Raw genomic sequence first — 115343 nt, forward strand, 5'->3', positions numbered from 1 at the left:
TAATAGAAAACATAACGAAAGAACATGTAGAGGTAGTTACAAAAAGCATACAAAAAAAGATAAGTGAACATTTTGTAATCGAAGAAGAGGACGTATATTTAAGTGCGTCAATCGGAATTGTAATGGCTCCAACAGATGGAGAAGATGAAAAAATATTATTCCAAAGAGTTGATGCTGCTTTGGAAAAAGCGAAAGAAAAAGGAAAAGGGCATTATCATTTTTATTGCAGTGGATTAGATTGTGAGCGTGAACAACGATTTATAATAGAAAACCAATTGCATCGAGCTATAGAAAAAAATGAATTCTTCTTATATTATCAGCCACAAATTAATATTGAAACGAAAAAAATTGCTAGTATGGAAGCTTTAATAAGGTGGGAGAACAAAGAATTAGGATTTGTCTCTCCAAATCAATTTATTCCGCTAGCAGAAAGAACGGGATTTATTATTAAGCTTGATGAATGGGTAGTAAATGAAGTGTGTCGTCAAATACGTGAATGGTTAAATAAAGGATATGAAGTTGTCCCAATTGCAGTTAATATTTCAGCCAGGCACTTTCGCTCTATTACATTAATAGAAATGATTACACGTGCTTTACATAAGTACAATGTACCAGCTCATCTATTAGCGATAGAGGTTACCGAAGGAGCCCTTATACATAAAGACATATCGAAAAGAGTATTGCTACAATTAAAAGAACAAAATTTAAAGATTCATTTAGATGATTTTGGGACGGGATATTCATCTTTAAGTTATTTAAAAACATATCCAATTGATACGTTGAAAATCGATCGTTCTTTTATGGAAGGTATACATGTAGATGAACGCGATACGAATATTACAGCTGCAATTATTCATTTAGCTCATACTTTGGAATTGAATGTAATTGCAGAAGGAGTAGAGAAAGCGGAACAAATACAATTTTTGAAGGAAAAGAATGTGAAGTTTGTGCAAGGTTATTATTATAGCCGACCTTTATCAAAATATGATATGGAAAATGTGTATTATAAATGATTGATAAAAAAAGTGATGTGCTTAGAAGCACATCACTTTTTATGTGTACCAGGTTTATCATTGTAACCAGATGTAAAAATAGCTGTAAGAAATGTGAGTGATACACCTAAAATTAATAATAATTTCATACTAATATCCCTCCTATTTTTCAGTTTGCGAATCTTAAATATGAATCGAAATGTATGTAAGGTTCTTGGAAGAAAAGAATTTATTTAAAATGAATAGCGGTGTAAAAACTTTAATACCTATATTATACAGAATTTTCTTTGAATTTTGGAGAGAATTTTATATCACTACTGTATATTTCATTTTGATTTAAAGAATGTTTGAGGACATCCTAGCATACCTTTTATAATAATCCGATTGAACAAGGAGATGGGGGAGGAGCTATAATGGATATTCTAAAAAAAATTGAACAGCATCGAGAAGCAGAAGAACGCTTACAATGGGAAGGTACGTTTGCGGAGTATTTGGAGCTTGTGAAGGAAAGACCATGGGTGGCTCAAACAGCACACTCTCGCATTTACAATATGATAAAAGATGCTGGAATTGAAGAAGTAGATGGTAGAAGAAAGTATAACTTCTTTAGTAATCAGCTATTTGGATTAGAGGATGCTTTAGAACGTCTTGTAGAGGAATATTTTCATCCATCTGCAAAAAGATTAGATGTTAGAAAACGTATTTTATTATTAATGGGTCCTGTTAGTGGAGGGAAATCAACATTAGTTACGATGTTGAAACGAGGATTAGAAACATATTCACGAACAGATCGAGGAGCAATTTTTGCAATTAAAGGCTGCCCAATGCATGAAGATCCACTTCATTTAATTCCGCATCATTTACGAGATGATTTCTTTGATGAGTATGGAGTTAGAATCGAAGGGAATTTATCACCGCTAAACGTTATGCGTCTAGAGCAAGAATATGGTTCAAGAATTGAGGATGTAGTTGTAGAGCGTATTTTCTTCTCGGAAGATCGTCGTACAGGGATTGGTACATTTAGTCCGTCTGATCCTAAATCACAAGATATTGCCGATTTAACAGGTAGTCTGGACTTTTCAACAATTGCAGAATATGGTTCAGAATCAGATCCACGAGCGTATCGCTTTGATGGAGAATTGAATAAGGCAAACCGTGGGATGATGGAATTCCAAGAGATGTTAAAATGTGATGAGAAGTTTTTATGGCATTTATTATCGCTTACGCAAGAGGGGAATTTCAAAGCGGGAAGATTTGCGCTTATTTCAGCAGATGAATTAATTGTAGCGCATACGAATGAAACGGAGTATCGTTCCTTCATAGCAAACAAGAAAAATGAAGCATTGCACTCAAGAATTATTGTAATGCCAGTTCCATACAATTTACGAGTGAGTGAAGAAGAACATATTTATGAAAAAATGATTCGTGAAAGTGATGTATCCAATGTTCATATTGCACCACACACACTTCGCGTTGCAGCAATGTTTACGATTTTAACTCGTTTAAAAGATCCGAAGCGTCCGGATATTGATTTAATTAAAAAGATGCGTTTGTATGATGGAGAAACGGTAGAAGGTTATAATACGATTGATGTAGAGGAGCTGCAACGTGAATATCAAGATGAAGGTATGAGAGGTATTGATCCTCGTTATGTTATTAACCGAATTTCCTCTACAATTATTCGAAAAGAGGTACCATCTATTAACGCATTAGATGTACTTAGATCGCTCAAAGACGGGTTGGATCAGCATCCATCAATTAGTAATGAAGATCGAGAGCGTTATATGAATTTCATCTCATTAGCGAGAAAAGAATATGATGAAATTGCGAAGAAAGAAGTACAAAAAGCATTCGTGTATTCATATGAAGAATCAGCGAAGACACTTATGGATAATTACTTAGATAATGTTGAAGCATATTGCAATAAATCGAAATTACGTGATCCATTAACAGGTGAAGAAATGAGTCCAGATGAAAAGCTAATGCGCTCAATTGAGGAGCAAATTGGAATTTCAGAAAATGCTAAGAAAGCATTCCGTGAAGAAATTTTAATTCGCATTTCTGCTTATGCGCGTAAAGGAAAACGCTTTGATTATAATTCACATGAGCGTCTTCGCGAAGCGATTCAGAAAAAACTATTTGCTGATTTAAAAGATATAGTGAAAATTACAACATCAACGAAAACGCCAGACGAAAATCAGCTTAAGAAAATCAATGATGTTGTTGCACGCTTAATTGATGAGCACGGCTATAATTCTTCATCTGCGAATGAATTATTACGCTATGTAGGTAGTCTGCTAAACCGATAGTTTGATAACAAAACGCTGTCTCTTGTATTTTGCGGGACAGCGTTTTATTATCCATTCATATGTGTAAAGTGTCATACCTTGTCCAAATGTAATAAATTAAGATGCGATTTCATGAATTTATTGTCAATTATTTTTACAATATGCATATGATAGAGTAACCAACCATTCATACGAAAAAAGCCAACACAATACAATATGTTGCAAAGTGAAAATGTGTGCAACTATGCATTGTGTTTCTTTCTTATCAGCGGCTGAATATTTCTTTCTATTATGTGAGTGGCAAAATTTTGTTTAGAATGCTCGGAGTATTATATGAAAAACGTTATATATGTTTATGGGATGAATTTCGATGGGCAGTTACCTTTCATTCTAGCTTGCACATTACAAAACAAAATTTCTAGCTTACTGTTCATAGGGGAAGACAAATACAGTAAGGAGGGAAAGAAATGGGTGAAGAAAACCAACCAAATTATACGATTTCACAGGAAAACTGGTCCCTCCATCGCAAAGGATATGACGACCAACAACGCCATCAAGAGAAAGTACAAGAGGCAATTAAGAATAATTTACCCGATCTTGTAACAGAAGAAAGTATAGTTATGTCTAATGGCAAGGATGTTGTAAAAATACCAATTCGTTCTCTAGATGAATATAAGATTAGATACAATTATGATAAAAACAAACACGTTGGGCAAGGAAATGGTGACAGCAAAGTTGGTGATGTCGTTGCGAGAGATGGATCAGGTGGTCAAAAGCAAAAAGGACCAGGAAAAGGGCAAGGAGCAGGGGATGCGGCTGGAGAAGATTATTATGAAGCTGAAGTCTCTATTCTAGAATTAGAGCAAGCGTTTTTCAAAGAGTTGGAGCTGCCTAATTTAAAGAGAAAAGAAATGGATGAAAACCGGATTGAACATATTGAATTTAATGATATTAGAAAAACTGGATTATGGGGAAATATTGATAAGAAACGAACGATGATATCTGCATATAAACGAAATGCAATGCGTGGTAAAGCATCCTTCCACCCAATTCACCAAGAAGATTTAAAGTTTCGCACTTGGAATGAAGTATTAAAACCAGATTCAAAAGCAGTTGTATTAGCGATGATGGATACAAGTGGATCGATGGGAATATGGGAGAAGTATATGGCACGTAGTTTCTTTTTCTGGATGACAAGATTTCTACGAACGAAGTATGAAACAGTAGATATTGAGTTTATTGCCCATCATACGGAGGCAAAAGTAGTTACAGAAGAAGAGTTTTTCTCAAAAGGCGAAAGTGGGGGAACGATTTGTTCTTCTGTATATAAAAAAGCACTCGAGCTAATTGATAATAAATACTCACCAGACCGCTATAATATTTATCCATTCCATTTTTCAGACGGTGATAATTTAACATCAGATAATGCTAGATGTGTAAAACTTGTTGAAGAGTTAATGAAGAAGTGTAATATGTTTGGATATGGGGAAGTGAATCAGTACAACCGCCATAGTACACTTATGTCAGCTTATAAAAATATTAAAGATGAGAATTTCAGATATTATATTTTAAAGCAAAAAGCAGATGTATTCCATGCGATGAAAAGCTTTTTTAAAGAAGAATCTGGAGAGAAAATGGCATAACCCCTTATAAAGGGGTTATTTTTTTGTGAAGTTTTTAAGAAATTTTTGCGAAATATTTATATTGTTAGTTGACATTGAAAATGAAAATCATTATCATTTATTCGAGAAATGATTACATTTTGAATTATATATTTTGGAGGAGATGTAAGGTTGAAGAACAATAAAAGAAAACATATAAATGCAATGTTAATAGCAGCGACGTTGGCGTTGCCGTTTGCTACATACTCAACACCTGCGTTAGCAGCTGTAGCAATTGAGGCGAATAAAACTGGACAGACTTTAGAAGATGGTACATATGATGCTGTTATTAAAGCATATAAAGATAAAACGAATGAAGAGTCTATGGCAGCTGTTTATATAAAAGATCCTAAATTAACAATCAAGAATGGGAAGAAAATTGTAACAGCAACGTTAAGTGATAGTGATTTCTTCCAATACTTGAAAACAGAAGATATTCATACTTCTGGTGTGTTTCATGATGTAAAAGTAATATCAGAGGATAAAAAGAAAAATGGGACGAAGGTTATTCAATTTGAAGTTGGAGAATTAGGAAAAAGATATAATATGCAAATGCATATTTACATTCCGACAATGGGATATAACGAGAAATATCAAGTGCAATTTGAAGTAAATACTACAAACATAGAAAATCATGTTCAGGAAGAACAAAAAGAAAATAAAGAAGAACAAAAAGAAGAGACAAAAAATATAGTAGTGGATAAAAAATTACAACAATACATTAATCAAAATGCTTTAGGTCGAAAAGATATAAATGCACCAATAACGAAAGCCGATGCACTACAAATTAAAGAACTAGCGGTATATGCTGGGAAAGGTATTAATAATTTAGCCGGTTTAGAGCATATGGTAAATTTGGAAACCTTTAGATTACATGAATCTGAAGTGAGTGATTTATCTCCAATTGCTAATTTGAATAATTTGAAGTTTTTAGATCTTTACTCTAATCGAATTGAAAACATTGAGCCAATTGTTGGGCTGAATAAGATTCAAGAGCTTTCTTTAAGAAATAATAAAATTATTGATTTGAAGCCATTAAGTAAATTGAAAAAAGTTAGAGCATTAGATTTAGTTGGTAATAAAATTGAAGATATTAAACCGCTATTTACAATGTCATCTCTAGGTAAATTGTATTTAGATAATAATAATATTAGTGATGTAACAGGAATTGAACAGTTAAATAAAGTAAAGGAATTATGGATTGGAAATAATAACATTACTAATCTGGAATCTATTAGTAAAATGGAGAGCCTTACTCAGCTTGCAGTGAGAGATGCAGAAATTATGGACATTACACCGTTAGCTAAAATGAAAAACTTACAATCACTTGATTTAGAAGAAAATTATATTTCTGATGTCTCATCACTTAGTGAGCTAACTAATTTGTATGAACTTAATTTAAATTCAAATGAAATTTCTGATGTAAGACCTATTCAAGAGTTTGGGAAGCGCTTTGTAGTTAAAGTGCATAGACAAAAAGTCTTTTAAAATGAAGGAGTAGCAAATGAGAATATCAAGATTCCTATATACGATTTAAATGGCGAACCTCTTCAAAATATTGGATTGGTAAGTGAGGGTGGAACACATAATAATGGGTTTGTAAAATGGAACAGTCCTGGTGAGAAATCATATGAGTTCAATTTAGAAACAGGTTCTTCAGAAAATAAAATACGCTTTAATGGAACAGTTATTCAAAAAATAGTGGCAACACAAGCGGATTTAAGTGTTATTCCAGATAAAAAACTAAGAGAGCATATTAATAAACATAGTTTAGGTAGGACGGATTTGAATACACCTATTACGAAAGAGGATTTATTAAAGGTTAAAACATTAAAGATAACGGATGGACAGAATAATGGAATAACAGATTTATCTGGATTAGAGTATATGACAAATTTAGAAGACCTGACATTAGAAAAATTTGAGTTAAAACATATAGATTTTATCTCGAATTTGAAAAACTTGAAGTCAGTGAATTTAGCGAATAATAAAATAGAAAATTTAGAGCCGTTAGCTAAGTTAGAAAAGCTTGCAGTGTTAAATATAAACAACAATAACAACCAAAATATAAAACCATTATTTACATTAAATTCGTTGAAGAAGTTAAATGTTTCAGCTAATAAAATTAATAATGAATCTTTACAAGGAATTCAACAATTGACGAACTTAGAGTCATTGATAGTAAATAATAATAATATTAGTAATCTAGATGAAATTAGTAATATCCCTAAGCTATTCGAACTGGAGATTAAAGAGAATAAAATAGTGGATATAACTCCATTAACTAAAGCTAAAGAATTAAGATTTTTAGATTTGTCAGACAATAAAATTAAAGATATAACAATTTTTAGCTCGATGCTAGATCTTATTAAATTAAAGTTGCCTGGGAATGAAATTCGTGATGTAAAACCAATTATTCAATTATCTCAGTGGAGTACAATTGATCTTAGAAGACAAAAAATTATGTTAGAAGATGCTCAAGTGAATCAAGTGGTGAAAATTCCTGTTCATGATGTGGAAGATAATCCTCTTGAGGATATTACACTGAAAAGTGAAGGCGGAACAATCAATGACGAAGAGGGTACAATTGTGTGGAGTACTCCAGGAGAGAAAAAATATGAGTTTGCTTTCGATGGAACGAGTTATTATGGGCTTGGCATATGGTTCAGCGGTGAAGTAACTCAAAATATTGTAGAAAACATTGAGTCGCCAGAAAAAGAAGAAGAAGGTAAACCAGAGGAAGAAGTAGAGAAACCAAAAGAAGAAAGTAAACCAGAGGAAGAAGTAGAGAAACCAAAAGAAGAAAGTAAACCAGAGGCAGAAGTAGAGAAACCAAAAGAAGAAAGTAAACCAGAGGCAGAAGTAGAGAAGCCGAAAGAAGAAAATAAACCAGAGGCAGAAGTAGAGAAGCCGAAAGAAGAAGGAAGTAAATCAGAGGCGGAAGTAGTGAGGCCAAAAGAAGAGGCAAGTGAACTTGTAACAGAGGATGAAAACATAAACAAACCAGAAGCAAACGTTAAGAAACAAACAGAGGGCTCAAATGAATTAGGAACAGCTACTGTTCAGAAGAATGAAGCGGTGCAAGCACCTGCACAAGCACAGGAAATAGTGAAGCAGTCAGCGAAAGAAAATGTGTCAGATAAACAAGTTAGCAGGAAGAAAGAAGAAAGTGAAAAATCTTTAGCAGCAACAGGTGGACAAGAAAATAATGTATCTTTATTTGGTGGCCTGGCATTAGTTTTATCTGCACTTAGTATGTTTGTGTTTAGAAGAAATATATTTAAAAAATAAATAACGTTTAATCTTATTATACGATTATTCAAAAGACGCTATCATAGCAATTTCATTTTGAAATGTGCTTTTGATAACGTCTTTTTTATATTAGAAGGGATATGAATAGAAAAAGTGTAAATATATTAGAGAAGGAGGAGAGGGTATGTATATTAGTTCTACTTTAAAGATTGAAGAGATTGCATCATTTATTGCAAGTATGAATAAAGATGCTACTCATCATGTTGGTTATTGCGGAGATGAGAAAAAGGAGTTGTTACATACAATTCTTCATGATTTTTCTGATATAGGATGGGAAAGATCTTTTGTTATTACTTATGAGGATAATAAAATAATTGGTGTATTGGGGTTTGATGTGGATGAAGTAAAGAAATGTACAGAAATATGGGGGCCTTTTATTAAAGCAGAGAATTGGGAAGAAGTTGCTGTACATATGTGGAAGGAACTTATAGAAAAGGTACCCTTTCATATTGAAAAATTTTATGGTTTTTATCATGTGGAAAATAATAATTGTGCTCGTTTAATGAAGGATTTACATGCTAAAGAACAAGATCGACATAGTATTCTCATTTTAAATAATATTGTGGGACAACGTGTTACATGTAATATAGAAGAAATTTCACCACCAGTATTTGAGCAGTTTATCTCTTTACATAATCATGTTTTTCCACATACATATTATGAAGGAAATGAAATCATTGAACGTTTAGGTGATACGAATAAATTATTTGTAAGTATGAAGAATGATAAGTTAGAAGGTTATGTATATTTTGAAGTAAATCCGGAGTTTCACGAAGCGCATATTGAATTTATTGCAACATCTAAAGAGAGTAGAGGAAAAGGTGTTGGTGAGCGTTTATTACGAGCTGCGATTCAGCATATTTTCTCCTTCCAAGGAATGGAGATGATAGAGCTATGTTTGAATACGAATAATGAAGGTGCTATGAAATTGTACAAGAAAGTAGGTTTTGAGGAGAAGGCATGTTTACAACACTATATAATAGAGTAAAAACCCATTCGTATGAAGAGTATATTTCATACAAATGGGCTTTATTTAATTTGTTTTACCGCCCTCAGTAACAACGGATTCAGGACTAATCTGAGGACCGAATTCTTCTTTTAGATGTTTGTCATATAGTGTATGTAGGAAGTTTTCTTTTCCTAGTTTTTCAAGTTCTTTATTTACCCAATCATGCACTTCTTTGTTGCCCTTCTTCACTGCTATAGCAATTAAGTCATCTCCACCTAATTTGTCTTTTAATAAGTGGAATCCAGGATTTTTATTTGCCCAAGATAGAAGGACAAGATTATCTTGCGCATATGCATCAGCACGGCCATCTTTTAGTGCTTGTAAAGCTTCTGTATTTTTATCGAACTTAATTAATTCTACATTTTTCATATTTTTTGTTAAATAAATATCTGCAGTTGTACCCTTTGTTACAATTACTTTTTTGCCTTCTAAATCTTTTACAGATTGAATAGGGCTACCATCTTTAACAAGCACTTGCACAGCTACTTTTAAATGTGGATTTGTAAAATCAACGACCTTTTTTCGCTCATCTGTTGCAGTCATATTTGCTAATACGAAATCTACTTTATCAGATTGTAAATATGGAATACGGCTTGCTGCTTCAACGGGAACAAATTTCACTTTTGATTCATCACCTAGTAAGTCTTTTGCAAACCGTTTTGCCATATCAATTTCAAATCCAACATTTTTACCATCTTTGTCAACATAACCGAATGGTGGCTTATCTGTAAAAACAGCAACGACTAGTTCACCGCGCTCTTTTATTTGTTCAATTTTTCCACTTGGTTTTGCCGAGGTTTTTTCTGTTTTCTTTTCATTTGAACCACATGCAACGACTAAAATAGAAAGCAGCCCGATAATAATAAATGTTAGTAACTTTTTCATATAATATCTCTTCCTTTCACCGTTTCAATATAGAAAAATTGATTTAAGAAATGTTGGGCACGTTCTGTTTGTGGAGATGTGAAAAAAGTAGTTGGATCTCCTATTTCACAAATTTCTCCTTCATCCATGAAAATAATTTGATCAGCGACAGCTTTTGCAAATCCCATTTCATGAGTGACGATTAACATTGTCATACCTTGTTTAGCTAAGTTCATAATGACTTCTAATACTTCTTTGACCATTTCAGGATCTAATGCAGCTGTTACTTCATCAAATAAAATGACTTCAGGATTCATACAGAGAGTGCGAACAATTGCAATACGTTGTTGTTGCCCGCCAGATAACTCTCTTGGATAGGCATCTTTTTTCTCTAGTAAACCTACTTTTAGTAATAATTGTTCTGCTTGCTTCAATACTTCATTTTTATTTCGTTTTTGTACTTTTAGAGGACCGAGTAAAATGTTTTCTAAAACAGTCATATGCGGAAATAAATGATAACTTTGAAAGACCATTCCGATTTTTTGACGAAGTTTTTGCCAGTTACCATCGTTTTTCGGAAGGGGAGCGTTATGAAAAAGCATGTGCCCACTTTGTATTTCTTCAAGCCCATTTAAGCACCTCAATAATGTACTTTTTCCGCAGCCACTTGGCCCTAAAATAACGATGACTTCTCCGGAAGATTCTTGTAAGCTTACGTCTCTTAAAACAGGGTTATCACCGTATGACTTATAGATGTTTTGTAATTGTAACAATGGAGCGGTCATATTTCTTCTCCTCTCGAACTATTGAATTGTCTATATCCATCTTGTTTCTAGTTTTCTTGACCAAATAGATAATGGATAGCAAAGTAAGAAATAAAAAATAAATAAGCAACCGTATATAAGAAATGCTTCTCCTGTTCGCTCCACAATTTGTTGCCCCGCTTTTATGACTTCAGTTACACCAATTAAAACGGTCAAAGATGTTGTTTGAATAATACGAATGAAGATATTTATTGTAGCTGGAATCATCCGCCGAATTGCTTGAGGAATGAGTACATATTGGTATAATTGCTTCTGATTCATTCCGATAGATTTTCCAGCTTCTACTTGCCCCTTTGGTAAGGATTGAAGTGCTCCTCTTACGATTTCTCCAATTTCTGTGATTCCCCATAATGATAGAGCTGTAATAGCGGCTACTGTGCTAGAAACATCTATCCCTAGAGCGATTGGAAGACCGAAAAAGAAAAGAAACAACCAAACAAGGATTGGAATAGAACGAAATAATTCAATATAAGTCCTTGAAATAAATCTTAAAATAGTAATCTTTGATGTACGAATAATTCCAAATAGAATTCCACCAATTGTACTAATGACGATTGTAAATAATGCAATGAATAATGTTTGTTCTAGTCCCTTTAGCAATTGCGGGAGTGATTCTATTAGTAGATTAATGCCCGAATTGCCCATAACGATTTCTCCTTTCTAACCAAGATAGTAGAAATGATAGTGGTACAAAAAGAAAGATATAGGAAGCTGTTAACATAATGAGCATCTCAGATGTCTTGTAATAAATTGAAATCAAATTTGTTGTTGTATACAACAATTCAGGAACAGCGATTGCAGAAACGATAGATGTTTCTTTTAATAAAAAGATAAAATTTGCAAATAAGGCTGGTGCAGAAATAGTTGTAGCTTGCGGTAAAACTACAAATCTAAATAGTTGCCATTTATTTAGTCCAATGGCATATCCAGATTCCACTTGGCTTTTAGATATTGAATCGAGACCAGATCGAATGACTTCTGTCATATATCCACCACCTAAAAAACACATTGCAAGTAATGCGATTGAAAAATTAGATAATTTAATGCCTAAGGATGGTAAACCGAAATATAAGAAAAATAATTGAATGAGTAAAGGTGTATTTCGGGCTACTTCCACATAAGCGCGAACGAATTTATGTAGAATGCGAACTTGAAAGAACAAAATTAAACCATTTATACTCGCAATAAGTAATGAAATGATAATGGCGATACATGCGATTTTTAAAGTTAATAGTGCGCTATCGAGGAATAGTGGAATTTGTTCCCTCATAAAATCGATGTCTATTTCCACATGGACAACCTCCTTTCATTTAGATATCAAGAAAAAATGATTGAATTTTAGTTAAAATATGTAAAAACATTCAATTTATTTCCTTTATAATAACATACAATTCCTATAAAATAAGTAGGTTTTATTTGTTTTAGGAAAATAAATAAAATGAATGTAGAAAGCACCTCTCCTAAAAGAAGAGGTGCTAATCGTTACATAACCTTTTTTATTTTTTTCGAAACTTCTTTTGTTTGCGAATTAACATCTTCTTTTCGCAGCTCTTTAAAGAGCGAAGTAACCATAAGAACGACTACGATAGAAAATGGTAGTGCTGCGATTATAGCTGCAATTTGTAGCGCATTTAGTCCTCCAGCTTGTAATAAAATAGCTGCAATTATCGCGATTGTTAATCCCCATACAAGTTTTAAACTATTTTTCGGTGATAAGCTTCCGTTGCTCGTTTGCATTGAAACAACAAATGTTGCCGAGTCAGCAGAAGTAACGAAAAATGTGGCTACTAAAATTAATCCGATAATTGTTAAAAATGTAGAGAATGGTAGGTGTGAAATAACAGCAAATAATCCAATCTCTGTACCGTTTTTTGCGATTTCATCAGCTATTCCAAGCGATTGGAACATTTCCATATGGATAGCGGTACCGCCAAATACTGCAAACCAAAATGTACAGATAAGAGTTGGGACTAATACAACTCCAAAAATAAATTCTTTTATTGTACGTCCTTTAGAAATACGAGCGATGAATGTACCGACAAATGGAGACCAAGAGATCCACCATCCCCAATAGAAAATAGTCCAATTTTCAATCCAAGAAGAAGATTTTTCATTAAAGGCCCCTAAATTTAATCCCATACTAGGTAGAGCTCCGATATAAGAACCAAGTGTAGATGTGAAATATTTCATAATAAATACAGTTGGTCCTAAAAGTAAAAAGGAGACGAGTAAAATACCTGCAAGAGAGAAATTTAAGTTACTCAAATATTTAATCCCACGATCTAAGCCAGTTTGTGCACTTGTTAAATATAAAACAGCGAAGATGGCGATAAGTACGAGTTGTGTAAGTAAAGTGTTATGAATAGAAGGGAATAAATAGCTTAATCCTCCGGCGATTTGTTGAGCACCAATCCCAACAGATGGCACAATACCGAATACTGTGGCTAAAACAGCCAAAATATCGACTGTTTTTCCGATAGGAGAATTTTTCGATCGATTAAATAATGGAGTAACTGTAGCACCAATTGTGCTGCCTTTTTGTTTGCGGAACGTGAAATATGCAATTGTTAAAGCAACCATTGCGTATAGTGACCATGGAAAGAGACCCCAGTGGAAAAATGAATATTGCATAGCGAGCTTGGCGCTTTCCTCTGTACCTGCTTTTCCTGTTAATGGATCTGTAAAATGTGAAATCGGTTCAGTGATTCCATAAAAGAGGAGTCCAATTCCCATTCCTGCTCCAAACAACATGGATAGCCAAGATGGATAACTATACTTTGGTCTTTCGCCATCTTTACCAAGACGAATAGAACCGTACTTAGAAAATGCTAAATAAGTGGCTAAAATCATCATTGCGGTCATAAGTAGAGAGTAAAACCATCCAAATTTATTGAGGATAAATGAGTTTAAGGAAGATGTAACACTTTGTAAATCATAGCCTTGTATCCAACTTGCCGGGGTAATTCCCCATATGATGAATAATGTTGTTAGCAAGATGGAGATATAAAATACACTGTTTTCTTTTTTTATCATAGAATCCCACCCTTGTTTAATAAAGTTAACAATTATATTAACCATAACAATTAAAGGTTTAATTGTCAAAAAATTCGTTTTTTTTGTGTGTAAAAGGAAGGTTTAATCGCTATAGATTCATAATCATTGGAGGTTAGGTAAAGGCAAGGGTGTTCACGATATGTACAAAATGTAAGAAGAAATAATATGAAATATTGCATTTTATATTGTTGTATCCAGATTTTATGTTAAATTCGTGAATGGAATATTTGAATAGGGGGCAAGGATATGAACAAGAAATCAAAAATCAATAAAGTTATGCTTAGCATTAGTACAATGGCTCTATCATTGGGGGCACTTCAAACTCATGTATCAGCAGAAGAAAAGGTTCCATATAATGTATTGCATTCAAAACCAGTTGGGATCGAAAAACCAGTAGATGAGATTGGACATGTTTCTAAAGCAGAGGAAACATTATCGTTTCAAGAACGGTTAAAAGTAGGAGACTTTTCACAGCGACCAGCATCTATTATGAAGAGCTCAGAAGTAAAGCAAATGAAAGAAAACTATTCAATGGCTGATTTAAACAAAATGAATGATCAAGAATTAGTTGAAACGCTAGGAAGTATTAAATGGAATCAAATTACAGACTTATTCCAGTTCAATGAAGATGCAAAGGCTTTTTATAAAGATAAAGGAAAAATGCAAGTAGTTATAGATGAATTAGCTCATCGAGGTAGTACATTTACGAAAGATGATTCAAAAGGAATTCAAACGTTTACGGAAGTGTTACGTTCAGCTTTTTATCTTGCATTTTACAATAATGAATTAAGTGATTTAAATGAAAGAAGCTTTCAGGATAAATGTTTACCAGCTTTAAAAGCAATCGCAAAAAATCCGAACTTTAAGCTTGGTACAGATGAACAAGATATAGTCGTATCTGCATATGGAAAATTAATTAGTAATGCATCAAGTGATGTGGAAACGGTTCAATACGCAGCTAATATTTTAAAACAATACAATGATAATCTTCATACATATGTAGACGATCGTATGAAAGGACAAGCTGTATACGATATGATGCAAGGAATTGATTATGATATACAGTCTTACCTAATTGAAGCTCGTAAAGAAGCGAATGAAACAATGTGGTATGGGAAAGTAGATGGGTTTATTAATGAAATAAATCGTATCGCCCTTCTAAATGAAGTAACACCAGAAAATAAGTGGCTCGTTAATAATGGAATTTATTTTGCTAGCCGTTTAGGGAAGTTTCATAGTAATCCCAATAAAGGATTAGAGATTGTTACACAAGCAATGCATATGTACCCGCGTTTAAGTGAGCCGTACTTTGTCGCAGTAGAACAAATTACAACAAATTATAGTGGGAAAGATTATAGCGGAAATAAAGTAGATTTAGAGAAAATACGTAAAGAAGGAAAAGAACAGTACTTACCAAAAACGTATACATTTGATGATGGATCTATCGTATTTAAAACAGGAGATAAAGTCTCAGAAGAAAAAATTAAGAGACTATACTGGGCTGCAAAGGAAGTAAAAGCACAGTATCATCGTGTAATTGGGAATGATAAAGCGTTAGAACCAGGAAATGCAGATGATGTATTAACGATAGTGATTTATAACAGTCCAGAGGAGTACCAGTTAAATAGACAACTGTATGGATATGAAACAAACAACGGTGGAATTTATATTGAAGAGACAGGAACATTCTTTACATATGAGCGCACGCCAGAGCAAAGCATTTATAGTTTAGAAGAGTTATTCCGTCATGAGTTTACTCATTATTTGCAAGGGAGATTTGAAGTGCCAGGTTTATTTGGTAGAGGAGATATGTATCAAAATGAGAGATTAACTTGGTTCCAAGAAGGAAATGCAGAATTTTTCGCAGGATCTACTCGTACAAATAACGTAGTACCGAGAAAGAGCATCATTAGTGGATTATCATCTGATCCTGCAAGCCGTTATACAGCAGAGCGTACATTATTTGCTAAATATGGTTCTTGGGATTTCTATAATTACTCATTCGCATTGCAGTCTTATTTATATACACATCAATTTGAAACGTTTGATAAAATTCAAGATTTAATTCGAGCGAATGACGTGAAAAATTATGATGTATATCGTGAAGAGCTAAGTAAAGATTCTAAACTAAATAAAGAGTATCAAGATTATATGCAGCAGCTAATTGATAATCAAGATAAATATGGTGTGCCGGAAGTAGCAAATGATTATTTAGCTGAACATGCACCGAAATCACTAACAGCAGTAGAGAAAGAAATTAGTGATACGCTGCCTATGAAAGATGAAAAAATGACAAAACATAGCTCACAATTCTTTAATACATTTACTTTAGAAGGTACGTATACAGGTAGTGTAACAAAAGGTGAGTCAGAAGATTGGAATGCAATGAGTAAAAAAGTAAATGAAACGCTAGAACAACTGGCACAAAAAGAATGGAGTGGCTACAAAACGGTTACAGCATACTTCGTCAATTACCGTGTGAATAGCTTAAATCAATTTGAATATGATGTAGTCTTCCACGGTATCGCAAAAGATGACGGAGAAAATAAAGCTCCAACAGTTCATATAAATGGACCTTATAATGGGCTTGTAAAAGAGGGTATTCAATTTAAAAGTGATGGCTCAAAAGATGAAGATGGAAAAATCGTTTCTTATTTATGGGACTTTGGAGATGGAAGTACAAGTGCAGAGGTCAATCCAGTACATGCATATGAAAGAGAAGGAACTTATAAAGTAGCGTTAAGAGTAAAAGATGATAAAGGTAAAGAGGGCAGAAGTGAAACAACTGTTACGATTAAAGATGGAAGTTTAACAGAATCTGAACCAAATAATCGTCCAGAGGAAGCGAACCGTATTGGGCTAAACACTACTATAAAAGGTAGCCTTATCGGTGGAGATCACACTGATGTTTATACATTTAATGTAGCAGCAGCGAAAAATATCGATATTTCCGTTTTAAATGAGTATGGAATCGGGATGACATGGGTGCTTCACCATGAATCAGATATGCAAAATTATGCTGCTTACGGTCAAGCAAATGGAAATCATATAGAGGCAAAATTTAATGCAAAACCAGGTAAGTATTACTTGTATGTATATAAATATGATAATGGCGATGGAACGTACGAATTATCAGTAAAATAAGTGCTTTTCCAATGTATGTTTAACTTTACTTTTTGTGGAAAATAGTATATTATATAGATATATAATATATCGGTTATTTTCTAGGAGGAGCCTGTCACAATAGGTTTCTCCTGTTCTTTTTTAGAGGCCTGTCTTACAGGCTTTTCTTTAAAAGATAAATAACTGAAAATTAAGAACTATAATCTTTGAAAGAGGTGGGGCATACACATAACAAAAAAGGGATTGTTTAAGAGAGGGGGATAAGGAATGGTTTTGTTTGGTTATCCACTTGAAACAATTTATTTATATGGATTTATTATTGCTACTATACTCACTGTGATTTATATCTTTTTTGGAGATATATTTGAATCCATATTTAGTTTTGGAGGCGGATCGGTATCCGTTGTTACTTTATTACTTAGTTTTTTCGCCATGTTATGTGGACTTAGTTATATAGGAGAATATTTATTTTCCTTTAATAGCATTCTTATTTTCGGGGCTGCATTTGCTATATCCTTTATTGGTGTTTTCATAATGAAAATATTAATTTTAAAGCCGATTGCAGAAGCAGAACAAAACACTGTGCAGCGTATGGATGAATTCATTGGTTGTAAGGGAGAGGTCATTACGACTATTCCTACAGAAGGGTTTGGTGAAGTATTAATTTCCTCCCAATTTGGAAACAATGCAATCCTAGCTAAAACAGTTGGAAAGAAAGATATTTCACAAGGAACTGAAGTTATTATCGAGGGAGTCCAAGATGGTGTTTTGCTTGTACAGAACATCGCCTATTCTTTAAAGAAACCAAAATTATAAGGGGGAATTTACATGACGATTCCATTAATTATCGGTGGAGTTTTACTCGCAATTTTAATTCTACTTATTTTAGTATTCATTACGAAGTATCGAACAGTTGGACCAGATGAAGCATTAATTGTGACAGGGAACTGGCTTGGTGGTGGAAAGAATGTTGTTACCACTGATGATGGAAAGAAGATTAAGATTATTCGCGGTGGTGGTACTTTCGTTGTGCCAATTATGCAAAGAGGAGAGCCTTTAAGTCTATTAAACTACAAATTAGAAGTGGGAACACGTGATACGTATACGAAACAAGGTGTACCGATTACAGTAAACGGTGTTTCTATTATTAAAGTAGGATCGACAATTGAAGAAGTTTCTACAGCAGCTGAACAATATTTAGGAAAAGAAACAGAAGAGTTAAAAATAGAAGCAAAAGAAGTTTTAGAAGGGCATCTCCGCGCTATCTTATCTTCTATGACAGTAGAAGATGCGTATAGTAATAGAGAGCAATTTGCTCAAAAGGTACATGAAGTAGCTTCTACAGATTTAAAGAAGATGGGACTTCGTATCGTTTCCTTTACAATTAAAGAAATAATGGATAAAAACGGATACTTAGATGCGCTTGGTCAGCCACAAATTGCAATGGTTAAGCGTGATGCAACAGTTGCGAATGCAGAGCGTGAAAAAGAGGCACGAATTGAAAAAGCTCGTGCTGAGAAAGAAGCAAAAGAAGCAGAATATCAACGTGATGCACAAATCGCTGAAGCTGAAAAACATAAAGAATTAAAAGTACAATCTTATAAGAGGGATCAAGAACAAGCTCGTGCAGATGCGGATCTTTCTTACGAATTACAACAGGCGAAAGCGCAACAAGGTGTTACAGAAGAGCAAATGCGAGTTAAAATCATTGAGCGTGAAAAGCAAATTGAATTAGAAGAAAAAGAAATTGCGCGTCGTGAAAAGCAATATGATGCAGAAGTAAAGAAAAAGGCAGATGCAGATCGCTATGCTGTTGAACAATCAGCAGAAGCGGAAAAAGTAAAACAAATGAAAAAAGCAGATGCAGATCAATATAAAATTGAAGCGGAAGCAAGAGCACGTGCAGAAGAAGTTCGTGTAGAAGGTTTAGCGAAGGCGGAAATCGAAAAAGCGCAAGGTCAAGCAAAAGCAGAAGTACAAAAAGCACAAGGTACAGCGGAAGCAGATGTTATCAGATTAAAAGGTTTAGCAGAAGCGGAAGCGAAACAAAAAATTGCAGAGGCATTTGAGTTATATGGCCAAGCGGCGATTATGGATATGGTTCTTAACATGCTTCCAAGTTATGCGAAGGAAGTTGCAAGTCCACTTAGCAACATTGATAAGATTACAGTTGTCGATACAGGCGGCGGTGGTAAAAATAGCGGCGCTGGAAAAGTTGCAGGTTATGCGACTGATTTAATGGCAACGATGCAAGAAACATTAAAAGCTTCTTCTGGCATTGATTTAAAAGAGTTATTAGAAGGATTTGCAGGAAAAGGAGCGGTACAACAATTATCAAACGATAAACCTGTTGTATCTGTATTAGAAGATGAGAAAAAAGAAGTAGAAAAAGATAAAGAATAGTAAAGTGGGAGGAACCTCTAGTAAGTGAGATACTAGAGGTTCTTCTGTGAATTATAATATTTCGAATAATATACATTTTTATATATTGTTTTAATTATTTAATTTATATAGAATGAAAAAGGTATGTATTAACTCTTTAATAGAAAAAGAGACAAAGAGTTGATACAATTTAATCGTATAATTTATATAAAGAAATTAAATGTAAGGTAATTACATTTAAAATGTTATGGAGGGGTAGAAATATGTTTCAAGGGAAATTGAGGAGTAGTAGTTTAAAAGCAAAGTTACTTGTATCATTTGTTATCATTTTAATTCTTCCAAGTATTGTAATTGGTTGGACGTCTTATCAGCAAGCAAAGACAAACTTTAATGAAACAATTTTACAAACAGCGGAAGATAACGTAAAGATTTTAAACAATGTTATTAACAAAGAGATAGACAGTAAAAAGGTAGACGCAGTATATTTTACCAAGTTATTTAATGGAGTAAGTTATGGAACGGATCAGCTCCAAAATGTGCAAAATAAATTAGAAGAATATAATAAATTACATCCAGAAATAGAAGCAATTTATACGGGAGCTAGTACTGGACAATTTATTCAATCACCGTCTATTCAAATGCCAGATGGATATAATCCTACTGAAAGAGATTGGTATAAAGAAGCAGCGAAAAAAAGTGGAGAAGTGGTTATCACAGCCCCATATAAGTCAAGTACGACAGGGAATATTGTTATTACAATAGCAAAACAAAATGAGGATAAAAGTGGTGTTATCGGCATTGATTTAATTATTAATGATATTGTAAATACTTCAAAAATGGTCAATATCGGCAAAAAAGGATATGTAGCGATTTTCGACCAATCTAAAAATGTAATAGCGCACCCGACGATGAAGCCAGGTAATAAAATAGAAGAAAAACTGGAGAAAGAATTATACAAACAGGAAACAGGTGAGTTTAAATTCAAACTTGATGGTGGGGATCGCAATATTACCTTTATAACAAATAAGCAGACGGGATGGAAAATAGCAGGAATTATGCCTTCAAAAGAAATTATTGAGGCAGCTGAACCTATTTTCTATAAAACGATAACTGTTATTGGTATTTCATTAATAATTGGCGGAATCTTAATTTACTTCATAATTGCTTCTATTATTAAGCCGTTAAAACAACTTGTTATATCATCGAAAAAGATTAGTGAAGGTGATTTAACAGAATCAATTACAGTTCATTCTAAAGATGAAATTGGACAGCTAGGAGAAAGCTTTAACGAGATGGCAGCATCATTACAGAATGTCATTTCCAATATAAATACTTCAGCAAGTCATGTAGCGGCATCTTCAGAGGAATTAACAGCTAGTATGAAGCAGACAAGTGAAGCAACGGAACAAATTACACAAGCAATAGAGCAAGTGTCGAGCGGAGCGGAAATACAAACGAAAGAAGTTGAAGAAGGGGCAACATTATTAGAAGAAGTTACAGAAGGAATTCAGCGTGTTGCAGATAGTTCTTCATTAGTATCCACAGCATCTATGTATACGAAGAAAAAGGCTGAAGATGGTGGAAAGTTAGTTGAACAAACGGTGAATCAAATGCAATTAATCCATGAGTCTGTTTCACAATCAGATAAAGTGATTGTTTTGTTAGATGATAAGTCTAAACAAATCGGAGCAATCCTTGAGGTGATTCAACATATTGCAGAGCAGACAAATTTATTAGCATTAAATGCTGCAATTGAGGCTGCGAGAGCTGGAGAGCAAGGAAGAGGATTTGCAATTGTAGCAGATGAAGTGCGAAAGTTAGCAGAACAATCAGGACAGTCTTCTACGGAAATTGGAAACCTAGTAAAAGAGATACAATTTGACATAAAAGAAACAGTAAGCTCTATGAAGCAAGTTGGGACAGAAGTACAATCAGGACTTGTAGTTGCAAATGAAACGAAGCAAAGCTTTGCTGAAATATTGAAGTCTACAGATGATACAGTTGTACAAATTGATAGTATGGTAGAGGTAGCGAAACAAATGACAGTAGATGCAAAACAAGTTAGTGGATCTATTAATGAAATTGCAGCTACGATTGAAGAAAATGCAGCAAGCGTTCAAAATATTGCTGGCTCTTCAGAAGAACAATTAGCATCGGTAGATGAAATCAATGCAGCAGCAGTTCATTTATCGCAAATGGCAGAAGAATTACAAGAGATGATTGGGAAATTTAAAGTGTAATAAAAAATGGTAAGAAACGAGGTAGTAATTTTATCTCGTTTCTTTTTTTGGTGAAGATAAAAATAAAGAAATATAGAGTAACCGTGTTATGATTAGGTGTAATTATAAAAGACTGTATTTTCTTTAAATTCTATCTTTAATCATGTTAGGGGAATGGTTTTGAAATTTAAAAAATTAAAACTACAACCGAGAATTACATTAACAATTAGTACACTTATTTTAGTTGTACTTCTGTTAACGAGTTATTTATTTTATTACATATTGTCTGAAACGGTAGAAGAGCAGATTGGGAAACGGGCTTTGCATGTTGCGAAAACAGTTGCTGCTATACCAGAAATCCAGGAAGCTTTTCAAAAAGAAAATCCTGCTTCTATTATTCAGCCAATTGCAGAAAAAATTCGAAATGATACAGATGCTGATTTTATTGTAGTTGGAAATAAAGAAGGAATTCGTTATGCACATCCTCAGAAAGAGAAAATAGGAGAAGCGATGGTTGGTGGAGATAACGAAGGAGTGTTATTAGAAGGAGAATCTTATGTTTCGAAAGCGACCGGATCATTGGGCCCTTCATTACGCGGCAAAGTTCCAATCCGTAATCAGGAAAACGAAATTATTGGCGTAGTGTCCGTTGGATTTTCAATGGATGATATTCATGGAGCCGTAGAAGTGTATGGAAAGCGTGTGTTTTGGATTACAATAGCAGGTCTTTTAATTGGGATAATCGGCTCTATATACTTAGCGAGAAGTATAAAAAGAATGATGTTTGGGATGGAGCCAGAAGAAATTTCATCTTTATATGAAGAGCATAGTACAGTGATTCAATCTGTACGCGAAGGGATTATTGTCATTGATCAAAATGGCATGATTAGTTTAGTCAATCAAGCAGCTTATGATATTCTTTCGCTAGATAAACAACGAAATATTATTGGAGAATTTATTTTAAATGTAATTCCTAATTCAACGATACTAGATGTACTTCAAACTGGTGAAGAACAGTTTGATCGTCAATTAAATATAAAAGGGCAAGCTGTGATTGCGAATCGTCTACCTATTAAAGTAAAGAGTAAAGTAACGGGCGTTGTATCGAGCTTACGTTTGAAATCTGAAATGGATCAGTTAACAGCAGAATTATCTCAGACGAAGCAATATACAGAGGCATTACGAGCGCAAACGCATGAATATAACAATTTGTTATATACGCTTTCAGGGCTTATTCAGTTAGAATCATATGAGGATGCTTTAGAGCTTATTCATAAGGAAACAGCGGTATATCAAGATTTTGTTCAATTTATTATGAAGCGAATTCAAAATCCATGGTTAGGTGGAATTTTAATTGGATTCTATAATAGAGCACGAGAGTTGAAGATTGATTTTATGCTAGATCGAGAAAGTAGCTTAGACAAATTAAGCCCGCACATTGAGAGTAATTATGTCGTTTCTATTTTAGGGAATTTAATTACGAATGCATTTGAAGCGATTGACAGAAATGAAGAGAATGATAAGAAAGTAAGAATGTTTGTAACTGATATCGGTGAAGAAATAGTAATTGAAGTGGAAGATTCAGGACAAGGGATTCATGATGAAGTCATTACTAGCATATTCTATAAAGGCTATTCGACGAAAGAAGGCGGGAAGCGAGGATATGGATTAGCAAAAGTGAAAGAGTTAGTAGAAGATTTAAATGGAAGTATTGCAATCGAAAAAGGGGATCTAGGTGGTGCATTATTTATTATTGCATTACCAAAAGAGAGAGGCGAGTTGTAATGGGTGAGGAGATTGAAGTATTGATTGTAGAAGATGATATTCGAATTGCGGACATTCATCGTCGTTTCACTGAAAAGATTGAGGGGTTTAAAGTAATTGGAACAGCAACGACTGGAGAACAAGCGAAAGAATGGCTAGATTTTGTGAAGCCACAGCTCGTTTTATTAGACGTGTACTTACCTGATATGCAAGGAACGGAACTTGTCACGTACATTAGGCATAATTTACATGATACAGATATTATTATGATTACAGCTGCATCGGAAACAGATGTAGTGAGGCACGCCCTGCGAGGCGGAGTAACAGATTATATCGTAAAGCCACTAATGTTTGACCGATTTAAAGCAAGTCTGGAAGGCTATCAAAAAAAGATTATACAGTTAAAGAAAAACAATCAATTATCTACGGAGCAAATTGAATATTTATGGTCTCAAAGAGGCGTGAAGGGAAATGAAATAGAATATGCTCCGAAAGGGTAACTAACTGTTACGATTTATTTAACCAATTATACCGAAAGTTAATTAAATATATCAGTAAGCCCTGCTAGTCAAGTGATTGGCTAGTAGTGAGGGTTAACTGCGGGCAATCCCTAAAGCTGATTGAACTACAACGTGGCTAGAAATGGTGAGCGTGAATGTTGCGAAAGCAGAAAAAATCAATCAGATGGTGCAAGGTTAAATCCTAAACACTAGAGCAATGGGTCTTCCGCCTCGAATCATCTAAGTCAAAATGGATAAGATGAACGTTCAACGACTATCTCGTATAACTGACGAGAGTACATCACAAGCCTATGGTGATGGAAAAATCCTCTATCTCTAAAGAGATAAACATATAGTCTGCGCTCATGTGAAAACAGGAGAAGTTCATAAGAGAACTGGCTAAGGAATTGCGCCCTTAGTTGAACGAGATAAATTTAATTAAATCTATCAAGTCTCATTGAATCTACCGAATCTATGCATTATGGTAAATTCAATGAGGTGAGAATAATAATGAAATTTTCACGAGTTAGTCAAGTATCGGAATTAACAGGTTTGTATCCTAGTAGTCTTAGGAGAATGCTGGTGGAACACGCTACGATTCAGAAGAACAAATCTTCCATTAAAGGATTTAAATTCTGATGATATTGGCGAAGAAAGTCAGACTGATTCCAACGCCTGAACAAGAAAAAGTGCTTAGAAACCATGCTGGTGCTGCAAGATTCGCTTATAGCTATTGTAAAAGAATGAGTGATAGATACTATAAGCTATTTGGAAAATCTGTTTCACAGTTAGCTTTACAGAAACGATTTACAAAGATCAAGAAGCGAAAGAGATATGAGTGGTTACATGACATCAACGCACAAGTTCCCAAACAGGCTTCAAAAGATTTTGACAAGGCGAGGAAACATTCGTTCAAAAAGTACCAAAATGGTTATCACACTTCTTATAAATCCAAAAAAGATTTAATCCAAGGATTTTATGCCAATTATGAAAGACTGATTATAAGAAAGAAAGTAGTTCATATTCAGTCCATTGGAGAAGTGAAAACAAGCCAACAACTACCAAGAAACAAAAAACCATCAAATCCAAGAGTTACCTTTGATGGTCGTCACTGGTGGATTAGTGTAGGGTTCAAAGAATCCTTTGAAGCACAAGAATTAACCGATGAGTCGATTGGTGTGGATGTTGGTTTAAAAGAGCTGTTTGTGGCTTCTAATGGTACGAAAGAACGAAATATAAACAAAGATGCCAAGGTTAAAAAACTTTTGAAAAGGAAAAAATCAGCACAAAGAGATATGTCTAGAAGATTTAAAAAAGGTGTAAAAATGCAATCTGCCGGATATGAAAAAGCTAAAACTGAGCACCTGCGGTTATCTAGGAAAATTATGAATATCCGAAATAACCATATCCATCAAGCAACAGCTAAATTGGTGAAAACCAAACCAATGAGGATTGTTGTGGAAGACTTATCTATCTCAAACCTGTTAAAAAACAAAAAACTATCGAAAGCATTTTCATTTCAAAAATTAAACTTCTTCTTTCAATATTTATCATACAAGTGCGAGAAGTATGGCATTGAGTATGTAAAAGCTGATACATGGTTCGCCTCAAGCCAGATTTGCTCATGTTGCGGAGTGAAATACGACCATTCAGTTCAACCAGAAGGACAGTGGAGTTTAAAAATACGTGAGTGGCGTTGTGTTCCATGCAATAGCCATCACGATAGGGATGTAAATGCTGCGATAAATTTATCAAGATGGGTAAAATAAATGCTTGATAATAGGAGGTAACGATACTGCCTCGTGTGGAGTGTTATACCCCTCGTCCCTTCGGGGTTGCGAGAACACGATGAAGCACTAATTTGTGTAAATTTGATTGAATTGTATAGATTTAGTTAAGTTTATCGTATCGGATAGATCCTTTAACTTTAGCAAAAATAAAAAAGCATATGTTAACAGTGAATGAAGAAGGAATTACAGCAGAAGTGTTAAGTACAATGGTAGGAGTAAGCAGATCAACAGCGAGGCGTTATTTAGAGTATTTAATATCAGGAAAGAAAGTTCATGCGGAGCTTACATATGGGAGTGTAGGGAGACCAGAAAGAAGATATTTTCTTGTTTCTTCATAATAAAAAACAGTGGAGGATATATGTCCCCTACTGTTTTTTTATCTTATATTGGAATAATCCCAATTACAATTCCAGTAATCAACATCACCATTGTCGTTCCAACTGCCCACAATAAAGTGAAGCGTTGATGTTCACCAAAATCAACTTTGGCCATTCCGACTAATAAATAAGTGGATGCGACAAGAGGACTTAATAAGTGAACAGGTTGCCCGAGTAATGAAGCGCGTCCCATTTCAGCTGCACTAATTCCGTAAGTAGCGGCAGCTTTCGTTAAAATAGGTAAGACTCCGAAGTAAAATGCATCATTGGACATGAAAAATGTGAATGGCATACTAAGAAGAGCTGTAATAATTGGTAGTTGTGGTCCAAGAGCGTCTGGTATAAGAGTGACTACACTTTGAGCCATTGCATCTACCATTTTTGTTCCTGATAGAATACCAGTGAAAACTCCAGCAGCAAATACGAGAGAAACAACCGCCAATACGTTTCCTGCGTGAGAAGCAATACGTTCTTTCTGTTGTTCTAAGTTCGGATAGTTGAGCATAACAGCAATAGCGAAAGCGATTGTAAATAAAACAGGTAACGGCATAACTTCTAGTATGAGACAGACAAGTAAGGTAACAGTTAATAAAAAGTTAATCCATAGAAGTTTAGGGCGTTTATGAACGGCAGCTTCCACTGTTGCAGCTTGCTCATCCATCGTTTGCATTTGTTTTAAATATTGTACATCCATAATTCCTAATCGTTTTCTTTCTTTTTTTCCAAGATAGTAAGCAACGAAAACGACCCAAATTGCACCAGCGATCATTCCTGGTATAAGTGGTGTAAAGAGCTCTGATGCGTCTAGTCCAAGAGCACTCATAACCCGAGCTGTCGGTCCGCCCCACGGTGTAAGATTTGTCACTCCTGCTCCTAACATAACAACCCCAGCTAATATAAGTGGATTCATTCCAAGGCGTTTATATAGTGGGTACATTGCGGAAACAGTAATCATATACGTTGTTGTTCCATCGCCATCTAATGAAACGATAATCGTAAGAATAGCCGTACCAACAACAATTTTTAAAGGATCCCCTTTTACAAATTTCAAGATTCTACTAATGACAGGATCGAATAAACCGCTATCAATCATAATTCCAAAATACAAAATAGCAAACATAAGCATAATACCAGTAGGTGCTAGTTTTTGGATTCCTTCTAACATCATAGGTCCCATATTTGCATAGAAACCACCAATTAATGCGAAAGTAATTGGAATTAATATTAATGCTACTAGTGCAGACATACGTTTCGTCATAATTAAAAACATAAAGACAAATACCATCGCAAATCCAAGTAGTGCTAACATGTAATCTCCCCCTCAAAAATGATTGCGCTTTCAAAATGTAATGAAAATTCAGAAAAAAGTTTTTTTGTTTATCATAAAAGCATCCATCCAAATGGTAAATAATTTGAAAAATAACATCATTAGAAGCATAATTTTTATTTTGGTCATTTTGTTCACGGGAGTTAATTTGAATTTTTAAAAAGTAAGCTGCTCTCCGTAAGAATGGTAGAATAAGATGAAAATATTGAAGTGTGAAATAGGGAGTAGATTTTATATGAAAACGAGAATGGAAGAGATTTATAGTTCTTATGAAGGAAAAGTAGAAGAGATTTTTGTTAATGAATCTTCTTACGTATATGAGTGGGAAAAATTAATGATGATTCGAAAAAATAACGGTGAACTAGAAAAAGTTGCGATCGGTATCAGTGGAAATATAAGATTAGTAAATGTAGTTGCTGGGCAGCAAATTAATACAGATACATTATTAGTTACGTTAGAAGACGATTTATTAATTACAGGTTGTGAATGATGAGAGATGTGTAGAAATGACTACACATCTTTTTTGTTCCGTATATTACAAAAAGAACATTGTTTTTTCACAAATCTCACACAAGTTTTTGGTATTCTCCTTGTAGAAGATACGGTTAGGGAGGAAATAAAATGAGAACGAAGTATGTGATGCTTGCTATATGCTTATTTTTTGTCTTTGCAATAGTGGGATGTGGTAAGAAACAAGCAGAGGCGGTGGCAATTGATGAGAAACATGATAAGTGTGATATTTGCCAAATTGGGGTAATGGATAATCAATTTGCAACAGAAATTATTTTAGAAAATGGAAAAGCGCTAAAGTTTGATGATATCGGTTGTATGTATAAATGGATGGAGATTAATCCAGGTGAAAAGACGAAAGAAAAATTTGTTCGAGATTATGATTCGAAAGAGTGGATTTCATTAGAAGGTGCGACTTACGTATATGATAAAACAATAACGACACCGATGGCTTATAATGTTATTTCATTTGAAAATAAAAAGGATGCAGAAAGCTTTGTGTCTAACTATAAAGGGAAAGTTCTTTCGTATAAAGAGTTATCAGAGCATAAATGGGAAATGAATAAAGAGATGATGGGGAACCCGAAAAAGGGAAATCACGGTGGGCATCATTAATAATAGAAAAAGACAACTATATAGTTGTCTTTTTTTATTATTACTCAGGTGTAAATATAGAAAAGGTGTAAAATTTTTAGAAGAACGGTTACAATGGAATATAGTAACCTAAAGCAATCATTTATGTACTTTTTAGAAATGTATACAAATGCGGTAAAATCGTGCTAAACTAATTGCTTCATAATGTTAATGATGAGGCCATCAGGCGTATCATTCCAATAGGTTGAGAAACATAGTATAGGTTTTAAGATAATCCGATTAAAGAAGGAATATAAAGGGCTTATGGATAAATGTACTCAAGAAGAGTTATTGTATGTGATGGAGGAATGGTTAAGAAAACATTATCTTTCATAGGAGCTGTAGTTGTGAGAAAACAAAAAATTTTATTATGTATGTTATTAGGACTTTTAATGACGGTAGTGGCTTGCGATAAGCAAGAGGAGCCAGAATCGAAACCGGTTCATGTGAAAAACGAAAAGAAAAAAGAAAAGCATAAAGAACAGGAAGAATCTAAAGAAGAAAAAAGTATAAATTTAATGGACAAACAGTTGCTACTTTCTGCAACTCTTGGGGACACGGAAACAGCTATGAAGCTGATTCAAGATGGAGCCAATATAAATGTAGAAGGTGACAACGGAGAAACGCCTATTCTTGCAGCAACGTATCAAAATCATGTAGAAACAGTTAAAGCATTAATTGGTGCAGGTGCTAATATTGAAAGTAAAGATGAGAAACAAAGTAATCCATTTCTTTATGCAAGTAGAGAAGGATATACGGATATTGTAAAAGTATTAATTAATGCAGGAGTTAATACGAAAGAAACGACTAAGTCAGGTGGAACAGCACTTGTTTCTGCATCTGAACGTGGCCATGTAGAGGTTGTAAAAGAACTATTAGAGCACACAGATATTGATGTGAATTATAGAAATGCTCGTGGTGGAACAGCTTTAGTAGAAGCAATCGTATTAGGAAATGGTAGTGAAAATCATAAGAAAGTAATTCAAATGCTTATTGACCACGGGGCAGATGTAAATATGGCCAATAAGGAAAATATTACGCCACTGCAATATGCTGAAAAAAGAGGTTTTAAAGATATTGCAAATATGTTGAGGGTAGCTGGAGCGAATGAAGTCGTACAGCCACAACCACAACCAGTGGAATAACAAGTATGAAGTAATCCCATTTAGATAGACAGAATGAAGAAGTCATTTAGTATGATGGATTCAGTAATGTGTATTTGAATGGGATTTTTGTTTTGGGCATGAAAAATAGATTATGAATGGTATATGGAGTAACTATAGTACTTCTTGGGATAATTATGCTTCACAAGCAGTTGCGAGAAAACTAAAACCGATTAACTATGGAATAAATTTGTATATCACTTAAATTTTAAGATAGTTGGTTGCTGTTGGAGTTTATTCGTATATCTAGACTATTGTTAAGAGGATATGGTGAATATTAACATTCGATTAACACCTAATTAACAATCTATCAAAACTGACTTAATAAATGCGTAATATAGTAAAGGTAACAAAATAACTAGGGTAGAGAACATTTGAGAACACCCGCTTACATATAACGTGCCACTTTCTTAGGTGTGCTCTATTCCCTAGAGTTCAAATAAGGAGAAAGGTGTTCTATGTAAGTAGGTGTTTTTAGTTTGGATAAAAATAGAAAAGCTAGGTGGAATAAATGTTTAAAGAACCTTATATTGCGATGATAAAGGATTGGAAAGGATACAAAGCATACAAAAAATTACCAAAAACAGTTTTTCTTATGACTGGTTCAATGCTGGAGTTACCAGAGCGTGTATATGAATTACAGAAACATGGACATGATGTATTTCTTCATTGTGATTTTATACAAGGTTTAAATACGAATACAGAGGAAGCTCTTTTGTATATTCAAGATGTTATCGGAGCACAAGGTATTATTTCAACAAAAGGCTCGACAATTCGAAATGCTAATAAAATTGGATTAAAAACGATTCAACGTATTTTTATTGTCGATACTTTATCTCTTACAAAATCAATTGAGAATTGTAAAACAACTAAACCGAATGCGGTAGAGATTATGCCTGGTATTATGCCTTCAATTATTAAGCAGCTAGCAGAGGAAATAGAATTTCCTATTATTGCAGGCGGGCTGATTCAAACACGGGAGGATGCGGAAATTGCTATTCGTGCAGGAGCAAGTGCGATTTCAACGAGTCATTATGAAGTATGGATACAAGAAGAAAAAAGGAGTGCAACCTTGTGATTGAATTAAAAAATGTTTCAAAGGTATATAAAAATGCGGAAGAGACAGCAGTTAATGGTGTATCAGTTCACATTAAGAGAGGAGAATTTTTTGTTTTAGTTGGACCTTCAGGATGTGGGAAAAGTACACTATTACGAATGATTGCTGGCTTAGAAGAAATTTCTTCGGGAAATTTAATTATTAATGAACGTGTTGCAAATGATCTAGAGCCGAAAGACCGTAATCTATCAATGGTATTTCAAAATTATGCGCTATATCCACACTTATCTGTGGAAGAAAACATTTTATTTGGACTTAAGGTAAGAAAAGTACAAAAAGAAGAGCGACAAAAGCGATTAATGGAAGCAATTGAAATGGTAGGACTAAAAGAATATGTAAAAATGAAGCCAGGACAATTATCAGGGGGACAAAGACAGCGTGTTGCGCTTGCTAGGGCAATCGTGAGTCAAGCGCCGATTTGTTTAATGGATGAACCACTATCGAATTTAGATGCGAAATTACGTGCGCAAATGAGGATTGAAATTAGAGAAATTCAGCAACGGTTAGGAATTACAATGATTTACGTTACTCATGATCAAATAGAAGCGATGACTATGGGAGATCGTATCATGGTCTTAAATAAAGGAAGCATACAGCAAGTTGGAACACCGCTTGATATATATAACGAACCAACAAATGAATTTGTTGCAAGCTTTATAGGATCTCCTTCGATGAATATAAATGATGGAGAAGTGGACAAAGAAAAATGCGTATTACATATAGGGCAATTGCAAATTCCATTATCTAATGGACGGTTAAAGCAATTACCAAAAGGAAAAATTCGAATAGGTATGCGTCCTGAACATATTGAACTGTCTGAGGAAGGGCAAGAAGTTACATTACAATCTGTAGAAGTATTAGGGAACGAATCTATATTAAACTTCACGGTAAATGGAACAACTTGGAGTGCGAAAGTCATCGGACAGTTACTCTTGAACAAAGGTGACAAAGTAAAATTATTATTCTCGCAAGAAAAGTTATGCTTCTTTAACCAAAACACGAATGAACGCTTAAAAGTGGTAGCTGAAGAAGAGTTGAAAGTGGTGGCGAAATAATGATCGAAGTAAGTAAGTTACCAGTTCAAACAAAGGTGTCAAAAAAGAAAAAATTATGGGGGAGAACGAAAGATTTAAGAATAGGATTATTGTTTTTGGCGCCATCTATTTTGCTATTTTCGATTTTTCTGTTCTATCCATTGTTTAGGACGATTTACTATAGCTTTTATTTAACAGATATACATGGAGAAGCTAATCTTTTTGTTGGCTTAGAAAATTATCAATACTTATTTTCTGATCCTGCTTTCTACAAAAGCATAAAGTCAACTTTATTATTTGTCGTATATACAGTACCTACGAGTATTATACTCGCTTTATTTCTTGCATTGATTGCAAATGGAAAAGTAAGAGGTATTGGGTTATTCCGTGTATTATTTTCTTCCACTATGGGAATATCAGTAGCTGCTAGTGCAGTGATTTGGCTATTTTTATTTCATCCAAGTGTAGGATTATTTAATAATATATTAGCCTCTATGAATCTACCTGCAATTGCATGGTTAACGAGTCCAGATTGGGCGCTATTCTCAGTATCAGTTACAACAGTTTGGGTGAATACAGGATTTGCATTTTTAGTTCTATTAGGTGGTTTACAAAATATTGATACGTCTTTATATGAGAGTGCATCTATAGATGGTGCTAGCTATTTATATAAGCTTCGCCGTGTTACATTACCGATGCTATCACCTACTTTATTCTTTATCGTAACAGTAACGTTAATTAGTGCGTTCCAAAGCTTTGGACAAATTGATATTTTAACGCACGGTGGACCGAATGATGCAACGAATTTAATTGTGTACTCGATTTACAAAGAGGCGTTTGTGAATCATCAATTTGGAACAGCAAGTGCACAAGCGATGGTATTATTTGTTTTCATTTTCATTGCTACATTACTTCAATTTAAGTTTGCTGAGAGAAAGGTGCATTATAAATGATTGTTAAACAGTGGAAGCAAAATTTCCTATTATACATGCTGCTCATTATTAGTGCAGTAATGGTATTTTTTCCTGTACTGTATGCGTTTTTAATAAGCTTTATGACACCAGATGATATTCAAATGAGAAGGTTATTTCCAACTCAATTTACTTTTGATAATTTCATTAATATTTTTCAAAAAGTACCGCTTTTTACATACTTATATAACAGTTTAATAGTATCGACAGTCGTTATGATTGGACAACTTATCGTATCAAGCTTAGCAGCGTATGCTTTTGTTTTTCTTCAGTTTAAAGGGAGAAACTTAATTTTCTTCCTGTTTATTTCAACGATGCTTATTCCGTGGGAAGCAACGATGGTACCTAACTTTTTAACGATTCAAAACTTTGGCTGGATCAATAGTTTCGCTGGGATGACAGTGCCGTTTTTTGCAACAGCTTTCGGTATTTTCTTACTACGTCAACATTTTATGACGCTTCCGAATGAACTGAAAGAAGCTGCTTTTATTGAAGGGATTGGAAATGTAAAGTTTTTATTCAGCGTTGTAATTCCGTATTGTAAAACGAGTTTTATTACGCTTGGAGTATATAGTTTTTTAACAACATGGAATATGTACTTATGGCCACTCTTAGTGACCACTGATGAAAAAGTAAGAACAGTCCAAATTGGTGTAAAGCAGCTTCAGTCTCAAGAAGTTGCAACTGATTGGGGAAGCGTAATGGCCGGTGTTACGGTTATTGTCATTCCAACACTGATTTTACTATTTTTAGGGCAAAAGCAATTACAACAAGGATTAACAAAAGGTGCAATTAAATAATTAAGAGAAGGTGAGATTAAAATGAGTCTAGTTAAAAAAGGTGCTGCTCTATTGATGGCAGCAACAATGGCATTATCTAGTGCCGCTTGTTCAAATAGTAAAACAGAGGGGAAACCTGAAGCGCAGGCAAAAGTAGCACCAGTTGAAAAAAATGGTGATAAAACTGTAATTCGCTTCTGGCATGCGATGGGTGGAAAAACACAAGGTATACTAGATGGTCTTGTTGCAGACTATAATAAGTCACAAAATAAATACGAGATAAAGGCAGAGTTCCAAGGGACATATGAAGAGTCTTTAACGAAATTTAGAACGATGTCTGCAACGAAAGAAGCACCAGCGCTTGTTCAATCGAGTGAAATTACAACGAAATATATGATTGATAGCAAAAAAATCACACCAATTGATAGCTGGATAAAAAAAGATAAGTACGATACTTCAAAGTTGGAAAAAGCAATTACAAATTATTATTCAGTTGATGGGAAAATGTATTCTATGCCATTTAATTCATCTACACCAGTATTAGTTTATAATAAAGATGCTTTCGCGAAGGCTGGATTAGATCCTGAGAAAGCTCCGCAAACATATGCTGAGTTAAAAGAAGCGGCGAAAAAGTTAACGATTAAAGAAGGCGGAAATGTAAAACAATATGGATTCTCCATGCTTAACTATGGTTGGTTCTTTGAAGAATTGTTAGCGACACAAGGTGCTTTATATGTAGATAACGAAAACGGGCGTAAAGATGCAGCAAAGAAAGCGGTATTTAATGGTAAAGAAGGACAGAAAGTATTTGGGATGTTAGATGAATTAAATAAAGCTGGTGCGCTTGGAAAGTATGGAGCAAGTTGGGATGATATTCGTGCCGCGTTCCAGTCAGGACAAGTTGCTATGTATTTAGATTCTTCAGCAGGTGTTCGTGATTTAATTGATGCATCTAAGTTTAATGTAGGTGTTTCATATATTCCGTATCCAGAGGATTCGAAACAAAATGGTGTTGTTATTGGTGGAGCATCATTATGGATGACGAATATGGTTTCAGAAGAAACGCAACAAGGTGCTTGGGACTTTATGAAATATTTAACGAAGCCAGACGTACAAGCGAAATGGCATACTGCAACAGGTTATTTCTCTATTAATCCAGACGCATATAATGAACCATTAGTAAAAGAGCAATATGAAAAATATCCACAGCTAAAAGTAACGGTAGAACAATTACAAGCGACGAAGCAATCTCCAGCAACTCAAGGAGCATTAATTAGTGTATTCCCAGAATCACGAGATGCAGTTGTAAAAGCATTAGAAGCAATGTATGACGGGAAGAATAGTAAAGAAGCGTTAGATGAAGCTGCAAAAGCAACTGATAGAGCAATTAGTATTTCAGCTCGTACGAGTCAAAAATAAGAAAAAGCCGTATCCCGAAAAAGGATACGGCTTTCTTTACAAGGAGATAAGGGATCAAAAAAATGAAGAAGTCTTATCTCTTTTATATGAGTAAAGGGTCTAGAATGAATCTTGTCCTTTTCATTATTTGTTTAGCTCCATTGCAACTTGTTTGCCATTTACGAAAACCTCTACCACTGCTGCTACAACTTCCATCACTTTTTTCATTTCTCATCTCTCCTTGTTTTTTGTTTCATTTCTTACTTTTAGTATAAGGAAATATAGCAATTGCAACTATCGAATTGGATGACAAGAGACTTACATTGTTGTAAGGATAAGTGTTTTAGTTGTAATGAATATGGATTCAGAAATTTCTGTTGTTTTGAACTATAATTAGAAAGAGAGTGTCTTAGAAAGAAGGGGATAATATGAAAAGAATTCTTGTTATTAGTGATATTCATGGAGAAATAGAAAAGTTCGAACAGTTATTGGAAGAGGCTCAATACGATGCAAGACAAGATCAATTAATTCTATTAGGGGATTATATAGATCGTGGTCCCAATGCGCGTGCTGTAATCGAAAAGGTAAAAGATTTAAAAGAAGAAGGTGCCTTTGTTTTAAAAGGAAATCATGAAGATATGATGATTAAGGCGCTAACGACAGATGAGGAGCGTCCATGGAGCCATTGGGTAAAAAGGAATGGTGGAGATAAAACGTTATATAGCTATGGATTTGTAGAAGAAGACATTGCGGTTAATGAGGAAAACTTCCAAAAACCGATTTTACAATCTCATGTATTAGAGGAACATGTAACGTTTATTCAAGGATTAGATCATTACATTGAAACAGAAGAGTATATCTTTGTGCATGCTGGTGTTGAGCCAATGAAACGAGTTTCTGAATCTGAACCATACACGTTAATGTGGATCCGTAATGAATTTCATAATGGGTATAGTGGTGAAAAGGTTGTTGTATTTGGACATACGGAAACGAAGACGCTTCATGGTAATGATGATTGTGGAGTGTATTTTGGTAGTAATCGTATTATAGGGATTGATGGCGGTGCTGTATATGGTGGCCAGCTAAATTGTTTAGAATTGCCGAGTAAAAAGGTGTACGTAGTAAAAAATTGAAAGAGATAAGGGGAATCTATTTCTTTCAATTTTTTATTAAGCAAAATTTAAGGAAGAGCTTTTATAATAGAGCTTCCAAATTTTATATCGAGAAAAACGTTAAAATGTAATTATAAATAAAATTGAACAATATGGTGGAAGGTGAAAATATGCGTTTACTTGTAGTAGAAGATAATGCTTCTTTATTAGAGTCTATTGTCCAAATTTTATGTGATGAGTTTGAAGTAGATACAGCGTTGAATGGAGAAGATGGATTATTTTTAGCACTGCAAAACATTTATGATGCAATCCTACTTGATGTGATGATGCCAGAGATGGATGGATTTGAAGTGATTCAAAAAATACGCAATGAAAAGATTGAAACGCCAGTCCTGTTTTTGACAGCGAGGGATTCTTTGGAAGACCGGGTGAAAGGATTGGATTTTGGTGGAGACGACTATATTGTTAAGCCGTTTCAGGCTCCTGAATTAAAAGCGAGAATTCGTGCTTTGTTACGCAGAAGTGGTAGCCTAACAACAAAGCAGACCATTCGTTATAAAGGGATTGAACTGTTCGGAAAAGATAAAGATATTCAAGTAGATGGACAAGGTATTAAGCTTACATTAAAACAGTATGAGCTTTTAGAGTACCTCGTTCAAAATAGCGGAAAGATTTTAATGCGTGAACAAATTTTTGATCGCGTTTGGGGATTTGATTCCGATACGACAGTAGCAATTGTAGAAGTATATGTACATCATTTACGTAAAAAATTAGAAGCATTTGGTTATCAGAAAGATATTCAAACCGTTAGAGGTATTGGATATATATTAAAAGAACAATGAAAAAGGGAAGTATGTTTCAAAAAACACGCATTCGTCTGACTATATTAAATTCGTTAGTGTTTATTATATTAATTGGAGTGTTAGGAAGTTTAGTGTATTCATATACATCCAATGAAATTTATAAGGGAGTAGATGAATCGATAAAGGACTTTATTATAAAGATAACGAGAGAAAAGCCACTAGGACCTCCACGATTTGAGGTGGGTAAAGAATTACGTATAGGGGATTCAAAAGCTTTTTACTTAATATGGGACGAAAGTAAGCAATTGCGAGAGATTGATCCGAGAGTTCGAGATCGTAGTTTTCTGGAAGAAAACAAAATAAAGCTATTTCCCAAAAAAATTGGAGATTTCTACGATATAGAAATAAAAGGAAAAAGTTATAGAACCGTGGCAGTCAAAGAAACTATACGTTCGGGAGAGAATGTCACATTTCAAATATTACGTGAAACTACGACTGAAACAGAAGTACTGCGTACATTGTTTTTAATTCTTATTATTGGTTGTAGCATAGGAAGTTTATGTGCAATAGGAATCGGCTTTTTCTTAGCTGGTAGGGCACTTGTACCAATTCAAAATTCATGGGAGAAGCAGCAACAGTTCGTTTCTGATGCATCGCATGAATTAAGAACACCACTTGCGGTTATTCAATCCAAAACAGATATATTATTTCAGTCACCATCTGCGACAATAGAAGAAAAAGCGATGGATATTTCTACGATTTCAAAGGAATGTAGACGGTTATCTAAGCTTGTAGCTAATTTATTATTGCTAGCACGTTCTGATTCTAATCAAATTGAGGTGGATAAGAAAACATTTGAAATGGATAAATTGTTAGAAGAAATAGTAGATCCATATAAGGAAATTGCTTCTTATCAAGAAAAAGAGATGATATTGAAAGTAGAGAATGACATATCATTTATGGGCGATAGAGAGAGAATTCATCAAATGATGGTCATCTTGTTAGATAATGCGATGAAGTATACGAATGAAGGTGGGCATATTCAAATTGATTGTACGCAAACGAACAACTCAATTCGTATACGAGTGAAAGATGACGGCATAGGAGTGAAAGATGAGGACATTCCAAAATTATTTGATCGTTTTTATCAAGGAGATAAAGCGAGAAGTGCATCAGAAGGAGCGGGATTAGGCCTTTCAATCGCGAATTGGATTGTAGAAAAGCATTATGGGAAAGTATCAGTAGAGAGCAAATGGGGAGAGGGGACTTGTTTTGAAGTAATTCTTCCTAAAAATCAAAGAATATAAGTGAGAAGACGATCTTGTTTTTACAAGGTCGTCTTTTTTTAAGGGAAAGTTAAGAAACTATTTATAACATGTATTATATACAGAAAGTTCGTCGCATGAAGAAGTGATTATAAAAAGGTATGTGAACAGATTATATCGATCATAATGTTATTTTGATTATGTATAGGGAATGATGGAAAAGAAAGTGTAAGAGGGAGGAATTAATTTTGAAAAAGAAAATGATGACGGTATTCACTATTGGAGTAATGAGCTTAAGTATATTAGGGGGTGCCTCTCCTTCTGAAACATCAAAAGGAAAGACAGATTACACGCAGCGCAGTAAAGAACAATTAAACAATGGCAAGGTACATGCGGTGCATACAGAAGAAAAGGCGGAGAATCTAGGTATTGAAACGGAAGGGAAAGAACAAATTACGCTAGAAAAAGAAATTCATGAAACGGAAGTAGGAAGAGAAGCTGAGCAGTTAGGAATTTCGATTGAAGGAAAAGATGTTGGAACTCTTTCAGAAGAAATCTATGAAACAAAAGTGAAGCAAGAAGCTTTAAAGTTAGGCATATCTATAGAAAATACATCAATTGTAAATTTGATTACTCAAATTAATACGATTAAAATTAGCGATGAAGCGGATAAATTAGGCATTTCGACAAATGGAAAAGAAATAGAGGATATTGCGGAAGAAATCTATGGAACGAAAGTAAGAGAGGAAGCAGGGAAGTTAGGTATTTCACAAAAAGGAAAAGAGATAGAAGCGTTAGCACAAGAAGTGTACGAACAAAAAGTGCAGGAAGAAGCAAAAAAATATCATATTGATTTGTATGGTAAAGATATATATCAAGTATTAAGTGAAATTAATGAGCAAAAAGTATTGCAAATGGCAGACGAGCTTAATATGGATAAAACAAATATGAATGTTCAAGAATTAGCAGGAAAAATAAAAAAAGATCAGCCTGAAAAAGGAAAAGAACTAAATTTTGTACCGGTGATTCGCACGGATGCTGACGCGTTTTATTCTTATTTAACGAACTAAAAAGGGCGTGAGAGTGATACGGAGATGGAAGTGGTATATATGTATAGCATTACTAGCTATCGCAGTATGGAATGTATATACAAATGGAATTACAAAGTATATGGAGAAGTTGACATTCTTCAATATACAAAGCGGAAAAGAAACGGAGTTTAGTAATAATGATGAAAAGGTCATCTTATCAAATGTACCTTTAATTCAGCAATTACCAGAGCTAGATAGAGGCTGTGAAGTGACGAGCTTAGCGATGATGTTACAATACGCAGGCATTACAGTGGATAAGATGAAATTAGCAAATGAAATAAAGAAAGTTGATTTTATGATAGAGGGTGTACGTGGGAATCCGAATGAAGGATTTGTAGGAAATATTTATACCTTTTCTGAATCTGGATATGGTGTATATCATGGACCACTTTTTCAATTAGCGAAAAAGTATTTACCTAATAAAGCTGTGGACTTAACAGGAAAGAGTATAGAAGAAATATATAAGAGTGTAAAATCAGGACAACCGGTAGTTATGATTACGAATGCAACATTTGCGCCATTAGATGAGGACGAATTTACTACATGGGAGACAAATAGTGGAGATATTTCTATTACGTATAATGAACATTGTGTAGTACTTGTTGGATACGATAAGGAATTTGTATATATTCGAGATCCACTCGATGATAGCCTAGATGTAAAAATGCCAAGAGAAAACTTTGAAAAGGCATGGATACAAATGGGGAGTCAGGCGATTAGTTATGTGAAAAGTTCTAAATGAATTAGTAAGGAAAGAGATGTAAGGAATTGTAAGAGTAGTTTTTGTAGGTGTTTTTTTGTTAAGAAATAAGAGAACTTCAGCTTATTATATAAGCTGAAGTTCTCTTATTTCTTATGATTAAATGTTTAGAAGTAGTGAATATGTAAAAATGCATAATTGACGAAAAAATTACATGTTATCATTATATATTGTTTTATATATGTTAATTGTATAAAATGACACAAGTATCCACATTACATAAAGGAGGCTTATTATGCAAAAAATATTTAACTGGGTTAAATGTATGAGCATCAAGAAAAAATTAATCATTTCATTTTTTCTTATTTTAACTATACCAGGACTTATTATTGGTGGTGTTTCATATCAAACTGCCAAAACAAATTTTGAACAACAAATTACAGGTAAAGCAAAGGAGAATATTTCAGTTTTAAATACTGTTATTTCTCAAAATATAGAAGAGAAATTTGTTGATGCGGCGTACTTTGCAGACATCTTAACAGAGGATACATATCCAAACGGACAAGAAGAAATAGTAAGAACGAAGTTAGCGCAATATATAAAACTTCATCCAGAAGTAGAAGGTATTTATATTGGAATACAGACAGGAAAGTTTATAAGAGAACCATATATCAAAATGGCTGATGGGTATAATCCAACAGATAGATCTTGGTATAAAGAAGCAAATGAAAATAAAGGGAAAGTAATTGTTACTGCACCATATCAATCAGCATCTACCAAAAATATGGTAGTGACAATTGCGAAAGAAGTAAAAGATGGTAAAGGTGTTATAGGAATTAACTTAAATTTAGATAACATCTTAAAAATTTCCAAAATGATTAACATTGGTGAAAAAGGTTATGCAGTTATTTTAGATCAAAATAAGCAAATTGTTAGTCATCCATCTAGAAAACCAGGTGCAAAAGTTACTGACCCTTGGATTAAACCAATTTATGAAGAAAAACAAGGAAATGTGTCTTATACAGAACAAGATGATAAAAAGAATTTAATCTTTGCCACAAATGAGAAGACAGGATGGAAAGTAGTTGGAGTTATGTTCGACGAAGAGATTACTCAAGCTGCGAATCCAGTGTTCTATAAGACTTTGATTGTCATTGCTATCGCTATTGCATTTGGTAGTGTATTAATTTATTTCATTACAAAGTCTATTACAAGACCATTAAGAAAAATAGCTGACTCGGCACATAAAATTAGTAAGGGAGATTTGACAGAGAAAATTACAATCCATTCAAAGGATGACATAGGGAAATTAGGAAATTCATTTAATGAAATGTCTGCTTCTTTACAAGATGTGATTACTCAAATTAGTTTTTCAGCAGAACATGTCGCTGCATCGGCTGAAGAGTTAACAGCGAGCGTACAGCAAGCAAATGATGCGACAGATCAAATTACAATTGCAATGGAACAAGTATCAGGTGGGGCTGAATCACAAAGTCAAGGTGTTGAAGAAGGTGCGGCTACATTACAACAAGTAAATACAGCAATTCAAGATGTAACGGGAAGCGCGGAATCAATTTCTATCTCCTCATTACATGCGCGAGAAAGAGCTGAAGAAGGGGAAGAATTGGTTGAACAAACAGCAAAACAAATGCAGTCTATTTCTAAATCGGTATCCGAGTCAGATGCTATTATTAAACTTCTGGATGAGAAATCAAAGCAGGTAGGAGCTATTTCTGAAGCAATTCAAAACATCGCTACTCAAACGAACTTATTAGCTTTAAATGCTGCTATTGAAGCAGCAAGAGCAGGTGAACAGGGTCGAGGGTTTGCTATTGTAGCAGATGAGGTTAGAAAATTAGCGGAGCAATCAGGAGAATCATCTGGAGAGATTGCAAATTTAATTGGAGAAATTAAGGCTGATATTGAACATACTGTTAAGGCGATGGATAATGTGAATGGGGAAGTTCAACAAGGCCTTGATGTTGTAACAAAAACGAAAGTAAGTTTTACGGAAATTTTAAGTTCTACTACGCATATTGTTTCTCAAGTCAATCAAATGGTAGAAACAACAAAGAGAATTGCTGGAGATGCAAATGAAGTGACAAATGCTATTGATGAAATTGCAGCGGCTGCAGAAGAAAATACAGCTAGTATGCAAAGTGTTGCTGCTTCAACAGAAGAACAAGTGAATTCAATGGAAGAAATTAGTTCAGCTTCGCAAAACTTAGCTGAGATGGCCGAAGAACTACAAGCGATGACTAGTAAATTTAAAGTATAATAACAGCAGATAAGTAAGGTGAAAATAATATCACCTTACTTATTTTTCTATTCAGCAATTAGGGGAGTCATTAACGGGATGAAAAAAAGAAAAAGACTATGGAATTTATGGAAAACGATTACATTGTTAGTTTGTACAGTTGTAATTTTCTCTTTACTTGTGACAGATATATTAATTAGTCATAATGTAGAACGGACGACGGAGGATAGCCAAGCAGAGAAAGCAAAAACAATTGCACACATTGTGGCGAATGATTCAATTGTAATCGATGGTTTGATTGGGAAAGCAGATACTTCTGAAATCCAAACGTATACAAATAGAATATTAAAAAACACAGGTGTTCAATTTATTGTAGTTATGGACATGAATGGAATAAGAAAATCACATCCAAATCCTCAAAAAATAGGTCATCATTTTATTGGGGGAGATGAAGGGCCTGCATTGAAAGGAAAGGAACATGTATCGCTGGCAGAAGGAACTTTAGGTATTTCAATGCGGGTGTTTGTACCTGTATTTTCTGAAACAGGTGAACAACTTGGAGCGGTGGCCGTTGGTATTTCAGCAGATAATGTAAAAGAGAGAGTTAAGGAAAGTAGACATATCATTTATATTGGTGTGGGAGTTGGAGTACTAGTCGGAATTATAGGAGCAATATTACTAGCTAGACATATAAAGAAAAGTTTATTTGGTCTTGAACCTCACAGGATAGCAAAAATTCTTGAAGAAAGAAATACGATGCTACAATCTGTAAAGGAAGGTATTATTGCTGTAGATAAAGAGGCCAATGTAACTTTAATAAATAATGAGGCAAAACGATTGTTTAAGAAAAGTGGTCTTGAAGAAGAGTTTATTGGTAAAGATGTTGAGTTGTATATGCCTAATTCACGTATAAAAGAAGTATTACAAATGGGAGAGGTACAATTAAACGAAGAACAAAATATTTATGGAATTACGATTGTGACGAATCGTGTTCCTTTATATGTAAAAGGAGAAATAGTTGGTGCGATTGCAACATTTCGTGATAAAACAGAGATTAGAAAATTAGCAGAAGAATTAACTGGTATTAGACTATATGCGGAAGCATTACGGGCACAATCGCATGAATTTATGAATAAAATGCATGTCGTATTAGGGCTTACACACATGAAGCAGTATGAAGAATTACAGAAGTATATAAGCGGTATGGTATCAGAGCATCAATATGAAATTGGTGGGGTTATGGAGAGAATAAAAAGTCCAGTATTTGCTGGTTTTTTACTTGGGAAACTTAGCTATGCTAGAGAGAAAAATATAAAATTAATCGTAAGTGAAGATTCTTACATGCCAGAAATAGATGATGAAAGTATTATTCATGAACTAATTACGATTGTCGGAAATTTAATAGATAATGCATTAGAGGCAGTGACGAATTGTGAAAAGAAGCAAGTTGAACTTGAGATACAATATGGGGATACATTAATCATTACAGTACAAGATACGGGGAAAGGTATACAAGAAGAAGAAATAGGGGCATTATTTACGAAAGGTTATTCCACAAAGGGAGATAATCGTGGTTATGGTTTGTATCTTGTAAAAGAAAGTATACAGCGAATAAATGGGGAAATTCATATGCATTCATTAGTAGGAAAGGGAACAACGATAACAATTGAAATACCTAAAGGTAGGGATGAGAGGCAAATATGATTAAAGTTTTAATTGTAGAAGATGACCCGATGGTAGCAATGTTAAATACGCATTATTTAGAGCAAGTAGGAGGATTTGAATTTGTTCAAGCAGTTAACTCTGTAAAATCGGCGATAGAAGTATTAGAGGGATTACGAGTAGATTTAGTATTACTTGATATTTTTATGCCTGAAGAGACTGGATTTGAGCTTTTAATGTATATTCGGAACCATGAAAAAGAAATCGATATTATGATGATTTCAGCTGTACATGATATGGGGAGTATTAAAAAAGCATTACAATATGGCGTAGTAGATTATTTAATTAAACCATTTACATTTGAACGATTTAAAAAGGCGTTAACTATATATCGAGAAAAACTTACTTTCATGAAAGAACAACAAAAAATTAGTCAATCGGAATTAGACTCGTTAATTTTGCAAAAAGAAAAAAGAGAGCCTACTGTCACTAAAGAGCTTCCGAAAGGGTTAACGAAGCAAACGCTGCAATTAATTTGGCAGAAGATCGAGTCGCTGAATGGACGAGCATTTACAACAGAGGAAATGGCGCAATTAGTTGGTGTTTCAAGGGTTTCTATTCGAAAGTATGTAATGTTTTTAACTGAAATTGGAGTATTAGAAAACGAAATGGTGTATCAACATGTAGGAAGACCAGTGAGTAAATTAAGATGTATTGACCAAAATAAAATAGAGTTTTACGTATAAGCGACTTATTATAAGTCGCTTATACTTTTTTTAATTACAAAATCAATTACAAAACTTACAAAAACTATTTTTACTATTGAAAGCGTTTTAATATTGTTATTAAGAAAACAAGGGGGTGCCATATGGGAATTCAAAAGAATGTGGAAGCGGTATCATTTTCTGGAGGAAATGAAGTACAAAGAGAATCTTTCGCTTCTAAAATTATGAATGTGAAAATCGGTGTTATACCTTTACCGTTATATGTAGTATTGGCTGCTATTATTTATGGGGCATCTGTATATAATAAATTGCCAGCAGATATGATTGGTGGATTTGCAGTTATTATGATCATGGGGATTTTCTTAGGCGATATTGGGATGAGAATTCCAATTTTAAAAAATATCGGCGGTCCAGCAATACTTTCGTTATTTATTCCATCATTACTTGTATTTTTTAACTGGATGAATCCAGCTTCAATGGAAGCTGCGACTATGTTAATGAAAAAATCGAACTTTTTATATTTATATATTTCTTGTTTAGTAGTCGGAAGTATTTTAGGAATGAACCGTAAAGTGTTAGTACAAGGTTTCGTTCGTATGTTTATTCCTTTAGTAGTAGGGACATTAGCTTCTGTAGCAGTAGGATTATTGGTCGGTTCATTATTTGGATTTGAAATGAAGCAGACATTCTTCTTTATCATCGTACCAATTGTGAGTGGTGGTATCGGGGAAGGAATTTTACCATTGTCGCTAGCTTATAGTGATATTTTAAATGAATCATCAGCAACGTTTGTATCACAGCTTATTCCAGCAGCTATTATTGGAAATATGTTCGCAATTGTAAGTGCAGGGTATATGAAGCGTTTAGGTGAGAAGAAACCGGAGCTTAGTGGTAACGGTGTATTAGTTAAAACAGACAATCAAGCCGAGTTATTAAAAGAACAAAATACAGAGAAGCCAATTGACTTCTCATTAATGGGAGCAGGTTTATTAATTGCGTGTACGTTCTTCATCTTCGGAGGATTTGCTTCTAAGTTCATCGGTATTCCTGGGGCAATCATTATGATTTTCTCAGCAGCACTTGTGAAATACTTTAAATTAATGCCAGCAAAAATGGAACAAGGAGCATTCCATTTATATAAATTTATTTCAAAGAATTTAACTTGGCCGTTAATGGTTGGATTAGGATTGTTATATATTCCGTTAAAAGACGTAGCAGCAGTTCTTTCAGTAGGATATGTTGTTGTGTGCGCGTCGGTTGTTCTTACAATGGTAGCATCAGGTTTTCTTGTAGGGAAAATGATGAAAATGTATCCAGTTGAATCAGCAATTGTAACTGGATGTCATAGTGGTTTAGGTGGAACTGGAGATGTTGCTATTTTATCAGCTTCAAACCGAATGGAGTTAATGCCGTTTGCGCAAATTTCAACACGTTTAGGCGGGGCAGCAATGGTTGTAACAGCAACAATTTTATTGAAAATGTTTTCATGATCAAACAAGCTAGCTATATTTATATAGCTAGCTTGTCAAATTAAGGGGAGATTATAAGTATGTTAGAAAGTCAAATTAATGAAAGATCATTATTATTGCATAAAGAATTAGTAGGGAAAATTGAAATTACAAGTAAAGTAGAAGTAAATTCAGCGGATGATTTAAGCCTGACGTATACACCAGGTGTAGCGGCGTCTTGCAAAGCAATTGCAGCAGATGAGGAAACAGTGTATGACTATACAGCACGTGGTAATATGGTGGCAGTTGTCTCAGATGGAACAGCGGTACTTGGTTTAGGGAATATTGGACCGAAAGCGGCTATGCCTGTTATGGAAGGGAAGAGTATTTTATTTAAGAAATTTGCGAATGTAGATGCTTTCCCGTTATGTTTAGGTACGACTGATGTGGATGAAATCGTTACCCTTGTGAAAAATTTAGAGCCTACGTTTGCAGGGATTAACTTAGAAGACATTGCGGCACCACGCTGTTTTGAAATTGAAAAGCGATTAAAAGCAGAAACGAATATTCCTGTATTCCATGATGATCAACATGGAACAGCTATTGTTGTCTTAGCAGCTGTTATTAATGCATTAAAAGTTGTAAGTAAAAAAATGGATAATGTAAAAATTGTTATTAACGGTGCGGGCTCGGCAGGAATCGCAATCGGCAAATTATTATTAAAGGCTGGCGCACAGCGCATTACGTTAGTTAGCTTAGAAGGTATTGTTTGTGAAGGTGAATCATGGATGAACGAAGCGCAAATTGAAGTTTCAAAAAAGACGAATCGAGAATATGTGCGTGGAACGTTAAAAGAAGCGATTCATCAAGCTGATGTTTTTATTGGTGTATCTGCTCCTAACGTATTAACGAAAGAACTTGTACAAATGATGAATGAGAAAGCAATTGTGTTTGCAATGGCGAATCCAATTCCAGAAATCTTCCCTGAGGATGCATTAAAGGCTGGGGCAGCTGTAGTAGGAACAGGGCGCTCGGATTATGCGAATCAAGTAAACAATGTATTGGCGTTCCCAGGAATATTCCGCGGTGCATTAGATGTGCGCGCGACTGATATTACAGAAGAAATGAAATTAGCGGCAGCATATGGGATCGCTAACATTATTACGGACGAAGAGCGTAATGCGAATTATGTAATCCCAAATCCGTTAGATAAAAGAGTTGTTCCAAGTGTTGCAGAAGCAGTAGCGAAAGCAGCCGTTGATTCAGGTGTGGCGCAAATTACGGAAATACCAAGTTATTAATAGCTAAAAGCAGTGCCTAAAAAGGCACTGCTTTTTTGAGATAAGAAATCAAAATAATGAAGAAGTGTAAAAGTATTTATTTGTGTTTCTCCACTATTTATTTAATTCCATTGCAACTTGTTTACCATTTACTAAAACCTCAGTTACTGCTACGATCACTTCTATCATTTTTTTCATCTCTCATCTCTCCTCGTGTCATTTCTTACTTTAAGTATAAGAGAAGAGAGATACTTCAACTATCGAAGTATATGACGTAGAAATTACATTGTTGTAAGAAAATGTTTTAGTTTTGTCACTTTACTCAGCAGTAATTACAAACTGATCATAATATTTTTCATTCACATATATATTTAATACCCATAATCCAGATGAAGGTAGTGACATAGTGAGAGGGAGTTCGTTTGTAGTAGAGTCTATTGTATTTGAAGTAGTCCAAGTTTGTTTGGAATTTTCTTGTTGATAGAGTACTGGTGTCGGAGTTACAGATCCTTGTTTTAGTGCAATAATAGATAGTTTTCCAGTTGGCATTTCAGGATCTAAAAAGTACCACATAATCTCATTTAGTTTCTTTGCGACAACAATGGTATCAGCCATTGCGATTTTTCCTTCGATGCCTTTTAAAGGTATTTTTCCATCTACGAATGATGGAGGTTCTTCCCAATTTACATCTTTTAAAACGCTAAGATGAAAGAAGGAAGGTACGTTAACTTGATTGGATGACGTTGAGATGGCTTCTTTTTTAGGTACTTTGGAATCTGGTTGTGTTTGTGTGCATCCAGTGATGAGGAAGGAGAAAAGTAGCATAGTTCCGATTTTTTTCATGGTGCCACACTCCTAATTTTTATTGTTAGTGTAATTGTATTTGCTAGAAAGCGGGACAATTCCTTTAAAACGTCAAAAGAGGTCGTAATTTTTGTACGACCTCTTTTGACATTTTTTATATTCGTTCAGTTGAAAAGGTTGGTTCTCTCTCTTTTTGGGGCATTGTTAAGAAAATAACAGAAAGAACGATACAGACGCCACCTAATAATTGATAGGCTCCAAAAGATTCATTTAGCCAAGCGATTGAAACAATGGCAGCTACAAGTGGTTCAATGCTAGATAAAATACTTGTCTCTGTTGCTGCTAAATATTTCAGACTACCGATATAAAGAAGGAAAGAAAGAGTGCCACTTATGATGATAAGAATAAGCATAGAAAAAGTTTTTGGTGTAAAAGTATGTGAAAGCTGATTCCATCCAAACGAACGATTACAAATAAGCAGGCCGATGCCTCCAATTAACATCCCCCAGCCAATTACTACAGTTGTTCCGCATTCTTTAATAAGAGAAGCTGGATGAAGGGTATAAAAGGCAAAGCCAAGTGCTGTTAATAGGCCAAAAATAATGGCTTCTTTCGATAAAACAATATTTTCAATTGAACCGTTTGTAATAATAAAGTACGTCCCCGTTAGCGCAGTTATAATTGCGAGTAGTTGCAGAGAAGCAGGGAATTTGCGTTGTTCAAATGCGACATAAATGGTAATAAGAACAGGACCTAGAAATTGAAATAATGTCGCTGTGACCGCGTTACTAATATGAACCGTTTCGATAAAGGCGTATTGTGCACCAAGCATGCCGAGAATAGAGAAAATAATAAGTTGTATAGAATATCTAGGATGTTTCCAAATTTGAAATATGTTTTGTTTCTTTATAAGTAAGAAAGATAAAATAAATATTCCCGCAAGCAACAAGCGAATTGTTAAAAAATCAATTGATGATACGTTAGTATGTTGAAATAGCCACTGAATCATCGGGCCAGATAATCCCCATAAGGTAGCTCCTGTAATAATCATAATGAGTCCAATCCGTCTACTATTGTTCATGATCATGCATCTCCTCTCGAGTATTTGATTTTTTATGTGTGACATGATAAAAGGAATTATATATAACTTCTGGTACTGTAAAAAGTATCAGATTTTAGTTTTATTAAGGGGTCAGATATTATGTTAGAATTAACGCCTAATTTAAATACGAAAAGTAAAATAGCATTGTACGTGCAATTGTATGAGTATATAAAACAAGAGATTAAAGATGGAACGATTCCGGCCTTTACAAAATTACCTGCAAAGAGAAAGCTGGCAAGCTATTTACAAGTGAGTAAAAATACAGTAGAAGCGGCTTACGAGCAATTGCTTGCAGAAGGTTATATTGAGTCGGCATCGAGAAAAGGTTATTTTGTATGTAAAGTTGAACAAATGATTTATGTAGAAGGAAGCGAAGAGAAAGTAGAAGAAGTACCGTTTCGGGAGGAGAACTATAAATTTGATTTCACCCAAACAGGAGTTGATACGAATACTTTTCCGTTCACTATGTACCGCAAGCTTATAAATGATGTATGGCAGCCACATAATAATGAGTTGCTTTTTCTTGGACACCCTCAAGGGGAATTGAGCTTAAGGGAGGAAATTGCGAATTATTTGTATGAATCTAGAGGTGTACGTTGTTCAGCTAGCCAAATTGTATTAGGGGCGGGAACACAAATATTAGTAAAGCTACTGTTTCAATTGTTAAAGGGAAGCAATTATGCAGTTGAAAACCCAGGTTATCATAGGAAAATGGTCGTTTTTGAACAGGGTGAAAAAAAGGTTCAAATGTTGTCTTTAGATAAGGATGGAATTTGTATGGAGGAGTTAGAAAATAGTGATGCAAATGTTGTATTTGTAACTCCTTCTCATCAATTTCCATATGGAATGATTATGCCTATTACGAGAAGGACACAGCTTTTACAATGGGCGAAGAAAGAAGAAGACAGGTATATTATTGAAGATGATTACGATAGTGAATTTCGTTATTCAGGAAAGCCAATTCCAGCACTACAAGGGTTAGATACAGATGGGAAAGTTATTTATATGGGGACGCTATCAAAAGCTTTGTTGCCCTCATTACGGATGAGCTATATAGTATTACCGAAGAATTTAATTAAAAAGTATCAAAAGGAATATTTGTTTTATACACAAAGTGTTTCAAGAATGGACCAAGAAGTGATTAGAAAGTTTTTAAATGAAGGCTATTGGGAAAAACATATTCATAAAATGCGTGTCGTCTATCGGAAAAAGAGGGATCGACTTGTTTTTGAAATAGAGAAGTATTTCTCTAATCGTGTTGAAGTGATAGGCGAAGATTCGGGATTACACATTTTATTAAAAGTGCATAATGGAATGCGAGAAGAAGAACTAATTAAAGAAGCTGCGAAATATAGTATTAAACTATATCCTGCTTCTACGTACTATAAAGACGGTACTGCGCCTGAAAATGTAGTTTTACTTGGGTTTGCGATTTTATCAGAAGAAGAACTTGCGAAAGCGATTCAACTATTAAATATAGCGTGGTTTAGAAGAAAGTAAAAAAACATCCTCATACACGAGAGGATGTTTTTTATTATTTATTTTCATCTAAGAATAAGACCATATGCTCTTCGTCCCAATATTGTCCGTTATATTTTAATGAACGTTCTTGTACACCGAATGTTTTAAAGCCTAATGATTCATAAAGTTTTTTTGCTCCATCGTTGCCAACAACAACATCAAGCATAACTTGTTCTACTTCTAAAGATTTAGCAAGTTCAAGACATTCTTTAATAAGTGCTTTTCCTGCTCCAAGTCCACGTGCTTTTGGAGACACATATACAGAACCGATTTTAGCTTTATGTTCCTGTTTTACATATGGTTTCGTTTCCAGTGTTGCAACCCCGATTAATTGTCCATCTTTAAATGCACCTAGTGTATAGTTTTCATCTTGTGCTAATTTTTGTGCTTTATATTCAATCGCACACTCTTTATTAATAATATCTTCATAAGAAGAGCTGAAAGCTTCAGGGTTTTGCTTTAATCCTTCTACACGAAGTTCTAAGTAAATTTCCGCTTCGTCTTTTGTTAATACATGGATATCCAATTATATCACCCTCCAAATCTTTGCAAATGTACCTTTATTTTATATTGAAATAAGAATAATTTCAAAAGGTTAGCTTATATGAGCTGATTTTATGAACAAAATAACACCAGTAGTGTTTACTACTACTGGTGTTTTCACACGCATCTTATTCAAAAGGTAGCTCGATTATAAAGTTTGTTCCTACTCCTATTTGGCTTGTTACTAGAATGGAACCGTTATGTAATTCCACAATTTCTTTTGCAACAGCTAGCCCGATACCTTTTCCTCCAGTAGCTCTCGTTCTGGATTTATCAACACGATAAAAACGATCAAAAATATGTGAGATATCTTCTTCAGGAATACCTTCTCCTTCATCGTCTACACTTATTGTAAAAGAATCTGTTTCCGTGAGTACACGTATCGTAATAGATGTGTTTTCTGGCGAATGTTGATAAGCATTGTGTAATAAATTTAACATAACTTGTTCCATACGTCTTTCGTCTATGCAAACTTCTAAATTATCTTTGCAATATACATGGAGTTTCATTTGTTTGTTAGTTAATGTTGTTTTTGTTTTTTCAACCATTCGTTCTAAAAATGGTTTAAGGATCACTTTTTGTTTTTTTATAATAAACTGATGTTGTTCTAATTGCACTAGCATAAATAAATCTTGGACGAGATCGGTTACACTATCTGTTTCATCCTCAATGATCTGTAAGTATTCTTCACGCTCTTCTTTCGTTAAAGAGTCCCTCTTTGCTACCTTCGCATAACCTTTCATATAGGTCAATGGAGTTAATAGTTCATGGGCAACACTAGCAAGAAATTCACTTCGCTCTTTTTTCATATAGGTAAGTTCACTCGATAAATCTTCAATCGTTTTTGCTAAACTTCCAAGTTCATCATTTCGTTTAATACCTAATTGAATTGGCTTGTTTAATTTTGACATTTTTTCTGTTGCCTTCTTCATTTTTATAAGTGGTTCTGTAATAACACGAGAAAAAACAAAGACAGAAATAGTCGTTAAAATAACTGTCAAAACACTAATGATAAGAAATTGGTTCATGAGTTTAATTAACATATTTTCTAAGAAAGATGTTTTTAATAACATATATAACTTACCTTGAAATCCTTGTGCTTCCAGAGGGCTTACTGTTGAGATGAATTTTGACTTTTTCCAGTTTTTTTCGACAATCAATCCACCTTTTGGAATAGTCTCTGTTTTACAAGTAAGTTGTTTTTGCATTTCTTTCGTTACGGGTTCTGAGGTAGAAATAATTTTGCCGTTATCGTCCGTTATAATGATAGCTATATCAGAGTTGGCAATTAATTCTGATTTAACTAAGTTTTCAGCTGCATCCGCGATATCGAATTCAGGGTACACAGGGCGTTTAGGACTTTTATTGTATTCAGCGCGTTCGGTGTGTTTCTTTTGTTTAGAATATTCAGCCCACCTTGCGCGTTTTGTAATTTCGTTACTATAGCGATTACCTTTTTCTAAAAGAGCAAGTGTTTCTTCCTTAATGCGCATTTTTGAAATACTTTTATAAAAGGATACGAAAGCAATTGTTTCAATACATAAAGCTAATATTAAAAAGTATGTCCCAATTTTAAGTGAAAGTTTACTCATTTTCTCACCATACCTTATTTCATATAAAGGGTCAGTGGTATACTATTGTCCACTGACCGAAGTAATTATTCACTTTTCCATTTATATCCGACTTTATAGACAGTTTCTAAGTAATCTTCAACTGGAAATCCTTTTTTACGTAATTTATCACGGATATTGCGAATATGTGAATCGATTGTTCTATATTCAATGTCTGTTTCATAACCCCAAATTTTTTCGATTAAATCATCTCGGCTATAAGCGCGGTTTGTATTTTGTAAGAATAGTCCAAGTAACGAAAATTCGATAGGTGTCAGTGAGATTTTTTCATCATAAACTGTGACAGTATGTTTCGTTTTATCCCACTCGATACCATTGAAGCTAACAAATCCATCTTTCTTTGTACGACGTAATATAGCCTCGATTCGTGCGACTAATACATGCTCATCAAATGGTTTTGTAATATAGTCATCTGCGCCCATAGTAAGACCTTTCACCATATCGTAATTTTGATTACGAGCTGTTAGCATAATGATTGGAACGTTGGAAATTTGACGGATTTGATAGCAAGTATCCCATCCATCCATATTCGGCATCATAACATCTAACAAAATAATATCGAAGTCTTTTTGTTCTATTAATTTTAGTGCTTCAAGGCCAGAGGTAGCTTTCATACAAAAATAGCCACGAGGACTTAAGAACAGATCTAATAATCTTAACATGCGTTCTTCATCGTCTACTAATAAAATTTTCACCATAATCTTGTGCACCCCAAACTGTTCATTCTACTTGTATAGTTTACATGAAAATAATAAAAAACTCTTTTTATGTGATTGAGTGGAAGAGTTATTTTTCGCTCAGAGTAATTGACATAAAAAATGCACTAGTTTTGCACAACTATTTTTTATAATAGAAAACGTAGCGACACAAAATACCCTATGTTGCGACATAACGTCATGTCATTTTATTTATAAAATGACAATTCCATTCTATTGTGTATGTGAGATAGAGAGGGTTTTCGTATTCACCTCGCATCGGATAAGAAAAATTTCCTATCTCACACTTTTTTTAAAAAGGAGATCATACACATGAATCCAAAAGAAGAAATTTCAAAAAAAGAAAAGCAAGATCGTAATACGGTTGTCATGTGCATTGCCGTATCTATGGTTATTATTATAAGTTGTGTAAATAAAATTTTGGGGATTTTATAATATAAAAAAGCTTATTGCTTCTTAAGAAGCAATAAGCTTTTTTCATTATTAGTGGAATAGTTCTATATAATAAACCAAGGTAAAATCGCTAACCCAGAAGTTACAATTGCTGTAGTAAATATTAAAAGCATAGCTCGTTTGTTTTGTTTCATGTCACATTCTCCTCTACCTATCAATTGAATGCTATACGTTCATTTCATAAGTGATGCCACACCAATTAAAGTTTCATTTTATACTTTTAGTATAATGAATGGAAAGGTTTGGTACGATCGATAAAGGTGACATGAAGATTACATTGTTGTAATGAAAAAGCACCTTCCTTAATAAGAAGATGCTTTTGGATAACTGCCCGTAAAAGCCCGATTGGTTCAACTAATACTCATTGGCGATGGAAAAATCCCCCACTGAGTAAAGTTTCACTTTATATTGAAGTATTAATCATTTAAGAACAGAACCATATGTTCCTCGTCCCAATATTGACCGTTATGTTTTAATGAACGTTCTTGTACGCCGTAAGTTTGGAAACCTAATGATTCATATAATTTTTTTGCGGCATCGTTACCAACTACAACATCGAGCATAAGCTGTTCTACATGTAATTTATCGGCATTTTCAATAATTGCTTTAATTAAAGTTCGTCCTGCTCCAAGGCCACGCGCTCTTGGGGAAACAAAGACGGAACCGATTTTTGCTTTATGTTCTTGTTTAATAAATGGTTTTGTTTCTAAAGTAGCAATACCAATTAAATCGTTATCTTTGAAGACACCTAGAGTATACTTATCCGGATTGCTTAATCGTTTTGCCATAGCAGCTACAGGATCCTCATGTTTAAGAACATCTTCATAAGAAGAGCTAAAAGCTTCCGGGTTCTTCGTTAAACCTTCCATACAAACTTTTAAATATATTTCTGCGTCCTCTGTCGTTAATAAGCGAATTTCCATAGTTGTAACCTCCTTGGTTGATTTCAAATAAAGTGAATCTTTTATAAGATTGTGTATGTGTTTAGTTAGCAGTCTCTTTTAATTTGTAAAAGAATGAAAAGATATATGCTACAATGTTTTGTTTTTAATTATGTAATGAAATTATATATTAACTTCATTAACTATTCAAGTGTTTAATATATTACATTTTTATAACTAAAATAACTCCTCAATCGAGGAGTTATTTTAGTTATTCGATTGATAACCATCAATTCGATGTGGATGTGTGTAAATATTGCAAGATTCATTTCTAATAAATCCTACGACTGTAATGCCTAAATCATGAGCGAGTTGCAATGCTAGTTTTGTTGGAGCGGATTTAGATAGAACAATTTCACATCCGATTTTTGAAACTTTGAGTAAAATTTCAGATGAAATACGCCCGCTAAATGCGATGATTTTTCCTTTAACAGATATGTCGTTGCGCAAACAATGACCGTATATTTTATCTAACGCATTATGTCTTCCGATATCCATTCTTGATATGAGGATATTATTTCGATCACATAGCGCGGTATTGTGAACACCGCCGGTTTGGCGAAAGGTAGTGGAAGATTGTTGTAAAGTATTCATTAAGTGAAAGCATTCTTCAGGAGTAATTTTCACATGTATATCATGTAAATCTTTTGCTTTTGCTGCATCGTTAGCGAAAATAAAGCCTTGTCTACCTTTTCCACAACAGGAAGTGATGTATCGTTTATTATATAAATTTTGATAGAGCGGATTTACTTTTGATGATGTTACATGGACAATTCCGTTATCTTTTTGAACCCATAGTTCTCCAACATCTTTATAGGAAGAAATAATTCCCTCAGAAATTAAAAAACCAATCACCATATCTTCGATGTAATTTGGTGTACATACGACTGTTACATATTCTTCGCCATTTAATTTAATAGTGATAGGAGATTCTGTAACAATCTCATCAAGTTGTTTTGAAAATGTACCAGACTGATAGCGTACAATTGTATAATTCTCTTGTGTAGGCCCCATATTAAATTCCCCTTTTATACGTATTTCGCTTCTACATTTATCATAAAACATTGAAAAAATAAAAACATCTATTAGAAGGAAGGTATCAGATTATTTTGGTTATTATTGTATATATACGATATAATAGAAATGTAGAATAGTGAAATTTTCAAGCTTTCGTAGTGATACCTTATAAACATCTAGAATCGACTTCATAAGAAAAGTATTTGGGCAGAGCGTTTCAAAAATATGTACAACACATTTATGAAAACGGATTCATAAATGTGTTGTACAGTTGGTTGTAAGGAGAGGGGAAACTATGGCAGAACAGACAGTCCGTGTAACCGTAGATGGTAAAGAATTTTCAGCATCAGGTGAAAAGACAATACTACAATTATTTAACGAGAGTAATTTAGAACATCCTCAAATTTGTCATGTACCAGAAGTAGATCCAATTCAAACTTGTGATACGTGTATTGTAGAAGTAGATGGGAAGTTAATGCGTGCTTGTTCAACGAAATTAGAGAATGGTATGCATATTGAAAGGCAGTCACAGCGTGCAAAAGAGGCGCAGACTGAGGCGATGGATCGACTATTAGAAAACCACTTATTGTATTGTACCGTATGCGATAACAATAACGGTAATTGTAAGGTTCATAATACAGTTCATATGATGGGGATCGAAGAACAGAAATATCCGTATGAGCCGAAGGTAAGTGCTTGTGAAGTGGATATGTCACATCCGTTTTATCGGTATGATCCAAATCAATGTATTGCTTGTGGACAGTGTGTAGAAGTATGTCAAAACTTACAGGTCAATGAAACTATATCGATAGATTGGAGCTTAGATCGTCCGCGTGTTATATGGGACAATGGTGTAAGCATAAATGACTCATCTTGTGTAAGTTGTGGGCAGTGTGTAACAGTATGTCCATGTAATGCGTTAATGGAAAAATCAATGTTAGGTGAAGCTGGATTCATGACAGGATTAAAACCAGATGTGTTAGATCCAATGATTGATTTTGTAAAGGATGTAGAGCCTGGATATAGTAGTATTTTAGCGGTTTCAGAAGTAGAGGCTGCGATGCGTAAGACGAAAGTTAATAAAACAAAAACAGTTTGTACATTTTGTGGTGTCGGTTGTTCATTCGAAGTATGGACGAAAGATCGTCATATATTAAAAGTACAACCGGTTTCAGATGCACCTGTTAATGGTATTTCCACATGTGTAAAAGGTAAATTTGGATGGGACTTTGTAAATAGTGAAGATCGAATTACGAAGCCTTTAATTCGCCAAGGAGATATGTTTGTTGAAGCTACTTGGGAAGAAGCATTAGAAGTTGTTGCTTCTAACATGCAGCATATTAAATCTGAATATGGAAGCGATGCATTTGGATTTATTTCTTCTTCGAAAGTAACGAATGAAGAAAATTACCTTATGCAAAAACTCGCTCGTCAAATATACGGAACGAATAATGTGGACAATTGTTCTCGTTACTGTCAATCTCCAGCGACAGACGGTTTATTTAAAACCGTCGGTATGGGCGGGGATGCTGGAACAGTGAAGGATATAGCTGAAGCAGGCCTTGTCATTATCGTTGGTGCGAATCCAACAGAAGGACATCCTGTACTTGCGACGCGTGTAAAACGTGCTCATAAATTACACGAGCAAAAACTGATTGTAGCAGATCTTCGTAAACATGAAATGGCAGAGCGTGCGGATTTATTTATTCATCCGAGCCAAGGAACGGATTACGTATGGCTTGCTGGTATTACGAAATATATTATTGATCAAGATTGGCATGATAAAAAGTTCATAGCTGAAAACGTAAAGAATTTTGATGAATATAGCAAAATGGTAGAGAAATATACGCTGGACTATACAGAGAAAATTACAGGGATTTCGAAAGAAAATCTGAAAGAAATGGCTCGTATGGTATATGAAGCAGATGGTACTTGTATACTTTGGGGAATGGGTGTAACTCAAAATACAGGAGGAAGTACAACGTCCGCTGCCATTTCAAATTTACTGCTTGTTACGGGTAACTATCGTCGTCCGGGTGCAGGTGCATATCCATTACGAGGACATAATAACGTACAAGGTGCTTGTGATATGGCAACATTACCAAACTGGCTTCCAGGTTATCAAGCAGTATCAGATGACACGCTTCGTGCTAAGTTTGAAAAAGCATATGGTACAACTATTCCGAAAGCACCAGGATTAAATAATATCGCAATGTTACTTGCGGCGGAAGAAGGAAAATTACGTGGTATGTATGTCATGGGTGAAGAAATGGCTTTAGTCGATTCAAATGCGAACCATGTGCAACATATTTTAGCGAATTTAGATTTCCTAGTTGTTCAAGATATGTTCTTATCAAAAACAGCTCGTTTTGCTGATGTTATTTTACCAGCGGCACCAAGCTTAGAAAAAGAAGGAACGTTTACGAATACAGAGCGCCGTATTCAAAGATTATATGAAGTATTGAAACCGCTTGGTGATTCCAAGCCAGACTGGTGGATTTTACAAAAAGTTGCTCGTGCACTAGGCGGGGATTGGAATTATGAAAGTCCAAGTGAGATCATGGATGAAATTGCATCACTTGCACCGTTATACTCTCAAGCAACGTACGATCGTCTAGAAGGTTGGAATAGTTTATGTTGGGGTAGTCATGATGGTAGCGATACACCGCTATTATATGTAGACGGATTTAACTTCCCGGATAAACTTGCTCGTTTATCATTAGATGAATGGGTACCACCGGTTGTAGCGCCAGATGAGTATGATTTACTTTTAAATAATGGACGTATGCTAGAACATTTCCATGAAGGGAATATGACGAATAAGTCGGCTGGTATTTTATCTAAAGTATCTGAAGTATTCGTTGAAATTTCACCAGAACTCGCTATAGAGCGCAATGTGAAAGATGGTGGTCTTGTGGAATTAGCATCACCATTTGGAAAAATTAAAGTACAAGCGCTTATTACTGATCGTGTAACGGGGAAAGAGTTATATTTACCGATGCATGCAACGATAAATGAAGAAGCGATTAATATTTTAACTGGGACGGCAACCGACCTTTATACGTGTACACCAGCGTATAAACAAACGATGGTGAAAATGCGTATATTACGTGAAAAAGGAAATCGCCCATTACCATCTTCAAACCCGCGAGATAAAAAGCGTAATCCGCAAAATGGTGTTGAAATCGAGCAAAAATGGCAAAGAAAACAATACGTATCACTGGTGGACTAGGGGGCGGAGATAGTGGCGAAAGAAATTACCTTAATTAAAAAGAAAACTGTAACAGAGGAAGAACAGAAACAGCAAGTAGCAGATGAACTTCTAAATGAGCTATCTAATAATCGTGAAGCAGTAGAAGAAACGATGCAGCTTTTAGCACAGCTGCAGAAGGCTGGTATATTAGATGCAGCGATTAGTTTACTTGCTGCGAAGGAAGATGTTTCAAAAATCGCTGTGGAGCAATTAAATCGTGAACCAGTTAAAAATGCACTTAACAATATGATGGGGGCGGGGGAAGCACTATCCTCAGTTGATCCGGAAGTAACAAAGCAAATTACATCGAGTTTAGTCACTGGATTGCAATTTGCAACAGATGAATTAAATAGTGGTAAAAAAACAAAAGTGATGGATTTCTTTAAAGTGTTAAAAGATCCAGATATCAATAGAGCTATTACATTCGGTTTTAGCTTCTTGAAAGCATTTGGACAAGGGTTAGAGAAAAAATAGAGTAAATGAAAAGTGATGGGAAGTAGCCATCACTTTTTTCATTGTATGTATAAGAGTGTTCATGTTAAGCGGAATATATTATTATTATTATTAAAAAGATGGATTAGAAATGGAAATGTGGAATCCATCTCAAATATCGTTTTAGAATGTGGAGGAATATATGCAACACCGTAAAAGACTATCTATACCAGGAGTAATGGGACATTCCTTTCAAACAGTTCGATTTGCTTTTTGGAATGTATTAACCTTTCAACTTGCTTATAAATTATTAGCAGCGATTGTATTTGTCCCGCTATTCGGGATCATTTTTAATAAGTTATTGTATTTTGGTGGTTATGCAAATGCGACGAATGATGAATTATTAGCGTTTTTAAAGACACCATACGGCATTTTGGCAATCGTAATTTTATCATTGTTAGCACTGTTTCTTATCTTTACGGAATTTGCGGTGCTTATTATCATTTCGTACTTCGCTCATAAAAGACAAAAGGTGAAATTACGTCCGATTTTATATAAAACCGTAACGTACTTACCTACTCTTTTCACATATTGCTTACCGGGATTTATTTTATATGCTGTCGTATTGTTACCTCTTTTAAGTATGGGATATGAAACGGCATTAATTCCGCAAATTCAAATTCCTAACTTCATTACAGGAGAACTGGAAAAGACAACGATGGGACAAGTTGGTTATTACACGTTCTTTGCTGTAGTTGCGTATTTGAACCTTCGCTGGATTTTTGTTTTACCTATTGTCGTTTTAGAACAAAAACCGTTTCGCACAGCAGCACGCAAAAGTGCAGCTTTAGTAAAAGAAAGCTTTTTTAAAGTACTATTCTTTTTAGTAGGATTTTTCATTTCAATAGGGCTTGTTTATATTGTGTTTTTTGGAATATATTTATTGTGCCTATGGGGTGTGTATGAATTTACAAACCCGGAAGGAACATTTGCATTATTAGCCGAATCAACGATTTCTGTATTCCTAACAAGTACATTGTATTTATTTAGCTTTATTGTGACACCATTTTATATTATGGCTATAACAAGATTGTACTTACAAAAGGTTCCGGTTGAAGATGTGCTATTAGAGGAGGGATTAGATTATTCGAAAACGAAAGCAGATAAATGTTTCTTCCAAAAACATCGTTGGAAATTTATTAGTGTATATATTGTAGGGATTATTACGGCCGGAATGGTCGTTGCCTTCATTGTAACGTTTATTTCAAATTCGTATAAAGAACCGATTATTATGGCGCACCGCGGATATATATCAAAAGGGGTAGAAAATACGAAAGAAGCTGTGCAAGGTGCTATTGATGCAAAAGCAGACTACGCTGAAATAGATGTATTACAAACGAAAGACGGTGAACTGGCGGTTATACATGATTTGAAGTTAAAACGTCTTGCAAATGCCAATGTGCATGTGTCAGATTTAACGATGGATGAATTAAGACAGCTTACTCTTAGTCAAGATGGATTTTCAGGACAAATAAGTACACTTGATGAAATCATTAAACTTGCAAAGGGGAAAATCAAACTCAATATTGAAGTGAAGCTTCATGGGGGCGAAAAAGACTTTGTAAACAAAGTATTAAAAACGATTAAAGATAATGAATTTGAGAAGCAATGTGTAATTCAAACGTTACACTATCCACTTATTAAAGAGTTTAAGCGTGCAAATTCAGATATAAAAGTAGGATATATACTGTATGCAAGTAGAGCCAACTTAAAGAATGTGAAAGCTGATTTTTATGTAGCGGAAGAATATATGTTAAATAAGAAGTTAGTAAAAGAAGCAAGGAAGTTAAACAAGCCAATTTACGTATGGACGGTAAATGATATGGAAAGTTTAAAGGGATATTATAAATTAAACGTAGATGGTATCATTACCGATTATCCTGAAGATGCACGTGAAACGATTAAGATGTTAAAAGAGCAAGAAGAGGAAGAAAGTGATCTGTTTGATAAAATTACTGAAACAACAGATGATTTATTTTCCAAGTTATTTATAAGTTATCCAGCTGCTAGCTAAATGCTAGCAGCTGTTTTTTTATGAAAAGAATATATCCCTAAAGTATTGTGTAAATTAATAACTGTATATGTATACGGCATCATTTGGTTTTTTTACATTGTTACATTATTGTTGAATAATAAATGATTGGTACTTATTTTGGGGGAGTATAATAAAAATAGAGTGATAGATTATGGGATGAAACGAGAATCCTAATAGAATCAATGTTTTATATATTTACACTATTCTAAATATATAAACTTTAAAAAAATGATATGTTAGCGTTTTCATAACTTTTAAGTTATGCTAGAATAAGGACATAAGTTATTAATTATTACAAAAAGAAAAAAGACTTTCTTTTTTCTGTTAATTATAAGGGGGCATTTCATTATGCGTATTGGGGTACCAGCAGAAATTAAAAACAACGAAAACCGTGTGGCAATGACACCAGCAGGTGTTGTACATTTAATTCGTAACAATCACGAAGTATTCATTCAAAAGGGTGCAGGTTTAGGATCTGGTTTCACAGATGCTCAGTATGTTGAAGCGGGAGCAAAAATCGTTGATACAGCTGAAGAAGCTTGGAACATGGAAATGGTTATGAAAGTTAAGGAACCAATTGAAAGCGAATACAAACACTTCAGCGAAGGTTTGATCTTATTCACATACTTACACTTAGCTCCAGAACCAGAATTAACAAAAGCGTTAATTGAGAAGAAAGTTGTTGCGATTGCATACGAAACAGTACAATTAGAAAACCGTTCTCTACCATTACTTGCACCTATGAGTGAAGTAGCTGGTCGTATGGCTGCACAAATTGGTGCACAATTCCTTGAGAAAAACAAAGGCGGTAAAGGTATCTTACTTGCAGGTGTTCCAGGAGTTAAACGCGGTAAAGTAACAATCATCGGTGGTGGACAAGCTGGTACAAATGCTGCTAAAATTGCAGTTGGACTAGGTGCGGATGTAACAATCATCGACTTAAGTGCAGAACGTCTTCGTCAATTAGATGACATTTTCGGAAACCAAGTAAAAACTTTAATGTCTAATCCTTACAATATTGCAGAAGCTGTAAAAGAGTCTGATCTTGTAATCGGTGCAGTATTAATCCCAGGTGCAAAAGCGCCAAAACTTGTAACAGAAGAAATGATTCAATCAATGGAACCAGGTTCTGTTGTTGTAGATATCGCGATTGACCAAGGTGGTATTTTCGAAACAACTGACCGTATTACAACTCATGATAACCCAACTTACGAAAAACACGGCGTTGTTCATTATGCAGTTGCAAACATGCCAGGTGCGGTTCCACGTACATCAACTCTTGCATTAACAAACGTAACAGTACCATATGCAGTACAAATTGCTAACAAAGGCTACAAAGAAGCTTGCCTAGGCAACTCTGCATTACTAAAAGGTATTAACACATTAGACGGCTATGTAACATTCGAAGCAGTTGCAGAAGCTCACGGTGTAGAGTACAAAGGTGCTAAAGAATTATTAGAAGCAGAAACAGTATCTTGCTAATAGAAGCATTATACAAAACAAAATCGAACAATATATAAACCAACATGATAAGAGCTAAGAGTGAAGATCTCTTAGCTCTTCTTGGCAAAAGGGGGCATACATCGTGGCCAACCTATTTAAAAAGAAATCCGTTACGCAATTGTTAGGGGAAAGTAAAAGTAAAACTTTAACGAAAACGCTAGGGGCATTCGACCTAACAATGCTAGGGATTGGTGCGATAATCGGTACAGGAGTTCTAGTATTAACAGGATTAGTAGCAGCAAGAGATGCTGGTCCAGCAGTTATTTTTTCATTCATGATTGCAGCAATTGTTTGTGGATTTGCAGCGTTATGTTATGCAGAGGTTGCATCTACACTTCCTGTTTCAGGTAGTGTGTACACATATTCATATGCAACAATTGGTGAGTTTGTTGCCCATTTAATGGGATGGACATTGTTATCCGTATATGTCGTAACAACTGCCGCAGTAGCTGGCGGATGGACGGGTTATTTCAATAACTTAGTGAGTGGATTAGGACTTGAAATTCCTAAAGCCTTGTTAACGATTCCATCGCAAGGTGGTATGGTGAACTTACCCGCAATTATCGTTACGTTGGTGATAACTTGGTTATTATCACGAGGTACAAAAGAAAGTAAGCGTGTGAATAACATAATGGTATTAATTAAAATTGGTATTGTTGTTTTATTCATTGCAGTTGGTGTATTCTACGTGAAACCAGAAAACTGGATACCATTTGCACCGTATGGCATAAGTGGAGTTTTCGCCGGAGGAGCAGCAGTATTCTTCGCTTTCTTAGGATTTGATGCATTAGCAACTTCTGCTGAAGAAGTAAAAAATCCGCAGCGGGATCTACCGATTGGTATTATTGCTTCATTAGTCATTTGTACAATCATTTATGTTGTCGTTTGTCTAGTTATGACAGGAATGGTTTCTTACAAGGAATTAGATGTACCGGAAGCAATGGCTTATGTACTAGAAGTTGTAGGACAAGATAAAGTGGCTGGTGTAATTGCTATTGGAGCTGTAATTGGTATTATGGCTGTAATTTTCGCATACATCTACGCTACGACACGTGTATTCTTCGCTATGAGCCGTGACGGTTTGTTGCCAAAATCTTTTGCGAAAATTAACAAGAAAACAGAAGCACCAACATTTTCAGTTTGGTTAACAGGAATTGGTAGTGCTTTAATTGCCGGATTTATCGATTTAAAAGAATTGTCGAATTTAGCGAATATTGGAGCGTTATTAACATTTGCGATGGTTGGTGTAACTGTCATCATTCTTCGTAAAACGCATCCGAAATTACAACGTGGATTTATGGTACCACTTGTACCGATCTTACCGATTATTTCAGTTGCATGCTGTCTATTCTTAATGGTAAATTTACCGTTAAAAACATGGATATACTTCGGTGTTTGGTTAGCAATCGGAGTAGTTGTATACTTTGTTTATTCGAAAAAACATAGTCATTTAAAAGAAGATGGAAGTTCGCAGGATAATTTAGAACAAGCTAATTAAAAGCTTAATTAAAAGGGATATAAGTATAGTAAGCCTTGTGCGTCTAGGGAACGCGCAAGGCTTTTTCTTTTGTGCAAAATGTACATCCTTTCTTGTATGAGAATGTAATGGATGCGGAAAATATGTGTAAGCCTTATTAAAATGTGAACAAAATGTTCGGAAAAATGTATGAGATTTCATTGACACATATGAATAGACGCTCATATAATAAGAGTATAAGATATATGAACGATTGTTCATATGTTCAAATAAAGAGGTGAGCTATAATGGCTGGAAATAAAGTAGAAGCACCACAAGAAACATGTTCTCAAACGATAATTCATGAAGAAGTTGTTGATCAAGTAAAACAAACTATTCCAACTGATGAAAGTTTAAGTAAAGTAGCAGAATTATTTAAAGTATTAGGTGACCGTACACGTACAAGAATATTACATGCGTTATTTGAAGCTGAAATGTGTGTTTGTGATTTAGCGTATTTATTGGGAATGACACAATCATCTATTTCACACCAGCTTCGTGTGTTAAAGCAAGCGAAACTTGTAAAGAATCGTAAAGAAGGAAAGGTCGTTTACTATTCGTTAGCTGACCAGCACGTAATTCATATCTTCGAGCAAGCGTTTGAACACGTAAACGAGGAAGAATAAAAAAAGAACGCGAGGAGGGAGAACGATGGCTGAAGCATTAGTGAAAAAGAAACTGATGTTAGAAGGTTTAGATTGTGCGAACTGTGCAATGAAAATTGAAAAAGGTGTTGGGAATATAGAAGGAGTAAATTCTTGCTCTGTAAATTTCGCGACAAAAACAATGGTTTTAGAAACAGCACAAAATAAAGAAAGCGAAGTTGTTACAGAAGCGAAACAACTCGTTACAAAATTAGAACCGCACATTAAAGTGCAAGAAGAAAAAAATACAAAAGTGGCAAAAGAAGTGTTTATATTAGAAGGTTTAGATTGTGCAAACTGTGCGATGAAGATTGAAAATAAAGTGAAAGAAATGCCGACTATTTCAGCAGCAACTGTTGATTTCGTATCAAAGAAATTACGAGTTGAAGTAGCGAATAAAAGAGAATTAGAAGCGACTGTAGCGAATATAACAAATGTCGTTCAAAAGTTAGAACCAGATGTGAAAGTCGTTCGTGAAGAAAAGGGTGGTCATGACCACGAACATAGTCACGACCATGGTGAAGCAAATGTGAAAAAGATGGTAGGACGATTAGTGATCGGCGGAATTTTGACAGCAATTGCTGCATTAGCAGGCTTACCACAAATGATAACAATTCCGTTATTCGTCCTTGCGTATTTATTAATAGGTGCAGATATTGTCTGGAGAGCGGTAAGAAACATAACTCGTGGTCAAGTGTTTGACGAAAATTTCTTAATGGCAATTGCAACACTAGGAGCTTTTGCAATTCAACAATATTCAGAAGCTGTTGCAGTAATGCTGTTTTATCAAGTAGGAGAACTATTCCAAAGTATTGCGGTAAATCGTTCTCGAAAATCAATTACTTCATTAATGGATATTCGTCCTGATTATGCGAATGTAAAAGTTGGAAATGAAACGAAACAAGTATCACCAGAAGATGTGCAAATTGGTGATTATATTATCGTTAAACCAGGTGAGAAAGTACCGTTAGACGGAAAGGTAATTGAAGGAACATCAATGGTAGATACTTCAGCATTAACGGGTGAATCTGTACCACGTGAAGTTGAAGTTGGAAATGATGTATTAAGTGGCTTTGTGAATCAAAATGGTGTATTAACAATTGAAGTTACAAAAGAATTCGGTGAATCAACTGTATCAAAAATTTTAGATTTAGTTCAAAACGCAAGTAGTAAAAAAGCACCAACAGAAAACTTTATTACGAAATTTGCGCGTTACTACACTCCAGTTGTAGTTATTACAGCGGCGATTATGGCGTTTATTCCACCACTTATTTTAGAAGGAGCTACATTTGCTGATTGGATTTATAGAGCGTTAGTGTTCTTAGTAATCTCTTGTCCATGTGCGTTAGTTGTATCTATTCCCCTTGGATTCTTTGGAGGTATCGGTGGTGCATCTAAAAGTGGTGTGTTAGTAAAAGGTAGTAACTATTTAGAAGCTTTAAATGATGTGAAATATATTGTTTTTGACAAAACAGGAACATTAACAAAAGGTGTTTTCAAAGTTACAAAAATGGAACCGAGCGAAGGTACTACAAGTGAAGAGTTATTAGAATATGCGGCATTTGCTGAAGTGTATTCTAATCATCCGATTGCCCAATCTATTCGAAAGGCATATGGAAAATCAATTGATGAAAAAATAATCGATGATTATAACGAAATTTCTGGTCACGGTACAGTCGTAAAAGTAAAAGGAAAAGAAATTTTTGCAGGTAATGCAAAATTAATGAGAAAAGAAAATATTGAATTTAAACAACCAGAAACAGTAGGTACATTAGTTCACGTTGCTGTAGATGGAAAATATGCAGGTTATATCGTTATCTCCGATGAGGTAAAAGAGGATTCGAAACAAGCGATTCAAAAGTTAAAAGAACTAGGTATTAAAAAGACAGTAATGTTAACCGGTGATGCAAAATCAGTTGGTGAAGCTGTCGGTAAAGAATTAGGATTAGATGAAGTTCATGCGGAATTACTACCGCAACAAAAAGTAGAAGAGATTGAAAAAATTGATGCAGCGAAGCACGGAAAAGAAAAAATTGCCTTCGTTGGTGACGGTATTAACGATACACCAGTATTAGCCCGTGCAGACGTTGGTATTGCGATGGGTGGTTTAGGGTCAGATGCAGCAATTGAAGCGGCAGACATCGTTATTATGACTGATGAGCCTTCAAAAATTGCGACAGCTGTAAAAATTGCAAAACGCACAAGAAGTATAGTGTGGCAAAATATCATCTTTGCTTTAGGTGTAAAAGGGATCGTTTTATTACTTGGTGCCTTTGGTATTGCAACAATGTGGGAAGCTGTTTTCTCAGACGTTGGTGTGACACTACTTGCAGTGTTAAATGCAATGCGTGTATTACGAGTGAAAGATTTATAAAAAAGAGGACGCAACCTGCGTCCTCTTTTTTATTGGTGATTTTGTTGAAATTGACTCAATAAAATAATACCAAATATTATCTTAATTTTAAATAGTTTAATATTAAAATTTACAAATAAAATACATTTGTCTTATTATTTTAATATATTTTTGACAAATATCCATATAGTATTGAAAAAACAGAGAAGGGGAAACTTCTCTGTTTACTTTTGTATGTTTTTTTCAACTTGTTCTCGAACGGTTTGAATGTAATTCATTTTATGATCCCAACATTCTTGACTTAAATCGACAGGGTACTCTTCGGGATTTAAAGTTCGCATATACTCTTCCCAAAATAGTGCGAGACTCTGTTCATTATATTTTTGAATATCTAATATGCCCGGTAGTTCATATTTTCTTTCACCTTTAACGAAAATGTCTTTATGCAGTTCGCGTGCTTCAAAGTTTGTTACAAATTTACTTATATACGTGTGAACAGGATGAAACATTTTTAAGCGTTCTTCTTTTCCTGGTTCTTCAGAATCTAATGCAATGTAATCGCCTTCTGCATGATCATTAACTCGATTGATAATGCGATAAATTCGTTTCAGTCCTGGAGTCGTAATTTTTTCAGGGTTAGATGAAATTTTTATTGTATCATTTAATTTTCCATCAGTATCTTCAATCGCAACTAGTTTATACACAGCCCCTAACGCTGGTTGTTCAAAGGACGTAATCAATTTTGTTCCAACGCCCCATACATCAATTTTTGCTCCTTGAGATTTCAAATGCATAATTGTGTATTCATCTAAATCGCTAGAAGCAATAATTTTTGTATTTGTAAACCCAGCTTCATCTAGTAGTTTTCTTGCCTTTTTAGATAAATAGGCCATATCACCACTATCAAGGCGAATGCCGTAAAAATCGATACGATCTCCAAACTCTTTCGCGACGCGAATTGCATTTGGAACACCTGATTTTAAAGTATCGTATGTATCAACGAGAAAGACACATTTTTTATGAGTTTCAGCGTATTTCTTAAACGCGACATATTCATCGCGATACGCTTGAACGAAAGAGTGAGCGTGTGTGCCGGCTACAGGTATCCCGAAGCGCTTCCCGGCCCGTACGTTACTCGTAGATGAGAAACCACCAATAAAGGCAGCGCGTGTGCCCCAAAGAGCAGCATCAAACTCGTGAGCACGTCTTGTGCCAAACTCTAAAAGTTCATCATTATTTGCAGCGTGCTTCATACGAGCAGCTTTTGTTGCAATTAATGTTTGGTAATTCACAATGTTTAACAGGGCAGTTTCAATAATTTGTGCTTCGCCGAGCGGTGCATCAACACGTAATAAAGGCTCGTTATTAAATACAACTTCACCTTCTTGCATACTTCGAACGGTCCCAGTGAATTTCATATTTTGTAAATACTGAAGGAATTCTTCTTCAAATTGTAATTCTGCTAAATAAGCGATATCGCTTTCGGTAAAGCTGAAGTTTTCTATGTACTCTACAATCTTTTCAAGGCCAGCAAAAACAGCATAACCGTTCTCGAATGGAAGCTTTCGAAAGTATAAATCAAACACCGAGCGGCGATTATGAATACCATCTTTCCAATATGTATAAGCCATATTAATTTGATATAAATCGGTATGTAAGGCATAGCTATCGTCTTTATAATAAGTCATCGCGAAAACACCTCCATAATTTGGTTATAGTATACCAATTTTTTATCGCTCGTAGCAAAAAACGGATTTGGAAGTAGAGTCAAGAGGGAAAAAAATGAAATAATGCATATTTTTTAGAAAATTAACATTTATCAATTTATATTTCTCAAGATTTTATGTATTATTAGAGTAATGGGGGTAATGAGAATGGAGGAGGACAATGCAACAAACATTAGAAAAAATAGGCAAACAAGTCTTTTATAAACGGCTACAGCAAAAAATGACACAAGAAGAATTATGTCAGGGCATTTGTTCTGTCTCATACTTAAGTAAAATCGAAAATGGAAAGATCGATGCATCAGAAGAAATTCTACAATTGCTCTGCACAAGGTTAGAAATTGCCGTGACGGATTTGAGAGATGTAGAAGAAGATGTGAAGGGGAAGCTCGATGAATGGTTAAATGCATTAGTGCATTTGGACAAGCCACAAGTAGAGCGCATATATGAAGAATTACAAGGTGAAATGAAGCATGTTTTGGATTTTGAAATTATAAATTATTATAAACTGCTTTATACGCGTTATTTAATTATGAAACGAGATTTTATTGCTGTTGAAGAAGAATTAGAGAGATTAAAAAAGATGTACAAAAAGTATTCGCCATTTCAGAAATTATTATATACGTATAGTAAAGGTCTATATTATTTTTTACAGCATAAATATAAAACGGCCTTAGATTATTTAGTTCAAACTGAAGTGATGGCGAAAGAACAAGGCTATTATGAAACCGGAATCTATTATAATTTAGCTCTCGTTTATAATGAATTAGAAATAGAACATATGGCTTTACATTTTGCTCATTTAGCTATGGAAGGCTTTAAGAATGAATATAAATTTCGTCATGTAATTAATTGCCAGTTATTGATAGGGTTAAGTTATATACAGAAAAAACAATATAACGAAGCTTTAGGAATTTATAGAAATATTTTAAGAGAGGCTAATTCTTTTGCGGATAAAGATAACATAACAGCGATTGCTCTAAATAACATGGGATATTTACATTACCATTTAAAGGATTATGCAAAAGCGAAAGAGTATTATTTACAATGTTTAGAATACAAGAAGGAAGAAGATTTAGATTACATTGATGCTGTATATGAGATTGCATTGCAATGTATTGAATTGAAGGAATTTGAAGAAGTAAAAGAGTGGATTAATAAAGGGATAGAAGTTGCGAAAAGAGATGAGAAGTATAAAGGTATGTTATATACACTTTTAATACTTCAATATAAATATTTTGAAGAGAAGGGGGTGTATAAAAAGTTTTTAGAAACAGAAGCTTTAACATTTTTTAAGCAAGAGGAAAATAAAAAAGATTTAAAAAAGGTATATTTAGAATTAGCAAAATATCATGAAGAAGTATTAGAATTCCAAGAAAGTAATCGGTATTATAGACTAACTATTAATTTATTAGAAGAAAAGGGAGGAAGATGAATATGAAGAAAATGATTTTTGGTGCACTAGCATTAGTGGCTATATTAGTAGTGTTAGAACCTCAATATGCTTGGACTGGAGATATGTATGGTCAAGCTAAAGAAGTAATAGAAGTAATAAATTCTTAATAAAAAACCCCTTTCCAATCGGAAAGGGGTTTTTCAATATTTGTTCCTCAAAATTCTACAAAACTTGAGAAAATAATTATTTGAATTTTTAGTATATTAATAGTGAAAACATAATGCTAATATGAAACTACTCTTTTTCAAAAAAAAATTTTATTAGGGGGAAGGTTCATGAAAAAGAAAAGTTTAGCATTAGTGTTAGCGACAGGAATGGCAGTTACAACGTTTGGAGGGACAGGCTCTGCATTTGCGGATTCTAAAAATGTGCTCTCTACGAAGAAGTACAATGAGACGGTGCAGTCACCGGAGTTTATTTCTGGTGATTTAACTGGAGCAACTGGTAAGAAAGCAGAATCTGTTGTGTTTGATTACTTAAATGCAGCAAAAGGTGATTACAAGCTAGGGGAAAAGAGTGCGCAAGATTCTTTCAAAGTGAAACAAGTGAAAAAAGATGCTGTAACTGATTCAACAGTAGTACGTTTACAACAAGTTTATGAAGGAGTACCTGTATGGGGTTCTACTCAAGTAGCCCATGTGAGTAAAGATGGCTCTTTAAAAGTATTGTCTGGAACAGTTGCGGCTGATTTAGACAAAAAGGACAAGCTGAAAAATAAAAATAAGATTGAAGGCGCAAAGGCAATTGAAATCGCGCAGCAAGATTTAGGTGTAACACCGAAATATGAAGTGGAACCAAAAGCGGACTTATATGTATATCAAAACGGTGAAGAAACAACATATGCATACGTTGTAAATCTGAACTTCTTAGATCCAAGTCCAGGAAACTATTACTATTTCATTGAAGCAGACAGCGGCAAAGTGTTAAATAAATTTAATACAATTGATCATGTGACGAATGATGATAAGTCTCCAGTTAAACAAGATGCTCCTAAGCAGGATGCCAAAGCGGTTATAAAGCCTGTAACAGGAACAAATAAAGTAGGAACTGGTAAAGGGGTATTAGGAGATACGAAGTCGCTTAATACAACATTATCTGGATCATCTTACTACTTACAAGACAATACACGTGGGGCAACTATTTTCACATATGATGCGAAAAACCGTTCAACATTACCAGGAACATTATGGGCAGATGCAGATAATGTTTTCAATGCAGCGTATGATGCAGCGGCAGTAGATGCTCATTACTATGCAGGTAGAACATATGATTATTATAAAGATACATTTAATAGAAACTCTATTAATGATGCAGGAGCACCGTTAAAATCAACTGTGCATTATGGAAGTAAGTATAATAATGCATTCTGGAACGGCTCACAAATGGTATACGGAGATGGTGATGGTGTAACATTCACTTCGTTATCTGGTGGTATTGATGTAATTGGTCACGAATTAACGCATGCGGTTACGGAAAATAGCTCGAATTTAATTTATCAAAATGAATCAGGAGCACTAAATGAAGCGATTTCTGATATCTTTGGTACTTTAGTAGAATTCTATGATAATCGTAATCCGGATTGGGAGATTGGTGAAGATATTTACACGCCTGGTAAAGCGGGAGATGCGCTTCGTTCTATGAGTGATCCGGCGAAATATGGTGACCCAGACCATTATTCTAAGCGTTACACTGGTTCAAGTGATAACGGTGGGGTTCATACAAACAGTGGTATCATTAACAAACAAGCTTATTTATTAGCAAATGGCGGTACGCATTCTGGTGTAACTGTAACTGGTATTGGTAAAGATAAGTTAGGTGCAATTTATTACCGTGCAAACACACAATATTTCACGCAATCTACTACATTTAGCCAAGCTCGTGCTGGTGCAGTACAAGCTGCAGCTGATTTATATGGTGCGACTTCTGCGGAAGTAGCAGCAGTTAAGCAATCATTTAGTGCTGTTGGTATAAACTAAGGCTTTAAGAGATAGCTATTAATAAAATACCTCAAAAATAAAGAAGGAGCATAGGCTCCTTCTTTATTTTTTTCTCCATTTTTTCCACAAATAAAACAATCCAATAGCACCTGCGATTGTTATAATCCACTTCGCTTCATTTGTTCCGTTCATAACTTGGTATGCCGAATATACTTCAATCAATAAGGCCGGTATTTTACCTATTGTGCTGGCAATACTGAAGGAGAGTAATGACATTTTCCCTAGAGCGGCAAATAAAGTCACGATACTGGACGGAATGAAAGGAATGAGACGAAACGATAGGACGAGTAGAAAGGCCTCTTTGCCTTGTACGTAAAGTAGGCGTTCTACCTTTGGATACTTATTTACTTTGTTGTGAGTGAATTTCTGAAGGCCTATACGATAAATATAAAACGAGATAATAGCCCCTAATGCTTCACCTGCGATCGAAATAATGGTTCCGTTTGTTACACCAAAGAGTTGTATGTTAATAGCGGTCAAAAAAATACTAGGGATAACACCTAAAAGACTAATGACGATGTTGATTAAGATACTAAGTGGAATTGCGATTGAATAATAGTCTGTTAAGAAGTTTTGAATTGTTTCAGCCATTGTTTAAAATCCTTTATCTTTTTTTGCATTACACCATATTTCTATTGTGTAGGCAAGTACAAATTTACATAATGTAGAAAATGTTGATAAAACACCTTTTATATACCTTATATAGGTATTGGGTATATAAAAATAGGGGTATATTTTAGTTATTTGAAAAAACCCAATAAAATCCTTATTTGAAAGGGTTTTATTGGGTTTTTAGTGGGCGATTTAATTCGGGAAATAATTATAAAAATATAGGGGTATATTTATGAATGGGGCAAAAATAGTGCTTTGATGAAACCAGGGTGGTAATATGGCGAAATAGATTAGGAAATTTAAAAATAAGTATGTTTTTTCGTTGTGAAATTGACTTTTAGTGAAGTTACGATAATAATCATGAAAGAGGTGATATGATGAAACGAATAAGTAGTCTTTTCGTGGGTAGTTTATTGGCATTAATGCTGATCTTAAGTGGATGTGCAGGAAAAGAACAAAAAACAGAGAAACAAACAGGGAATCAATCGACATCAGTAGAAAAAATTAGTGATAATATTTTAGATGAAATGGAAGGGCCACCTAAAAATGGTCATACGATTGAAAGACATGTAGGCAAATCAGAAGAGGATTTGAAGAATCGTTTGAAGACAGATAAAGTATCAGCAGCAAGTACATACTATGATAAGGAAACAGCGACGAAAGCTGTAAAAGATAGTTTGAAGCAGCATGATAAGGAAATTCAAGATTGGTTAAAAAATTCTAAAGAGGCTCGTCTCGTATTAAATACAACTCATTCATTCCCTGTTGGGAAAACGGTAATAAAGAAAAATATGAATGTAAAAGACAAATTGGTAAAAACTGTTACTGTTTTAGCGAGAGATAAGTCAGGAGATTTAGGATATAAGATCATTACTTCTTATCCATCTGATAAATAAGAAGGGGGAGTAAATATGTATAAGACATTACAATATTTTTTCAAATCGTATTGTACGTTAAGTATCCATGAGGATGAAATAGTAGGCGTGATGGAAGAGTTTATAGAGCAAGAAGATGAAGAAATTGTTTCGAAATTACGCGATGAATTATTATATATGAAGAAAAAGAATACTTGGGAAGAGGCGTGTGTATTAGCTGCGAGGCAAGGAAATCGTGTGTGGTCGTTAGAAGAAACGAAAGACCATCTTGCAACCTTTTTATTATTATTGCAAAAGAAAAAGGCGTGAGCAGATCACGCCTTTTTTTGTTGGTTTGATAGTACCTTATTGTGTTGGAGCGCTTTTATATACGCTTTTTGAAATTTGTCCATTAGATAGTACTTCACCGTTTTGTGTTACTTTTTTATATGTAACTGCTGTTATTTTATCATTAGTCCTGCTAATTACTTGAGAAGAAACTTCAACATTTTTACCAGTATTTGTGCCGAAAATACGAGTAGTAATACTACCTCCATTTGAAAATGCTTGAATATAAATATGATTGCCTGTATTGTTTTTAAATTTTAAATCCGGACCATAATCTGCCACTGCTGCATCTTGCCCAAGTGGTAAATAATTTACGGGCATAGAATGATTGCTTCGAGAAACAATTCCTAAATCTGCCCTTAAAGCGGCGCTATATAAAGTACTACTAACTTGGCAAACGCCTCCACCTGCACTTTGTATAACTTTACCTTCTGAAAATACTGCTGCGGATTTATAACCATGTGCAGCATCCGTTACACCAACGCGGCCATTAAAACTAAACGTTTCATCAGGTGCGACAATAACTCCACTTAAAGTATTAGCTGACTTATTTACGTTATAGGATTGATTTCCATTACGACCAGCCATAGGAGTTGAATATTCAGCAATTACTTCTTTGATTCCCATTTTTTGTATATCTTCTGTAGAACGCTCAGGTTTTAATAGTGTAACTGGTAATGTAACGTCCGATGAGCCAGAAGTAATGGCCTGTTTCGTTAAATCAGTCAACTTTCCTTTATCAATTTTTTCTCCATTTTGACTTTGGCTAATATTTACTGTAGAGCCTTCAACACTTAATTCGGCATTAACAGGATTTTTTAATGTGTCATTATATTTATCCTTCATAAAGCTTTCATAAGCAGTTGTATTTAATTGAGCTGTTAATGTATAGTCACGTTTTAATTCACCGTTTTCGGCCTGCTTCCGCATTTTGTAACGATTTATTGCATTTCCTTCTTGTTCTTTAAAGATTTTGTCGATAATATCTTTTTCTTTATAATTTATCCCTAAATCTTTCCATGTGTAAGTTTGTTTATCATTTTGGAATATGTAGGTAAGAGATTTTTGATCTAATTCAGTTACCTTTTGATTAATAATTTCTTGAATATCTTTTTTATTTTTTCCATCGAGAGAAATACCTTCAAATGTAGTATTTGGTAATGCAGTAGTATCTAATTGATTATTTAGTTTGGATACATATTGATATCCACCAACACCGCCTACACAAAGTAATATGCCTCCAGTAATTGCAGAACCAATCAGTATTTTACTTAGCTTCATTTATTTCCCCCCAGAAATTTTTGTATAAATATATGTATTACATTTTTTGTATAAAAATGATGAAAATAACATTATGTACGTACTAGTATACTATTATTTCCACTATGTGTGTAATGTTTTTATAAAAAATGTTACACTGTTGTAATAATTGTCTCTTTTTGTCACAATATGTACGAGAAATATGTTGAAAGTTATAATAAAAAGGCTGTCTAGAAAAATCTAGCAGCCTTTTTATTATAATTTTTTATGTTCATTTTTATTCGTAACACCGAGATGTTCTTGTAGTGTTGTCGAAATATTATTGACGCTTTTTTCATTTGGAACGTAATAATAAATACCACCTATATATTTATCAGTTCCTTCTACTTGCATTTTGTCCATTTTTAAATTGGAATCCATTGAATTTTTGGCAATTGTCATCATATCATCAAAAGTTAAATTTGTTTTTAAGTCTTTATCGACAGCGTCGAGTAGACCACCAATTTTATTAATGGAATTAAGAGATAGTGCTTTTTCAGCAATAGCTTCTAAAACAAGCTGTTGTCGTTGACCGCGCATATAATCACTATCGATATGACGAGTTCTAGCTAGTGCCAATGCCTCTTCTCCATTTAAATGTTGACGTCCTTTTTTCAGATGAATAGCATCTGCTTCGTCTTTACTATTTTGTTCTGTGAATTCAACTGGAACATTGACAGTAATGCCACCAAGAGAATCGACAATTTTGATAAATGATTTAAAGTTGAATTTTACATAATAATCAACTGGAACATCTAAAAAGTTCTCTACGGTATCAATCGTGCTATCCACACCACCAAATACGTGTGCATGTGTAATTTTATCGTATTTATCACGTGATTTAATGTAGACACGTGAGTCACGTGGAATACTGACAAGTTTAACTGATTTATCATTTTTATTAATTGTTGCAAGTAATAGCGCATCTGTGCGAGTTGCTTTTCCGTAATTCTTGTCCCTAATCTCACTTTCATCAACACCCATAATAAGTACAGAAATGTTGTCAGTCATAGGTTTCACGGCTTTTTCACGTTTGCTGGATTTATCCCCGCGGCCCAGTTCAGAGTAGGCATTACTTAACACAGACTTCGCTTTACTGTATATATGGAAGGAATAGCCTCCTGCTCCAAGTGCTATAATCAGTAATGGAATAAGAAGGAACCAAAGTAGGCGTTTTTTCTTTGAGCGTCCTTTTTTGGCTCGGTTATCTTTGTTCATATCGGATTTCATCATTTTTCTCCTTTAAAACTATCAAAGTGTATACATCTAGAAGCGCATTCAAACACATAAAAAATATTGTACGCTAAATAAAAGCGATTGTACATGTATAAAAAATAGATGTCTTGATTATTTATAAGACATCTATTCGTTATTGTATACAAAAGATAGGGATAAGAAAATGATAAAATTTTACCTAATTACAACATAATGCTTACGATAATTGCAGATAAAATGCTAACGAGAGTAGCTCCATATAGTAATTTAAGACCAAATCTGGCAACGACGTTTCCTTGTTCTTCGTTTAACCCTTTTACTGCACCTGAAATAATGCCGATAGAAGAAAAGTTGGCAAAAGAAACGAGGAAAACAGAAATGATACCCACTGTACGGGGAGAAAGGCTATTAGAAATTTTACTAAGATCCATCATGGCTACAAATTCATTCGTTACAAGCTTCGTTGCCATAATGCTACCAGCTGTGACAATTTCAGAACTTGGTACACCGATAAGGAATGCAACAGGCGCAAATACGTAGCCGATTAATTGCTGGAAAGTAATGCCGAATATAATGAGGAATAGGTCATTAATGCAGCTAATTAATGCGACGAATCCGATGAGCATAGCGCCGACAACGATGGCTACGCGAAAGCCATCTAGAATGTATTCTCCAAGCATTTCAAAAAAGCTCTGCTTTTCGCCTTTAATTTCTAAAATATCTTCGTCCTCTTTCACGTCGTATGGGTTAATGATGAGTACGATAATAAAACCACTAAATAAATTGAGAACGAGTGCAGTTACTACATATTTAGGCTCAATCATTGTCATATAGGCACCTACGATAGACATAGATACGGTTGACATAGCAGAGGCACACAGTGTATAAAGACGGTGTTTTGGAATTTGAGCTAATTGTTTTTTAACTGTAATAAAAACTTCTGATTGGCCGACAATGGCAGATGCGATAGCGTTGTAAGATTCTAATTTCCCAAGACCATTTATTTTGCTAAGGAAGTAACCGATCCAATGAATAAAAAATGGTAGTATTTTGAAATGTTGCAGTATACCAATTAAGACGGAAATGAAGACAATGGGCAATAATACAGTAAGGAAGAATGACATTTCATCTTTATTGGCAAGACCGCCAAATACAAAGTTTATACCATCAGCAGCATACTCGAGTAGCTTTGTAAACAGACTGGAAATGACCCGAATAAGTATGAGGCCGATTTCTGTATTTAATAATAAATAGGTTAAAATTAACTGTATAATAAGCATGATGAAAATGGGTTTAAATTTAATATGTTTCTTATTGTTGCTAGCAATATAAGCAAGGAAGAAAACAACGATAAGTCCCACGAAAAAAGTAATAAATTTCATAGTAAGCCTCCTAAAAGAGATATTCTGCTATATATGCTTTTCATTTCAAGGGAGAATATGCATCGTTGGTAAAGAAAGGAATAGAGAGAGTATGAATATATGTAGAGTGCACCATGTTGCAATTATTTGTTCGAATTATGAAGTATCTAAAGATTTTTATAATAGAATATTAGGTTTTAAAGCGATAAATGAAGTATATAGAAAAGAACGAGATTCTTATAAGTTAGATTTATGTGTAGGGGAAGAGTATCAAATTGAATTATTTTCATTTCCAAGTCCGCCTGAGCGTCCAAGTTTCCCAGAAGCAGCTGGTCTTAGACATTTAGCATTTGCTGTTACAAATATAGAAGAGGCTGTGAAACATTTAAATCAATGTGGTGTGGAGACTGAATCGATACGTATGGATGAAATAACCGGAAAAAAATTCGTCTTTTTCCAAGACCCTGATGGCCTACCTTTAGAATTGTATGAGGTTTGAAATTGGTGAATTTTATATAGGGTTGCTTTTACGTAAATGAAGAAACTAAAGTGAAACTTCTTTTTAAAGGAGGTGTAACTTTAGCTAAGAAAGCTAAAGGACATATGTGGATATTATAAAATTACTGATGGTAGCCATTCTTATTGCATTAACAGGTTTTTTTGTAGCTGTTGAGTTTGCAATTATTAAGGTACGTAGCAGTCGTATTGATCAACTCGTTAGTGAAAAACGACGAGGGGCATTAGCAGCTAAAAAAGTAACTTCGAATTTAGATGAGTATTTATCAGCATGTCAGTTAGGTATTACAATTACTGCTTTAGGGCTTGGGTGGTTAGGAGAGCCGACTATAAAACATTTACTCGAGCCGTTGTTTTTAAAACTACATTTATCTCCTGCAATTGCAAGTACAGTTTCATTTATTATTGCTTTTGCAGTGATTACATTTTTACATGTTGTCATTGGTGAACTTGCTCCGAAGACGCTCGCTATACAAAGAGCAGAGCAAGTTAGCTTATTATTATCTAAGCCAATTATTTACTTTTACCGAGTAATGTATCCGTTTATTTGGGCTTTAAATGGTTCTGCAAGGCTTGTAACAGGGTTATTCGGATTACATCCGGCTTCTGAACATGAAGTTGCTCATTCGGAGGAAGAATTACGATTAATCTTATCCGAGAGTTATGAGAGCGGAGAGATTAATCAAAGGGAATTTAAATATGTAAATAATATTTTTGAATTCGATAATAGAGTCGCAAAGGAAATTATGGTACCTCGTACAGAAGTTGTAGGTTTATATGAGGACGAACCATTTGAAACACATATTAAAATAATCGCACAAGAAAAGTATACGAGATATCCCGTATTTGGTGAAGATAAAGATGAAATTATTGGGATGGTTAATGTAAAGGATTTATTTATTCGTTATATGGATGGTAATCGAGACGAGGAGTGCTCGATTACGCCATATACAAGGCCAGTTATTGAAGTGTTAGAAAATATCCCTATTCATGATTTGCTATTACAAATGCAAAGAAAACGAATTCCATTAGCTGTATTATATGATGAATATGGTGGTACAGCGGGGATCGTTACACTAGAAGATATTTTAGAAGAAATTGTTGGAGAAATCCGAGATGAATACGATGAAGATGAACACCCGCCTATAGAGCATATAAGTGAAGGGTGTAAAATCGTAGAGGGAAAAGTGCTTATTAGTGAAGTAAATGATTTATTTGGTATACACTTAATCGCTGATGATGTAGATACGATCGGTGGTTGGATTATGGTACAAAAGCAAATCGTTGCTGAAGGAGAGAGTATTGAAAAATACGGCTTTTCTTTTAAAGTTCTTGAAAAGGATATGCATCAAATTAAACGAGTGGAAATAAAGAAGGTAGAAGAATGATTTTCTATAAATTTTTATAAAAGATATATATAGAAAAATAAATGTTTGCGCTTTCAAAAAAGGTGCTATATAGTGAAGGTGGATACTGAAAAATTCTTCTGAATGATACTCGTATTTTTAGAGGGCGGATTTTTTAGATAAGGATTTAGAATGAAAAGCATAGGTGATGAAAATGATAGCAACGAAGGATATACGTATAGAGAAAGATTTTTTAGGTGAAAAGGAAGTACCGAGTGTAGCTTATTATGGGGTACAAACATTACGTGCTGTAGAAAACTTCCCGATTACAGGATATCGCATTCATCCGTCACTCATTACGGCAATGGCAATTGTGAAAAAAGCGGCGGCACTTGCAAATATGGATACTGGTTATTTAGCGAAAGACATTGGACATGAAATTGCAGAGGCAGCACAAGAAATTGTTGATGGAAAATTCCATGATCAATTTATCGTGGATCCAATCCAAGGCGGTGCTGGAACTTCTATTAATATGAATACAAATGAAGTAATCGCTAATCGAGCGTTAGAGCGTATGGGGTATGAAAAAGGCGCGTATGCAAAAATTAGCCCAAACACGCATGTGAACATGGCTCAATCAACGAATGATGCGTTTCCAACAGGAATTCATATTGCAACTCTTATGATGTTAGAAGAACTTCTTATTACAATGGAAGAACTTCATTCTGCTTTCCGTGCAAAAGCAAAAGAGTTCGATCACGTCATTAAAATGGGGCGTACACATTTACAAGATGCTGTTCCGATTCGTCTTGGACAAGAATTTGAAGCGTATAGCCGAGTGCTTGCGCGTGATATAAAAAGAATTAAACAGTCTCGTCAACATTTATACGAAGTGAACATGGGGGCGACAGCTGTTGGTACAGGATTAAATGCAAATCCTATGTACATTGAACAAGTGGTTAAACACCTGCGAACATTTAGTGGATTCCCACTTGTTGGTGCAGAGCACTTAGTCGATGCAACGCAAAACACAGATGCATACACAGAAGTATCTGCGGCATTAAAAGTATGTATGATGAACATGTCTAAAATTGCGAATGACCTTCGTATTATGGCATCTGGACCGCGTGTTGGATTAGCTGAAATTCAATTGCCAGCTCGTCAACCAGGTTCATCTATTATGCCAGGTAAAGTAAACCCTGTTATGGCAGAAGTAATTAATCAAGTTGCTTTCCAAGTAATTGGTAATGATCATACAATTTGCTTAGCATCAGAAGCAGGACAATTAGAGTTAAATGTAATGGAGCCTGTACTCGTATTTAATTTAATTCAGTCTATCAGTATTATGAATAACGGATTCCGTGTATTCCGTGAATATTGTATTAAAGGAATTACAGCAAATGAAGAATTGCTGAAGCAATATGTAGAGAAAAGTGTTGGAATTATTACAGCAGTTAACCCTCATATTGGTTATGAAGCAGCATCTCGTATTGCACGTGAAGCAATTGAAACAGGAAAATCTGTTAGGGAGCTATGTTTAGAACATGGTGTACTGACAGAAGAAGAATTGGATATTATTTTAGATCCATTCGAAATGACGCATCCTGAAATTGCTGGAGCTTCTTTATTAAAGAATAAGAAGATGTAATGTAAAAAAACACCGATCCATTTGGATCGGTGTTTTTTTTAAAAGATATTAAATACAGCGTTTAATTGAAGTAAGCTAATGATAGCTAAGAAGATTAAACTGTATTTCATTGCTGTTTTAAATAGGACAGATTCTTTACCAACTAGTCCAACTGCGGCACAAGCAACTGCTACAGATTGTGGTGAAACCATTTTTGCCATTGTACCACCTACTACGTTTAATGCAACAAGAGTAGAAGGAACGATGTTTAATTGATCTGCAGTTACTGCTTGAAGCGGTGCAAATAATGAACCACTTGATACTACTGATCCTGTAATGAATACGCCAATCCATCCTAAGATCGGAGAAAGAACAGGGAATGCATTACCAGTAGAAGAGAATGCAAGTCCAAGTGTAGATGACATACCAGAGTAGTTCTCTACGTAAGCTAAAGCGATAACGCTACAGATTGTATATACTGGAGCTTTTAGTTCTTTTATTGTTTCAACCATTAATTCTTTAACTATTTTCCCTTTTACGCGGTATACGATAAGTGAAACGATAATTGCTAATACGATTGCAGTAGTTGTAGATGAGAATACATCAAATTTGAAAACAGCTGCGAAAGGTGTATCAGCTTTTGTAATTGGTGTAGTTTTCATAACGGCATTATGAAGACCAGGGAACTGAATGTTAAATACTAAGTTTGCTAGTGCGCCATCCGGAGCAAATAAAGCTTTAATTGGTTTTAAATTAAAGATTGTTACGAATGCAGTTAAGAATACGAATGGAGACCAAGCATATAGAATTTGATTGAATGTATGAGCTTCTTTTTCTTCTTGTTTTTCTTCTTTAGTAGAAGATTTTGGCTGCCAAACACGTAAGAATAATGCAAGAGAGACCATACTTACAACGGCTGCGAAAATATTAGTAAGTTCCGCACCTAAGAAGTAAGTTACAAGGAACTGAGTAATGGCGAAAGAAACCCCACTTACAAGAATACCTTGCCAAGTTTCTTTAATACCTTTAATTCCATCGACCATTGAAACAAGTAGGAAAGGTAAAACAATACTAATGAATGGTAAAATAAGAACAGTTTGACGACCGATAGTTAATGCGTCTAGCTCAGTTAATTGTGCTGGTACTGTAACTGGGATACCCATAGCACCCATAGCACCACCAGCGATGTTCGCTACCAAACAAATACCTGCTGCTTTTAATGGATTAAAGCCCATACCTACAAGTAATGCAGCTGTAATAGCAACTGGAACCCCTAGCCCAGCTGCGCCTTCTAAGAAAGCACCGAAAGAATAAGCGATTAATAATACTTGTAAACGTTGGTCATTTGTAATGCTTGAAATACTATCACGAATGACATTGAATTGCTCTGTTTTAACAGTTAATTTATAAAGGAAAATTGCTGCGATAACGATAGTACAAATTGGATAAAATCCAGATAAAACACCAAATCCGGCAGATGCTACAGCTACAGTTGCTGGCATTTTATAAACGAATATAGCAAGAATAATAGCGACAATCACACTGTAAAGACCAGCGATATAACTTTTCATTTTCAGTCCCATTAAACAAATGATGAAGCAGAAAATTGGAAGTGCTGCGATTAGTGCAGATAACCAAATGTTGTTTAACGGGTCATAAATTTGTGTCCAAGTACTCATAATGATGACAACTCCTATCTATTTTATGTGAAGAAATTCACATTATTTGTGAAACAATTCACAATCAACTTACATGCTTAGTATATTCTCCTTCAACACTATTGTCAACGTAAAAAAGTATAATTATTCCATAATAGTGTTAAAAGAAATGCTTTGTTCATAAAGTAGACAAAAAGCGCATTCCAACCTATCTGGGTGCGCTGTAATAAGTTATTTGCATATTCTTTTATTTCTTCGTATATCATTGGTTCTGATGAAGCCTTTGTACCATTGGATCTAGTAGTAAGGGAGAGTTATCACGCAAAATCCCAATTAGTATGGGCTAATAACCGGTGGAGGAAAAGTAAGATGCTCACTGATAAAAGTTTTATTTTCTTTAATAGGAAGTTTTGAATAACAGTTCAGGTAATTGCAGTACGAAAAAACAATAAGTCAATTTTTAATATTACATTAGCTCTTTTTACTGAAAATTCCTTTTAGTGTAACAAAGAGGTTAAATATGCTCCAACTACTTTACGAAAGGTTATCAATTATAGATGATATTTTACGATATCATTACCGCACGTTTCAATGAGGTGAAAATATAACAAAAAGCTTGATAAAACAACGTTTGCAAGCAAAGTATTTGCAGCCCGTTGTTTTGCTTTTTCGTTATATCATATAGTATAATATTCAAAATCAGCAAGGATTTATTCCTGAGTTCTTTGCTGATAAAGATGGAAAAATTTTTCGGCTTTATAGGTTGATAAAGTTATGTCGTAACAGGAAATATAAGAACAGATATATAAATAAATAAAAAGAAAATAAAAACGAAAATGAGGGGAACTTTATGAGCCAAAATCAATTCGAATGTCGTATTTCAGAAGAAGATGTACAAATGTTAAGAGCGCTAGCGCATCCGTTACGTTTACGTCTAGTAATGGAACTAATGCAACGAGGAACTTGTAATGTAACACAATTACAGGAAGTGTTAGAAATTCCGCAATCAACGGTTTCGCAACATTTAACGAAATTAAAACAAAACAAAGTAGTGCGCTTTGAAAGACGAGGACTAGAAGTGTATTATCAAATTCATAATGATAAAGTAAGTGAAGTTGTAAAAACATTATTTTCTTAAAATTTGAATATTATGGAAAAAGACGTGTGGGATATACGTCTTTTTTTATTTGTCAGAAAGGTGATATGAGAGGAAATATTAGCATGTAAGGAAGAAAAGGCTATCAATTTACATGTTACTATAAGGAATATATTCTAAAGGGAAAAGAAAAGATAGGAGGGAGGACAGTAAGTAAAGGGAGGAATAATAGTATGGATGTAAAACGTGTGAAACAAATCTTATCTTCTTCAAGTAGAATTGACGTTACATATGAGGGCGTACCAGTATGGATTGAGAGCTGTGACGAGCAGAGTGGAGTTGTTCAAGTGTATGATGTATCTAATCCTGGAGAAAGCGTTCACGTGAACGTGACGGCTTTAGAGGAGAAGTAATAGAAAAGACGCTTCTAAAATTAGAAGCGTCTTTTCTATTTATTATTCCATCATATGTGCAATTTTCTTAGAGAACATAAGAAGTACTAATCCTAGCACGATTACGATAACACCGATGCTTGCGAATACTTCTAAATATCCTAAAGATTGAGTGAAAGCAGCTAATTGTCCTGCTAATAAGTTTGCGAAGCCAGTACCAGCTAACCATACACCCATTAATAATGATGCTAATTTAACAGGAGCGATTGCACTTACCATAGATAATCCGATTGGTGATAAGAATAATTCACCGATTGTATGGAACATGTAAGTGAATACAATGAATAGTAAGTTTGCTTTCATTGTAATATTACCTTCATCGCTACCAGTTTTTAATACAGCTAAAGTTAGAACTAAATATCCAATCCCTAGCAAGATCATACCAAATGCCATTTTCGTTGGGATTTTCAAGTCACCATTTTTCGTTTTAGAAAGTTTAATCCATAATGCAGAAACCGGTAATGCTAGCAAGATAATGAATAGTGGGTTTACAGATTGGAACCAAGGTGTTGGAATTGTAAATCCACCAATTGTACGATCCACGAATTTATCCGTGTAAAGTGTTAAAGAACTACCAGCTTGTTCAAATCCTGCCCAGAAAAATACAACGAAACAAGTTAAAATTAAAATTGCAGTAGTACGTTTTTTCTCTTGTGTTGTTAAAGGTTTTTTCTCAATTGCTTTTGCATTTTTTTCTTTAGATTGTTTACCGACAACAGTTGTTCCAATAGACCCTAAGTAACGAGGTGCTAAGAAATTAAAGGCAAGCTGTCCAATAATCATACCGATACAAGCTGTTAAGAAACCGTATCTATAATCTGCGAAGTAACCGCAAATGAATGGAGCGATAAGAGCTCCTAAGTTAATTCCCATGTAGAAGATAGTGAAGGCACTATCACGACGAGAATCGTTTTCGCTATATAATTGACCTAATAAAGTCGAAATATTTGGTTTGAAGAATCCGTTACCAATAACTAATAATCCTAATCCTAAAAATAGTCCAGTTTTTGTGTTCATTGAAAATAGTACAAAGTTACCAATTGCCATGATGATACCACCAATAGTAATGGCGTGTCGCTTCGTAATGAAATGGTCAGTTAACCAGCCACCAATAATAGGTGTGAAATATACAAGCATTGTGAAAATACCGTAAATTTGTACTGCAACTGCTTTATCAAATCCTAAACCGCCGCTTACTAAGCTCGTTGTTAAATAAAGAACTAATAAGCCACGCATTCCGTAATAACTAAATCTTTCCCATGCCTCTGTAAAGAACAACAAATATAATCCTGGTGGATGTTTTTTTGGTGATTGTTGCTCTCCAGCTTTGTCTAATTTTAAAGCTGCATCCATGTTTGTTTCCCCCTAATCCTGTATAACGGATATTTATGTAATTATTTTAATTCACAAAATATTTAGAAGTCAATAGAATTATATGGAAATAGAAAGAAAAATTCTGAAAAAGTTCTATTTTTCTTCAACCGTTACTGTATTTTGCCCTGAAAACGAGATGATAAGCGTTTTCAAATGTAATAATTGAATTCTAAAAGAAAATAAAATAGTGATTAATCAGAAAATTTAGATTAAAATATCTATTCTGATATAGAGAAAATATATTCTATTTACTTTTATAATATAACATATTGGGAATAAAAATACAAAATGAAATAATGTGACATTTAAGTGAATCGAAAAATAACCAGCTCCATAGAAGGGGAGCTGGTTAGAAAAATATTATTTAACAAAGCGTTTTTCGATATCATCTAATAGTAGGTTAGCGGCCATTACACCACCAGCTGTATTCCAAATAACGTCGTCAACTTTGTATGCTTTACCATTTTTTACTGCATTTAAATTTCTAAATAGAGGATCATTGATATATTCTTTTTCTAATTCAGAGCCTTTTTTCTCGTTTCCTTTATCGAATGTGAAGTAGAATAATACATCGCCATCCATTGCTGAAATACGTTCTTTAGAAACGTTACGTTCTGCAAAGTCATCTTTATTTTGATCACCAGGACGTTTAAATCCAAGTTCTTTTAAAATGACACCAGAGAATGTATCGCCATGATAAATGCGAACATCACCAGGCATGAAGCGAACCATAGAGATTTCTTGATTTACTTTATCGCCAAGTTTGCCTTTTAAATCTTTTATACGTGATTCGTAATTAGCTACAACTTTTTGACCTTCTTTTTCTTTATTTAATGCTTTTGCATAAAATTTGAAGTTATCTTTCCATTCACCGCGTAGCGTCTCAGAGAACACAGTAGGTGCAATCGCTGTTAGTTGCTCATACACTTTTTCATGACGCATTTTGTTACCGATAATTAAGTCTGGTTTTAAAGAAGCGATTGTTTCCACGTTCACTTGTCCTTCATCACCAACAACTTTTACATCTTTCATTTTATCTTTAATATGTGGATACCATGGATCACCAGTCCAAGATTTTACAGCCCCAACTGGTTTCACACCTAGTTCAAGTAAAGCTTCAGTTCCTTCATTTGTTAAAATAACTACACGTTTTGGATTAGCAGGAACTTCTGTTTTACCCATTGCATGTTCAACTGTAATCATTTCTTTTTTCGTATCTTCTTTTGTTTCCTCTTTCGTATTTGATTTTCCACAAGCACTTAAAAGTAATGAAAAGGCTAGTAAAAATACAAATAATATAAACGATTTTTTTTGCGTGAATTTCATTATGTACCCCCTACATACTGAGAAGTTTTTTCAATAGCAAAGATGATAGTAATCCTTCATGGTCCAATTGTCAATGAAAATAATTCTCATTTCCGTTGACAATGAGAATTAAGTTGAAATACACTTACAACGTATCATTATACATTGAAGGGGAAACGCTGCATGTTATTAAAAACAAATCGAGCAAAATGGATTGGATTATTTGTTGGAATCATTGCAGTCATTACTTGTATTTGGGGAAGTATTATTTTTGGATATACAAATACGAGTTGGAAATTAGCGTTAGATGCTTTTTTCCATTTTAATGGTTCCAATGAACATATTATTATTCAAAATGTGCGTCTTCCAAGGGCGTTAATTGCAGCTAGTGTTGGTGCTAGTTTAGCCATTGCAGGTTGTCTTATGCAAACTTTAACTAAGAATCCGCTTGCTTCTCCAGATTTTATTGGATTAAATTCAGGTGCCGCTTTCTTCATAGTTGTAGCAATTGTTATTTTTTCCGTAACATCATTATCAGCTTTCACGTGGATTGCCTTTTTAGGGGCAGCCGTTGCAGCTGTACTTGTATTTGCTTCTAGTTCTTTAGGAAAAGAAGGGACAACGCCTCTGAAGTTAACATTAGCAGGGGTCGCAATTAGTGCGTTATTTTCATCATTAACACAAGGATTACTTGTGTTAAATGAAAAGGCGCTTGAAGAAGTATTATTTTGGCTTGCCGGATCTGTGCAAGGAAGAAAGTTAGAAATTTTACAATCTGTATTCCCATATTTATTAATAGGATGGATTGCATCTATTATGATGGCAGGGAAAGTAAATACATTGATGATGGGGGAAGACGTCGCGAAAGGGCTTGGACAACGAACAATTTTAATGAAATCATTCGTACTATTTATTATTGTTTTGTTATCTGGTGGTTCAGTTGCGGTTGCTGGTCCAATTGGATTTGTTGGAATTATTATCCCGCATTTTGCCAGATTCCTTGTTGGGGTCGATCACAGATGGAGAGTACCATATAGCGGCTTATTAGGTGCAATACTACTAATCTTGGCTGATATAGTAGCAAGATATGTCATTATGCCACAAGAAGTACCAGTAGGAGTTATGACAGCATTTATTGGTGCACCGTTCTTTATTTATATCGCACGTAAGAGAGGGCTTAGCAAATGAAGAAGTATATTCCGTTTCGTATAGGAAAAGGCGGGCTCTCGTTTTTAATGTATAAACGAGCTTGTCTCGTCTTATTCAGTTTACTAGTTGTTTTAATAGGATTATTTTTTGCGAGTGCAGGTATGGGAGACATGAAAATTGCTCCTTATGATGTATGGCAAGCAATCACTGGAAATGGCGATGCGATGTCCAATATGGTTGTAAATAAGTTTCGTATGCCGCGTATTTTAATTGCCATCCTTGTAGGAATCGCACTTGCTGTAGCAGGATGTATTTTACAAGGTCTCGTTCGTAATCCACTGGCTTCTCCTGATATCATCGGGATTACAGGTGGTGCAAGTGTTGCAGTTGTATTATTTTTAGCTATATTTAGTGATAAAAATAATGCGCTAACCGTAAGCATTCATTATATGCCGTTAGCAGCCTTTGTTGGTGCAACGATTGTAGCGCTTTTTGTATATTTATTTGCATGGAGAAATGACGGATTATCACCGATTAGTCTTGTTTTAATTGGTGTTGGATTTTGGGCATTAACGAAAGCAGCAACGACTTTGTTTATGTTATTAGCACCAATTTACCAAGCGAGTCAAGCGAATGTATGGATTACAGGTACTGTTTACGGTTCTTCATGGCAAAACGTTATGGTGCTTGCACCGTGGGTTCTCATTTTAACGGTAATATCATTTATAGCTGCTAGACATTTAAATGCGCAAGAGCTAGGGGATGATATTGCGGTAGGACTTGGTGTTCCTTTAACGAAGTCACGCGTATTCATGTTATTACTTAGTACAGCTTTAATTGGCGGTGCGGTTGCCTTCGCCGGAGGAATTGGATTTGTCGGTTTAATGGCACCTCATATTTCACGAAGACTAGTTGGTTCTTTATACGGTGCATTGCTCCCAGTTGCGGCTATTGTTGGTGCAATTTTAGTACTTGCTGCAGATTTAATTGGGCGTACAGTTTTCACCCCCCTTGAAATTCCAGCAGGGGTATTTACATCAGCAATTGGTGCACCTTATTTTATTTATTTACTTTATAAAAGTCGGAATTCATAAAGGGAGATGAATATGCAAAAAGCATTGGAGACGAAACGTTTGACGTTGTCTTATGGTGAAACAATTATTATTGATGAGTTGAATTTAGAAATTCCAAAAGGCGAAATTACAATCTTTATCGGTTCTAACGGTTGCGGGAAATCAACTTTATTACGTTCACTAGCTAGATTATTAAAGCCAACAACTGGTGACATTTTGTTAGATAATCAAGCCATTCAAAGTATGCAAACGAAGCAAATTGCTCGTCAAATGGCAATTTTACCGCAAGGACCACAAGCGCCAGAAGGGCTTACAGTATTGCAACTTGTAAAGCAAGGGCGTTATCCATATCAAACGTGGCTGAAGCAATGGTCAGAAAAAGATGAGGAAATGGTGCAAAAAGCACTTGCAGCAACAGGTATGACAGAATTTGCTGAGCGTGATGTGCATGCTCTTTCAGGTGGACAACGTCAACGTGCTTGGATTGCAATGACGCTTGCACAAGATACAGATATTATTTTACTTGATGAGCCTACTACATATTTAGATATGACTCACCAAATTGAAGTGCTAGATTTATTATTCGAATTAAATGAAACAGAACAAAGAACAATTGTCATGGTATTACACGATTTAAATTTAGCATGTCGTTATGCAGACAATATTGTAGCCATTCAAGATAAACAAATATATGCACAAGGTAAGCCTGAAGAAGTAGTGGATGAGAAGCTAGTACGTGATGTATTCCGAATGGAGTGTCAAATCAGTACGGATCCGTTATTTGGAACACCACTTTGTATCCCGCATGGAAAAGGAAGACGTGTACGTAAAGAGGTTGCTCAGGCAATGAGATAAATAAAAAGACGATGAGGGTTCATCGTCTTTTTATTTTTGGCAAGAGAATAAGAGGAAGAGGGGAATTCGTAACCGTCGTTCATATTCTTCCGCGCTTTGAAAATAAGTTTGATCTGGTGTAGCTTCTTTTAATTTTGTAATCGTAAATCCAGCTTGTTGTAACAATGTAAAATACTCTTCCGTTGTACGATGGTATTTAATAACTTTTTGCTCAATCCAAGGCTCAATGCGTTTTCCCATTTTAAAATAATCATCGACGAGCCAGCTTGTTCTTTTCTCGCTCGTTTGTAAGCTTTCAAATGAAGAGGTAATAATAGGGTGTTGAACGCTAAAAGTAAAGGCTCCATTTGTTTTTAAAGTTTCGTACACATTTTGAAAAATGATAGGAAGATGTTCAATATAATGTAAGGCGAGTCTAGATGTTACTAAATCAAAAGTAGCAGGAGGGTATGTGTAGTCTTTGAGGTTTAAAAAATGGACGGTGCCATTTTTATTTTCTAGTTGTTTTTTAGCTTTTTCATACATAAGTTCGGAGCCTTCAATACCAGTGTAAGAGTGGCAGCCTTTTTCTAATAACTCCTCACCGAATTTAGCGTCGCCGCAGCCTAAATCAAGGATTTGTTTTCCTTTCACATCACCAATGAGTTGAAAGAAGGCTGGTTTTTCAAGTGACTCATTTGGGCTATTTTCTCGGTATCTGCGTTTCATATATTGTTTAAAAAATGCTTCGTTATTATATACATCAGATTCAGTAAATGCCATGATTGAAGCCCCCTTAAATATTTTTTTTATTCTATCAAATATGAAAAGTAAATGATAGATTTCTTGTAATGAATCATATATAATCTAGAATTGTAAGCGGTTACTTTAAACTATTTTTCTATAATAAATTCTGAAAACGTGTTAAGCTAGTAGAGGGATTATTAGAACTATTAAGACAATAATTCGCTTACATGAACGATGGGAGGCTTCACAATGTCTAGTAAAACACTTGCGAAATTTTTAGAAGAAAATTTAGAGGATTTAAAATCAAAGGGGCTTTATAACGTAATTGATCCGCTTGAGAGTTCAAATGGACCGATCATTACAATTGGCGGAAAAGAATATATTAACTTATCTTCAAACAACTATCTTGGATTAGCAACAGATAGCCGTTTGCAAGAAGCAGCAATTGGTGCTATTCATAAGTACGGCGTTGGAGCAGGAGCTGTTCGTACAATTAACGGTACTTTAGATTTGCATATTAAATTAGAAGAAACAATTGCAAAGTTTAAACATACAGAAGCGGCAATTGCTTACCAATCAGGATTTAACTGTAATATGGCAGCGATTTCAGCCGTGATGGATAAAAATGATGCGATTCTTTCAGACGAATTAAACCATGCTTCTATTATTGATGGTAGTCGTCTATCAAAGGCAAAAATTATTGTTTATAAACATTCTGATATGGAAGATTTACGTCAAAAAGCAATCGCGGCGAAAGAATCAGGTCTTTACAATAAATTAATGGTAATTACAGACGGTGTCTTCTCAATGGATGGAGATGTTGCAAAACTACCAGAAATTGTTGAGATTGCAGAAGAATTAGATTTAATGACATACGTAGATGATGCACACGGTTCAGGTGTACTTGGTAAAGGTGCAGGAACTGTAAAGCACTTCGGTCTGTCTGATAAAGTTGATTTCCAAATTGGTACATTATCAAAAGCAATTGGGGTAATTGGTGGATATGTAGCAGGGAAACAAAACTTAATTGACTGGTTAAAAGTTCGTTCACGTCCATTCTTATTCTCTACAGCATTAACACCAGCTGATGCAGCAGCTTGCATGAGATCAATTGAAATCTTAATGGAAAGCACAGAGTTGCACGATCGTTTATGGGAAAATGGTCGCTATTTAAAACAAGGATTAAAAGAACTTGGCTTTAATATAGGGGAAAGTGAAACGCCAATTACACCTTGTATCATTGGTGATGAAGTGTTAACACAAGAATTTAGTAAACGTTTAAATGAAGAAGGCGTATACGCAAAATCTATTGTGTTCCCAACTGTAGCGAAAGGAACAGGACGCGTTCGTAATATGCCTACAGCAGCTCATACGAAAGAAATGTTAGATGAAGCGATTCGTAAGTATGAAAAAGTAGGAAAAGAAATGGGCATCATTTAAGTAACGACATCTTTTGAATAGCTTGCAAATGAGGAGTGGGGAAAATGAAAAAAATTCTAGTAACCGGTTCTTTAGGGCAGATTGGTTCTGAACTAGTAATGAAACTTCGTGATGTATACGGCGCATCAAATGTTATTGCAACAGATATTCGTGAAACAGATAGTGAAGTAGTAACGTCTGGTCCATTTGAAACGTTAGATGTAACAGATGGACAAAAACTACATGATATTGCAAAGCGTAATGAAGTAGATACAATTATTCATTTAGCAGCTTTACTTTCAGCAACAGCGGAAAAAAATCCGTTATTTGCATGGAACTTAAATATGGGCGGACTTGTAAATGCATTAGAAGCAGCGCGTGAATTAAACTGTAAATTCTTCACGCCAAGCTCTATCGGTGCATTCGGTCCATCAACGCCGAAAGATAATACGCCACAAGATACAATTCAGCGTCCTACTACGATGTATGGGGTAAACAAAGTAGCAGGAGAATTACTATGTGATTATTATCATCAAAAGTTTGGTGTTGATACGCGCGGTGTACGTTTCCCAGGTTTAATTTCTTACGTAGCTCCTCCAGGAGGCGGAACAACTGACTATGCAGTTGAAATTTATTATGAGGCGATTAAAAAAGGCACATACACCTCATACATTGCAGAAGGAACATACATGGATATGATGTATATGCCAGATGCTTTACAAGCGATCATTTCATTAATGGAAGCTGATTCAAGTAAACTTGTGCATAGAAACGCGTTCAATATTACAGCAATGAGCTTTGAGCCAGAGCAAATCGCAGCATCAATTCGTAAACACATCCCGACGTTTACAATGGATTACGCTGTAGATCCTGCTCGTCAAACAATCGCTGATAGCTGGCCAAACTCTATTGATGCAACAGCAGCAATGAAAGAGTGGGGCTTTAAAGCAGAATACGATTTAGACAAAATGACAACGGACATGTTGGCTAAGTTAAAAAAAAAGCTCACAGCTGAGTTAGTGATGAATTAATAGGAAGGGTCGATTCTTAGGAATCGGCCCTTTTGTTTGTGTTTTAGGAATATACAAATAATTACAAGTGTGATAGAATGAGTTAATTTGTGCATAAAGGGGAGAGATACAATGGAGAAATGGGAGTTAGCAAAGGAAATTTACAATACGTCACGTTTAACGGGAACATTTAAACTTCGATCAGGACAAGTATCAAATCAATACTTTGATAAGTACTTATTTGAATCTAATCCAGTACTGTTATTAGAAATTGCTAAACAATTGAAAGAGCTCATTCCTCCTGAGACAGAAGTACTCGCGGGTTTAGAGATGGGAGGAATTCCAGTAGCAACAGCATTATCTTTACAAACAGGTATACCAGTTGTATTTGTAAGAAAAGAAGCGAAGAAGTACGGTACATGTAAGTTAGCAGAAGGCGTTGATATTACTGGGAAAAATGTTTGTGTTGTTGAAGATGTTATTACGACAGGCGGTCAAATATTATTAAGTACGAAAGACTTAAGGGAACTGGGTGCGAAAGTCCATCATGTTCTAGGCGTCATTGAACGAACGAAAGCGGGAAGAGAAAACGTATTAGAAGATGGCTTACAGCTACATTCTTTATTTACAATGGATGAGTTAATTGAAGGAGAAAAGCAACATGCAAAGAGTTGACGTCGTATATGCACTAATACATGATGAAGAAACGGATAAAGTATTAATGGTACACAATGCGGAACAAAACGTTTGGTCATTGCCAGGCGGGGCTGTTGAAAAGGGTGAAACGTTAGAGGAAGCTCTAGTAAGGGAAGTAAAAGAAGAGACAGGTTTAACTGCCGTGGCAGGTGGACTTGTTGCGATCAATGAAAAATTCTTTGAAGTATCAGGGAATCATGCGATACTTTTTACATTTCGAGCAAATGTAGTAAAAGGTGAACTGATTGCGGAAGATGAAGAAGAAATTTCTGCAATAGAGTGGGTGGATCGAACGATCGCAAATGAACGATTCCCATTCTACGATAGAGGATTCGAGGCATTATTAGAAGTAGCCATTCCATACAAGTTTCAACCAGAAACAAAGTGATTGAAAGAAAAAACAGGAGCGAGGGCGCTCCTGTTTTTCTATTCAATCGTCTTCAATAATAACTTTTTCAATAGTGGTTTAATCTTCAAACGTAAATCTTCAGCGTGATTTGCAACTAAGAAGTGGTGGTTATAAATATTTTTCATTAATTGATAAGTTGCTTCTTTCGCTTCGCCTTCTTCGATGAAGATTCCGATTACTTCCATACCACTTTTACGAGCAAGTTTGACAGCTTCATGCGTATCTAAAATACCGTCTTGTTGATAGTCTAGCGCAGAAGGTTCACCGTCTGTAAAGACAAGTAAGAATTTATGCTTTTCTGGTCTTTTCGCAAGCTTTTCAGAAACGATCCGAATAATATATCCGTCGCGGTTATCTTCTTCTTCGCGAAGCTGCATAATTTCGGGACCAACGTTTGGTAACGTTGAGTTTTTATACGTTACAACTTCATGGATAACGTTCGGCTTATCTTCAGGTTTAGCACTAGAAGCATCTTCCCAAAATCCGCTAATAGCGTGCGGGATTTTTAAAGATTTCAACGCTTCATGGAATAGGACCACACTCTTTTTCGTTTCTTCCATTTTGTTATACATAGAACCAGAGCAGTCCACTAACAATTGGAATGCAACGTCGAGTTCTTGTGATTCTTGTCCTTTTTTATAAAACATGCGCGGCTGCTTTTCAGTATAAATACGAAGGAATTTCTTGCGAAGTCTTCCGTAGTATTTATCACTATTTGCATTCGTTTTATTTTCAATCGTTTTTTCGATAATTTTCTTTAATTCTTTTACATCTTTATTAACGACTGATTTGATAGCTTGGTAATCTTTTTTCTCATCGGTATTTGCTTTGCGAGCTTCTTTAAATGTATGAGAGGCACCAACGTTATACTTACCGTATGCACCCTCGCTTTGGCTAGAAGCGTGTGAAGCTCTTGCTTCTTCTGTATCAGCGCCATCAAAGTTGGATTGTGTACTTTTTTGAGAAGTACCTTGTACAGAGCCAAGTGCTTGGTCACCATCTTCTGATTCACGAGCAGTGTCACCCATCATATTTGTTTTTGTTCCGCTTTCTAATTCAAAGCGTAAAAAGTTCTCGTTTTCATTGTTTTTATTTTCACGATGCCATGTGGAGAAACTTTCATCCATTTTGTTTTTATTTTCATCGTCATCTATAAGCTGCGTATCATCATTTGCTAAATCTTCGACGCGACAGTTCTTTTCGTCTGCAATGACAGATAAATAAAGCGGAGCATGTCCGAAATAATTGTTCAGCATATCACTTTCAAGAAGCTCCTCTAAGCGATAGCGAATTTTTTCAACGATATACATAATGTCTTCTGTATTACGAGCTTGGAATGTTTCATGCAAAATTGATTCAATTTGCTCGAAATATTCATTATTAAACATTTCATATTTATCGCTCGTTAATGAAAGATAGCAGAGACAAAATAGACGATCACCGTGATAGTTACGAACACGATTGATTTCATTTTGTGAACCAAAGTAATTGCGATACATTTCTTTTCTTCTTTTAAAAACATGCTTTGTGCCGGGGCGTAAGTTTTTTACGATTTCCTCAACACGTAAATCTTCTAATAGAACAAATAATTGTGTTAAAAACTTTTTTAGATGCGATTCTTGTAATTCAATCGCATAAGAACGAATTAAAGTCATGTCCGAGTAATGTTTATTACCAAGTGCTTTTAAAAACACTTCGCTTTTTAATCCGATTACTGTATCTTCTTCTTTTCGATCATCCCAAAAGTGACTAATGACAACCTTTTTTTCAATTTCGTCGTAGTATGCTTTATAGCCATACTCGAGGTAGGCATCGTCTTCTTTTAGAAGGGCATACATTAAGTTTTCCATTTGTAGAAACAGCGACGCATCAATTTTTTTGTCACTAAAAATTTGTCTCATGAATTATCCCTCAAAGAAATAACTTTCTGCTAATTCACGGACAGTCATTTGTTCTGTTTCATCGTTTAATTTTGCGATAATACTACGTTCAATTGCACGCATAACAGGAATATATACACCTAAATCACATGCGTCGATAATGCCACGAATACTTGCTGCTTCTTCACTTACACGTCCATCACGAGCTAAAGGCATAAGGTCGCTTGCGAATGCAACGAACTTTTCAATTGTTGCAACATCATTTAATTTTGATTCAGATAGTAATAGTTCTTTTAATGTGTCACCTTGGATGTAAGGAACCTCAATAATAACGAAACGGTTTTTTAATGCTTCGTTTAGTTCACTTGTTCCAACGTAACCTTCATTAATTGCTGCAATTACACGATACTCGTCATCACCGTATACAACCTCTTGTGTAAATGGGTTTGTAATCATTTTACGATAATCTAACGCACCGTGAAGAAGTGGTAATGTTTCAGGTTTCGCCATATTGATCTCATCAATATATAGGAAATGACCGTTCTTCATTGCTTTCATAAGAGGACCATTAACGAATGCAACTTCAGAAGCGCCATCTTTCGTTTGTAGTGTGTTGTATCCTAAAATACCTTCTACATCTAGGTCGACAGAACAGTTAATGCTATGCATTGGTTTTTGGAATAAAGAAGAAAGAGTTTCCGCTAGTACTGTTTTACCACTACCAGTCGGTCCTTTTAATAGAATGTTTTTGCCAAGAAGAAGTGCTGTAATGGCATCTTCAATAATGCTGTTATCAGATGCTTTATATATTTTCTTTCCAATTAAATGTGCATTTTCACCAGCTTCTTGCTTATTCTTTTCGTGAATGTTTGAGAGCTGTTGTTTTAAATCAGCATGTATATGAAATTGTTCTAACATGTATTTCCCACCTAACATTATTTTCATAAAGTAATACATCTTATGATAACTTGTTTTAATATGGTATGCAAAGAAAAGGAGAGAAGGGAAATGGAAAAGAAAAAGCAATCAATATTACATTGATTGCTTACAGTAAAGGAGAAATGAGTCGCATAAAGGATTCTAATATTCGTTTTTTGATACTTCTTTTTTGGAATGCGTTCCATTTAATTTCAGTGGAATGCTTAAAGTCTTCTTCAAAATCATGTTTAATATCATGAACGGTTTCTGATTCATAAAGTACGCTAATAAGTTCATAATTTAATTCAAAGCTGCGTACGTCCATATTTGCCGTTCCAATTGTCGCGATTTTATCATCAACGAGTACAATTTTTGCATGCATAAAACCATCTTTATAACTATAAATGGAAGCACCAGCTTTTAAAAGTGGAGTGAAGTAGGATTGTGATGCTTGATCACTAATAATACTGTCACTTTTACCAGGATATAAAATGCGTACATCTATGCCAGATATTGCACTTAAACGTAATAATGTTAAAGTTTCTTGATCTGGAATAAAGTATGGTGTAGCGATCCAAATCGATTTTTTTGCAGAACCCATAATAGCTAATAATGTATTGCGAATGCTTTTATCATCTGAGCTTGGTCCGCTCGCTACAATTTGCACAGCGCCTTCTGCACTTGAAATTTCTTTACCTGGGAAGTATTGTCTATTCATAAATTGATCCCAGGAATAAGTATTCAACCCACTAGATGCATAGAGCCAATCCTCTAGAAAGATGGCTTGTAATTTATATAGTGCTTTTCCTTCTATTTTTAAATGACTATCACGCCAAACGGGAAATTTTTTTGAACGGCCAAGGTATTCATCACCGACGTTGAGCCCTCCAGTAAAACCGATTTCTCCATCTACAATGACAATTTTACGATGGTTACGATAATTGACAGTTTCAAGTAACCAAGCTGAAAAAATAGGATCAAATTCTACAATTTCAATACCAGCTTCTTTCATAGGTTGTAAAAATCGTCTTCTTAAAGTGTTACTTCCGAGTCCATCATAAAGGAAGCGTACAATAACACCGTCTTTTGCTTTTTTTATTAAAGCATCTCGAACTTTTGTACCAATCTCATCAGATTTATAAATATAGTATTGAATATGTATGTGATGCTTTGCTTGCTCGATAGCTTGCAAAATTTCTGAGAATGTTTGATCGCCATTTGTTAAAAGTTTTGTAGTTGTTTTATCTGCGGCAGGTCCGCCTCCAAATTTTTGTACGACTTTTGTTAAATGTGTAGAACGTTCATGTAAGGGGACTGTGAGTGATAATTCTACTCGTCTTCCTTCCAATATTTCACGGAATAATTTTCTTTGCTCTTCGGAACGATGTAGATGTTTTTTTCTTCTCCAACGGCTACGCCCGAAAAGCGCATATAAAAGCACACCTACAACAGGGAGAAGTGCTAATACTAAAAACCATGCTAAAGTACTCTGTGGGGATCTATTTTCAATAAAAATAACGAAAGATATCCCTATGATTGTAAGAGACCATAATGCACCGAAAAAGGTATATAGCGAGAGGATAGACGTATCTAAAAGTAAGAGTACGATAGATATAATTGTAAATACCAATAATAATTGAACGATAGGCTTCTTCATTTCTATAAAATTCCTCTAATCTTTCTTAAATATAGACTTTTTATATAAAAAGGTATAATCCGACATTCTTATTATAAAGTGTTTTGTTTTTTTTACAAAATATAGGCATTTTCCCCATGCTTTCCGCATTTGTCCTACATACAGTATATTATCCCGCTATTTGTTGGCTAATAAATAGTGTAGGAGGGACAAAACCTTTGCCCCTTATATAGGAAAGGGGATAATCATACCATGGATTTGTAGCAGGTGCATGATGAAACTTAGGGTATGGTTATCCGTATTACGTGGTTTCTTCTTATTATATAGGTTACTAACAAGGTCCGTACTATTCATACAATACCTATTAAGATGAGAAAACGGAAAAGGAGATGGGAAACATGAATTATATAGAAAATAACGGATTGTATTATCGTCATAATCATGGAGGGCACCATCATAATGGAGGGCATAATCACCATGGTGGACACAATCATTATGATCATCATCATCACGGTGGCGGATGGGGCTGGGGTGGCGGCTCATGGGGCGGTGGATTTTTTCCTGGAAGTTTTGCTGGAGGCATGTTAGGTGGACTTACAGCTGGCGCATTAACGGGTGCAGCAGGTGGAGGCTACTATCCAGCACCGTACCCAGTAACTTATCCAGCGCCATACCCAGCGCCATACCCAGCACCATATCCAACGCCATATCCGGGTTATCAGCAAATACCATATCCGTATTAAATTAAAAAAGAGGATATCCTCTTTTTTTTTCGTTTAATAAAGTATTTATTTATAAAATACTTCCAAAATAAAGGTGAAAATATGTTAATATTTTGTTATTGTAATTTAAAAACATATATACTAATTTTAATTTTTATATTATTATTCGTGAATAGTTGTATAGTGTGCTCAAACTTCTATTTTGCTAGTAAAGTAAAGAGGTTAAATGTGAGCGGGATTAATAGGAAACAGTGGTTGTATAGAGCTAGCTATAAAGGAATGTAAGAGAATGAATAAGGTATAATAAAGTAAGCTAATTATAACGATCAGAAACTACTATTTATAATTGAAACGGTATTATATTGCTTTTTATTACAAATAATATTATGTTATTTTAATCGGCATATTTCAAAATGTGATTTATGTAAAGGACGATTATTAGGAAATGAAATATCTCTATTTCTATGAAAAGAAACAAGTTGTGTTTTAGTCAGATAGGAAGCAAGGAGAGATGCGCATGCTAGAACAAAGAGGTCATGCATTATATGACTCTTCATTGCGAGATTTAAAGTTAGCATTAGATGAGTCTTCAATTGTTGCGATTACAGACCGAAATGGTCTTATTACATATGTAAATGATAAGTTTTGTGAAATCTCCAAATATACACGAGAAGAGTTAATAGGGAAAGATCATCGTATTTTAAATTCAGGATATCACCCGAAAACATTTTTTCAAATTCTATGGAAGCGCATTTTGAGCGGAAAGGTATGGAGGGGTGAGATTCGAAATCAAGCAAAAGATGGAACATATTATTGGGTTAAAACAACAATTGTTCCATTTTTAAATGAAAAAGGAGAGCCATACCAATTTATTGCGATCCGAAATGATATTAGTAGTAGGAAAGAAGCAGAACAGAGGTTGCGGTTAAGCGAAAGTCGTTATAGGGAGCTTGCGTATCATGATGCTTTAACGAGTTTACCGAACCGATTGCAGTTAATAACGACTGTAAATGAGATGATTGCAGGCAAAAAAGAATTTGGTATGATTTACTTTGATTTGGATCGTTTTAAATTTGTAAACGATACGTTAGGTCATATGATAGGGGATTTACTTTTGAGTGAAGTTGCTTCACGGTTGCATTATGTGCTAGGAGAGAAAGATGTTCTGGCTAGGCTGGGTGGCGACGAATTTGTACTGTTAACAAAAAGTCATACACAAGATGTGATGAGGCAGTTAGCGACATCTGTGTTGTCATGTTTTCAGGCACCATTTATGCTTGAAGGTCATGAGGTATACATTTCAGCTAGTCTAGGACTGTGCTCATATCCGCAAGACGGACAAGATGTAGAAACTCTATTGAAAAATTCGGATTTAGCTATGTATAGCGCGAAAGAACAAGGCAGAAATGCCGCGTGTTTCTTTACAGATGAGTTACGTGCGAAAATAAATCGTAGAATGAAAATTGAATTCGCTTTGCAAAAGGCAATTCGTGATGAAGAGTTAGACGTGGCACTGCAGCCTATTATTGATTTGAAAACGAAGAAATATATTGGTATTGAGGCTTTAGCGCGTTGTTCGACAGAAGAAGGGCCTATTTCGGCAGGCGAATTTATTCCAGTAGCTGAAGAATCTGGACTTATTATAAAATTAGGGGACTGGATATTAGAAAAGTCATGTCGCTTGTTTAAAACATTGCCAGATTACGAAGAAGGACTAAAGTTATCTGTGAATTTATCCATACAACAATTAATGCAAAAGCGTTTTATTTTATCTGTACGTAGTATTTTAAGGAGAACTGGCTTTCCGCCGAATCGTTTAATTTTAGAAATAACGGAAAGTATTGCTGTACGCCATTTTGATTATATTATTGCTACATTACAAGAATTAAGAAATATGGGTATTTTAATTGCTTTAGATGACTTCGGAACGGGCTATTCTTCCTTATATTATTTAAAACAACTACCACTGGATATAGTGAAAATTGACCGTAACTTTATTCATGAATTTCATTATGATCACGCACAGCCAGAGCGAACGATTGTCAAATCTGTTATTGAAATTGCCCATAGCTTAAATTTAGCAGTAGTTGCTGAAGGGGTAGAAACAGTAGAGCAAGAAAGTTTATTACAATCTATGGGCTGTGATTACGTACAAGGATTTTATTATGCGAAGCCCTTATCTGTAGGAGAGTTAAAAGAAAAGTTAATTATAGATTTTGAATGAAAAAGAGAAGCCGATAGCTTCTCTTTTTTAATTCGTTTTTTGTGAGTTTTTCATTAGTACTGGATAAAGAATAAGACCTAATACAAACAATCCAATTCCTAAGAAGAACGTTTTTAAATCAGCAGTTCCGGTTTTGATAACCCAAATAGAGTATACAAATGCTAATGTAGTAATGATCCCATCCTTTATTCGAGAGCCAGGCATTACATCATACGTTTCTCCTGTAATAACTAATTTGAATTGGTACAACGTAGAAACAAGGTATGGAATTAAATAAGCTAATGTTGCTACAACGATAGCGAAATTATAAGCTTCTGACACAGTACCAGAAATCGTTGAGAATAAGAAAATTTGCGTCATCACATTTGTAATAAATAATGATTTTGAAGGACTCCCTTTTTTATTTGTTTTCGCGAAAAACTTAGGGAAAAGTCCATTCTTTGCTGCCTGGTAAGGTACTTCTGAACTAACAACAATCCAGCCAACTGTTGATCCAAATAAAGATACAAGTGCAAGTAAAGCCATGATGTAGGCACCTTTATTGCCAATTGCTAAATTTAATGCGTCTACTAATGGTTTTTGAGATTCTTTTAAAGCATCTTGCGGAAGAGCTCCCATTGTAAGTAAAGTAATTGACATGTAAATAAGAAGAGCGATAATTAATCCGAAAATGGTAGCTTTTTTTACATCACGCTGAGATTTTGCACGGTTAGAAAGCATTACAGCAGATTCAATACCGATAAATGCCCAGAGTGTTGCGATAGCAGCTGAATTGATTTGTCCACCTAACGAAATTGATTGTCCAGCTTCATTCATAAATGTTTGACCGTCTCCGAAATTAGAGGCATTGAAGATGAATAATGTGATTACAATAAACATTGTAAATCCGATAATCTTTGCAATGGTAGCAAGAAGATTCATATTTCCAGCTCGGTCAATATTTTGAGAAAGAATATATTGAATTCCCCATAACATAAGGCTACATACGAGGAAAGTTAATCCTTTTCCGAGTTCTAGTGAAAATCCGTTCGTTGAAAAGAGAATTTGCTTACTTTGTAAAACTGGAAAGAATGTCGATAAATATCCAGCAAAGGAAATAATAACAGATGCGGTTGCAGCCCAGTTCGCAGCCCAATAGCCCCATGCCATACTATATCCTGCAACTTTACCCGCTTTTTTTGAAGGGAACATTGCTTGAGCGTAACTTTGTGGTCCAGCTTTTAATTCTGGTTTTCGGATTGCTAAATTTCCAAATACGAGTGCAATCATAAATACGCCAAGTCCTGTAATACTCCATGCAAGTGTAGAACCCATTGGACCTGATACGTGTGCTAAATTTGCTGGGAGCATAAATACGCCACCGCCAACCATATTTCCGATCACAAAAGCCGTTAAAATCCATAATCCCCATTTTTTCGTTTCCATTTTTGTTAACTCCTTTGTAGTAAGTTTTGCTTAAACATCATTTTTTACTAGCTTTTTGACAATAAAAAAAGAGCCATGTAGATAAAAAATACCTACATGGCTCTTCGCCTAACGTAGGTACAACGGGAATAACCCTTGTACCTACGCGTAATTTTTCCGCTAGGTTTCAAGGGTTACGTATGATGATGATGTTTTTGTGCAAATGTAACTACAATTGTTGTATAAGTAAGCATAGTTCTTTGCTCCCTTTCTCCTCTGATTTTGAAGTTAGTATACTACATGTTTTTTTGAATGAAAAGAAAAATATAAAAAATTTTATAAAAATACGTTTTAAAGATTAAATATTTACCTGTATTTTTCCTATACTGGAAAATAAGTGAGAGATTGGCAGAAGAGTGTAGCATGGTATAATACATATAGAATTAGAAGGTGACAAGGGGTTATTGTAGATGATGAGTAAGTATGAACAAATTTATACAGCAATCAGCAAGTCTATTGATAATAAACAATTAAAAGAGGGATGCAAAATCCCATCAGAAACTGAATTAATGAAGCAGTATGAGGCAAGCCGAGGTACTGTAAGAAAAGCTGTAGATTTATTGCAAGAGCGCGGATATGTTCAAAAAATACATGGAAAAGGTGTTTTTGTTTTAAAGCGAAAAAACATTGAATTCAACTTTGGTGGTATTGTAAGTTTCCAAGAAGAAAATGAACGTTTAGGACGCCATTGTATTACAGAAGTTGTGGAAATGGAGAAAGTAAAAGCGACAAAAGAGGTTGCAAAGCTATTAAACGTGAAAGAGCAAACTGAAATAGATCATATTAAACGTGTGCGAAATATTGATGGAGAAAAAGTAATTTTAGATATTAATCATTTTGTATCTGAGTTTATTCCAGGGTTAACGAAAGAAATTGCAACGGCATCAATTTATAAATACATTGAGAAAGAATTAGGGCTACATATTAGCTATTCGCAGAGGGTAATTGAAGTGCAGCCGTGTACAGAGGATGACAGAAAGTATTTAGATTTAAATGGAACAGACTATGTTGTCGTTGTGAAAAACTTTACGCATTTGTATGATGGAAGTCAGTTTGAATATACAGAATCACGCCACCGTTTAGATATTTTTCATTTTTCGGATGTGGCACGGAGGAAGTAAAGAGGTGGAACAGAATATTGTTTCACCTCTTTTTTTTATAAAAAAACACAAACTCGTATATACGAGTGTTGACTAACTTATATGTACGAGTTAATATGTAAGTGTAAACGGTATCAAAAAAAGAAAAGAGGGACGGGAATATGGGGAAAGACTATCGTAAAACAGCAGAGGAAGTGTTGCAGTATATTGGTGGGAAAGATAATATCGAACAAGCTGCGCACTGTGTAACGAGGCTCCGTATCGCTTTAAAGGATGAAAGTAAAATAGATAATGATAAATTACAGTCTATTGCATTAGTGAAAGGAGCGTTTCATAACGCTGGGATATTTCAAATTGTAATCGGTCCAGGAGATGTTGATCGAGTATATGCCGAATTGATAACGCTTGCAGGTATGAAAGAAGCGACAGTAGCTGACGTGAAAGACTCTGGAAACCAAAAGTTAAATCCAGCTCAAAAGTTTGTAAAAGTATTTTCAGATGTATTTATGCCGATATTACCAGCGATTGTAACAGCTGGTTTACTAATGGGAATTAACAATCTATTAGGGGCGAAGGACTTATTTTTTGAAGGTAAAAATTTATTAGATGTATATCCAAACTTAAGTGGGCTTTGGGATTTAATTAATATGATGGCGAATACAGCATTCGTATTCTTACCAGCACTTGTCGGTTGGTCAGCAACGAAGCGTTTTGGTGGTAGTCCGATATTAGGGATCGTTATGGGATTAATGCTTGTGCATCCAGCCTTATTAAACGCGTGGGATTATGGTAAAGCAGCAACTGGTTTAGATGGACAAAAGATTGAGTACTTCGATATTTTAGGATTATTTCAAATTGAAAAGGTAGGGTATCAAGGTCAAATTCTACCAGTTTTAGTAGCAGCATTCGTACTAAGTAAAGTGGAAATCTTCTTAAAGAAACATGTACCAAATGCAATTCAATTATTAGTTGTACCAATTACAACGATTGTCGTAACAGGTGTATTAGCATTAGGAATTATTGGTCCAGTTACACGTCATATTGGAGATTTATTAACAGCTGGATTAGTAGGTGTATATGAAACAGTACCAGTAGTTGGAGCAGTATTGTTTGGAGCATTATATGCACCGCTTGTAATTACAGGTATGCATCATATGTTTATTGCTATCGACTTACAATTAATTGCACAACACGGTGGTACATTCATTTGGCCAATGATTGCTCTTTCTAACATTGCGCAAGGTAGTGCGGCACTTGCGATGTTCTGGATTTCTAAAAATCAAAATGATAAAAGTATGGCATCTACATCAGCAATCTCAGCATATTTCGGTATTACAGAGCCAGCTATGTTTGGTGTAAACTTACGAAATAAATTCCCGTTCTATGCAGCAATTATAGGATCGGCTATTGCAGCTATATTTATTACGTTAAATGGTGTATTAGCACCTGCTATCGGAATTGGCGGATTACCGGCATTTATTTCTATCATTCCGAAATCGATTCCAATGTTTATTGTCGGAATGATTATCGCAGTTGTAATCCCATTTACGTTAACGTGGTTATTTGCAAAACGAGTAAAACAGAAGTAGGAGGAAGTTAGACATGAAGGATTGGCATAAAAGTGTAGTTTATCAAATTTATCCGAAGAGCTTTAATAGCTATTACGATAAAGAAACCGGTGATATAAAAGGGGTTACAGAGAAACTAGATTATTTAAAAGAACTCGGAGTAGATTATATTTGGTTAACACCGATATACCAATCACCACAAAATGATAATGGATATGATGTAAGTGATTACTACAGTATTGATCCATCTTACGGAACGATGGAAGAGTTTGAAGAACTTTTAGAAGAGGCAAAAGCACGTAACATCGAAATTATGCTTGATATCGTTGTAAATCATAGTTCGACGGAGCATAAGTGGTTTAGAGAAGCGAAGGAAGATAAAAATAGCCCGTATCGCAATTACTATATTTGGCGTGATGAAAAAAATAATTGGCAATCTAAGTTTGGCGGGTCTGCTTGGAAATATGATGAGAAGACAGAGCAATATTTTTTACATCTATTTGATGAGACACAAGCTGATTTAAATTGGGAAAATGAAAAACTTCGCGAAGAAGTATATGATATGATGCATTTTTGGCTTGATAAAGGGGTAACTGGATTCCGATTAGATGTTATTAATTTAATTTCAAAAGATCAACAGTTCTTAAATGATGACGGAAGTACGACGACAAGCGATGGCCGTAAATATTATACAGATGGCCCGCGTGTTCATGAATATTTACAAGAGATGAACCGAAATGTTTTTGAAGGGAAAGATGTAATTACAGTTGGAGAAATGTCATCTACGACAATTGATAATTGTATTAAATACTCAAACCCTGAGCGCAATGAATTAAGTATGACGTTTAGCTTTCATCATTTAAAAGTAGATTATCCGAATGGAGATAAGTGGACGAAGGCTGATTTTGATTTTATTAAATTAAAAGAGATTATGTCTAATTGGCAAATTGAAATGCAAAAGGGCGGAGGATGGAATGCTCTATTCTGGTGTAATCATGACCAGCCTCGTATTGTGTCACGCTTCGGTGATGATAGAAAGTACCGAAATGAATCTGCGAAAATGTTAGCGACAGCTATGCATATGTTGCAAGGAACACCTTATATTTATCAAGGCGAAGAAATCGGTATGACGAATCCTAAATTCGAGTCCATCGAGCAATATCGCGATGTGGAATCGTTAAATATACACGATATAAAGCGAGAAGAAGGATTATCAAAAGAAGAGATTATCGGGATTTTAAAACAAAAATCTCGTGACAACTCTCGTACTCCGATGCAGTGGAATGAAAAGGTGAACAGTGGTTTTACAACAAGTACACCTTGGATTTCAGTTGCTAATAATTATAAAGAAATTAATGTAGAAAAAGCATTAGAAGATAAAGAGTCTGTATTTTATCATTATAAAAAGTTAATAGAACTTAGAAAAACATATGATGTAATTACAGAAGGAGAATATGCTATTTTAGATAAAAATGATCCTAAGATTTGGGCATATACTCGTACTACAGAGAGTGAGGTGTTACTTGTTATTAATAACTTCTATGGAAAAGACATAACGTATTCTGTACCAGCTCATGTTCAATTAGATGGAATGAAACAAGAAATACTACTGTCGAATTATAAAGATTCAAGCAAGGATATTACAAAACTTAACTTAAGACCATATGAATCAGTTGTGTATCGATATACGAAATAAAAGGTTGTATGCCCGCGTGGCATACAACCTTTTATTTTAAGACACCACTATACAAAATGCTTACTTCGACTTCAGGTTTAAATTTTACTTTTGCATAATCTTTATTCCAATTTTTTTTCTTCCATAACTCAGGGTGATAGGCGATAAGATGCCTGCCGATACCGAAAGCATCACAATTTGCTTTTTGTAGCTTTTTGGTTATCTGCTTTGCCTCCTTTGTAAGCTGTTTCGATAATTCTTTATTGAGCTTTTTTCTTTCACCCATTTTATAAAGATTATCTCTTGGAGCTTCAAGCGCTATAACTTTTAATTGAAGCTTAATGTGAGCATAAACATTTCCTTTTTTATCTGTTGTTATTTTTAAGTCTCGTTTTAACTTTCGATTGCTAATTTCCATCGTTAAATAATCAGATGTCTTCGCTGATTCCTCGCTAGTAAGTTTTTGGGTTATACGGGCACTTGTTCCCATCTCTCCGGTTAATAATACGAATAAAACAGATTGTTTCAGTGGTAAATGTCCAGTTAATTTGTCCTTATTAAATAACGCTAACCCGTCTGTAATAACTTCTTTTTCTTTTATTTTTATAGAAGGTAGGGTGAAATCTTTACCAGGGTCTAACATTTTAGTGGCGGCTGTTTCTAAAGTTTCTTTTGGAAAAACGCTCATATCCTCTAAGCTTTTCACTTTTTTCTTTAGGAAATCTCCAATAAGTAAGTTGCCTACTTTCTTTTTTTCAAGTACTTCGGATGTGTCACCTTCTACTGAAATAAGTTTTACTAAAGCAGTTGGATTTGTTGGGTCTCGAAAGCTGACATCTAAATAGGGTAATATACCTTTTTTCTGGATTTTTGTTCCTAATAATTGAACGCCATATTTGAAATAACGAATATTCCCAGTTACATTTTTTTTCAGTGCATCACTTGTATCTCTTATGTTATATCCGGTTGCTGAATGTACTTCATTCTCGAATGAGGACTGTTCTCCGCTAGAACTTTTTACAAGTTCAATCGTTTGCTGAAGTTTATTCTCTTCCGTAATATCATATCCAATGCTATAAGCTAATCTCGCTTCTCTTAATGGTTCTTGATCCCAACAGCCAGAAAGGAATGAGCTAGTACATAATACAAAAAGTAATTTAACTCTTTTTTTGAACATACTGCTCTCCTTTCTTATTTCTTATTACTGAATAAAGTAGAAATAAAAGAGGGAGGACAACTATGAAAATATAGGTGAACTTATCAGTGAAAGTTGCAATTACTTTTAATTCTTCGGGTGTATCTATAAATACGGCGACTATAAAAGAAAGAAGTCCAACAATAGGGACGGCTTTTTTATGATTAGCAAGATTGAAGATATGTCCAATTCCGATTGAAGCAGCACAATAATAACTAGCAATAGAAGCGACAACTGTTATCATCCATATTGGTATGAATAGTAAATCAGTTCGATCTATAATCCCTATATGCAAGGAGCGTAATAAATAAGCAACTGGTTCTGGAATAAGTTCAATTTGTTTTGGACTGAATACGATAAAGCAAATCCAAACAGTAAAAGTATAAAAAAGAGTTACAAGTCCATTAGCGATAGAAATGGCCTTTAGTTTTGCCACAGAACTCCCGTTTACTTTTGGAAAAGCGATAAGAATAATTTCAAAACCATACATGGCTGTAATTGTTTCTTTCGATGCTTGAATAATATTCCACCATCCAGCCTCTGTAATGGGGAAAATATAAGAAAAATCAGCCCGGGAAAGCCCTAGGGCAATTAAAAGTGCCATAGGTAAAATGAGAATGGAGGCCATGACATAAAATCGTACGATGACTTTAAATGTATTATAGGCTACATAACAACAAGCTATTGTAAATAGGATGAGAATGGCAGACCAAGGAGTTGCCTGTAATATCCAAACTTTAATGACATTACAAGCGTTTAACATAACTGTCATACCGATAAGAGTAAAATAAAAAACATAAAGAAAACCTAATAGTTTTCCAAGTTTATTACCAAATAGGATACAAACACTTTCATACATATCAGCATCAGGAAATCGTTTTAAGAAAAGCCACATAAGCAAAATGATAAGTTGAATTGCCAATCCAGCGATGAGTGCAGAAATCCAGCCCCCACCTTTAGCGATTGGGTGAAGGCGGTTTGGTAGAGAAAGGATGCCTACTCCAATTTGGCATTGCATAACGAAAAAGGTAAATTGAACTAGCGAGATTTTACTTTGCGTGTTTGTCACCGTCCTCATCCTCTCTCGTTACATGTTGTCGTTGCATTTCTTTTGGCTTTGGATCATGTGGTCGTTCCCAAAACGACCAAATTGGAAGTCTTACGAAAGAATCTTTCATATCCTTTATCCGCATTGGTGCAAGAGGAGAAAGATATGGTGTATGAAAAGAATGAAGCTGACATAAGTGAACGAAAGTTATAATTAGACCAAATGATATTCCTACATATCCGAATATGGCAGCAAGAATCATTAATGGAAAACGAAGAATTCGAACTGCTGAGCTCATATCGTTTGATGGAACGAGAAAAGATGAGATTGCAGTTAAAGCTACAACGATAATCATTGTGTAAGAAACGAGGCCGGCTTTTACAATCGCATCACCAATTACTAAACCACCTACAATACCGATCGTTTGTCCAACGCGGCTCGGCAGACGAATACCAGCTTCCCGTAATAATTCGAAAATTAACTCCATTAAGAGAGCTTCAAAAATAGGAGGAAGCGGTACTTTCTCTAATGAAGCTTTAATGGTATACACAAGTTCGAGCGGCAACACGTCAGGATGAAAAGCGACAGTTGCAATATATAAAGCTGGCAAGAGAAAGGCAATTAAAAAACTTACTAAGCGAATCATTCGGATGAAAGAACCGACAATCCAGCGGTTATTATAATCATCTGGTGATTGATAGAAAGCGAATAACGTAACAGGTACGATGAGCGCTGTTGGATCTCCGTCAGATAAAATAGCAACTCGTCCTTCCATTAAATTTGCTGCGACTCTATCTGGACGCTCTGTATTTAATTGCTGCGGAAAGGGTGAGAAAGACGTATCTTCTATAAATTCTTGTATGTATCCTGGAGGCATAAGTGCATCTGTCTTAATCATTTCTAACCTTCTTTTTACTTCTGCAACGAGATCTTCATTCGCTATATTTTGCATATAAGCAATTGCCACTTTTGTATGCATTTCTTCACCAAGTGTGAAATATTTAACGACGACATTTGGACTTTTTATGAGTTTACGAATAGAAGCTAAATTGGTTGCTAAATCTTCTACAAAACCAGTATGGGGTCCACGTACAATACCTTCATTATCAGGTTCTGTTATATCTCTCTTTAAAGATAAAGCTGTTTCGAAAATACAAAAACTGTCGACATGTTCATGAAAATATAAGGATTTGCCTTGTAATAAAAGTTGTACCCCATAATTTAAATTCGTTTCTTTTTTCATATTTAACGTAGAAAAAGCTTTCTCTAAAGATAAATCAGACCTTGTTAATAATGGCTCAAGAGCTAATTGATGAATTAAATTTGGATCTGATAAAGATTCGATATATAAGATCGTTCCTTTTCCGTTTTGAAAAGGGAGATCTAATTTTTTTATATCATCAGAATGGAAAAGTTTATTTTCAAGGTAATTAATGTTCTCCGGAAGTGATGGAAACATATGCTTTTTGTTATTATCATGTTGTGAACTTTTCTGTTCGGACATACTTTCCATCTCCTTTACGTTAAAATTATTTCTGTTAATTTTTGCTTTTTGTGAGAAAATTATGCTTGGATTATTTGAAAAAATAAGCTTGAAAGTTACGTCATCTTCTACGCACTATTCAATTTCATAGCAGTACTTCTCACATTTGTGTCGAATTAAGAAGATATATAGGAGGGATATAGATGGAAATAGCTGTAGAACGTGTTTTTACAAAAGAGATTTTAAAAACAGCAGCGAGTTTGTTTCATGTAACAGTGGAAGAAAAGCCACTTGGAGACTTTGAAAATTATATTTTTAAGGCGAAGGGTGATAATAGTGAAGAGTACGTATTACGTTTAACCCACTCTTCTCATCGTTCCAAAAAAGAAGTAGAGGCTGAACTAGATTTTTTACGATATGTTGCGGAGAAAGGAGCAAAGGTAGCAGGACCTCTTTATTCAACTTCTCAAAATCTTGTAGAAGAAATCGGAGCAGAGGATGGAACTTTCTTTTTCGCATCCTTATTTACATATGCAAAAGGTGAGCAAGTAAAAGGAGAAGAATCGTCTTATTGGGGAGATGCTTACTTTGAAGCATGGGGAAAAGCAATTGGACAACTGCACCGCCTAACAATGAACTATCCTAAAACAAATTATCGTGATACGTGGGAAGAAGACGAAAGTGGAATTGTTAATGAATTAGAAGATGATCAAGTGAAAAAGATTGCAGCGGTATTAATGGATGAAATAAAGGCTCTTCCAATTGAAAGAGAAACGTTTGGCCTTATGCACGGTGACATCCATCCAGGTAATTTTCATTATGATGGAAAAGAGCTAACAATCTTTGATTTTGATGATGCGGCTTATAATTACTTTATACATGATTTAGCGATGGTTCTCTATTACTCTGTTCTATTTACACCATGGACAGCGGAGGAGAAGACGATATTCGCTCGTAAACAGTTACAAGTGCTAAGAAAAGGATACGAATATGAACACAAGCTGGCGGATAGTTGGTATGAATCGTTACCGCTATTTTTACGCTTACGCGATATAGGTTTATATGGCACACTCCAAAAGAAGTTTAAGGGGAAAGATATGCCAGATAACTTCCGGGAATTATCTGAAGAATTATATGAAAGAATTATAAGCAAAGAAGCGATTGTGAATATATAATACATTTTGTTCAAAACAAAGTATATAAAATAAATATATACTTTGTTTTTTTATACAAAAATATGTTTGTTTTATTAAAATAATATTGTCATAGATTCGGTATACATTTATAATTTTTATATATTCTGAAAATTCTTTATAAAGAAGGAGGGGGAATATTGGAAGCTATCGTAAATTGGATAAATAATATTGTTTGGAGTCCAGCACTTGTTTATTTATGTCTAGGAGTAGGGTTATATTTTTCCATTCGAACGAGGTTTTTACAAGTAAGGCATGTAGGAGAAATGGTGAGGCTGACATTTAAAGGAGAAAAATCAGAGGCTGGTGTTTCTTCGTTCCAAGCGTTAGCGCTTTCGTTATCAGGACGCGTTGGGACAGGGAATATCGCTGGGGTAGCAACAGCGGTTGCATTCGGTGGACCAGGAGCTGTATTTTGGATGTGGGCAGTAGCCTTTTTAGGAGCAGGATCAGCTTATGTAGAATCAACACTCGCGCAAATATATAAGACGAAACATCAAGGACAGTTTCGTGGTGGGCCTGCTTATTACATTGAAAAAGGTTTAGGTGTGAAATGGTATGCATTAGTATTCGTTGCAGCGACAATTATTGCAACAGGGCTCTTATTGCCAGGTGTGCAAGCAAATAGTATTGCCGTAAGTTTAGAAACAGCTTTTGGAATTAACACTACCGTATCAGGGGCTTTATTAGTTGTTGTATTAGCTATTATCATCTTCGGTGGAGTAAAGCGAATCGTTAATGTGGCGCAAGTTGTCGTACCATTTATGGCAGTTGGTTATATTTTAGTAGCTTGCGTTATTGTTGCTATGAATATTGAAAAATTGCCAGAAGCATTTATGTTAATTATAAGAAGTGCTTTTGCATTAGAGGCGGCTTTCGGTGGTATTATCGGTTTAGCAATTTCTTGGGGAGTAAAACGTGGTATTTATTCCAATGAAGCAGGGCAAGGAACTGGACCACATGCAGCAGCAGCTGCGGAAGTATCACATCCAGCTAAACAAGGTTTAGTACAAGCATTTTCCGTTTACATTGATACATTATTTGTTTGTTCAGCAACAGCATTTATGATGATTATTACAGGCATGTATAACGTATTTGATGCAAGCGGAAAAAACTTTATCGTAAATAAATTAAATGGTGCTCAACCAGGACCGGGATATACACAGGCAGCGGTAGAATCTGTTTTCCCTGGATTTGGAAACGGTTTCGTTGCAATCTCGTTACTATTCTTTGCATTTACAACAATTATGGCGTATTACTACATTGCAGAAACGAATATCGCGTACTTAAATCGTGATAAAGACCGTCCTTGGCTGTCTATGATACTAAAATTTGTATTTTTAGGAGCTGTATTCTACGGCTGTATAAAAACAGCAGCAACGGCGTGGGCTTTAGGTGACATCGGTGTAGGAATTATGGCATGGGTAAATATCATTGCGATTTTACTATTACAAAAGCCTGCATTAGTTGCATTAAAGGATTATGAAAAGCAGAAAAAAGAAGGAAAAGATCCAGTATTTGATCCAGGGCCATTAGGCATTAAAAATGCTGATTTCTGGGAGCATGAATACGGAAAAGATAAGAAGGAAGAAGTATCTTAATAGAATAGAAATGAAGGAGCAAAGGGAAATCCCTTTGCTTTTTTTTGTGGACAAAAATGAAGTGAGAAGTTATTTTTGGGACTATTTTTGAATATAAAAAG

At 34.8% G+C, this 115343-nt stretch carries 89 protein-coding genes and 6 pseudogenes (1 of these 95 cut by a window edge); 66 read left to right on the plus strand and 29 right to left on the minus strand.

The annotated features are described in order from the left end of the window. The 5 genes and pseudogenes from KZZ19_RS02815 to KZZ19_RS02835 form a co-directional block, all read left to right on the plus strand. Window positions 1-1013: the final stretch of a sensor domain-containing protein gene (locus KZZ19_RS02815; protein WP_237982645.1), read on the plus strand. Its footprint begins 1057 nt before the window's first position; the window shows 1013 of its 2070 coding nt (coding positions 1058-2070); the start codon falls outside the window, past its left edge; its stop codon occupies window positions 1011-1013. A gap of 392 nt (window positions 1014-1405) precedes the next feature. Then, window positions 1406-3301, plus strand: coding sequence for a PrkA family serine protein kinase (locus tag KZZ19_RS02820; RefSeq protein ID WP_237982646.1), 1896 nt, complete (start codon window positions 1406-1408; stop codon window positions 3299-3301). 446 nt (window positions 3302-3747) lie between these two features. After that, window positions 3748-4923 carry a sporulation protein YhbH gene (gene yhbH / locus KZZ19_RS02825; RefSeq protein WP_016089393.1) on the plus strand — a complete coding sequence of 392 codons (1176 nt, stop codon included), beginning with the start codon at window positions 3748-3750 and terminating at the stop codon, window positions 4921-4923. A 150-nt stretch (window positions 4924-5073) separates the two neighbouring features. Next, window positions 5074-8232: pseudogene (locus KZZ19_RS02830) on the plus strand (leucine-rich repeat domain-containing protein). A gap of 145 nt (window positions 8233-8377) precedes the next feature. Beyond that, window positions 8378-9241: a GNAT family N-acetyltransferase gene (locus tag KZZ19_RS02835; protein WP_237982647.1), complete on the plus strand. Its 864-nt coding sequence runs from the start codon at window positions 8378-8380 to the stop codon at window positions 9239-9241. A gap of 45 nt (window positions 9242-9286) precedes the next feature. Here the strand turns inward: KZZ19_RS02835 and KZZ19_RS02840 are convergent, their stop codons facing one another. The 5 genes from KZZ19_RS02840 to opuD all read right to left on the minus strand — a co-directional run bounded on the left by KZZ19_RS02840 (window position 9287) and on the right by opuD (window position 13983). Beyond that, complete coding sequence (locus tag KZZ19_RS02840; RefSeq protein ID WP_088095059.1) at window positions 9287-10147, minus strand: transporter substrate-binding domain-containing protein; 861 nt, start codon at window positions 10145-10147, stop codon at window positions 9287-9289. Then, a complete protein-coding gene (locus KZZ19_RS02845) occupies window positions 10144-10911 on the minus strand; it encodes an amino acid ABC transporter ATP-binding protein (RefSeq protein WP_322349778.1) in 768 nt (255 codons plus the stop codon). The genes KZZ19_RS02840 and KZZ19_RS02845 overlap by 4 nt, the downstream gene beginning before the upstream one ends. Window positions 10912-10941: 30 nt before the next feature. Next, window positions 10942-11595, minus strand: a complete 654-nt coding sequence (locus tag KZZ19_RS02850) for an amino acid ABC transporter permease (RefSeq protein ID WP_237982648.1) — start codon at window positions 11593-11595, stop codon at window positions 10942-10944. Next, entirely contained in the window at window positions 11576-12241 is a 666-nt protein-coding gene (locus KZZ19_RS02855; protein ID WP_237982649.1) for an amino acid ABC transporter permease, read from the minus strand. Before KZZ19_RS02855 ends, KZZ19_RS02850 begins: the two co-directional genes overlap by 20 nt. 191 nt (window positions 12242-12432) lie before the next feature. Further along, complete coding sequence (opuD, locus tag KZZ19_RS02860; protein ID WP_088095063.1) at window positions 12433-13983, minus strand: glycine betaine transporter OpuD; 1551 nt, start codon at window positions 13981-13983, stop codon at window positions 12433-12435. Between the two features lie 267 nt (window positions 13984-14250). Here opuD and colA point away from each other — a divergent pair, with 267 nt between their 5' ends. The 9 genes and pseudogenes from colA to KZZ19_RS02900 all read left to right on the plus strand — a co-directional run. Continuing rightward, a complete protein-coding gene (colA, locus tag KZZ19_RS02865) occupies window positions 14251-17148 on the plus strand; it encodes a collagenase ColA (RefSeq protein ID WP_237982650.1) in 2898 nt (965 codons plus the stop codon). Window positions 17149-17394: 246 nt separating this feature from the next. Beyond that, window positions 17395-17943, plus strand: coding sequence for an NfeD family protein (locus KZZ19_RS02870; RefSeq protein WP_088095065.1), 549 nt, complete (start codon window positions 17395-17397; stop codon window positions 17941-17943). A gap of 12 nt (window positions 17944-17955) precedes the next feature. Then, window positions 17956-19530, plus strand: a complete 1575-nt coding sequence (locus KZZ19_RS02875; RefSeq protein WP_237982651.1) for a flotillin family protein — start codon at window positions 17956-17958, stop codon at window positions 19528-19530. Window positions 19531-19772: 242 nt separating this feature from the next. Continuing rightward, window positions 19773-20807 (plus strand): annotated as a pseudogene (locus KZZ19_RS31135) (HAMP domain-containing protein); the annotation flags it as partial. 81 nt (window positions 20808-20888) lie between these two features. Then, window positions 20889-21749, plus strand: coding sequence for a methyl-accepting chemotaxis protein (locus KZZ19_RS31140; protein WP_432442723.1), 861 nt, complete (start codon window positions 20889-20891; stop codon window positions 21747-21749). Window positions 21750-21902: 153 nt separating this feature from the next. Further along, on the plus strand, window positions 21903-23513 hold the full coding sequence (locus KZZ19_RS02885; protein WP_432442719.1) for an ATP-binding protein: 1611 nt from the start codon (window positions 21903-21905) through the stop codon (window positions 23511-23513). Further along, a pseudogene (locus KZZ19_RS02890) lies at window positions 23513-23989 on the plus strand (response regulator); the annotation flags it as partial. The gene KZZ19_RS02885 and the pseudogene KZZ19_RS02890, both read left to right, overlap by 1 nt. A 641-nt stretch (window positions 23990-24630) precedes the next feature. Next, on the plus strand, window positions 24631-25761 hold the full coding sequence (locus KZZ19_RS02895; protein WP_348638024.1) for an RNA-guided endonuclease InsQ/TnpB family protein: 1131 nt from the start codon (window positions 24631-24633) through the stop codon (window positions 25759-25761). A gap of 143 nt (window positions 25762-25904) precedes the next feature. After that, window positions 25905-26120, plus strand: a pseudogene (locus KZZ19_RS02900) (two-component system response regulator); the annotation flags it as partial. Window positions 26121-26163: 43 nt separating this feature from the next. Here the strand turns inward: KZZ19_RS02900 and KZZ19_RS02905 are convergent. Further along, window positions 26164-27468 carry a CitMHS family transporter gene (locus KZZ19_RS02905; RefSeq protein ID WP_088095070.1) on the minus strand — a complete coding sequence of 435 codons (1305 nt, stop codon included), beginning with the start codon at window positions 27466-27468 and terminating at the stop codon, window positions 26164-26166. Between the two features lie 253 nt (window positions 27469-27721). On the opposite strand from KZZ19_RS02905, the gene KZZ19_RS02910 reads away from it, so the two are divergent. From KZZ19_RS02910 to KZZ19_RS02995, 19 genes and pseudogenes are all read left to right on the plus strand, one after another. Then, window positions 27722-27976, plus strand: a complete 255-nt coding sequence (locus tag KZZ19_RS02910; RefSeq protein WP_088095071.1) for a hypothetical protein — start codon at window positions 27722-27724, stop codon at window positions 27974-27976. Window positions 27977-28107: 131 nt separating this feature from the next. Then, window positions 28108-28611 carry a nitrous oxide reductase accessory protein NosL gene (locus KZZ19_RS02915; RefSeq protein ID WP_237981571.1) on the plus strand — a complete coding sequence of 168 codons (504 nt, stop codon included), beginning with the start codon at window positions 28108-28110 and terminating at the stop codon, window positions 28609-28611. A 290-nt stretch (window positions 28612-28901) separates the two neighbouring features. Beyond that, window positions 28902-29774, plus strand: coding sequence for an ankyrin repeat domain-containing protein (locus KZZ19_RS02920; RefSeq protein WP_098343596.1), 873 nt, complete (start codon window positions 28902-28904; stop codon window positions 29772-29774). A gap of 529 nt (window positions 29775-30303) precedes the next feature. Continuing rightward, window positions 30304-30870: a glycerol-3-phosphate responsive antiterminator gene (locus tag KZZ19_RS02925; protein ID WP_088095073.1), complete on the plus strand. Its 567-nt coding sequence runs from the start codon at window positions 30304-30306 to the stop codon at window positions 30868-30870. Then, window positions 30867-31964 carry an ABC transporter ATP-binding protein gene (locus tag KZZ19_RS02930; protein WP_237981572.1) on the plus strand — a complete coding sequence of 366 codons (1098 nt, stop codon included), beginning with the start codon at window positions 30867-30869 and terminating at the stop codon, window positions 31962-31964. The genes KZZ19_RS02925 and KZZ19_RS02930 overlap by 4 nt, the downstream gene beginning before the upstream one ends. Beyond that, a complete protein-coding gene (locus KZZ19_RS02935) occupies window positions 31964-32896 on the plus strand; it encodes a carbohydrate ABC transporter permease (protein WP_237981573.1) in 933 nt (310 codons plus the stop codon). Before KZZ19_RS02930 ends, KZZ19_RS02935 begins: the two co-directional genes overlap by 1 nt. Further along, window positions 32893-33714: a carbohydrate ABC transporter permease gene (locus tag KZZ19_RS02940; RefSeq protein WP_088095076.1), complete on the plus strand. Its 822-nt coding sequence runs from the start codon at window positions 32893-32895 to the stop codon at window positions 33712-33714. Before KZZ19_RS02935 ends, KZZ19_RS02940 begins: the two co-directional genes overlap by 4 nt. A 21-nt stretch (window positions 33715-33735) precedes the next feature. After that, window positions 33736-35112, plus strand: coding sequence for an ABC transporter substrate-binding protein (locus KZZ19_RS02945; RefSeq protein WP_098343597.1), 1377 nt, complete (start codon window positions 33736-33738; stop codon window positions 35110-35112). A gap of 407 nt (window positions 35113-35519) precedes the next feature. Beyond that, window positions 35520-36224 carry a metallophosphoesterase family protein gene (locus KZZ19_RS02950; protein ID WP_088095078.1) on the plus strand — a complete coding sequence of 235 codons (705 nt, stop codon included), beginning with the start codon at window positions 35520-35522 and terminating at the stop codon, window positions 36222-36224. A 149-nt stretch (window positions 36225-36373) separates the two neighbouring features. Further along, window positions 36374-37045 carry a response regulator transcription factor gene (locus KZZ19_RS02955; protein WP_237981574.1) on the plus strand — a complete coding sequence of 224 codons (672 nt, stop codon included), beginning with the start codon at window positions 36374-36376 and terminating at the stop codon, window positions 37043-37045. 11 nt (window positions 37046-37056) lie between these two features. Beyond that, window positions 37057-37195 (plus strand): annotated as a pseudogene (locus KZZ19_RS31145) (sensor histidine kinase); the annotation flags it as partial. Between the two features lie 173 nt (window positions 37196-37368). Then, window positions 37369-38313 (plus strand): annotated as a pseudogene (locus KZZ19_RS02960) (sensor histidine kinase); the annotation flags it as partial. A gap of 206 nt (window positions 38314-38519) precedes the next feature. After that, a complete protein-coding gene (locus KZZ19_RS02965) occupies window positions 38520-39341 on the plus strand; it encodes a transporter (RefSeq protein ID WP_088095081.1) in 822 nt (273 codons plus the stop codon). A gap of 13 nt (window positions 39342-39354) precedes the next feature. Continuing rightward, window positions 39355-40104: a C39 family peptidase gene (locus tag KZZ19_RS02970; protein ID WP_237981575.1), complete on the plus strand. Its 750-nt coding sequence runs from the start codon at window positions 39355-39357 to the stop codon at window positions 40102-40104. Between the two features lie 394 nt (window positions 40105-40498). Then, window positions 40499-42340, plus strand: a complete 1842-nt coding sequence (locus tag KZZ19_RS02975) for a methyl-accepting chemotaxis protein (protein WP_432442724.1) — start codon at window positions 40499-40501, stop codon at window positions 42338-42340. Window positions 42341-42418: 78 nt separating this feature from the next. Then, window positions 42419-44023 (plus strand): sensor histidine kinase, encoded by a 1605-nt coding sequence (locus tag KZZ19_RS02980; protein ID WP_237981577.1) that lies wholly within the window; start codon window positions 42419-42421, stop codon window positions 44021-44023. Continuing rightward, window positions 44020-44727: a response regulator gene (locus KZZ19_RS02985; RefSeq protein WP_237981578.1), complete on the plus strand. Its 708-nt coding sequence runs from the start codon at window positions 44020-44022 to the stop codon at window positions 44725-44727. The genes KZZ19_RS02980 and KZZ19_RS02985 overlap by 4 nt, the downstream gene beginning before the upstream one ends. 122 nt (window positions 44728-44849) lie before the next feature. Next, window positions 44850-46196 (plus strand): 2-hydroxycarboxylate transporter family protein, encoded by a 1347-nt coding sequence (locus KZZ19_RS02990; protein WP_088095086.1) that lies wholly within the window; start codon window positions 44850-44852, stop codon window positions 46194-46196. Between the two features lie 59 nt (window positions 46197-46255). Then, entirely contained in the window at window positions 46256-47455 is a 1200-nt protein-coding gene (locus tag KZZ19_RS02995; RefSeq protein ID WP_237981579.1) for an NAD(P)-dependent malic enzyme, read from the plus strand. 297 nt (window positions 47456-47752) lie between these two features. On the opposite strand, the gene KZZ19_RS03000 is transcribed toward KZZ19_RS02995, so the two are convergent. Then, complete coding sequence (locus tag KZZ19_RS03000) at window positions 47753-48277, minus strand: DUF4871 domain-containing protein (protein WP_088095088.1); 525 nt, start codon at window positions 48275-48277, stop codon at window positions 47753-47755. Window positions 48278-48392: 115 nt separating this feature from the next. Further along, window positions 48393-49319 (minus strand): DMT family transporter, encoded by a 927-nt coding sequence (locus tag KZZ19_RS03005; protein WP_237981580.1) that lies wholly within the window; start codon window positions 49317-49319, stop codon window positions 48393-48395. Between the two features lie 120 nt (window positions 49320-49439). On the opposite strand from KZZ19_RS03005, the gene KZZ19_RS03010 reads away from it, so the two are divergent. Beyond that, complete coding sequence (locus tag KZZ19_RS03010; protein ID WP_237981581.1) at window positions 49440-50840, plus strand: PLP-dependent aminotransferase family protein; 1401 nt, start codon at window positions 49440-49442, stop codon at window positions 50838-50840. A gap of 34 nt (window positions 50841-50874) precedes the next feature. Here the strand turns inward: KZZ19_RS03010 and KZZ19_RS03015 are convergent, their stop codons facing one another. The 3 genes from KZZ19_RS03015 to KZZ19_RS03025 all read right to left on the minus strand — a co-directional run bounded on the left by KZZ19_RS03015 (window position 50875) and on the right by KZZ19_RS03025 (window position 53733). Beyond that, entirely contained in the window at window positions 50875-51387 is a 513-nt protein-coding gene (locus tag KZZ19_RS03015) for a GNAT family N-acetyltransferase (protein WP_000351216.1), read from the minus strand. A gap of 145 nt (window positions 51388-51532) precedes the next feature. Further along, entirely contained in the window at window positions 51533-52996 is a 1464-nt protein-coding gene (locus KZZ19_RS03020; protein WP_237981582.1) for a HAMP domain-containing sensor histidine kinase, read from the minus strand. Between the two features lie 65 nt (window positions 52997-53061). After that, the gene (locus KZZ19_RS03025) at window positions 53062-53733 is read right to left on the minus strand and encodes a response regulator transcription factor (RefSeq protein WP_098364181.1); all 672 of its coding nucleotides are present in this window, start codon (window positions 53731-53733) and stop codon (window positions 53062-53064) included. A 330-nt stretch (window positions 53734-54063) separates the two neighbouring features. Here KZZ19_RS03025 and KZZ19_RS03030 point away from each other — a divergent pair, with 330 nt between their 5' ends. Beyond that, on the plus strand, window positions 54064-54186 hold the full coding sequence (locus KZZ19_RS03030) for a hypothetical protein (protein ID WP_001068388.1): 123 nt from the start codon (window positions 54064-54066) through the stop codon (window positions 54184-54186). A 434-nt stretch (window positions 54187-54620) separates the two neighbouring features. Here KZZ19_RS03030 and KZZ19_RS03035 read toward each other — a convergent pair whose 3' ends face one another. Further along, window positions 54621-55127 carry a GNAT family N-acetyltransferase gene (locus KZZ19_RS03035; RefSeq protein ID WP_088095093.1) on the minus strand — a complete coding sequence of 169 codons (507 nt, stop codon included), beginning with the start codon at window positions 55125-55127 and terminating at the stop codon, window positions 54621-54623. Between the two features lie 225 nt (window positions 55128-55352). Then, complete coding sequence (fdhD, locus tag KZZ19_RS03040; protein WP_237981583.1) at window positions 55353-56159, minus strand: formate dehydrogenase accessory sulfurtransferase FdhD; 807 nt, start codon at window positions 56157-56159, stop codon at window positions 55353-55355. 298 nt (window positions 56160-56457) lie between these two features. Between fdhD and fdhF the strand changes: the two genes are divergently transcribed. The 7 genes from fdhF to KZZ19_RS03075 all read left to right on the plus strand — a co-directional run bounded on the left by fdhF (window position 56458) and on the right by KZZ19_RS03075 (window position 67979). Then, entirely contained in the window at window positions 56458-59394 is a 2937-nt protein-coding gene (gene fdhF / locus KZZ19_RS03045; protein ID WP_088095095.1) for a formate dehydrogenase subunit alpha, read from the plus strand. 12 nt (window positions 59395-59406) lie between these two features. Next, window positions 59407-59889: a DUF1641 domain-containing protein gene (locus tag KZZ19_RS03050; protein ID WP_088095096.1), complete on the plus strand. Its 483-nt coding sequence runs from the start codon at window positions 59407-59409 to the stop codon at window positions 59887-59889. Between the two features lie 160 nt (window positions 59890-60049). Next, window positions 60050-61921: a glycerophosphoryl diester phosphodiesterase membrane domain-containing protein gene (locus tag KZZ19_RS03055; RefSeq protein WP_237981584.1), complete on the plus strand. Its 1872-nt coding sequence runs from the start codon at window positions 60050-60052 to the stop codon at window positions 61919-61921. A 369-nt stretch (window positions 61922-62290) separates the two neighbouring features. Then, on the plus strand, window positions 62291-63424 hold the full coding sequence (gene ald, locus KZZ19_RS03060) for an alanine dehydrogenase (protein ID WP_088083212.1): 1134 nt from the start codon (window positions 62291-62293) through the stop codon (window positions 63422-63424). A 103-nt stretch (window positions 63425-63527) separates the two neighbouring features. Continuing rightward, on the plus strand, window positions 63528-64943 hold the full coding sequence (locus KZZ19_RS03065; protein ID WP_088095098.1) for an amino acid permease: 1416 nt from the start codon (window positions 63528-63530) through the stop codon (window positions 64941-64943). A gap of 266 nt (window positions 64944-65209) precedes the next feature. Then, on the plus strand, window positions 65210-65587 hold the full coding sequence (locus KZZ19_RS03070) for an ArsR/SmtB family transcription factor (protein WP_088095099.1): 378 nt from the start codon (window positions 65210-65212) through the stop codon (window positions 65585-65587). A 25-nt stretch (window positions 65588-65612) separates the two neighbouring features. Further along, window positions 65613-67979, plus strand: a complete 2367-nt coding sequence (locus tag KZZ19_RS03075) for a heavy metal translocating P-type ATPase (protein ID WP_237981585.1) — start codon at window positions 65613-65615, stop codon at window positions 67977-67979. Window positions 67980-68182: 203 nt separating this feature from the next. Here the strand turns inward: KZZ19_RS03075 and KZZ19_RS03080 are convergent, their stop codons facing one another. Then, window positions 68183-69646 (minus strand): nicotinate phosphoribosyltransferase, encoded by a 1464-nt coding sequence (locus KZZ19_RS03080; RefSeq protein ID WP_237981586.1) that lies wholly within the window; start codon window positions 69644-69646, stop codon window positions 68183-68185. 199 nt (window positions 69647-69845) lie between these two features. Here KZZ19_RS03080 and KZZ19_RS03085 point away from each other — a divergent pair, with 199 nt between their 5' ends. The 3 genes from KZZ19_RS03085 (at window position 69846) to KZZ19_RS03095 (ending at window position 73114) form a co-directional block, all read left to right on the plus strand. Then, window positions 69846-71117, plus strand: coding sequence for a helix-turn-helix domain-containing protein (locus KZZ19_RS03085; RefSeq protein ID WP_226546138.1), 1272 nt, complete (start codon window positions 69846-69848; stop codon window positions 71115-71117). Between the two features lie 2 nt (window positions 71118-71119). Further along, a complete protein-coding gene (locus KZZ19_RS03090) occupies window positions 71120-71245 on the plus strand; it encodes an NprX family peptide pheromone (protein WP_000738188.1) in 126 nt (41 codons plus the stop codon). A gap of 168 nt (window positions 71246-71413) precedes the next feature. Next, complete coding sequence (locus KZZ19_RS03095) at window positions 71414-73114, plus strand: M4 family metallopeptidase (protein ID WP_237981587.1); 1701 nt, start codon at window positions 71414-71416, stop codon at window positions 73112-73114. A gap of 63 nt (window positions 73115-73177) precedes the next feature. Here KZZ19_RS03095 and KZZ19_RS03100 read toward each other — a convergent pair whose 3' ends face one another. Next, complete coding sequence (locus KZZ19_RS03100; RefSeq protein WP_088095105.1) at window positions 73178-73726, minus strand: TVP38/TMEM64 family protein; 549 nt, start codon at window positions 73724-73726, stop codon at window positions 73178-73180. 398 nt (window positions 73727-74124) lie between these two features. Here KZZ19_RS03100 and KZZ19_RS03105 point away from each other — a divergent pair, with 398 nt between their 5' ends. Together KZZ19_RS03105 and KZZ19_RS03110 are read left to right on the plus strand one after the other, a co-directional pair. Further along, complete coding sequence (locus KZZ19_RS03105; RefSeq protein WP_140392338.1) at window positions 74125-74643, plus strand: RNase A-like domain-containing lipoprotein; 519 nt, start codon at window positions 74125-74127, stop codon at window positions 74641-74643. Window positions 74644-74658: 15 nt separating this feature from the next. Further along, complete coding sequence (locus KZZ19_RS03110) at window positions 74659-74931, plus strand: hypothetical protein (protein ID WP_098343605.1); 273 nt, start codon at window positions 74659-74661, stop codon at window positions 74929-74931. A 36-nt stretch (window positions 74932-74967) separates the two neighbouring features. Here the strand turns inward: KZZ19_RS03110 and KZZ19_RS03115 are convergent, their stop codons facing one another. The 3 genes from KZZ19_RS03115 to KZZ19_RS03125 form a co-directional block, all read right to left on the minus strand. Then, a complete protein-coding gene (locus tag KZZ19_RS03115) occupies window positions 74968-76230 on the minus strand; it encodes a VanW family protein (RefSeq protein ID WP_237981588.1) in 1263 nt (420 codons plus the stop codon). Window positions 76231-76464: 234 nt separating this feature from the next. Continuing rightward, complete coding sequence (locus KZZ19_RS03120; protein ID WP_322349764.1) at window positions 76465-77481, minus strand: LCP family protein; 1017 nt, start codon at window positions 77479-77481, stop codon at window positions 76465-76467. Window positions 77482-77666: 185 nt separating this feature from the next. Beyond that, entirely contained in the window at window positions 77667-78845 is a 1179-nt protein-coding gene (locus KZZ19_RS03125) for a NupC/NupG family nucleoside CNT transporter (RefSeq protein ID WP_098343607.1), read from the minus strand. 91 nt (window positions 78846-78936) lie between these two features. Here KZZ19_RS03125 and gloA2 point away from each other — a divergent pair, with 91 nt between their 5' ends. The 3 genes from gloA2 (at window position 78937) to aspA (ending at window position 82334) form a co-directional block, all read left to right on the plus strand. Beyond that, window positions 78937-79323 carry an SMU1112c/YaeR family gloxylase I-like metalloprotein gene (gloA2, locus tag KZZ19_RS03130; RefSeq protein ID WP_237981590.1) on the plus strand — a complete coding sequence of 129 codons (387 nt, stop codon included), beginning with the start codon at window positions 78937-78939 and terminating at the stop codon, window positions 79321-79323. A 106-nt stretch (window positions 79324-79429) separates the two neighbouring features. Then, complete coding sequence (locus tag KZZ19_RS03135) at window positions 79430-80728, plus strand: hemolysin family protein (RefSeq protein ID WP_088095112.1); 1299 nt, start codon at window positions 79430-79432, stop codon at window positions 80726-80728. A 172-nt stretch (window positions 80729-80900) separates the two neighbouring features. After that, window positions 80901-82334 carry an aspartate ammonia-lyase gene (aspA, locus tag KZZ19_RS03140; RefSeq protein WP_088095113.1) on the plus strand — a complete coding sequence of 478 codons (1434 nt, stop codon included), beginning with the start codon at window positions 80901-80903 and terminating at the stop codon, window positions 82332-82334. A 38-nt stretch (window positions 82335-82372) separates the two neighbouring features. Here aspA and KZZ19_RS03145 read toward each other — a convergent pair whose 3' ends face one another. Next, window positions 82373-83992, minus strand: coding sequence for an L-lactate permease (locus tag KZZ19_RS03145; RefSeq protein ID WP_237981591.1), 1620 nt, complete (start codon window positions 83990-83992; stop codon window positions 82373-82375). Between the two features lie 829 nt (window positions 83993-84821). Here KZZ19_RS03145 and KZZ19_RS03150 point away from each other — a divergent pair. Continuing rightward, complete coding sequence (locus tag KZZ19_RS03150) at window positions 84822-85109, plus strand: ArsR/SmtB family transcription factor (RefSeq protein WP_000081429.1); 288 nt, start codon at window positions 84822-84824, stop codon at window positions 85107-85109. 191 nt (window positions 85110-85300) lie between these two features. Further along, window positions 85301-85480 (plus strand): acid-soluble spore protein H, encoded by a 180-nt coding sequence (locus tag KZZ19_RS03155; protein WP_088095115.1) that lies wholly within the window; start codon window positions 85301-85303, stop codon window positions 85478-85480. 42 nt (window positions 85481-85522) lie between these two features. Here the strand turns inward: KZZ19_RS03155 and KZZ19_RS03160 are convergent, their stop codons facing one another. Continuing rightward, on the minus strand, window positions 85523-86872 hold the full coding sequence (locus tag KZZ19_RS03160; protein ID WP_088095116.1) for a peptide MFS transporter: 1350 nt from the start codon (window positions 86870-86872) through the stop codon (window positions 85523-85525). Between the two features lie 381 nt (window positions 86873-87253). Then, window positions 87254-88219 carry an ABC transporter substrate-binding protein gene (locus KZZ19_RS03165; RefSeq protein ID WP_088095117.1) on the minus strand — a complete coding sequence of 322 codons (966 nt, stop codon included), beginning with the start codon at window positions 88217-88219 and terminating at the stop codon, window positions 87254-87256. Window positions 88220-88381: 162 nt separating this feature from the next. Between KZZ19_RS03165 and KZZ19_RS03170 the strand changes: the two genes are divergently transcribed. From KZZ19_RS03170 to KZZ19_RS03180, 3 genes are read left to right on the plus strand one after another with little or no spacing between them, the layout of a single operon-like run. Beyond that, on the plus strand, window positions 88382-89386 hold the full coding sequence (locus tag KZZ19_RS03170; protein ID WP_088095118.1) for a FecCD family ABC transporter permease: 1005 nt from the start codon (window positions 88382-88384) through the stop codon (window positions 89384-89386). After that, complete coding sequence (locus tag KZZ19_RS03175; RefSeq protein ID WP_088095119.1) at window positions 89383-90441, plus strand: FecCD family ABC transporter permease; 1059 nt, start codon at window positions 89383-89385, stop codon at window positions 90439-90441. The genes KZZ19_RS03170 and KZZ19_RS03175 overlap by 4 nt, the downstream gene beginning before the upstream one ends. A 12-nt stretch (window positions 90442-90453) precedes the next feature. Further along, window positions 90454-91275, plus strand: a complete 822-nt coding sequence (locus tag KZZ19_RS03180) for an ABC transporter ATP-binding protein (protein WP_001167960.1) — start codon at window positions 90454-90456, stop codon at window positions 91273-91275. A 30-nt stretch (window positions 91276-91305) separates the two neighbouring features. On the opposite strand, the gene KZZ19_RS03185 is transcribed toward KZZ19_RS03180, so the two are convergent. Beyond that, window positions 91306-92037 carry a class I SAM-dependent DNA methyltransferase gene (locus KZZ19_RS03185; protein ID WP_237981592.1) on the minus strand — a complete coding sequence of 244 codons (732 nt, stop codon included), beginning with the start codon at window positions 92035-92037 and terminating at the stop codon, window positions 91306-91308. A 213-nt stretch (window positions 92038-92250) separates the two neighbouring features. On the opposite strand from KZZ19_RS03185, the gene KZZ19_RS03190 reads away from it, so the two are divergent. The 4 genes from KZZ19_RS03190 (at window position 92251) to KZZ19_RS03205 (ending at window position 95514) form a co-directional block, all read left to right on the plus strand. Beyond that, on the plus strand, window positions 92251-93441 hold the full coding sequence (locus KZZ19_RS03190; RefSeq protein WP_000095906.1) for a glycine C-acetyltransferase: 1191 nt from the start codon (window positions 92251-92253) through the stop codon (window positions 93439-93441). 44 nt (window positions 93442-93485) lie between these two features. Then, window positions 93486-94451, plus strand: coding sequence for an L-threonine 3-dehydrogenase (locus KZZ19_RS03195; protein ID WP_088095121.1), 966 nt, complete (start codon window positions 93486-93488; stop codon window positions 94449-94451). Between the two features lie 111 nt (window positions 94452-94562). Further along, a complete protein-coding gene (gene pyrE / locus KZZ19_RS03200; protein WP_226546143.1) occupies window positions 94563-95105 on the plus strand; it encodes an orotate phosphoribosyltransferase in 543 nt (180 codons plus the stop codon). Further along, window positions 95092-95514 (plus strand): NUDIX hydrolase, encoded by a 423-nt coding sequence (locus tag KZZ19_RS03205; RefSeq protein ID WP_098343613.1) that lies wholly within the window; start codon window positions 95092-95094, stop codon window positions 95512-95514. Before pyrE ends, KZZ19_RS03205 begins: the two co-directional genes overlap by 14 nt. Before the next feature lie 38 nt (window positions 95515-95552). On the opposite strand, the gene KZZ19_RS03210 is transcribed toward KZZ19_RS03205, so the two are convergent. The 3 genes from KZZ19_RS03210 to KZZ19_RS03220 all read right to left on the minus strand — a co-directional run bounded on the left by KZZ19_RS03210 (window position 95553) and on the right by KZZ19_RS03220 (window position 99990). Beyond that, a complete protein-coding gene (locus KZZ19_RS03210) occupies window positions 95553-97436 on the minus strand; it encodes a vWA domain-containing protein (RefSeq protein WP_088095124.1) in 1884 nt (627 codons plus the stop codon). Window positions 97437-97439: 3 nt separating this feature from the next. Beyond that, window positions 97440-98333 carry an ATP-binding protein gene (locus KZZ19_RS03215; protein WP_226546144.1) on the minus strand — a complete coding sequence of 298 codons (894 nt, stop codon included), beginning with the start codon at window positions 98331-98333 and terminating at the stop codon, window positions 97440-97442. A 127-nt stretch (window positions 98334-98460) separates the two neighbouring features. Beyond that, window positions 98461-99990 (minus strand): cardiolipin synthase, encoded by a 1530-nt coding sequence (locus KZZ19_RS03220; protein WP_088095126.1) that lies wholly within the window; start codon window positions 99988-99990, stop codon window positions 98461-98463. 377 nt (window positions 99991-100367) lie between these two features. Between KZZ19_RS03220 and KZZ19_RS03225 the strand changes: the two genes are divergently transcribed. Beyond that, window positions 100368-100712: a cobalt transporter gene (locus tag KZZ19_RS03225; protein WP_098343616.1), complete on the plus strand. Its 345-nt coding sequence runs from the start codon at window positions 100368-100370 to the stop codon at window positions 100710-100712. Between the two features lie 496 nt (window positions 100713-101208). Continuing rightward, window positions 101209-102915 (plus strand): putative bifunctional diguanylate cyclase/phosphodiesterase, encoded by a 1707-nt coding sequence (locus tag KZZ19_RS03230; protein ID WP_088095128.1) that lies wholly within the window; start codon window positions 101209-101211, stop codon window positions 102913-102915. 27 nt (window positions 102916-102942) lie between these two features. Here KZZ19_RS03230 and KZZ19_RS03235 read toward each other — a convergent pair whose 3' ends face one another. Further along, window positions 102943-104340, minus strand: a complete 1398-nt coding sequence (locus KZZ19_RS03235) for an amino acid permease (protein WP_098343617.1) — start codon at window positions 104338-104340, stop codon at window positions 102943-102945. Window positions 104341-104789: 449 nt separating this feature from the next. Between KZZ19_RS03235 and treR the strand changes: the two genes are divergently transcribed. The 3 genes from treR to treC all read left to right on the plus strand — a co-directional run bounded on the left by treR (window position 104790) and on the right by treC (window position 108743). Beyond that, a complete protein-coding gene (gene treR / locus KZZ19_RS03240; RefSeq protein ID WP_088095130.1) occupies window positions 104790-105500 on the plus strand; it encodes a trehalose operon repressor in 711 nt (236 codons plus the stop codon). Window positions 105501-105640: 140 nt separating this feature from the next. Beyond that, window positions 105641-107068: a PTS system trehalose-specific EIIBC component gene (treP, locus tag KZZ19_RS03245; protein WP_088095131.1), complete on the plus strand. Its 1428-nt coding sequence runs from the start codon at window positions 105641-105643 to the stop codon at window positions 107066-107068. Window positions 107069-107081: 13 nt separating this feature from the next. Beyond that, window positions 107082-108743: an alpha,alpha-phosphotrehalase gene (treC, locus tag KZZ19_RS03250; protein WP_237981593.1), complete on the plus strand. Its 1662-nt coding sequence runs from the start codon at window positions 107082-107084 to the stop codon at window positions 108741-108743. 31 nt (window positions 108744-108774) lie between these two features. Here the strand turns inward: treC and KZZ19_RS03255 are convergent, their stop codons facing one another. Genes KZZ19_RS03255 through gerKA form a run of 3 tightly spaced genes read right to left on the minus strand, consistent with a single transcriptional unit; the run spans window position 108775 to window position 112469 of the window. Continuing rightward, the gene (locus tag KZZ19_RS03255; protein ID WP_237981594.1) at window positions 108775-109899 is read right to left on the minus strand and encodes a Ger(x)C family spore germination protein; all 1125 of its coding nucleotides are present in this window, start codon (window positions 109897-109899) and stop codon (window positions 108775-108777) included. Continuing rightward, window positions 109880-110986, minus strand: a complete 1107-nt coding sequence (locus tag KZZ19_RS03260) for a GerAB/ArcD/ProY family transporter (protein WP_098343620.1) — start codon at window positions 110984-110986, stop codon at window positions 109880-109882. Before KZZ19_RS03260 ends, KZZ19_RS03255 begins: the two co-directional genes overlap by 20 nt. After that, window positions 110967-112469: a spore germination protein GerKA gene (gene gerKA / locus KZZ19_RS03265; RefSeq protein ID WP_237981595.1), complete on the minus strand. Its 1503-nt coding sequence runs from the start codon at window positions 112467-112469 to the stop codon at window positions 110967-110969. The genes KZZ19_RS03260 and gerKA overlap by 20 nt, the downstream gene beginning before the upstream one ends. 182 nt (window positions 112470-112651) lie before the next feature. Here gerKA and KZZ19_RS03275 point away from each other — a divergent pair, with 182 nt between their 5' ends. Further along, a complete protein-coding gene (locus tag KZZ19_RS03275; protein ID WP_237981596.1) occupies window positions 112652-113623 on the plus strand; it encodes a phosphotransferase enzyme family protein in 972 nt (323 codons plus the stop codon). Window positions 113624-113781: 158 nt separating this feature from the next. Then, window positions 113782-115242, plus strand: a complete 1461-nt coding sequence (locus KZZ19_RS03280; RefSeq protein WP_237981597.1) for an alanine/glycine:cation symporter family protein — start codon at window positions 113782-113784, stop codon at window positions 115240-115242. Window positions 115243-115343 lie beyond the last annotated feature (101 nt).

This window comes from Bacillus thuringiensis, from assembly GCF_022095615.2.
GTDB lineage: Bacteria > Bacillota > Bacilli > Bacillales > Bacillaceae_G > Bacillus_A > Bacillus_A cereus_AG.

What these genes read in the sequence shown, in the direction of transcription:
- KZZ19_RS02820 (WP_237982646.1), top strand. Translation starts at nt 1,406, where the DNA reads ATGGATATTCTAAAAAAAATTGAACAGCATCGAGAAGCAGAAGAACGC.
- yhbH (WP_016089393.1), top strand. Translation starts at nt 3,748, where the DNA reads ATGGGTGAAGAAAACCAACCAAATTATACGATTTCACAGGAAAACTGG.
- KZZ19_RS02835 (WP_237982647.1), top strand. Translation starts at nt 8,378, where the DNA reads ATGTATATTAGTTCTACTTTAAAGATTGAAGAGATTGCATCATTTATT.
- KZZ19_RS02840 (WP_088095059.1), bottom strand. Translation starts at nt 10,147, where the DNA reads ATGAAAAAGTTACTAACATTTATTATTATCGGGCTGCTTTCTATTTTA.
- KZZ19_RS02845 (WP_322349778.1), bottom strand. Translation starts at nt 10,911, where the DNA reads ATGACCGCTCCATTGTTACAATTACAAAACATCTATAAGTCATACGGT.
- KZZ19_RS02850 (WP_237982648.1), bottom strand. Translation starts at nt 11,595, where the DNA reads ATGGGCAATTCGGGCATTAATCTACTAATAGAATCACTCCCGCAATTG.
- opuD (WP_088095063.1), bottom strand. Translation starts at nt 13,983, where the DNA reads ATGATAAAAAAAGAAAACAGTGTATTTTATATCTCCATCTTGCTAACA.
- colA (WP_237982650.1), top strand. Translation starts at nt 14,251, where the DNA reads ATGAACAAGAAATCAAAAATCAATAAAGTTATGCTTAGCATTAGTACA.
- KZZ19_RS02870 (WP_088095065.1), top strand. Translation starts at nt 17,395, where the DNA reads ATGGTTTTGTTTGGTTATCCACTTGAAACAATTTATTTATATGGATTT.
- KZZ19_RS02875 (WP_237982651.1), top strand. Translation starts at nt 17,956, where the DNA reads ATGACGATTCCATTAATTATCGGTGGAGTTTTACTCGCAATTTTAATT.
- KZZ19_RS31140 (WP_432442723.1), top strand. Translation starts at nt 20,889, where the DNA reads ATGAAGCAGACAAGTGAAGCAACGGAACAAATTACACAAGCAATAGAG.
- KZZ19_RS02885 (WP_432442719.1), top strand. Translation starts at nt 21,903, where the DNA reads ATGGTTTTGAAATTTAAAAAATTAAAACTACAACCGAGAATTACATTA.
- KZZ19_RS02895 (WP_348638024.1), top strand. Translation starts at nt 24,631, where the DNA reads ATGATATTGGCGAAGAAAGTCAGACTGATTCCAACGCCTGAACAAGAA.
- KZZ19_RS02905 (WP_088095070.1), bottom strand. Translation starts at nt 27,468, where the DNA reads ATGTTAGCACTACTTGGATTTGCGATGGTATTTGTCTTTATGTTTTTA.
- KZZ19_RS02910 (WP_088095071.1), top strand. Translation starts at nt 27,722, where the DNA reads ATGAAAACGAGAATGGAAGAGATTTATAGTTCTTATGAAGGAAAAGTA.
- KZZ19_RS02915 (WP_237981571.1), top strand. Translation starts at nt 28,108, where the DNA reads ATGAGAACGAAGTATGTGATGCTTGCTATATGCTTATTTTTTGTCTTT.
- KZZ19_RS02920 (WP_098343596.1), top strand. Translation starts at nt 28,902, where the DNA reads ATGTACTCAAGAAGAGTTATTGTATGTGATGGAGGAATGGTTAAGAAA.
- KZZ19_RS02925 (WP_088095073.1), top strand. Translation starts at nt 30,304, where the DNA reads ATGTTTAAAGAACCTTATATTGCGATGATAAAGGATTGGAAAGGATAC.
- KZZ19_RS02935 (WP_237981573.1), top strand. Translation starts at nt 31,964, where the DNA reads ATGATCGAAGTAAGTAAGTTACCAGTTCAAACAAAGGTGTCAAAAAAG.
- KZZ19_RS02940 (WP_088095076.1), top strand. Translation starts at nt 32,893, where the DNA reads ATGATTGTTAAACAGTGGAAGCAAAATTTCCTATTATACATGCTGCTC.
- KZZ19_RS02945 (WP_098343597.1), top strand. Translation starts at nt 33,736, where the DNA reads ATGAGTCTAGTTAAAAAAGGTGCTGCTCTATTGATGGCAGCAACAATG.
- KZZ19_RS02950 (WP_088095078.1), top strand. Translation starts at nt 35,520, where the DNA reads ATGAAAAGAATTCTTGTTATTAGTGATATTCATGGAGAAATAGAAAAG.
- KZZ19_RS02955 (WP_237981574.1), top strand. Translation starts at nt 36,374, where the DNA reads ATGCGTTTACTTGTAGTAGAAGATAATGCTTCTTTATTAGAGTCTATT.
- KZZ19_RS02980 (WP_237981577.1), top strand. Translation starts at nt 42,419, where the DNA reads ATGAAAAAAAGAAAAAGACTATGGAATTTATGGAAAACGATTACATTG.
- KZZ19_RS02985 (WP_237981578.1), top strand. Translation starts at nt 44,020, where the DNA reads ATGATTAAAGTTTTAATTGTAGAAGATGACCCGATGGTAGCAATGTTA.
- KZZ19_RS02990 (WP_088095086.1), top strand. Translation starts at nt 44,850, where the DNA reads ATGGGAATTCAAAAGAATGTGGAAGCGGTATCATTTTCTGGAGGAAAT.
- KZZ19_RS02995 (WP_237981579.1), top strand. Translation starts at nt 46,256, where the DNA reads ATGTTAGAAAGTCAAATTAATGAAAGATCATTATTATTGCATAAAGAA.
- KZZ19_RS03000 (WP_088095088.1), bottom strand. Translation starts at nt 48,277, where the DNA reads ATGAAAAAAATCGGAACTATGCTACTTTTCTCCTTCCTCATCACTGGA.
- KZZ19_RS03005 (WP_237981580.1), bottom strand. Translation starts at nt 49,319, where the DNA reads ATGAACAATAGTAGACGGATTGGACTCATTATGATTATTACAGGAGCT.
- KZZ19_RS03010 (WP_237981581.1), top strand. Translation starts at nt 49,440, where the DNA reads ATGTTAGAATTAACGCCTAATTTAAATACGAAAAGTAAAATAGCATTG.
- KZZ19_RS03020 (WP_237981582.1), bottom strand. Translation starts at nt 52,996, where the DNA reads ATGAGTAAACTTTCACTTAAAATTGGGACATACTTTTTAATATTAGCT.
- KZZ19_RS03025 (WP_098364181.1), bottom strand. Translation starts at nt 53,733, where the DNA reads ATGGTGAAAATTTTATTAGTAGACGATGAAGAACGCATGTTAAGATTA.
- KZZ19_RS03030 (WP_001068388.1), top strand. Translation starts at nt 54,064, where the DNA reads ATGAATCCAAAAGAAGAAATTTCAAAAAAAGAAAAGCAAGATCGTAAT.
- KZZ19_RS03035 (WP_088095093.1), bottom strand. Translation starts at nt 55,127, where the DNA reads ATGGAAATTCGCTTATTAACGACAGAGGACGCAGAAATATATTTAAAA.
- fdhD (WP_237981583.1), bottom strand. Translation starts at nt 56,159, where the DNA reads ATGGGGCCTACACAAGAGAATTATACAATTGTACGCTATCAGTCTGGT.
- fdhF (WP_088095095.1), top strand. Translation starts at nt 56,458, where the DNA reads ATGGCAGAACAGACAGTCCGTGTAACCGTAGATGGTAAAGAATTTTCA.
- KZZ19_RS03055 (WP_237981584.1), top strand. Translation starts at nt 60,050, where the DNA reads ATGCAACACCGTAAAAGACTATCTATACCAGGAGTAATGGGACATTCC.
- ald (WP_088083212.1), top strand. Translation starts at nt 62,291, where the DNA reads ATGCGTATTGGGGTACCAGCAGAAATTAAAAACAACGAAAACCGTGTG.
- KZZ19_RS03070 (WP_088095099.1), top strand. Translation starts at nt 65,210, where the DNA reads ATGGCTGGAAATAAAGTAGAAGCACCACAAGAAACATGTTCTCAAACG.
- KZZ19_RS03075 (WP_237981585.1), top strand. Translation starts at nt 65,613, where the DNA reads ATGGCTGAAGCATTAGTGAAAAAGAAACTGATGTTAGAAGGTTTAGAT.
- KZZ19_RS03080 (WP_237981586.1), bottom strand. Translation starts at nt 69,646, where the DNA reads ATGACTTATTATAAAGACGATAGCTATGCCTTACATACCGATTTATAT.
- KZZ19_RS03085 (WP_226546138.1), top strand. Translation starts at nt 69,846, where the DNA reads ATGCAACAAACATTAGAAAAAATAGGCAAACAAGTCTTTTATAAACGG.
- KZZ19_RS03090 (WP_000738188.1), top strand. Translation starts at nt 71,120, where the DNA reads ATGAAGAAAATGATTTTTGGTGCACTAGCATTAGTGGCTATATTAGTA.
- KZZ19_RS03095 (WP_237981587.1), top strand. Translation starts at nt 71,414, where the DNA reads ATGAAAAAGAAAAGTTTAGCATTAGTGTTAGCGACAGGAATGGCAGTT.
- KZZ19_RS03100 (WP_088095105.1), bottom strand. Translation starts at nt 73,726, where the DNA reads ATGGCTGAAACAATTCAAAACTTCTTAACAGACTATTATTCAATCGCA.
- KZZ19_RS03105 (WP_140392338.1), top strand. Translation starts at nt 74,125, where the DNA reads ATGAAACGAATAAGTAGTCTTTTCGTGGGTAGTTTATTGGCATTAATG.
- KZZ19_RS03110 (WP_098343605.1), top strand. Translation starts at nt 74,659, where the DNA reads ATGTATAAGACATTACAATATTTTTTCAAATCGTATTGTACGTTAAGT.
- KZZ19_RS03115 (WP_237981588.1), bottom strand. Translation starts at nt 76,230, where the DNA reads ATGAAGCTAAGTAAAATACTGATTGGTTCTGCAATTACTGGAGGCATA.
- KZZ19_RS03120 (WP_322349764.1), bottom strand. Translation starts at nt 77,481, where the DNA reads ATGATGAAATCCGATATGAACAAAGATAACCGAGCCAAAAAAGGACGC.
- KZZ19_RS03125 (WP_098343607.1), bottom strand. Translation starts at nt 78,845, where the DNA reads ATGAAATTTATTACTTTTTTCGTGGGACTTATCGTTGTTTTCTTCCTT.
- gloA2 (WP_237981590.1), top strand. Translation starts at nt 78,937, where the DNA reads ATGAATATATGTAGAGTGCACCATGTTGCAATTATTTGTTCGAATTAT.
- aspA (WP_088095113.1), top strand. Translation starts at nt 80,901, where the DNA reads ATGATAGCAACGAAGGATATACGTATAGAGAAAGATTTTTTAGGTGAA.
- KZZ19_RS03145 (WP_237981591.1), bottom strand. Translation starts at nt 83,992, where the DNA reads ATGAGTACTTGGACACAAATTTATGACCCGTTAAACAACATTTGGTTA.
- KZZ19_RS03150 (WP_000081429.1), top strand. Translation starts at nt 84,822, where the DNA reads ATGAGCCAAAATCAATTCGAATGTCGTATTTCAGAAGAAGATGTACAA.
- KZZ19_RS03155 (WP_088095115.1), top strand. Translation starts at nt 85,301, where the DNA reads ATGGATGTAAAACGTGTGAAACAAATCTTATCTTCTTCAAGTAGAATT.
- KZZ19_RS03160 (WP_088095116.1), bottom strand. Translation starts at nt 86,872, where the DNA reads ATGGATGCAGCTTTAAAATTAGACAAAGCTGGAGAGCAACAATCACCA.
- KZZ19_RS03165 (WP_088095117.1), bottom strand. Translation starts at nt 88,219, where the DNA reads ATGAAATTCACGCAAAAAAAATCGTTTATATTATTTGTATTTTTACTA.
- KZZ19_RS03170 (WP_088095118.1), top strand. Translation starts at nt 88,382, where the DNA reads ATGTTATTAAAAACAAATCGAGCAAAATGGATTGGATTATTTGTTGGA.
- KZZ19_RS03175 (WP_088095119.1), top strand. Translation starts at nt 89,383, where the DNA reads ATGAAGAAGTATATTCCGTTTCGTATAGGAAAAGGCGGGCTCTCGTTT.
- KZZ19_RS03180 (WP_001167960.1), top strand. Translation starts at nt 90,454, where the DNA reads ATGCAAAAAGCATTGGAGACGAAACGTTTGACGTTGTCTTATGGTGAA.
- KZZ19_RS03185 (WP_237981592.1), bottom strand. Translation starts at nt 92,037, where the DNA reads ATGGCATTTACTGAATCTGATGTATATAATAACGAAGCATTTTTTAAA.
- KZZ19_RS03190 (WP_000095906.1), top strand. Translation starts at nt 92,251, where the DNA reads ATGTCTAGTAAAACACTTGCGAAATTTTTAGAAGAAAATTTAGAGGAT.
- KZZ19_RS03195 (WP_088095121.1), top strand. Translation starts at nt 93,486, where the DNA reads ATGAAAAAAATTCTAGTAACCGGTTCTTTAGGGCAGATTGGTTCTGAA.
- pyrE (WP_226546143.1), top strand. Translation starts at nt 94,563, where the DNA reads ATGGAGAAATGGGAGTTAGCAAAGGAAATTTACAATACGTCACGTTTA.
- KZZ19_RS03205 (WP_098343613.1), top strand. Translation starts at nt 95,092, where the DNA reads ATGCAAAGAGTTGACGTCGTATATGCACTAATACATGATGAAGAAACG.
- KZZ19_RS03210 (WP_088095124.1), bottom strand. Translation starts at nt 97,436, where the DNA reads ATGAGACAAATTTTTAGTGACAAAAAAATTGATGCGTCGCTGTTTCTA.
- KZZ19_RS03215 (WP_226546144.1), bottom strand. Translation starts at nt 98,333, where the DNA reads ATGTTAGAACAATTTCATATACATGCTGATTTAAAACAACAGCTCTCA.
- KZZ19_RS03220 (WP_088095126.1), bottom strand. Translation starts at nt 99,990, where the DNA reads ATGAAGAAGCCTATCGTTCAATTATTATTGGTATTTACAATTATATCT.
- KZZ19_RS03225 (WP_098343616.1), top strand. Translation starts at nt 100,368, where the DNA reads ATGAATTATATAGAAAATAACGGATTGTATTATCGTCATAATCATGGA.
- KZZ19_RS03230 (WP_088095128.1), top strand. Translation starts at nt 101,209, where the DNA reads ATGCTAGAACAAAGAGGTCATGCATTATATGACTCTTCATTGCGAGAT.
- KZZ19_RS03235 (WP_098343617.1), bottom strand. Translation starts at nt 104,340, where the DNA reads ATGGAAACGAAAAAATGGGGATTATGGATTTTAACGGCTTTTGTGATC.
- treR (WP_088095130.1), top strand. Translation starts at nt 104,790, where the DNA reads ATGATGAGTAAGTATGAACAAATTTATACAGCAATCAGCAAGTCTATT.
- treP (WP_088095131.1), top strand. Translation starts at nt 105,641, where the DNA reads ATGGGGAAAGACTATCGTAAAACAGCAGAGGAAGTGTTGCAGTATATT.
- treC (WP_237981593.1), top strand. Translation starts at nt 107,082, where the DNA reads ATGAAGGATTGGCATAAAAGTGTAGTTTATCAAATTTATCCGAAGAGC.
- KZZ19_RS03255 (WP_237981594.1), bottom strand. Translation starts at nt 109,899, where the DNA reads ATGTTCAAAAAAAGAGTTAAATTACTTTTTGTATTATGTACTAGCTCA.
- gerKA (WP_237981595.1), bottom strand. Translation starts at nt 112,469, where the DNA reads ATGTCCGAACAGAAAAGTTCACAACATGATAATAACAAAAAGCATATG.
- KZZ19_RS03275 (WP_237981596.1), top strand. Translation starts at nt 112,652, where the DNA reads ATGGAAATAGCTGTAGAACGTGTTTTTACAAAAGAGATTTTAAAAACA.